Annotated in this window: 83 protein-coding genes and 5 tRNA genes (1 of these 88 only partly in view); 65 read left to right on the top strand and 23 right to left on the bottom strand. The window is 71.3% G+C overall.

Annotation, left to right across the window (positions count from 1 at the left end; all coding sequences use genetic code 11):
• Positions 1-141, top strand: a 141-nt coding sequence (locus ACZ5GP_RS31985; protein ID WP_361083424.1) for a carboxyl transferase domain-containing protein, incomplete at its 5' end; no start/stop codon positions are given.
• A gap of 48 nt (positions 142-189) precedes the next feature.
• A complete protein-coding gene (locus tag ACZ5GP_RS31980) occupies positions 190-381 on the top strand; it encodes an acyl-CoA carboxylase subunit epsilon (RefSeq protein ID WP_468754169.1) in 192 nt (63 codons plus the stop codon).
• A gap of 48 nt (positions 382-429) precedes the next feature.
• Here the strand turns inward: ACZ5GP_RS31980 and ACZ5GP_RS31975 are convergent, their stop codons facing one another.
• Entirely contained in the window at positions 430-1,314 is an 885-nt protein-coding gene (locus ACZ5GP_RS31975; protein WP_468754168.1) for a LysR family transcriptional regulator, read from the bottom strand.
• 102 nt (positions 1,315-1,416) lie between these two features.
• On the opposite strand from ACZ5GP_RS31975, the gene ACZ5GP_RS31970 reads away from it, so the two are divergent.
• Positions 1,417-1,830, top strand: coding sequence for a tautomerase family protein (locus ACZ5GP_RS31970; protein ID WP_468754167.1), 414 nt, complete (start codon positions 1,417-1,419; stop codon positions 1,828-1,830).
• On the opposite strand, the gene ACZ5GP_RS31965 is transcribed toward ACZ5GP_RS31970, so the two are convergent.
• The 8 genes from ACZ5GP_RS31965 to ACZ5GP_RS31930 all read right to left on the bottom strand — a co-directional run bounded on the left by ACZ5GP_RS31965 (position 1,811) and on the right by ACZ5GP_RS31930 (position 12,416).
• Positions 1,811-2,395, bottom strand: coding sequence for a GTP-binding protein (locus ACZ5GP_RS31965; RefSeq protein WP_030361923.1), 585 nt, complete (start codon positions 2,393-2,395; stop codon positions 1,811-1,813). The genes ACZ5GP_RS31970 and ACZ5GP_RS31965 overlap by 20 nt on opposite strands.
• A complete protein-coding gene (locus ACZ5GP_RS31960) occupies positions 2,376-2,969 on the bottom strand; it encodes a DUF742 domain-containing protein (RefSeq protein ID WP_468754166.1) in 594 nt (197 codons plus the stop codon). Before ACZ5GP_RS31960 ends, ACZ5GP_RS31965 begins: the two co-directional genes overlap by 20 nt.
• 95 nt (positions 2,970-3,064) lie before the next feature.
• Positions 3,065-3,478 carry a roadblock/LC7 domain-containing protein gene (locus tag ACZ5GP_RS31955; protein WP_062779227.1) on the bottom strand — a complete coding sequence of 138 codons (414 nt, stop codon included), beginning with the start codon at positions 3,476-3,478 and terminating at the stop codon, positions 3,065-3,067.
• A gap of 10 nt (positions 3,479-3,488) precedes the next feature.
• Positions 3,489-6,686 carry a nitrate- and nitrite sensing domain-containing protein gene (locus ACZ5GP_RS31950; protein ID WP_468754165.1) on the bottom strand — a complete coding sequence of 1,066 codons (3,198 nt, stop codon included), beginning with the start codon at positions 6,684-6,686 and terminating at the stop codon, positions 3,489-3,491.
• Between the two features lie 340 nt (positions 6,687-7,026).
• The gene (locus ACZ5GP_RS31945; RefSeq protein ID WP_125515316.1) at positions 7,027-7,626 is read right to left on the bottom strand and encodes a GTP-binding protein; all 600 of its coding nucleotides are present in this window, start codon (positions 7,624-7,626) and stop codon (positions 7,027-7,029) included.
• Positions 7,607-8,008, bottom strand: coding sequence for a DUF742 domain-containing protein (locus tag ACZ5GP_RS31940; RefSeq protein ID WP_358589646.1), 402 nt, complete (start codon positions 8,006-8,008; stop codon positions 7,607-7,609). Before ACZ5GP_RS31940 ends, ACZ5GP_RS31945 begins: the two co-directional genes overlap by 20 nt.
• Before the next feature lie 142 nt (positions 8,009-8,150).
• A complete protein-coding gene (locus ACZ5GP_RS31935) occupies positions 8,151-8,564 on the bottom strand; it encodes a roadblock/LC7 domain-containing protein (RefSeq protein ID WP_030787430.1) in 414 nt (137 codons plus the stop codon).
• Positions 8,565-8,573: 9 nt separating this feature from the next.
• The gene (locus ACZ5GP_RS31930) at positions 8,574-12,416 is read right to left on the bottom strand and encodes a sensor histidine kinase (RefSeq protein ID WP_468754164.1); all 3,843 of its coding nucleotides are present in this window, start codon (positions 12,414-12,416) and stop codon (positions 8,574-8,576) included.
• Between the two features lie 576 nt (positions 12,417-12,992).
• Here ACZ5GP_RS31930 and ACZ5GP_RS31925 point away from each other — a divergent pair.
• From ACZ5GP_RS31925 to ACZ5GP_RS31885, 9 genes are all read left to right on the top strand, one after another.
• Entirely contained in the window at positions 12,993-13,193 is a 201-nt protein-coding gene (locus ACZ5GP_RS31925; protein ID WP_468754163.1) for a hypothetical protein, read from the top strand.
• A gap of 185 nt (positions 13,194-13,378) precedes the next feature.
• On the top strand, positions 13,379-14,176 hold the full coding sequence (locus ACZ5GP_RS31920) for a fumarylacetoacetate hydrolase family protein (RefSeq protein WP_468754162.1): 798 nt from the start codon (positions 13,379-13,381) through the stop codon (positions 14,174-14,176).
• Positions 14,169-15,647, top strand: a complete 1,479-nt coding sequence (gene gltX, locus ACZ5GP_RS31915) for a glutamate--tRNA ligase (protein ID WP_468754161.1) — start codon at positions 14,169-14,171, stop codon at positions 15,645-15,647. Before ACZ5GP_RS31920 ends, gltX begins: the two co-directional genes overlap by 8 nt.
• Positions 15,648-15,732: 85 nt before the next feature.
• On the top strand, positions 15,733-16,461 hold the full coding sequence (locus ACZ5GP_RS31910; RefSeq protein ID WP_468754174.1) for an HAD family hydrolase: 729 nt from the start codon (positions 15,733-15,735) through the stop codon (positions 16,459-16,461).
• 88 nt (positions 16,462-16,549) lie between these two features.
• Positions 16,550-16,621 (top strand) — tRNA-Gln (locus tag ACZ5GP_RS31905).
• A 41-nt stretch (positions 16,622-16,662) separates the two neighbouring features.
• Positions 16,663-16,735 (top strand) — tRNA-Glu (locus ACZ5GP_RS31900).
• Positions 16,736-16,797: 62 nt separating this feature from the next.
• Positions 16,798-16,870: transfer RNA gene (locus ACZ5GP_RS31895), tRNA-Glu, on the top strand.
• Between the two features lie 32 nt (positions 16,871-16,902).
• Positions 16,903-16,974: transfer RNA gene (locus ACZ5GP_RS31890), tRNA-Gln, on the top strand.
• Positions 16,975-17,001: 27 nt separating this feature from the next.
• A tRNA-Glu gene (locus ACZ5GP_RS31885) sits at positions 17,002-17,074 on the top strand.
• A 41-nt stretch (positions 17,075-17,115) separates the two neighbouring features.
• On the opposite strand, the gene ACZ5GP_RS31880 is transcribed toward ACZ5GP_RS31885, so the two are convergent.
• Complete coding sequence (locus tag ACZ5GP_RS31880) at positions 17,116-17,772, bottom strand: MerR family transcriptional regulator (RefSeq protein ID WP_468754160.1); 657 nt, start codon at positions 17,770-17,772, stop codon at positions 17,116-17,118.
• Between the two features lie 119 nt (positions 17,773-17,891).
• Here ACZ5GP_RS31880 and ACZ5GP_RS31875 point away from each other — a divergent pair, with 119 nt between their 5' ends.
• Complete coding sequence (locus tag ACZ5GP_RS31875) at positions 17,892-18,377, top strand: DUF4188 domain-containing protein (RefSeq protein ID WP_468754159.1); 486 nt, start codon at positions 17,892-17,894, stop codon at positions 18,375-18,377.
• Between the two features lie 124 nt (positions 18,378-18,501).
• Here the strand turns inward: ACZ5GP_RS31875 and ndgR are convergent, their stop codons facing one another.
• On the bottom strand, positions 18,502-19,218 hold the full coding sequence (gene ndgR, locus ACZ5GP_RS31870) for an IclR family transcriptional regulator NdgR (protein WP_010984119.1): 717 nt from the start codon (positions 19,216-19,218) through the stop codon (positions 18,502-18,504).
• Positions 19,219-19,399: 181 nt separating this feature from the next.
• On the opposite strand from ndgR, the gene leuC reads away from it, so the two are divergent.
• The 4 genes from leuC (at position 19,400) to ACZ5GP_RS31850 (ending at position 22,779) form a co-directional block, all read left to right on the top strand.
• Positions 19,400-20,824: a 3-isopropylmalate dehydratase large subunit gene (gene leuC / locus ACZ5GP_RS31865; RefSeq protein ID WP_468754158.1), complete on the top strand. Its 1,425-nt coding sequence runs from the start codon at positions 19,400-19,402 to the stop codon at positions 20,822-20,824.
• A 5-nt stretch (positions 20,825-20,829) separates the two neighbouring features.
• A complete protein-coding gene (leuD, locus tag ACZ5GP_RS31860) occupies positions 20,830-21,423 on the top strand; it encodes a 3-isopropylmalate dehydratase small subunit (RefSeq protein WP_468754157.1) in 594 nt (197 codons plus the stop codon).
• Positions 21,424-21,672: 249 nt separating this feature from the next.
• Entirely contained in the window at positions 21,673-21,909 is a 237-nt protein-coding gene (locus ACZ5GP_RS31855) for an SCO5555 family protein (protein ID WP_468754156.1), read from the top strand.
• Positions 21,910-22,071: 162 nt separating this feature from the next.
• Positions 22,072-22,779 (top strand): HU family DNA-binding protein, encoded by a 708-nt coding sequence (locus ACZ5GP_RS31850; protein WP_358587905.1) that lies wholly within the window; start codon positions 22,072-22,074, stop codon positions 22,777-22,779.
• Positions 22,780-22,898: 119 nt separating this feature from the next.
• Here ACZ5GP_RS31850 and ACZ5GP_RS31845 read toward each other — a convergent pair whose 3' ends face one another.
• Together ACZ5GP_RS31845 and cofC are read right to left on the bottom strand one after the other, a co-directional pair.
• Complete coding sequence (locus tag ACZ5GP_RS31845) at positions 22,899-23,102, bottom strand: hypothetical protein (RefSeq protein ID WP_468754155.1); 204 nt, start codon at positions 23,100-23,102, stop codon at positions 22,899-22,901.
• A 13-nt stretch (positions 23,103-23,115) separates the two neighbouring features.
• On the bottom strand, positions 23,116-23,751 hold the full coding sequence (gene cofC / locus ACZ5GP_RS31840; protein WP_468754154.1) for a 2-phospho-L-lactate guanylyltransferase: 636 nt from the start codon (positions 23,749-23,751) through the stop codon (positions 23,116-23,118).
• 149 nt (positions 23,752-23,900) lie between these two features.
• Between cofC and ACZ5GP_RS31835 the strand changes: the two genes are divergently transcribed.
• From ACZ5GP_RS31835 to ACZ5GP_RS31825, 3 genes are read left to right on the top strand one after another with little or no spacing between them, the layout of a single operon-like run.
• A complete protein-coding gene (locus tag ACZ5GP_RS31835; RefSeq protein ID WP_468754153.1) occupies positions 23,901-24,695 on the top strand; it encodes a lysophospholipid acyltransferase family protein in 795 nt (264 codons plus the stop codon).
• Positions 24,692-25,720: an NAD(P)H-dependent glycerol-3-phosphate dehydrogenase gene (locus tag ACZ5GP_RS31830; protein ID WP_468754152.1), complete on the top strand. Its 1,029-nt coding sequence runs from the start codon at positions 24,692-24,694 to the stop codon at positions 25,718-25,720. Before ACZ5GP_RS31835 ends, ACZ5GP_RS31830 begins: the two co-directional genes overlap by 4 nt.
• A 34-nt stretch (positions 25,721-25,754) precedes the next feature.
• Complete coding sequence (locus tag ACZ5GP_RS31825; protein ID WP_468754151.1) at positions 25,755-26,936, top strand: D-alanine--D-alanine ligase family protein; 1,182 nt, start codon at positions 25,755-25,757, stop codon at positions 26,934-26,936.
• Positions 26,937-26,954: 18 nt separating this feature from the next.
• Here ACZ5GP_RS31825 and ACZ5GP_RS31820 read toward each other — a convergent pair whose 3' ends face one another.
• Together ACZ5GP_RS31820 and ACZ5GP_RS31815 are read right to left on the bottom strand one after the other, a co-directional pair.
• Entirely contained in the window at positions 26,955-27,452 is a 498-nt protein-coding gene (locus ACZ5GP_RS31820; RefSeq protein ID WP_468754150.1) for a DUF3515 domain-containing protein, read from the bottom strand.
• Between the two features lie 20 nt (positions 27,453-27,472).
• On the bottom strand, positions 27,473-27,706 hold the full coding sequence (locus ACZ5GP_RS31815; RefSeq protein ID WP_016642988.1) for an Lrp/AsnC family transcriptional regulator: 234 nt from the start codon (positions 27,704-27,706) through the stop codon (positions 27,473-27,475).
• A gap of 209 nt (positions 27,707-27,915) precedes the next feature.
• Between ACZ5GP_RS31815 and ACZ5GP_RS31810 the strand changes: the two genes are divergently transcribed.
• Complete coding sequence (locus ACZ5GP_RS31810; RefSeq protein ID WP_358587922.1) at positions 27,916-28,884, top strand: thiamine-phosphate kinase; 969 nt, start codon at positions 27,916-27,918, stop codon at positions 28,882-28,884.
• Positions 28,881-29,675 (top strand): bifunctional hydroxymethylpyrimidine kinase/phosphomethylpyrimidine kinase, encoded by a 795-nt coding sequence (gene thiD, locus ACZ5GP_RS31805; RefSeq protein WP_468754149.1) that lies wholly within the window; start codon positions 28,881-28,883, stop codon positions 29,673-29,675. The genes ACZ5GP_RS31810 and thiD overlap by 4 nt, the downstream gene beginning before the upstream one ends.
• 89 nt (positions 29,676-29,764) lie before the next feature.
• Here the strand turns inward: thiD and rpmB are convergent, their stop codons facing one another.
• Positions 29,765-29,950, bottom strand: coding sequence for a 50S ribosomal protein L28 (gene rpmB / locus ACZ5GP_RS31800; protein ID WP_016642993.1), 186 nt, complete (start codon positions 29,948-29,950; stop codon positions 29,765-29,767).
• Between the two features lie 239 nt (positions 29,951-30,189).
• Here rpmB and ACZ5GP_RS31795 point away from each other — a divergent pair, with 239 nt between their 5' ends.
• From ACZ5GP_RS31795 to mutM, 9 genes are all read left to right on the top strand, one after another.
• Positions 30,190-31,875, top strand: coding sequence for a DAK2 domain-containing protein (locus ACZ5GP_RS31795; protein ID WP_468754148.1), 1,686 nt, complete (start codon positions 30,190-30,192; stop codon positions 31,873-31,875).
• A gap of 61 nt (positions 31,876-31,936) precedes the next feature.
• Positions 31,937-34,183, top strand: a complete 2,247-nt coding sequence (gene recG, locus ACZ5GP_RS31790; RefSeq protein ID WP_468754147.1) for an ATP-dependent DNA helicase RecG — start codon at positions 31,937-31,939, stop codon at positions 34,181-34,183.
• A gap of 53 nt (positions 34,184-34,236) precedes the next feature.
• Positions 34,237-34,830 (top strand): 16S rRNA (guanine(966)-N(2))-methyltransferase RsmD, encoded by a 594-nt coding sequence (gene rsmD, locus ACZ5GP_RS31785; protein WP_468754146.1) that lies wholly within the window; start codon positions 34,237-34,239, stop codon positions 34,828-34,830.
• Positions 34,831-34,856: 26 nt separating this feature from the next.
• Positions 34,857-35,336 carry a pantetheine-phosphate adenylyltransferase gene (coaD, locus tag ACZ5GP_RS31780; protein WP_468754173.1) on the top strand — a complete coding sequence of 160 codons (480 nt, stop codon included), beginning with the start codon at positions 34,857-34,859 and terminating at the stop codon, positions 35,334-35,336.
• Positions 35,337-35,435: 99 nt separating this feature from the next.
• A complete protein-coding gene (locus tag ACZ5GP_RS31775; protein ID WP_468754145.1) occupies positions 35,436-36,518 on the top strand; it encodes a cell division initiation protein in 1,083 nt (360 codons plus the stop codon).
• Between the two features lie 129 nt (positions 36,519-36,647).
• Complete coding sequence (locus ACZ5GP_RS31770; RefSeq protein WP_468754144.1) at positions 36,648-37,331, top strand: YceD family protein; 684 nt, start codon at positions 36,648-36,650, stop codon at positions 37,329-37,331.
• Between the two features lie 2 nt (positions 37,332-37,333).
• Positions 37,334-37,507: a 50S ribosomal protein L32 gene (rpmF, locus tag ACZ5GP_RS31765; RefSeq protein WP_026165248.1), complete on the top strand. Its 174-nt coding sequence runs from the start codon at positions 37,334-37,336 to the stop codon at positions 37,505-37,507.
• A gap of 7 nt (positions 37,508-37,514) precedes the next feature.
• On the top strand, positions 37,515-38,336 hold the full coding sequence (rnc, locus tag ACZ5GP_RS31760) for a ribonuclease III (RefSeq protein WP_468754143.1): 822 nt from the start codon (positions 37,515-37,517) through the stop codon (positions 38,334-38,336).
• 70 nt (positions 38,337-38,406) lie between these two features.
• Complete coding sequence (mutM, locus tag ACZ5GP_RS31755) at positions 38,407-39,267, top strand: bifunctional DNA-formamidopyrimidine glycosylase/DNA-(apurinic or apyrimidinic site) lyase (protein ID WP_468754142.1); 861 nt, start codon at positions 38,407-38,409, stop codon at positions 39,265-39,267.
• Here mutM and ACZ5GP_RS31750 read toward each other — a convergent pair.
• Together ACZ5GP_RS31750 and ACZ5GP_RS31745 are read right to left on the bottom strand one after the other, a co-directional pair.
• A complete protein-coding gene (locus ACZ5GP_RS31750) occupies positions 39,240-39,620 on the bottom strand; it encodes a winged helix-turn-helix transcriptional regulator (protein ID WP_468754141.1) in 381 nt (126 codons plus the stop codon). The two genes, mutM and ACZ5GP_RS31750, sit on opposite strands and share 28 nt — an antisense overlap.
• A gap of 77 nt (positions 39,621-39,697) precedes the next feature.
• Positions 39,698-40,612, bottom strand: coding sequence for a CAP domain-containing protein (locus ACZ5GP_RS31745; protein ID WP_468754140.1), 915 nt, complete (start codon positions 40,610-40,612; stop codon positions 39,698-39,700).
• 156 nt (positions 40,613-40,768) lie between these two features.
• Here ACZ5GP_RS31745 and ACZ5GP_RS31740 point away from each other — a divergent pair, with 156 nt between their 5' ends.
• From ACZ5GP_RS31740 to ACZ5GP_RS31725, 4 genes are all read left to right on the top strand, one after another.
• The gene (locus ACZ5GP_RS31740) at positions 40,769-41,050 is read left to right on the top strand and encodes an acylphosphatase (RefSeq protein WP_468754139.1); all 282 of its coding nucleotides are present in this window, start codon (positions 40,769-40,771) and stop codon (positions 41,048-41,050) included.
• 407 nt (positions 41,051-41,457) lie between these two features.
• The gene (locus tag ACZ5GP_RS31735; RefSeq protein WP_030787543.1) at positions 41,458-41,661 is read left to right on the top strand and encodes a hypothetical protein; all 204 of its coding nucleotides are present in this window, start codon (positions 41,458-41,460) and stop codon (positions 41,659-41,661) included.
• Positions 41,662-41,875: 214 nt separating this feature from the next.
• Positions 41,876-45,442 carry a chromosome segregation protein SMC gene (smc, locus tag ACZ5GP_RS31730; protein ID WP_468754138.1) on the top strand — a complete coding sequence of 1,189 codons (3,567 nt, stop codon included), beginning with the start codon at positions 41,876-41,878 and terminating at the stop codon, positions 45,440-45,442.
• Positions 45,443-45,678: 236 nt separating this feature from the next.
• On the top strand, positions 45,679-47,103 hold the full coding sequence (locus ACZ5GP_RS31725) for a sugar porter family MFS transporter (RefSeq protein ID WP_468754137.1): 1,425 nt from the start codon (positions 45,679-45,681) through the stop codon (positions 47,101-47,103).
• Positions 47,104-47,155: 52 nt separating this feature from the next.
• On the opposite strand, the gene ACZ5GP_RS31720 is transcribed toward ACZ5GP_RS31725, so the two are convergent.
• Both ACZ5GP_RS31720 and ACZ5GP_RS31715 read right to left on the bottom strand, forming a co-directional pair.
• Positions 47,156-48,139, bottom strand: coding sequence for an LLM class flavin-dependent oxidoreductase (locus ACZ5GP_RS31720; protein WP_468754136.1), 984 nt, complete (start codon positions 48,137-48,139; stop codon positions 47,156-47,158).
• Positions 48,140-48,280: 141 nt separating this feature from the next.
• Positions 48,281-49,726, bottom strand: coding sequence for a purine-cytosine permease family protein (locus ACZ5GP_RS31715; RefSeq protein WP_468754135.1), 1,446 nt, complete (start codon positions 49,724-49,726; stop codon positions 48,281-48,283).
• Between the two features lie 198 nt (positions 49,727-49,924).
• Between ACZ5GP_RS31715 and ftsY the strand changes: the two genes are divergently transcribed.
• Positions 49,925-51,145: a signal recognition particle-docking protein FtsY gene (gene ftsY, locus ACZ5GP_RS31710; RefSeq protein ID WP_468754134.1), complete on the top strand. Its 1,221-nt coding sequence runs from the start codon at positions 49,925-49,927 to the stop codon at positions 51,143-51,145.
• Positions 51,146-51,287: 142 nt separating this feature from the next.
• Here ftsY and ACZ5GP_RS31705 read toward each other — a convergent pair whose 3' ends face one another.
• On the bottom strand, positions 51,288-51,950 hold the full coding sequence (locus ACZ5GP_RS31705; protein ID WP_468754133.1) for a bifunctional DNA primase/polymerase: 663 nt from the start codon (positions 51,948-51,950) through the stop codon (positions 51,288-51,290).
• 430 nt (positions 51,951-52,380) lie between these two features.
• On the opposite strand from ACZ5GP_RS31705, the gene nsdA reads away from it, so the two are divergent.
• The 6 genes from nsdA to ftsH all read left to right on the top strand — a co-directional run bounded on the left by nsdA (position 52,381) and on the right by ftsH (position 62,316).
• Positions 52,381-53,853 carry a transcriptional repressor NsdA gene (gene nsdA / locus ACZ5GP_RS31700; RefSeq protein WP_468754132.1) on the top strand — a complete coding sequence of 491 codons (1,473 nt, stop codon included), beginning with the start codon at positions 52,381-52,383 and terminating at the stop codon, positions 53,851-53,853.
• A 331-nt stretch (positions 53,854-54,184) separates the two neighbouring features.
• Entirely contained in the window at positions 54,185-55,543 is a 1,359-nt protein-coding gene (locus ACZ5GP_RS31695; RefSeq protein ID WP_468754131.1) for an ammonium transporter, read from the top strand.
• A complete protein-coding gene (locus ACZ5GP_RS31690) occupies positions 55,540-55,878 on the top strand; it encodes a P-II family nitrogen regulator (protein WP_358589193.1) in 339 nt (112 codons plus the stop codon). Before ACZ5GP_RS31695 ends, ACZ5GP_RS31690 begins: the two co-directional genes overlap by 4 nt.
• 81 nt (positions 55,879-55,959) lie before the next feature.
• Positions 55,960-58,506 (top strand): [protein-PII] uridylyltransferase, encoded by a 2,547-nt coding sequence (locus tag ACZ5GP_RS31685; protein ID WP_468754130.1) that lies wholly within the window; start codon positions 55,960-55,962, stop codon positions 58,504-58,506.
• Between the two features lie 166 nt (positions 58,507-58,672).
• Positions 58,673-60,223: a signal recognition particle protein gene (ffh, locus tag ACZ5GP_RS31680; protein WP_468754129.1), complete on the top strand. Its 1,551-nt coding sequence runs from the start codon at positions 58,673-58,675 to the stop codon at positions 60,221-60,223.
• 155 nt (positions 60,224-60,378) lie between these two features.
• Positions 60,379-62,316 carry an ATP-dependent zinc metalloprotease FtsH gene (gene ftsH, locus ACZ5GP_RS31675; RefSeq protein ID WP_468754128.1) on the top strand — a complete coding sequence of 646 codons (1,938 nt, stop codon included), beginning with the start codon at positions 60,379-60,381 and terminating at the stop codon, positions 62,314-62,316.
• A gap of 77 nt (positions 62,317-62,393) precedes the next feature.
• On the opposite strand, the gene ACZ5GP_RS31670 is transcribed toward ftsH, so the two are convergent.
• Positions 62,394-63,254, bottom strand: coding sequence for a class I SAM-dependent methyltransferase (locus ACZ5GP_RS31670; RefSeq protein ID WP_468754127.1), 861 nt, complete (start codon positions 63,252-63,254; stop codon positions 62,394-62,396).
• 459 nt (positions 63,255-63,713) lie between these two features.
• On the opposite strand from ACZ5GP_RS31670, the gene ACZ5GP_RS31665 reads away from it, so the two are divergent.
• The 17 genes from ACZ5GP_RS31665 to ACZ5GP_RS31585 all read left to right on the top strand — a co-directional run bounded on the left by ACZ5GP_RS31665 (position 63,714) and on the right by ACZ5GP_RS31585 (position 76,836).
• Positions 63,714-64,310 (top strand): hypothetical protein, encoded by a 597-nt coding sequence (locus ACZ5GP_RS31665; protein WP_358590353.1) that lies wholly within the window; start codon positions 63,714-63,716, stop codon positions 64,308-64,310.
• Positions 64,311-64,500: 190 nt separating this feature from the next.
• Complete coding sequence (gene rpsP / locus ACZ5GP_RS31660) at positions 64,501-64,950, top strand: 30S ribosomal protein S16 (RefSeq protein WP_468754126.1); 450 nt, start codon at positions 64,501-64,503, stop codon at positions 64,948-64,950.
• 2 nt (positions 64,951-64,952) lie between these two features.
• Positions 64,953-65,192 carry an RNA-binding protein gene (locus tag ACZ5GP_RS31655; protein ID WP_033321114.1) on the top strand — a complete coding sequence of 80 codons (240 nt, stop codon included), beginning with the start codon at positions 64,953-64,955 and terminating at the stop codon, positions 65,190-65,192.
• 94 nt (positions 65,193-65,286) lie between these two features.
• Positions 65,287-65,871, top strand: coding sequence for a ribosome maturation factor RimM (gene rimM / locus ACZ5GP_RS31650; protein WP_468754125.1), 585 nt, complete (start codon positions 65,287-65,289; stop codon positions 65,869-65,871).
• A complete protein-coding gene (gene trmD / locus ACZ5GP_RS31645; RefSeq protein WP_361083262.1) occupies positions 65,871-66,692 on the top strand; it encodes a tRNA (guanosine(37)-N1)-methyltransferase TrmD in 822 nt (273 codons plus the stop codon). The genes rimM and trmD overlap by 1 nt, the downstream gene beginning before the upstream one ends.
• A gap of 131 nt (positions 66,693-66,823) precedes the next feature.
• Positions 66,824-67,174 (top strand): 50S ribosomal protein L19, encoded by a 351-nt coding sequence (gene rplS / locus ACZ5GP_RS31640; RefSeq protein ID WP_358590344.1) that lies wholly within the window; start codon positions 66,824-66,826, stop codon positions 67,172-67,174.
• A gap of 45 nt (positions 67,175-67,219) precedes the next feature.
• Positions 67,220-67,939, top strand: coding sequence for a signal peptidase I (gene lepB, locus ACZ5GP_RS31635; protein WP_468754124.1), 720 nt, complete (start codon positions 67,220-67,222; stop codon positions 67,937-67,939).
• Complete coding sequence (lepB, locus tag ACZ5GP_RS31630; protein WP_468754123.1) at positions 67,932-69,017, top strand: signal peptidase I; 1,086 nt, start codon at positions 67,932-67,934, stop codon at positions 69,015-69,017. The genes lepB (ACZ5GP_RS31635) and lepB (ACZ5GP_RS31630) overlap by 8 nt, the downstream gene beginning before the upstream one ends.
• Entirely contained in the window at positions 68,902-69,933 is a 1,032-nt protein-coding gene (lepB, locus tag ACZ5GP_RS31625; protein WP_468754122.1) for a signal peptidase I, read from the top strand. The genes lepB (ACZ5GP_RS31630) and lepB (ACZ5GP_RS31625) overlap by 116 nt, the downstream gene beginning before the upstream one ends.
• A gap of 80 nt (positions 69,934-70,013) precedes the next feature.
• On the top strand, positions 70,014-70,769 hold the full coding sequence (lepB, locus tag ACZ5GP_RS31620; RefSeq protein ID WP_468754121.1) for a signal peptidase I: 756 nt from the start codon (positions 70,014-70,016) through the stop codon (positions 70,767-70,769).
• Positions 70,770-70,776: 7 nt separating this feature from the next.
• Positions 70,777-71,298 carry an NUDIX hydrolase gene (locus tag ACZ5GP_RS31615; protein WP_468754172.1) on the top strand — a complete coding sequence of 174 codons (522 nt, stop codon included), beginning with the start codon at positions 70,777-70,779 and terminating at the stop codon, positions 71,296-71,298.
• A 55-nt stretch (positions 71,299-71,353) separates the two neighbouring features.
• Positions 71,354-71,662 carry a DUF2469 domain-containing protein gene (locus tag ACZ5GP_RS31610; RefSeq protein ID WP_005311352.1) on the top strand — a complete coding sequence of 103 codons (309 nt, stop codon included), beginning with the start codon at positions 71,354-71,356 and terminating at the stop codon, positions 71,660-71,662.
• 109 nt (positions 71,663-71,771) lie between these two features.
• On the top strand, positions 71,772-72,149 hold the full coding sequence (locus tag ACZ5GP_RS31605; protein ID WP_468754120.1) for a YraN family protein: 378 nt from the start codon (positions 71,772-71,774) through the stop codon (positions 72,147-72,149).
• Positions 72,150-73,769: a YifB family Mg chelatase-like AAA ATPase gene (locus ACZ5GP_RS31600; protein ID WP_468754119.1), complete on the top strand. Its 1,620-nt coding sequence runs from the start codon at positions 72,150-72,152 to the stop codon at positions 73,767-73,769. It abuts the gene before it with no gap.
• Complete coding sequence (gene dprA, locus ACZ5GP_RS31595) at positions 73,766-74,926, top strand: DNA-processing protein DprA (protein WP_468754118.1); 1,161 nt, start codon at positions 73,766-73,768, stop codon at positions 74,924-74,926. The genes ACZ5GP_RS31600 and dprA overlap by 4 nt, the downstream gene beginning before the upstream one ends.
• Positions 74,927-75,317: 391 nt before the next feature.
• Entirely contained in the window at positions 75,318-76,160 is an 843-nt protein-coding gene (gene whiG, locus ACZ5GP_RS31590) for an RNA polymerase sigma factor WhiG (RefSeq protein WP_358579099.1), read from the top strand.
• A gap of 118 nt (positions 76,161-76,278) precedes the next feature.
• Positions 76,279-76,836: a TetR/AcrR family transcriptional regulator gene (locus ACZ5GP_RS31585; protein WP_468754117.1), complete on the top strand. Its 558-nt coding sequence runs from the start codon at positions 76,279-76,281 to the stop codon at positions 76,834-76,836.
• Here the strand turns inward: ACZ5GP_RS31585 and ACZ5GP_RS31580 are convergent.
• Positions 76,790-77,425 carry a M23 family metallopeptidase gene (locus ACZ5GP_RS31580; protein WP_468754116.1) on the bottom strand — a complete coding sequence of 212 codons (636 nt, stop codon included), beginning with the start codon at positions 77,423-77,425 and terminating at the stop codon, positions 76,790-76,792. The two genes, ACZ5GP_RS31585 and ACZ5GP_RS31580, sit on opposite strands and share 47 nt — an antisense overlap.
• Positions 77,426-77,784: 359 nt before the next feature.
• Between ACZ5GP_RS31580 and rpsB the strand changes: the two genes are divergently transcribed.
• The 6 genes from rpsB to rlmN all read left to right on the top strand — a co-directional run.
• Positions 77,785-78,699 carry a 30S ribosomal protein S2 gene (gene rpsB, locus ACZ5GP_RS31575; RefSeq protein ID WP_468754115.1) on the top strand — a complete coding sequence of 305 codons (915 nt, stop codon included), beginning with the start codon at positions 77,785-77,787 and terminating at the stop codon, positions 78,697-78,699.
• A gap of 101 nt (positions 78,700-78,800) precedes the next feature.
• A complete protein-coding gene (tsf, locus tag ACZ5GP_RS31570; protein WP_358579109.1) occupies positions 78,801-79,637 on the top strand; it encodes a translation elongation factor Ts in 837 nt (278 codons plus the stop codon).
• Positions 79,638-79,837: 200 nt separating this feature from the next.
• Positions 79,838-80,599 (top strand): UMP kinase, encoded by a 762-nt coding sequence (pyrH, locus tag ACZ5GP_RS31565; protein WP_358579112.1) that lies wholly within the window; start codon positions 79,838-79,840, stop codon positions 80,597-80,599.
• Positions 80,600-80,756: 157 nt separating this feature from the next.
• Positions 80,757-81,314, top strand: coding sequence for a ribosome recycling factor (frr, locus tag ACZ5GP_RS31560; RefSeq protein WP_468754114.1), 558 nt, complete (start codon positions 80,757-80,759; stop codon positions 81,312-81,314).
• A 32-nt stretch (positions 81,315-81,346) separates the two neighbouring features.
• Positions 81,347-82,393, top strand: a complete 1,047-nt coding sequence (locus ACZ5GP_RS31555; RefSeq protein ID WP_468754113.1) for a phosphatidate cytidylyltransferase — start codon at positions 81,347-81,349, stop codon at positions 82,391-82,393.
• Positions 82,394-82,482: 89 nt separating this feature from the next.
• Positions 82,483-83,557: the 5' portion of a dual-specificity RNA methyltransferase RlmN gene (gene rlmN, locus ACZ5GP_RS31550; protein WP_468754112.1), read on the top strand. The gene runs 32 nt beyond the window's last position; 1,075 of the gene's 1,107 nt are visible here — the first part of the coding sequence; its start codon is at positions 82,483-82,485; the stop codon falls past the right edge of the window.

Genomic DNA, 83,557 nt, shown 5'->3' with positions numbered 1-83,557 from the left:
TACTACGCCGCCGAACGCGGCCTGGTCGACGACGTCATCGACCCCGCCGAGACCCGCGAGGTCCTCATCAACTCCCTCGCGATGCTCGCCAACAAGCACGCCGATCTGCCGTCGCGCAAGCACGGCAACCCCCCGCAGTAACGGCGGGACCTGCCCGCGCCGCAGCAGCCCACAAGGAGAACGCCGCAGATGACACCGCCCGACATCAGAGTGGAAAAGGGGCACGCCGAGCCCGAGGAAGTCGCGGCCATCACCGCGATCCTGCTGGCCCGTGCCGCCGCCCGGCCCGCCGTCCCCGCCCGTCGCGGCCGTGACAAGGCCGGCTGGCGCCGCCTGGAGCGCACCCCCGGCTTCCGCGCCCCGCACAGCTGGCAGGGCTGACACCACCGCCTCGCCAAGGCCCCGTACCTCCCTCGGGAGGACGGGGCCTCACGTGTGCGCGGCCACGGAACCCCCGAGATGGGCGGCGGCCGACTCCGCGAGGGCCCGCACCGCCGGATGCCAGGGCCGGGCGCGCGGCCCGCTCAGGACCAGCCGGCGCGCGGCCCGCGGCTCCACCGGCAGCAGGACGAGGTCGGCCGGGACCAGCGCACCCGAGACCTCGGACAGGACGCTCACCCCCATCCCGGCCTGCACCATGCTGATCAGCGTGGCCAGGTCCCGCACCCGCCGCACCGGGCTCACCCGCGCCCCGGCCAGGCGGTACAGCTCCCGCACCCGCTCCTCGCAACCGCCCGGCGAGACGAGGAACGCGTCGTCCTCCAGATCGCGTACGTCCACGGCCGCCTCGCCCGCCAGCGGGTGATCGCGCGGGAGCAGCGCCCGGTAGCCGTCGTGGGCGAGCGGCACACCGGGCCCGGGCGGCGGATCGATCAGGACGGCGGCGTCGGCCGTGCCGTCCTCCAGCCAGGCCGCGATCTCCGCGCTCTCGCCCTCGAAGACCCGCACCGTGACCCTCGGCTGACCCATCCGCCAGTGCCGCACCAGGCGGGGCAGCAGGCCCCGGCAGACGGTCGGGGTCGCCGCGAGCCGCACGGTGCCCGTGAGCGCCCCGGTGACATCGGCCGCGACCGTCTCCAGGGACCGCACCGCCGATAGGGCGGCACGGGCGTACGGCAGGAGGCGCTCGCCGAGCACGGTGGCGCGCGCCGGGCTGGAGCGGATCAGCAGCGGGGCGGCCAGCTCGCGCTCCAGCGAGGCCACGGCATGGGACACCGCGGACTGGCTCATGCCGAGTTCATCGGCGGCGGCGCCGAAGCCGCCCGTGTCGACGACCGCGAGGAACGCCCTCAGCTGCGGAAGATTCACACTCATGCGGCGGCCTCATACGTCGATGAAGAACTGGCGTTGGCCCCGCGCCGACGGCCGGGGCGAAGCTCTCTTCGAAGAACGGACCCACCGATACCAAGGAGAGCCATGCCGCACATCAGGGCCACCGTCACCGACTCCGACCTGCCCGCCGACGCCCAGCGCGCCCTCGCCGAAGGACTGACCGACCTGGCCGTCTCCGCCCTCGGCAAGTCAAGGGCGCGCACGATCGTGCACCTCGACCTCGTCCCCACCGATCGGTACCACGTCGCCGGCAAACCCCTGACGGGCGCCGCCCGTGACGCCCATCTGGAGGTCAGCCTCACGGCGGGTACCAACAGCGCGGCGCAGAAGGCGGCCTTCATCGCCGCGGCCCACACCCTGCTCACCGAGCTGCTCGGCCCGCTCGCCCGTGGCGGTGTCGCCCTGCACGAGCTGGGCCCCGAGAGCTACGGCTATCGGGGCGTGACCCAGTTCGACCACTACCGGGGGGTGGGGGACGCTAGCGCAGTCGCGCCATGAGTGCGTGCTCGACCAGCGTGATCAGCGCGCTCTTCGCGTCCGCGCGGTGGCGCGCGTCGGTGGTGATGATGGGGGTGTCCGGGCCGATCTGCAGGGCTTCGCGGACTTCGTCGGGGGTGTACGGCTGGTGGCCGTCGAAGCCGTTGAGGGCGATGACGAAGGGCAGGCCGCTGTTCTCGAAGTAGTCGACGGCGGGGAAGCAGTCGGCGAGTCGCCTGGTGTCGACCAGGACGACGGCGCCGATGGCGCCACGGACGAGGTCGTCCCACATGAACCAGAAGCGGTCCTGTCCGGGCGTACCGAAGAGGTACAGGATCAGGTCCTGGTCCAGGGTGATGCGGCCGAAGTCCATGGCGACGGTGGTCGTCGTCTTGTCCCCGGTGTGGGTGAGGTCGTCGATGCCCGCGGACGCGGACGTCATGACGGCCTCGGTGCGCAGCGGGTTGATCTCAGAGACCGCCCCGACGAACGTGGTCTTGCCCACGCCGAAGCCGCCCGCCACCACGATTTTCGCGCTGGTGGTGGAGCGGGCTGTTGCTCCGCCGCTAGAGCTTGCGAAGTCCACTGAGCACCCTTTCGAGCAGTGTCACGTCTGGCTGGCCGCCGGCGGACTCGTCGCCGCCGGGCTGGTGGATGGCGACAAGTCCGGCCTCCGCCAGGTCGGCTACGAGGATCCGGGCGACGCCGAGGGGAATGGTGAGCAGTGCCGAGATCTCAGCGACTGACTTGATCTCGCGGCACAGGTTGCAGATCCGCTGATGCTCGGGCAACTGGCCCTGCAACTGGTGCGGCTGTGCGGTGGTGTGTACCAGCGCCTCGATGGCGAGCTGGTAACGCGGCCTGGTGCGGCCGCCCGTCATGGCGTACGGGCGCACCAGCGGGTTGTGCGCCGCCGCGGCGGGCGCCGGTTCGGGGGCGCGCCGCTGGGGCTGCACGGGCTGGATCCGGGGCGCGTGCCCCGGCGTGTTGCCCTGGTCGTAGGGGCGCGGACCGGGCTGCTGGGGCGGCGCGTACGGCTGGCGGCGGTGACTCGGCGCGGAGGGGAAGTTGTACCGGTTCGGCCCGCCGTCGTGCTGACCACCCTGGCCATGACCAGGGGTCCAGTTCGCCGATGACGAACTGTCTGGGGGTGTTGCCACGTTGCTTCCTCCTCCAACTGTGCCGGGCACCATCACTGTGGAGCCGCGTCCCGAAACCTTACGGGGCCGGGACGCGAAAACGCACCGTCTGTCTGTTAGTTGAGAAGGCTCCCCTGGAGCTCCGCGCGCAGGTCCGGCGTGAGGACGGTGCCCGCACGATCGACGAGAAGTGCCATTTCGTACCCGACGAGGCCGATGTCCGCATCCGGGTGGGCGAGAACGGCGAGCGAGGAACCGTCGGAAATGGACATGATGAAGAGAAATCCTCGCTCCATCTCCACAACGGTCTGGGTCACGGCGCCGCCCTCGAAGATCCGGGAGGCCCCGGCCGTGAGGGAGGTCAGACCCGAGGCGACGGCCGCGAGCTGGTCGGCGCGGTCACGGGGGAACCCTTCGGACATCGCCAGAAGGAGTCCGTCGGCGGAGACCACCACCGTGTGGGACACCCCTGGGGTGTTGTCCACGAAGTTGGTGATCAACCAGTTCAGGTTCTGCGCCGCCTGGCTCATCGGGCTCACACTAACGCTCCTGGTTGTAGGTGCTATCAGGGCTGAAGCCCTGGCCATTCGTGTCACTGCTGGTGTTGCGGCCCCGCTGGACGCCGCGGCGCAGGTTGCTCAGCCTGCCCCGTACTTCCTCGGGGTCGCGGGAGACCTGGGGGCCGCCCTGTGGGGTCTGTTCCGCGGTGCCCTCGACCAGATTGGCCTTGGGCACCCGCCGCGGGAGCCCGGACGAGGTGACCCCGCCCGCCTTCGGCTCCTTGAGGCGCTCGGCCCGCTGCCAGCGCTCGTCGTTGGACGAACGCAGGTCACGGCCGTTCTGCCCGCCGTGGCCGTCGTGCGCGGCGGGGGCGCTCCCGTTCCCGTTCGGGCCCGAGGGGCCGCGGCGGGGGAGACCCGCGTCGGTCACGTCGTGGACGGCGGACGGACCCGGCCCGGGCCGCTCGAAGCCTACGCTCTCGGCACCGGCCGCGGGGGCCTGAGCAGATTCCGCTTCCTGACCGTAATCCGGCTGGTACCCGTCACCGCTGGGCCAGTCGTCCTGGCCGGTCCGTTCCGGATAGGAGAGCTGGGGGTCCTGGTAACCGTCCTGCGCCGGGTAGTACCGCTCGTCGTACGCGGGTGCCTGCCGCTGGTCGCCGTAACCGCCCTCGACGTACTGGCCGTTGTCGTACTGCCCCTCGGCGTACGGCGCGTCGGTGTGCGGGGCGGCGGCGTACTGCTCACCGGCGTAGTCGTCGTTCCCGTACGCCGGCCTGCCCTGGTCGTACGAGGTCTGCTGCTCGTCGTACGCGGGCGCGTGCTGCGGCTCGTACGCGTCCTGCTGCTGGGCCGGCTGGGCCGGGTACGGCTGCTGGGCCTGGTGCGGCTGCTGCTGCGGCTCGACCTCGTCGCGGAAGAGCGGGCGGCCGCCGCCCGGCTGGTGGGCCTGCGCCTCCAGGGCCGCCCTGCGCTCCTCGCGCATCAGCGAGCGGCCGACCGGGTCGAGACCCTGCGGCTCGCCGCCGTCACCGTGGTAGCGGCTGTCGTCGAAGCCCAGCTCCGCGGCGGTGCGCTGCGGCTCGGCCGCCAGGACCTGCTGCTCGGGGATGATCGAGGAGACGGTGAACTCGGGGTCCTGCGCGTGCTCGCCACCGCCACCGTGCGTGATGCCGTCCGGCAGCATGACCAGCGAGGTCGTGCCCGCCTGCTCGCCCGAGGGGCGCAGCTGGACGCGGATGCCGTGCCGGTCGGCGAGGCGGCCGACCACGAACAGGCCCATGCGCTGCGAGATCGCGGCGTCCACGGTCGGCGGGTTGGCCAGCTTGTGGTTGATGTCCGCGAAGTCCTCGGCGGTGAGGCCGATGCCCTTGTCGTGGATCTCGACCATGACGCGGCCGTCGGGCAGCCGGGTCGCGGTGACGCGGACCTTGGTCTGCGGCGAGGAGAACGTGGTGGCGTTCTCGAGCAGCTCGGCCAGCAGGTGCACGAGGTCGGTCACGGCCAGGCCGTGGATCTCGGCCTCCGGCACACCCGCCAGCTCGATGCGCTCGTACTGCTCCACCTCGGAGGAGGCGGCGCGCAGCACGTCGACCAGCGGGACCGGCTGGTCCCAGCGGCGGCCCGGCTCCTCGCCGGAGAGGACCAGGAGGTTCTCGCCGTTGCGGCGCATGCGGGTCGCCAGGTGGTCCAGGCGGAAGAGGTTCTCCAGCTGGTCCGGGTCGGCCTCGTTGTTCTCCAGGTCGGTGATGAGGGTCAGCTGGCCCTCGATCAGCGACTGGTTGCGGCGCGAGAGGTTGGTGAAGATCGCGTTGATGTTGCCGCGGAGCAGGGCCTGCTCGGCGGCGAGCCGTACGGCCTCGCGGTGCACCTGGTCGAAGGCGCGGGCGACCTCGCCGATCTCGTCCGTGGTGGAGATCGGGATGGGCTGTACGCGGGTGTCCACGCGGCCCGGGTCGGTGCGCGAGAGCTGGTCGACCAGCATCGGCAGGCGCTGCTCGGCGATGCCGAAGGCGGCGGTGCGCAGCTGGCGCATGGCACGGGACATCTGGCGCGCCATCATCCCGGCCAGGATGAAGGCGGCGAGCAGCGCGAGCACCACGATGGCGCCGGTGATGTAGGCGTTGCGCTGCGCGGTGGCGGCGATGTCGGACGCCTCGTCCACGGCCTTGTCGGCGAGGTCCGACTCGATCGTGCGGTAGGCGTCGAACTTGGCGCTGGTGGTCGCCCACCAGGCCTGGCGCGTGATGCCCCGGCCGGCCAGCTCGACGCGGGTGCTCGGCTGCGTGCTCTCCATGGTGGCGAGAGCCGTGACCATCTGCTCCTGCGACGGCGGCGGGTCGGCCTGCTTCTCGGCGGCGGCCGTCAGCTCCTTCTTCGCCCGCTCCAGCTTCGCGACGTCCTCGGGGGTGCCACCACCGGTGTACTCCTCGATGGCGATGCGCTCCAGATAGGCGTACGAGGAGAGCGAGGTGCGCTGGAGCGTGAGCGAACCGGTGCCGGGACCCGGCTTGACCAGCAGGTGGGTGCCGAGGGACCGCTGGAGCGACAGCGCGGCCTTGGAGAGCGAGATCGCGTAGACGGTACGGCCGTAGCTGGTGATGTTGCCGGTGCCCAGACCGAGTTCGTTGGCGAACTCCATCAGGGGGTGCTGGATGGCGACGTAGCCCTCTTCGGTCTCGGCGCCGCTGAGCTTGGTGGTGTAGGCGGCCTGACGCAGCGGAACCAGCTTCGGCTCCACTTTGTGGAAGGCGTCGAGACGACGGTTGAGGCCTTCCTTGTCCGGCATCTTCTCCGTGGCGTCCTTGAACGCGGCGGCCGCCTTGTCGGTGGCCTTGCGGGCCCGCAGGACGGCCGGGTCGTTGCGCTTGCCGTTCAGCAGCGGGACGGCGGAGAGGTCGCGTTCCTCGATGAGGCGGTTGCCGTAGTCGAGGGAGGCCCGCACCAGACGGGCGGTGTTCTCGGCGTCCTGGGCCTCGTTCCAGGTGTCGATGGAGCCCTTCACCTGGAAGCCGCCCATGACCAGGCCGACGAGCACGGGTATGAGAAGGATGGCGTTCAGCTTGGTCGGCACGCGCCAGTTGCGGGGCGACATCCGGCCGCCGGAGGGAGCCGGGGGCTCGTTGCCGGGGGCGGCGCTCACGTCAACAGGGGACGCCGCTGTGCGCGGCGGCGGGGTGAAGTTGCCCCGCGCGTCCCCGGTGGGGGGTGCCGCGGGGCTCGTCTTGCTTCGCCTCACTCGACCAACAACCTCTCGGCGGCGGCACTCACTCTCGTGCCGCTGTCGTCTCCAAGGCCCGTGCTACTGGGCAGTTCAGCGCATTCCAGCACGTCAGGCGCCGCTCTTCCAAACAGTGGGATGCACAAGTCCCGAGTGGTGTAAGCCTCAGATAAATCGGTCATAAAGAGCGAGCCCCGCCAAAAGGCGGGGCTCTTGTGAGCACAGTGGCACCAGGCGACCGCGACGCGTGGCGGCCACCGGGCAATTCTCTGTCGAAACGTTATGAACACGGCGTCGGCCCGTGTCTAAGGACACAGGGCCCTCCGAACAGGCTACGACAACTGCCGTATACATCTGCCTACTTGAGACGTGCCATAAGTGCGTGCTCCACCAGCGTGATCAGGCCACTCTTTGCGTCTGCACGGTGTCGCGCGTCGGTGGTGATGATCGGCGTCCCGGGGCCGATCTGCAGTGCCTCGCGGACCTCGTCGGGGGTGTACGGCTGGTGGCCGTCGAAGCCGTTGAGGGCGATGACGAAAGGCAGGCCGCTGTTCTCGAAGTAGTCGACGGCGGGGAAGCAGTCGGCGAGTCGCCTGGTGTCGACCAGGACGACGGCGCCGATGGCACCGCGCACCAGGTCGTCCCACATGAACCAGAAGCGGTCCTGTCCGGGCGTACCGAAGAGGTACAGGATCAGGTCCTGGTCCAGGGTGATGCGGCCGAAGTCCATGGCCACCGTCGTGGTGGTCTTGTCCCCGGTGTGGGTGAGGTCGTCGATGCCCGCGGACGCGGACGTCATGACGGCCTCGGTGCGCAGCGGGTTGATCTCCGAGACGGCCCCGACGAACGTGGTCTTGCCCACGCCGAAGCCGCCCGCCACCACGATCTTGGCGGAGGTGGTGGAACGGCCGGAACCGGAGCCTGAACCGCCCGAGCCGTTAGAGCTTGCGAAGTCCACTGAGCACCCTTTCGAGCAGTGTCACGGCAGGCTGGCCGCCGGCGGACTCGTCGCCGCCGGGCTGGTGGATGGCGACGAGCCCGGCCTCGGCCAGGTCCGCCACCAGGATCCGGGCCACACCGAGCGGCATCGACAAGAGGGCCGAGACCTCGGCCACCGACTTGACCTCGCGGCACAGGTGGCAGATCCGCTGGTGCTCGGGAAGCATCCCCATCAGCTGGGCCGGGTCGGCCGTGGTGCTCACCAGCGCCTCTATGGCGAGCTGGTAGCGGGGCCGGGTCCGGCCGCCGGTCATCGCATACGGACGCACCAGCGGCTGGTCGCCCTCCATTCCGTACGAGGCGTCGCCGTACGGGTTGTGAGAGGCGGTGGGCGGGGTCATGGATCCTCCGGGCGGGACAGCAGGTCATCTGCGTGTGCCGTCTGACAGAGCCGGTGGGGGCATGTGGCGGCCGGACGGTTGGTCAGTACGTTCGGTCGGTGGGGCGGCCGAAGGGGCGGGGCGCGGCTGAGCCGGCTCCGCGCTAGTGGAGCAGGCTGCCCTGCAACTCGGCGCGCAGGTCCGGGGTGAGAACCGCCCCCGCGCGGTCGACGAGCAGCGCCATCTCGTACCCGACGAGGCCGATGTCGCACTCGGGGTGCGCCAGCACGGCCAGGGAGGAGCCGTCGGAGACCGACATGATGAAGAGGAACCCCCGCTCCATCTCCACCACGGTCTGGGTGACGGTGCCGCCCTCGAAGATCCGGGAGGCCCCGGCCGTGAGCGAGGTCAGCCCGGAGGCGACCGCGGCCAGCTGGTCGGCGCGGTCGCGCGGGAACCCCTCGGACATGGCCAGAAGGAGGCCGTCGGCGGAGACCACGACCGTGTGGGACACCCCTGGGGTGTTGTCCACGAAGTTGGTGATCAACCAGTTCAGATTCTGTGCCGCCTGGCTCATCGGACTCAACTAACGCTCCTGCTGGTGAGTGGGGCGAGGGAAACTGCCGGTCTGGCCGGTACCGGCCTGTCGACCCTGCTGAATGCCCCGACGGAGATTCGTCAGCCGGCCGCGTACGTCGTCGGGCGCACGCGAAACCTGCGGACCTGCGCTGTCCTGCTGCTGCTGGGCCGTGCCCGCGACCAGGTTGGCCCTCGGGACGCGACGCGGCAGTCCGGATGTGGTGACGCCGCCCGCGGTGGGCTGGCGGACGCGCTCGGCCTGGCGGCCCAGCTCGTCGTTGGGGGAGGAGCGCCAGCCGGCCGGGTTGCCGGGGTTCGCGCCGTTCTGGGTGTTCGCGTTGCCCGGCGTGCCGGGCGCGGCCTGGCGCGGGGACCGCGAGGGCAGCGGACGCTGCGGGCCGGGGCCCTGGGGCGCCTGCTCCGGAGCCTGCTGCTGCGCGGGCTCCGCGGCGCGGCCACCGTCCGGGCGGCCGTGCCGGGCCTGCTGCTGCTCCGGCTGACGGCTCTGCTGCTCGGCCTGGGCGCGCTGGTCCTGCTGCTGCTGGAACCAGTTGGTCTCCAGCGTGTCGTACAGCGGCGTACGGCCGTCACCGGGGCCGGCGGCGGGCAGCAGGTCCTCGGGCCGCGCGGACCCAGGCTGCGGCTCGGCGGCCTGCGGCTGGTGCGGCAGGCCCTGGTGCGGGTCGCCACCCTGACCGCGGCGCGGGGCGGGCGGACGCGGCACGGTGTAGTCGGGCATCTCCCGATTGCCGTGCTGCGCGGGGCCGCCTGCCTGGCCCTGCGGCCGGCGCGGCTGACCCTGCTGGCCCTGCTGCGGGTTCTGCTGGGGCTGCTGGTTCTGCGGTGCGCCCTGCTGGGCGTCGCCCTGGCCACCGAAGACGTCCGAGCGGACGAACTGGCCGGTGCCCTGGTCCTGCGGCGCGGGTGTGCCCGGGGGCGGCGCGTCGAAGTCGGGGCGGGGGAACTCCGCGGTGGAGCCCGGGCCCTGCCGGTCGTCGGGGGCCGCGGTGGGCTGCGTGAACTGGCCGGTGGACTCGTGCTCCTCGTGACCGCGCGGCGCGTCGAAGGGCTCGCGCGACTGCGGCCGCGCGTTCTCCTCGCTCCAGCTGGGCACGCGCGGCTGGGGGTTGCCCCCGGGCAGCTCGGCGCGGGGCCCGCCGCGGGGCGGCAGCTGAGGCCGGCGCCCCGGGTCACCGTCGGCCGGCGGGGGCATGGCGTTCGTACGCTGCTGGGGAACCGGAGGCTGCTGGGCACCGCCGCCACGGCCGCCCTGCGGCGCCTGCTGCTGGTGCCCCTGCGCCGGCTGGGGTCGCTGGGGAGCCTTACGGCCCTGCTGCGCCTGCTGGCCCTGAGGCATGGCCGGCGGACGCTGCTGGCCGGTGTCCCGGGCGGGCAGCGCGGCCCGCGGACCCGAACCGGCGACCTGCTGGCGCGGCGCCGAGGCGCCAGGCCTGCCCGCGCCACCGGGACCACCCGCGCCGGGACCACCGGGGCCGCCACCGAGCGCGGGACCACCGCGGCCGGGGCCACCGGCACCGCCGGGGCCGCTGCCGAGCGCGGGACCGCCGTTGCCGGCCCCGACCCCGCGGCGTGCGGCCGCGGCGCCGGCGGCGGCCTGAGCGGCCGCGGGACCACCGGACGGACCGGGCTTGCCGGGCATCTTCTTGCCGCCCTGGGCGACGTCGACGGGCAGCATGACCAGCGCGGTCGTGCCGCCGGAGTCGGAGGGGCGCAGCTGGATGCGGATGCCGTGGCGCTGCGAGAGGCGGCCGACCACGAACAGACCCATGCGGCGGGAGACGGAGACGTCCACGGTGGGCGGCGAGGCGAGCCGCTCGTTGATCGCGGCGAGGTCCTCGGGGGAGAGGCCGATGCCGGTGTCGTGGATCTCGATCAGGACGCGCCCGTCGGGCAGCGCGTGACCGGTGACCTTGACCTTGGTCTGCGGCGAGGAGAACGAGGTGGCGTTCTCCAGCAGCTCGGCGAGCAGGTGCACGAGGTCGTTGACGACGCGGCCGGCGACCTCGGTGGCGGGCACGGCGGACAGTTCGATCCGCTCGTACTGCTCCACCTCGGACGCGGCGGCGCGCAGCACGTCGACGAGCGGCACGGGCCGGGTCCAGCGCCGGCCGGGCTCCTCACCGGCGAGCACGAGGAGGTTCTCGCCGTTACGGCGCATGCGGGTCGCGAGGTGGTCGAGCTTGAAGAGCGAGGAGAGCTGGTCGGGGTCGGCCTCGCGGGACTCCAGCTCCGAGATGAGCGAGAGCTGGCGCTGGATGAGGCCCTGCGAGCGGCGCGAGAGGTTGGTGAACATCGCGTTGACGTTGCCCCGCAGAAGGGCCTGCTCGGCGGCGAGGCGGACGGCCTCGCGGTGCACGTCGTCGAAGGCCGCGGCCACCTGGCCGATTTCGTCCCGGGAGTGCACACCGACGGACTCCACGGAGGTGTCGACGTCCTGCGGGTCGGACTCCGAGAGCTGCTTGACCAGCTCGGGCAGGCGGTCCTGGGCGACCTTGGTCGCGGTGTCCTGGAGCCGGCGCAGCGAGCGGATCATGGACCGGGCGACGACGAAGGCGCCGACGAGGGAGACGCCGAGCACGAGCAGGATCAGCGCACCGTTGAGGATGGCCGACTGCTCCGACTCGTTGCGCAGCTCGCGGGCCTTCTGCTCCATCTCGCCGAGCAGCGTCAGCTCGATCTTGGACATCGCGTCGATCTTGGTGGCGTCGTTGTCGACCCAGTCCTTGTACGACTTCTTGTCCTGGAGTTTGATGCCGCCCTCCTGTTCGAGGACGCGCTTGGCGTACTCGTCGGAGGACTTGATCGAGGAGTTGCCGCCGTCGATGGGCTTGGTCAGGTCCCCGGCGTTGCCCGCGTAGATCTTGCTGAACGTCTGGAGCTGCGAGCGCTCCTTCTCGTTGGCGCTGAGGCCGAAGGTGCGGTCGGTCTCGTTGAGCTTGCCGTACTCGGAGTCGTTCGCGGGCAGGGCGGCGGCGATGATCGCCCGCTGCACCGAGGCGTACTCCTTGGCCGAGGAGAAGGCGGCCAGGGCGCGGGTGCGCTGGATCATGTCCGGGTTGCTGGTCGCCTGGGCCATGTCCTGCGAGAGCGCGAGCAGCTGCTCGACGAGCTGGCTGTAGGCCTCGACGGTCTGCGACGTCGAGGTGCCCTTCTTGTAGGCGTCCTTGCGGACCTTGTTGATCTGCTGGAGCTGCTGGGTGATCTGGACCGCGCTGTGCCGGACGCCGAGCAGACCCTTCTCGCCGTCCGAGTCGTTCAGGTCCTGGGTGCCCTGGAGGAAGTTGCGGTAGATCCGGTCGGTCTTGGCGCGCGCGCCCTTGACCGTGTAGTCCGAGGCCGTCCCGCCGTGCGCGAGGGGTCCCGCGGACTTGTCGCGCTCCTCCTGGAGCGCCGCGGCCAGCGCCGTGGCCTGCTTGGTCATGTCGGTGAGCAGCTTCATGTTGTCGAGCTGCTGGATCTCGTCCATGGACGAGTTGATGCGGAGCGCGCCGAGCGAGGTCGCGGTGATCACGGGGAGCGCGAGCAGCGACACCAGGCGGGTGGAGATGCGCCAGTTGCGCAGCGCTATTCGTGAGCCGGGGCCGGGGGGAGTCTTGGCGTCGGACGCACCCTTGGCCTTGCCCTTGGCCGGGGCGGCCGTCGGGCCCGTGCCCGTCACACCCTGGCGCGCGGCGCCGGCCGTGTCGCCGGGCGCGCCCGGTCCCGGGTTCTGGGCGTGCTGGGGCGAGGAGCCGCGGTCGCCGCCGCGCTCCGGCTCCGCCGAGGCATCCCCTCGGCCGCGACCGGCCTGGGGAGACCCCTTGCCATCCCTCTTGAAACGTCCCTGCACTAGCGTCGCAACCTCTGGACCAGGCGTCCTGCCGCTTGACGGCGGGACGGTGTCGGCGTCGTGGGGCGTCAGGCGCCCCATGGGTGGTCGTTGAGTGACCGGCGCTGCTCCCCCTTCCCGCCGCCACTCGGCGCTGCGTTGCGCCTCTGCGCGCCGGTTCGATCCCGCGGCGGTCCCGGGAATTCCAGCACAGTGCCGGATCTCCAACAAGGCCCGCGTGTCGGCCCCCCAGTCGGGTGACACCGCGTGAGGGGAGGGTCACGAGACGTAGAAAGTGATTCGGGTGAAAACGGGCGCATCCCCGCAAAGGTGCTACCGGGAGGGGGTGTCCCAGTCTTCATGATCAGGAGCGGAATGGTGCCTTCAGTGGCGCAATGTCCGTTTCCAAGTGCCGTACGGGGGGCCTGGTTTGACCCTTTTGCCCACTCATTCGTGAGCAAACTCACATGAAGATCATGGCCTCTTCCGGACTTTCGCCGGGAATTGGATGTTTAGCCTGACGCTTTACAGGGATGGCGAGACCGACAAGCCCGCGTCCGTCAGACGACGCCTCAACCGACAAGGTCCGAACAGCAGATGAAGACTGTGAAGTCCACCATGTTCCGCAACATAGCCAACCCGCGCCGCACCACTCTCGCGCACCTGAAGGATGCCGACGACGTCCAGCGCGCGGCCGAGCTCCCGGAGCACGCCGTCGACCTGCCCACCCAGACCGCCAACCCCAAGCGCACGATCCTCATGGAGGCCCCCGAAGTCTTCACCCCGTCCGGCGCCTGACGACTCCAGCCGGAGCCAGAGTCAGAGCCAGAGCGTTCCAGCCCGTCCGGCGTTTGAGGACGAGCCGCGAAGCGGCGACAGACCGAGGCGAAGACGGGGGCCGCGGCAGACACACCCGTAAGCAGGCCGCAGGCCCCCGCGTTAGCCTGGGGTGTCACACCGCAACCACCTCAAGAGGCAAGAGCGTGCGCATCGCCAGGTTCTCCATCGACGGCAATGTCGGCTACGGCGCGGTCGAGGGGGAGAGCGCCCCCGGCAAAGAGGGCGGGCTCGTCCTCGACATCATCAAGGGCATCCCGTACGCCGACTTCGAGCTGTCCGGCACCAAGGTCCCGCTGAGCAAGGTCCGCCTGCTGCCGCCGGTGCTCCCCAACAAGATCGTGGCCTTCGGCCGCAACTACGCGGAGCACGCGGCGGAGCTCGGCAACGAGACGCCGGACGTCCCCTTCGCCTTCCTCAAGCCGTCCACCTCGCTCGTCGGCTCCGGGGACGCCATCACGTACCCCTCGTTCTCCGAGGAGCTGCACCACGAGGCCGAGCTGGCCGTGGTCATCGGCCGCATGTGCCGCGAGGTCCCGCGCGAGCGGGTCAAGGACGTGATCTTCGGCTACACCTGCGCGAACGACGTCACCGCGCGCGACGTGCAGCGCCGCGAGAAGCAGTGGGCCCGCGCCAAGGGCTTCGACAGCTCCTGCCCGCTGGGCCCCTGGGTGGAGACGGAGCTGGACCTGGCGGCCGCGAACGACCTCACCATCCAGTGCACGGTCAACGGCCAGCAGCGCCAGCTCGGCCGCACCAGCGAGATGACCCACTCCATCGAGGACCTGATCGTCAACATCTCCGAGGCCATGACGCTGCTCCCCGGCGACGTCATCCTCACGGGCACCCCGGCCGGCGTCGGGCCCCTCAACGTCGGCGACGAGGTCGCCGTCACCATCGAAGGCATCGGCACTCTCACCAACAAGGTGATCAAGCGTGGCTAACGCGACCCCCGTACGCGTACGGTTCTGTCCCTCCCCGACCGGCAACCCCCACGTGGGCCTGGTCCGCACCGCCCTGTTCAACTGGGCCTACGCCCGGCACAACGAGGGCACCCTGGTCTTCCGCATCGAGGACACCGACGCGGCGCGCGACTCCGAGGAGTCCTACGCGCAGCTCCTGGACTCGATGCGCTGGCTCGGCCTCGACTGGGACGAGGGCCCCGAGATCGGCGGCCCGCACGCGCCGTACCGCCAGTCGCAGCGCATGGACATCTACCGGGACGTGGCGGCCAAGCTCCTCGACGGCGGCTACGCCTACCCCTGCTACTGCACCACCGAGGAGCTGGACGCCCGCCGCGAGGCCGCCCGCGCCGCCGGCAAGCCGTCCGGCTACGACGGCCTGTGCCGCGCCCTCACCGACGAGCAGAAGCAGGCGTACGAGGCCGAGGGCCGCAGCCACATCGTCCGCTTCAAGATGCCGGACGAGGCGACCACCTTCACCGACCTGGTGCGCGGCGAGATCACCGTCCAGCCGGAGAACGTCACCGACTACGGCATCGTCCGTGCCAACGGCGCCCCGCTGTACACGCTGGTCAACCCGGTCGACGACGCGCTGATGGAGATCACCCACGTCCTGCGCGGCGAGGACCTGCTCTCCTCCACGCCCCGCCAGATCGCCCTCTACAAGGCGCTGATCGAGCTGGGCATCGCCAAGACGATCCCCGAGTTCGGCCACCTCCCGTACGTCATGGGCGAGGGCAACAAGAAGCTCTCCAAGCGCGACCCGCAGGCGTCCCTCAACATCTACCGCGAGCGCGGCTTCCTACCCGAGGGCCTGCTGAACTACCTCTCCCTCCTGGGCTGGTCGTTCTCCGCGGACCAGGACCTCTTCTCGATGTCCGACATGGTGGCGCGGTTCGACGTCGCGGACGTGAACCCGAACCCGGCCCGCTTCGACCTGAAGAAGGCCGAGGCGATCAACGCCGACCACATCCGCATGCTGGACGTGAAGGCGTTCGCGGAGGCATGCGAGCCCTGGCTGAGGGCCCCGCACGCCAACTGGGCGCCCGAGGACTTCGACGAGGCCGCCTGGCAGGCCATCGCACCGCACGCGCAGACCCGCCTGAAGGTCCTCTCCGAGATCACGGACAACGTCGACTTCCTGTTCCTGCCGGAACCGGTCTTCGACGAGGCCAGCTGGACCAAGGCCATGAAGGAGGGCTCCGACGCCCTGCTGCGCACGGCCCGCGCCAAGCTGGAGGCGGCCGACTGGAGCTCTCCGGAGTCCCTCAAGGAGGCCGTCCTGGCCGCCGGCGAGGAGCACGGCCTCAAGCTCGGCAAGGCGCAGGCCCCGGTCCGCGTCGCCGTCACCGGCCGCACGATCGGCCTGCCCCTCTTCGAGTCCCTGGAGATCCTGGGCAAGGACAAGGCGCTCGCCCGCATCGACGCGGCGCTGGCGAAGCTGACCGCCTGATCAGCGGATACGCGCACGAAGGGCCCGGAAGCCGAGACGGCTCCCGGGCCCTTCGCATACCGTCGATGCCATGCCCGCCAAAGCCGTGCCCGTCAAAGCCGTGGTCTGGGACATCGACGACACGATCTTCGACTACGCGAGCGCCGACACGACCGGCATGCACGCGCACCTCACCGCCGAAGGCCTCTTGGAGCGGCATGAGTCCGCCGAGCGCGCCCTGGAGCGCTGGCGGCTGCTCACCGAGCGGCACTGGGCCCGCTTCGGCGCGGGAGGCATCACCTTCGAGGCGCAGCGCCGCGACCGCGTACGCGACTTCCTGGACGCCCCCGGTTTGAGCGACGCCGACGCCGACGCGTGGTTCCACCGTTACGTCGGTCACTACGAGTCGGCCTGGTCCCTCTTCCCGGACACGATCCCCGCCCTGGACGCCCTCGCCGGCGGCTACCGCCACGCGGTCCTGTCCAACTCCGCCCTGGCCGTCCAGGACCGCAAGCTGCGCCTCCTCGGCGTGCGCGACCGCTTCGAGGCCGTCCTGTGCGCCGCCGACCTCGGAGTCTCCAAACCGGCCGCCGAGGCCTTCCTCGCGGCCTGTACGGCGCTGGGGCTGGCCCCCGCCGAGATCGCCTACGTGGGCGACCAGCCGGAGATCGACGCCCGGGGCGCCCGGGACGCGGGCCTGGTCGCCGTCTGGCTCGACCGCGACGGCACGAGGGGACAGGGCCCCACCGGCGTGCACCGCATCAGGGACCTCTCCGAGCTGCCCGCTCTGCTGCGCGCCGATACCCGTTTTGGAGCGCCGTCCACCTTCGGGTAATGTTCTTCCTGCGCCGCCCGAGAGGGCCGAAAGGTCCGGCCGGGAAGCGCACATCAAAACAAAGTCCCCCCAGGGGGTTGCGTTTTGATGGCCTATGGTGTAATTGGCAGCACGACGGTTTCTGGTTCCGTTAGTCTAGGTTCGAGTCCTGGTAGGCCAGCTCGCAGAGCTCATCTGCAAAATGTGGATCATGTCCACGAAGCCCCCGTTGTGTAGCGGCCTAGCACGCTGCCCTCTCAAGGCAGTAGCGCCGGTTCGAATCCGGTCGGGGGTACAGATCCTTCCCACGGGGACAGATCGGGTCGCACCCACTGTCGCTGATGCAGGATCGCTAGGGCCCCCGTTGTGTAGCGGCCTAGCACGCCGCCCTCTCAAGGCGGTAGCGCCGGTTCGAATCCGGTCGGGGGTACTGAAGGTCACGGACTCAGGTCTAGACCACATTGGGCTATGGTGTAATTGGCAGCACGACGGTTTCTGGTTCCGTTAGTTTAGGTTCGAGTCCTGGTAGCCCAGCTGGATCAAGTGAAGAGCAAGATCCTTGCCCCCGTTGTGTAGCGGCCTAGCACGCCGCCCTCTCAAGGCGGTAGCGCCGGTTCGAATCCGGTCGGGGGTACAGAAAAGACGAGAGGCCTTCCCGCTGGGAGGGCCTCTTCGTCATTCCCGCCCGTCCCGCCGCGTGTAGCGACGGTTCGACTCCTCGCCGTGCGCGAGCCGGCGCAGGGCGAGCAGCACCGGCTCGTACAGCACCGTGAGCGCCACCGCCGCCTCCAGCTGCTCGTCGGGTGACTCGTACCGCTCCAGCAAGTCCAGGTCCGCGACGGCCAGTTGGTGCCCCGAGCGGGCATAGGGCGCCAAGTCCTCGACCGCGCACGGGTATCCGAGCCGCGCCAGGCTGGCGACCGCCGTCACGAGCATCCGGTGCGCGGGCGATTCGTCCCCGTAGGCGCGGGCCACCTCCCAGCCGAGACGGGCGAGCAGCGCGTCCACCGTGCGCCGCGCCGCGTCCTCGGCCGACTGGTCCTGGGTGCCTTCCGGGCCGTGCGGCAGGGCCCAAACCGCCGTGCCCAGACGGGAGTTGTGGTCCAGCTCCTCGTCCTCCAGGGCGGCGAGGACCTCGCGCGCCGAGGAGATCGGCACCCGGCCCACCTGGATCAGCGCCCGCACGAGCCGCAGCCGCCGCAGATGCGTCTCGTCGTACTCGGCCTGCGTCGCCGTCACCCGGCGACCCGCCGGCAGCAACCCCTCGCGCAAGTAGTACTTGATCGTGGCCGTGGGAACCCCGCTGCGCCGGCTCAACTCCGCCAGTCTCATCGGTTCGCGCCTCCTCTTGTGCACCCCTCCTTGCGGTCCACTTTGGAGAGTGGCACTATCCAATCATGGATAGCAGGACTATCCAATGTGCGGCCAGGGCTCTACCAAGGGGGACCGTCATGAGCGACAAGCCGATCGAAGGGCGCATGACCGCGGAGGCGACGGGGGAGGTGGTCGTCTTCCACATCGGGATGCGCGTCAACAGCTTCCTCGCCGTACGCAGTTGGTGGCCCGTCTTCCTGGCCATGCCGCGGATGCTCAAGGAACTGTCGAAGGACCCGGGGAGCGGGATGCTGGGCTTCCGGCTGCTGTACGGCGGCCCGCGCCTGCTGTACGTGGTGCAGTACTGGGAGTCGAGCGAGAAGCTGCTCGCCTACTCGGCGGCGCGGGACAAGGCCCACCGGCCCGCCTGGGCGGCCTTCAACCGGCGCATCCGGGAAGGCAGGGGCAAGGTCGGCTTCTGGCACGAGACGTATGTCGTGCCGGCCGGCGCGCACGAGGCGATCTACCTCAACATGCCGGCGTTCGGGCTGGCGAAGGCCACCGGTGTGGTCCCGGTGGGGCGCCGCGGGGACCGGGCGGCCGACCGCCTCGGGACGGCCTGAGGGGACAGCCAGAGGGGACGGCCCGAGAGCGTGGGCGCGAGGGCGCCCGCGCAGAAAGGAGCGCTCGACTGGGCCGCCGCGGCGTTGAGGCGGCCCCTTCGAGCGCTCGGGGTGACGCTGCGTGTCAGCCGGTGCGGCGCAGGGCCTCGGAGAGCCGCCCGGCCGCGTCGATGACCGCCTGGGCGTGCATGCGGCCCGGGTGGCGGGTCAGGCGCTCGATCGGCCCGGAGACCGACACGGCCGCGACCACGCGGTTCGAGGGGCCCCGCACGGGCGCGGAGACGGAGGCGACGCCCGGCTCCCGCTCGCCGATCGACTGGGCCCAGCCCCGGCGCCGCACACCCGAGAGGGCCGTCGCCGTGAAGCGGGCGCCCTGGAGGCCGCGGTGCAGGCGCTCCGGCTCCTCCCAGGCCATCAGGATCTGCGCGGAGGAGCCCGCCTTCATGGTGAGCGTGGAGCCGACCGGGACGGTGTCCCGCAGACCCGAGAGGCGCTCCGCCGCCGCGACGCAGATGCGCATGTCGCCCTGGCGGCGGTAGAGCTGCGCGCTCTCGCCGGTGACGTCGCGCAGGTGCGTGAGGACCGGGCCCGCCGTGGCGAGCAGACGGTCCTCGCCGGCCGCCGCCGCGAGCTCCGCGAGGCGCGGGCCGAGGATGAAACGGCCCTGCATGTCCCGCGCCACCATCCGGTGGTGTTCCAGTGCCACGGCCAGCCGGTGGGCCGTGGGTCGTGCGAGCCCGGTGGCCGCGACCAACCCCGCGAGGGTGGCCGGACCGGACTCCAGGGCGCTCAAGACGAGAGCCGCCTTGTCGAGAACGCCGACGCCGCTAGAGTTGTCCATGCGTCGATACTCGCGTCTCACTCTGTGAAACGCAAGTTCAAATTTCCGTGGAACGCGCCACTCTGTACGAGCGATCCGCGGACCAACGGATTTCGCGGCCGACGTACGGCACGAGGGGTACGGGCGTCGGCGAACAGATTCTCTAGTTGGGCCGGCGAAGCGGCCGGTCGGAGGGAAAGCGATGGGTAGGACACTCGCGGAGAAGGTCTGGGACGACCACGTCGTCCGGCGCGCCGAGGGCGAGCCCGACCTCCTCTACATCGATCTGCACCTGCTGCACGAGGTGACCAGCCCCCAGGCCTTCGACGGCCTCCGCCAGGCCGGCCGCCAGGTGCGGCGGCTCGACCTCACCATCGCGACCGAGGATCACAACACCCCGACCCTCGACATCGACAAGCCCATCGCCGACCCCGTCTCGCGGGCCCAGCTGGAGACGCTGCGCAAGAACTGCGCCGACTTCGGCGTACGCCTGCACCCGCTGGGCGACGTCGAGCAGGGCGTCGTCCACGTGGTGGGACCGCAGCTGGGCCTCACGCAGCCGGGCACCACCGTGGTCTGCGGCGACTCCCACACCTCCACGCACGGCGCCTTCGGGGCGCTGGCCTTCGGAATCGGCACCTCGCAGGTCGAGCACGTCCTGGCCACCCAGACGCTGCCGATGGCCCGCCCCAAGACCATGGCCATCACCGTCGAGGGCGAACTGCCCGAGGACGTCACGGCCAAGGACCTGATCCTCGCCGTCATCGCGAAGATCGGCACCGGCGGCGGCCAGGGCTACGTCCTGGAGTACCGCGGCCCGGCCATCGAGAAGCTCTCGATGGAGGCCCGCATGACCATTTGCAACATGTCCATCGAGGCGGGCGCCCGCGCCGGCATGATCGCCCCGGACCGGACCACCTTCGACTACATCCAGGGCCGCCCCCACGCCCCCGAGGGCGCGGACTGGGACGCCGCGGTGGCGTACTGGCAGACCCTGAAGACGGACGAGGACGCGGTCTTCGACGCCGAGGTCCGCATCGACGCCGCCTCGCTGGCGCCGTTCGTCACCTGGGGCACCAACCCCGGCCAGGGAGCACCGCTTTCGTCGCACGTCCCCGACCCGGCTTCGTACGAAGACGCTTCGGAGCGCAACGCCGCCGAAAAGGCCCTGGAGTACATGGGGTTGACCGCGGGGCAGCCGCTGCGCGACATCAAGGTCGACACCGTCTTCGTAGGTTCGTGCACCAACGGCCGCATCGAGGACCTGCGCGCGGCCGCCTCCATCGTCGAGGGCCGCAAAGTCGCCGACGGCGTACGGATGCTGGTCGTGCCCGGCTCGGTGCGGGTCTCCCTGCAAGCCGTCGCGGAGGGCCTGGACAAGGTCTTCACCGCCGCCGGCGCCGAATGGCGGCACGCGGGCTGCTCGATGTGCCTGGGCATGAACCCCGACCAACTGGCCCCCGGCGAGCGTTCGGCGTCCACGTCCAACCGCAACTTCGAGGGCAGGCAGGGCAAGGGCGGCCGCACCCATCTGGTCTCCCCGCAGGTCGCCGCCGCCACCGCGGTCACCGGCCATCTGGCCTCGCCCGCCGATCTGTCCGACGCCCCCGTGACCGCCGGAGTCTGAGAACCATGGAAGCATTCACCACGCACACCGGCCGGGCCGTCCCGCTGCGCCGCAGCAACGTCGACACCGACCAGATCATCCCCGCCCACTGGCTGAAGAAGGTCACCAGGGACGGCTTCGAGGACGGCCTCTTCGAGGCCTGGCGCAAGGACCCGGAGTTCGTGCTCAACAAGCCCGAGCGCCAGGGCGCCACCGTCCTGGTCGCCGGACCCGACTTCGGCACCGGCTCCTCCCGTGAGCACGCCGTGTGGGCGCTGCAGAACTTCGGCTTCAAAACCGTCGTCTCCTCCCGCTTCGCCGACATCTTCCGGGGCAACTCGCTGAAGAACGGCCTGCTCACCGTGGTACTCGACCAGCAGGTCGTGGACGCGCTGTGGGAGCTGACGGAGAAGGACCCGCAGGCCGAGGTCACCGTCGACCTGCGGGACCGCCAGGTCCGGGCCGAGGGCATCACCGCCGACTTCGAACTCGACGAGAACGCCCGCTGGCGGCTGCTGAACGGCCTGGACGACATCAGCATCACGCTGCGGAACGAGCCGGACATCGCCGCCTACGAGACCAAGCGGCCCTCGTACAAGCCGCGGACCACCCGGGTCTGACCCCCGCGCGGCACCCCGCGGAGCCCTGATGTACCCCCAATCGTGGACGGTTGGGGGTACATCTGTGTCTGCCCCCGGGAAGGGCCCCGATGGCCTGAACGGGTGGAGTCAACTCCCGTGATTCGGCCGGAAGAAGAGGCCGGAAATCCCCTTGTACTCGGCTGGAGCGGGTACCCTCATGAAGGCGCCGGACGGCGGTAGTTACCCCCTGCGGAGGCGACAACTCGCCCCAGATGGCACAATCGGTGCATGGGACGCGACAGCCAACTCGAGCTCTACGGGCTCGTCGCGGACCAACTGAAGGAAGCGCACTCCCGAGTGCGCGCACTGCAAGTCCCGGAGGGCGTACGGATGGCGCTGACCCGGAAGCTGCTGGTCATTACGGCCGCGGCCAAACACGATCTCGCCGGTGCGGCAAGGCGTCTGGAGCGTTTGATGGCTTCCCTCGACGAAGCGGACGAGGGCCGATTCCCCGAAGACACCTGAGTGTCGAGCCTCAACGGGCCTTCGCGGAACTCCGAGATGGGCCAGTTCGTTGCGGCACAAGGGTGATTAGCCCGTTTCGTGTTTGATTTGCGGTATATATCTGCCTAACGTGCGAAAAAGCCGGAGTATTTCGCTCCCGGCAATGTCTCCGAAGGGGAAGACGTGAACAAGGCGCAGCTCGTAGAAGCGATTGCCGACAAGGTGGGGGGCCGTCAGCAGGCCGCCGACGCCGTGGACGCGGTCCTGGACGCCATCGTCCGTGCCGTGGTCGGCGGTGACCGCGTTTCGGTCACCGGCTTCGGCTCGTTCGAGAAGGTCGACCGCCCGGCCCGCTACGCCCGCAACCCGCAGACGGGGGAGCGCGTGCGGGTCAAGAAGACCTCGGTCCCGCGTTTCCGCGCCGGTCAGGGCTTCAAGGACCTGGTGAGCGGCTCCAAGAAGCTCCCGAAGAACGATGTCGCGGTCAAGAAGGCGCCCAAGGGCAGCCTGACCGGCGGCGCTTCCGCGACGGTCAAGAAGGCGGCCGCCAAGAAGGCCACCACCGCCAAGAAGGCCACGGCGAAGAAGACCACCGCCAAGAAGGCCACCCCGGCGGCGAAGAAGACCACGGCGACCGCCAAGAAGGCCACGGCGACGGCGAAGAAGACCACCGCCAAGAAGGCCACGGCGACGCCCGCGGCGAAGAAGACCACGGCGACGGCCAAGAAGACCACCGCCAAGAAGGCCACGCCCGCCGCCAAGAAGGCCGCCACGGCGAAGAAGACCGCGCCCGCCGCCAAGAAGGCCGCCACGGCGAAGAAGACCGCGCCCGCCAAGAAGGCGACCACGCGCAAGACGACCGCCAAGAAGGCCACCGCCCGCAAGAAGTAAGAGCGGGCACAAGGGCACTCACGCGCCGGGCCGGACTCCCACGGGGGAGCCCGGCCCGCGTCGTGTGTCCCAGTCGTGTGTCCCAAGGGGCGGCCCCGCCCCGGCCGGCTCCAGGTGCCTCAGAAGGTCTGGAGCGTCACCAGGGTGATGCGGCGCGCCTCGCCCTCGCCCTCGACCTCGATCCGCACCCGCTGCCCCGGCCGCAGCAGCCGCAGCCCGCCCGCGTCGAACGCGGGGGCCGCGAAGGGCACCGGCGTGCCGTCGTCGAGCAGCACGCTGCCGCTGCGGGTCTCGGAGTCGTATGTGTACGCGGTCGCCTGCATGGCAGCAGCGTACTCAGTCCGCGATGAGCAGTCGGGCGGCGGCCGCGGAAGTGCGCGGTCCCACGCCCAGCGCGAGCGCGGCCCGCAGGTCCTCGCCGGTGTCCACGTCCTGGCGCACGGAATCGACGTCGGCGAGCGTCAGTTCCACGGCTCCGGACGCCGTGTGCCGCGCGCGCGACGCCGTGCCGAATGCGGGGCGCAATTCCATGCCGGCCACGGCGGCCAGCAGTGTCGTCCCGATTCCGGCGGCATCCGGCAGGAATGCCCGGGGAAATTGGCCGGCCCGGTCCAGAACCCGACCCAATTCCATGGGGCGCAGCGCGGGCAGATCGGCGTTCAAAGCGGCGACGGGTGCTTCGGGCCGTTCGGCGCGCACGGATGCGGCGCCGTGCCGCAGCGCGGCGTTCAGACCGTTTCCGGGCTCATCGGCGATGATTCGGGCCCCCAGTGCCGACAGCTCGCGGCGCGCGAGGGCGTCATCCGTGACGACCGCCACATCCCGTACCGCGGGGCAGGCCACCGCGGCGGCCACGGTGTCCTGCGCGAACGCCAGGGCGAGGCCGGGGCGCAGACCGTCGCCGGCGGTGGCGGCGAGCCTGCTCTTGGCGCGCGCCAGCGGCTTCAGGGGTATGACCAGGGTCCACTGCACGGGCGCTCCGTCCTTGTCGTCGCGCCCATTGTGACCCGCTCGCCGCGGGGGGTGGCGGCGGACGGGTGGGCGTACGGTGTTCTCGACAGACCGGCAGCCTGGGGTGACACTTGTGCGGCCGCCCAGGTTCATGGAGGAAAGGTGTCCGTGTGTCCCGCCGCAGAATCGGCTTCTGGTACCGCCTTGCGGCGGTGATCGCAAAACCGCCGCTGGTGGTTCTGTTCAAGCGGGACTGGCGTGGAATGGAACACATTCCGGCCGACGGCGGATTCATCACGGCGGTGAATCACAACTCGCATATCGACCCGTTGTCGTACGCCCACTACCAGTACAACACGGGACGGGTGCCGCGTTTCCTGGCAAAGGACGGCCTTTTCCGGGACGGCTTTGTCGGCAGGGTCATGAAGGGCACGGGCCAGATCCCGGTCTACCGCGAGACCACGAACGCGCTGGACGCCTTCCGCGCCGCGGTCGACGCCATCGAGCGCGGTGAGTGCGTCGCGTTCTACCCCGAGGGCACGCTCACCCGGGACCCCGACATGTGGCCGATGACCGCCAAGTCCGGTGCCGCGCGGGTCGCCCTGGAGACCAAGTGCCCGGTGATCCCCGTGGCGCAGTGGGGTGCCAACCTCGCGCTGCCGCCGTACAGCAAGAAGCCCTCCCTCTTCCCGCGCAAGACCCTTCAGGTGAAGGCCGGGGCCCCCGTCGACCTGTCGCGCTTCCTCGACAAGGAGCCGACGCCCGAGGTGCTCCGCGAGGCGACCGAGGCCATCATGGCCGCGATCACCGAACTCCTGGAGGAGATCCGCGGCGAGAAGGCCCCCGACCGGCCCTACGACCCCCGCCGGGCCCGGCTGGAGCAGCGACGCAAGGCAGCGGCCCGCAGGGCCCGGCGGGGCAGCGCGGACAGCACCACGGACAGCACCTCGGAGGACAGCAAGTGACGAACCCCCTGCACCCGGCAGGTGCCGTGAAGGCCGCCGTCTTCGGAACGGGCTCCTGGGGTACGGCCTTCGGCATGGTGCTCGCCGACGCGGGGTGCGACGTCACCCTGTGGGGACGGCGCCCCGAACTCGCCGAGGCGGTCAACTCCACGCGGACCAACCCCGACTACCTCCCCGGCGTCGAGCTGCCCGAGAACCTGAGGGCCACCACCGACCCCGCCGAGGCCGCCGAGGGCGCCGACTTCACCGTGCTCGCCGTGCCCTCGCAGACGCTGCGCGGCAACCTCGCCGCGTGGGCCCCGCTGCTGGCCCCCGACACCGTCCTCGTCTCCCTGATGAAGGGCGTGGAGCTGGGTTCCGCGATGCGCATGAGCGAGGTCATCGGGGACGTCACCAAGGTCCCCGCCGACCGCGTCGCCGTCGTCACGGGGCCCAACCTGGCCCGTGAGATCGCCGCCCGGCAGCCCGCCGCCGCCGTGGTCGCCTGCGAGGACGAGGCGGTCGCCCAACGCCTGCAGCGGGCCTGCCACACGCCGTACTTCCGCCCGTACACCAACACCGACGTGGTCGGCTGCGAGCTGGGCGGTGCCGTGAAGAACGTCATCGGCCTCGCGGTCGGCATCGCGGACGGCATGGGCCTCGGCGACAACGCCAAGGGCTCCCTCATCACCCGCGGCCTCGCGGAGACCACCCGGCTCGGACGGGCGATGGGCGCCGACCCGCTGACGTTCGCCGGACTGGCGGGCCTCGGCGACCTGGTGGCCACCTGCTCCTCGCCGCTCTCGCGCAACCACACCTTCGGCACCAACCTCGGCAAGGGCATGACGCTGGAGGAGACCATCGCGGTCACCAGGCAGACCGCCGAGGGCGTCAAGTCCTGCGAGTCCGTGCTGGATCTGGCCCGCAGGCACGGCGTCGACATGCCGATCACGGAGACCGTCGTCGGCATCGTGCACGACGGCACGCCCCCGGTGGTGGCCCTCAAGGAGCTGATGGCGCGCAGCGCGGGCCCCGAGCGTCGCTGACTGTTCCCCGGGCAGCGGGTACGCTCAACGCGATATGAGCAGCGAGAACCTCCCCCCGAGCCCTGAAGCGAGCCCCGAGTCGAGCTCCGGGCAGCAGCTCCGCAAGCCGCGCGTGGCCGTCGTCTTCGGCGGCCGCAGCTCGGAGCACGGCATCTCCGTGGTGACGGCCGGCGCCATCCTGAGCGCCATCGACCGCACCAAGTACGACGTCCTGCCCATCGGCATCACCACCGACGGCCGTTGGGCCCTGACGGCGGACGAGCCGGAGCGGATGGCCATCACGGACCGCAGGATGCCGAGCGTCGCCGAGATCGCCGACTCCCTGGAGGGCGGCGTCGTCCTGCCGCTCGACCCGGGCAACCGCGAGGTCGTCTACAGCGAGCCCGGCTCCGTGCCCAAGGCGCTCGGCGACGTCGACGTCGTCTTCCCGATGCTGCACGGCCCCTACGGAGAGGACGGCACCCTCCAGGGGCTGCTCGAACTCTCCGGAGTGCCCTACGTCGGCTCCGGTGTCCTCGCCTCGGCCGTCGGCCAGGACAAGGACTACATGAAGCGGGTGTTCACCTCCTTCGGGCTGAACGTCGGCCCCTACCTGGTGATCCGCCCGCGCGAGTGGCGCCAGGACGAGGCGGGCGCCCGGCAGCGCATCGCGGACTTCGCCGGCGAGCACGGCTGGCCGTTGTTCATCAAGCCCGCGCGTGCGGGCTCCTCGATCGGCATCACCAAGGTCGACTCCTTCGAGGGCCTGGACGAGGCGATCGCCGAGGCGCAGCGCCACGACCCGAAGATCCTCGTCGAGGCGCTGCTGCGCGGCCGCGAGATCGAGTGCGGCGTCCTGGAGTTCGAGGACGGCCCGCGCGCGAGCGTCCCGGCCGAGATCCCGCCGGTGCAGACGCACGACTACTACGACTTCGAGGCGAAGTACATCGACTCGACGCCCGGTATCGTGCCCGCCCCGCTGACGCCCGAGGAGACCGAGGAGATCCAGCGGCTCGCGGTCGAGGCGTTCGAGGCGGCGTCCTGCGAGGGCCTGGTGCGCGCCGACTTCTTCCTCACCGAGGACGGCCGGTTCGTGATCAACGAGATCAACACGATGCCGGGCTTCACGCCGATCTCGATGTACCCGCAGATGTGGGAGAAGAGTGGCGTCCCCTACGCGGAGCTGGTGGACCGCCTCATCCAGGCGGCGCTGAACCGCTCCACGGGCCTGCGCTAGTCCATCGGCCCGAGGGCGTCAGGCGATGCCCTTGGGGATGGTCCTCTTGATGGGGGCGGCGAAGTCCGTGAGCGGGCCGAGGCCGTCCCCCGTCCGCTCCTTGGGCAGCGTGACCTCGACATAGGCGAGCCGCGCCCCGGTGGTGAACGTGTACGACCCGTCCTCGCGCTTCTGCAGGAGCCAGGCGACGCCGTTCACCCGCACACCGTTCTGCCCGGCGTAGGCGGGATCGATCATCTCGGGGGGCCGCTCGACGCCGCAGCGCAGTATGATCGCCGGGTCTCCCCACCCGGCGGTCAGCTCCGACTTCGGCCCGGGGTCGGTGCGCTCCAGCCCGTCGATCTTCTTCGGGAGCTGTTCGTGCAGGTCCCGGCAGAGCCCCGCCGCCTTGGCACCCGGGGACGGAACCACCACCGACGCCCGATCGTCCGCGGCCGAGCAGGCCGCCGTCGTGAGCGACAGGGCAAGAGCGGACGTGGCGACAAGGCGGCGGCGCCGGAGACGAGCGATGTTCACCGGGTCAGGGTAGACGGGGGCTACAAGTGCACGACCGGGCAGGTCAGGGTGCGGGTGATGCCGTCCACTTGCTGGACCTTGGCGACCACCATGCGGCCGAGCTCGTCCACCGTGTCCGCCTGGGCTCGCACGATGACATCGTAGGGACCGGTGACGTCCTCGGCCTGGATCACTCCCGGGATCTTGCCGATCAGCTCGGCGACGGTCGACGCCTTGCCGACCTCTGTCTGGATCAGGATGTACGCCTGTACCACGGAACCTCCAGGGCGGCGACGAGGATCATGTGGGGAGAAGGGACGCCACGGTACCGCGTCGCCGCGCGTCACGGGGAGACCCGGGCGAACCGCGGCGTGCACATCGTGGTGGACGGACAACACGACTCGACGGTCACGTCGACCGTACCGACGACAGTGACGGCTCGCGACCGGGGGCCGGGCAGCGCGAAAGGGCATGGTGAGACTCGGTGAAGGGAACCGTGGGCGAATTGGGGGAGTTCGGGCTCATCAGAGAGCTCACCTCGCGGCTCACCTCCACTCCGGCCGTACGGCTCGGCCCCGGCGACGACGCCGCGGTCGTGTCCGCTCCGGACCGCAGGGTCGTGGCGAGCACCGACATCCTCCTGGAGGGGCGGCACTTCCGCCGCGACTGGTCCACCGCCTACGACGTGGGCCGCAAGGCCGCCGCGCAGAACCTCGCCGACATCGCCGCCATGGGCGCGGTGCCGACCGCGCTGCTGCTCGGCCTCGTGGTGCCGGCCGACCTTCCCGCCAACTGGCCCACCGAGCTGATGGACGGCCTCAGGGACGAGTGCCAGGTCGCGGGCGCGGCCGTCGTCGGCGGGGACGTCGTGCGCGGCGACACCATCACCGTCGCCATCACGGCCCTCGGCGATCTGCGCAACCACGAGCCGGTCACGCGGGCGGGCGCCCGGCCCGGCGACGTCGTCGCCGTCACCGGCTGGCTGGGCTGGTCCGCCGCCGGCCACGCGGTGCTCTCCCGGGGCTTCCGCTCGCCACGCGCCTTCGTGGAGGCCCACCGCAGGCCCGAGCCGCCCTACCACGCGGGCCCCGCCGCGGCCGGACTCGGCGCGACCTCCATGACGGACGTCAGCGACGGGCTCATCGCCGACCTCGGCCACATCGCCGAGTCGAGCAAGGTACGCATCGACATCCGCTCCGGTGACGTCGACGTGCCCACCCAGATGAACGACATCGGCCAGGCCGTCGGCGTCGACCCGCTCCAGTGGGTGCTCAACGGCGGCGAGGACCACGCGATCGTCGCGACGTTCCCGCCCGACGTGAAGCTGCCCGCCCGCTGGAAGGTCATCGGCGAGGTCCTCAACCCCTCGGCGCTGCCCCAGGTGACCGTGGACGGCGCGCCCTGGACCAGCAAGGGCTGGGACCACTTCGGGGACAACGGGGACGCCGAGTGAGCGCGCCGCCGCGGGTGCTCACCGTCGCCGGGTCCGACTCCGGGGGCGGCGCCGGCATCCAGGCCGACCTCAAGACCATGCTCGCCCTCGGCACCCACGGCATGAGCGTCGTCACGGCCGTCACCGCACAGAACTCCCTGGGCGTGCAGGGCTCTTGGGAGCTGTCGGCGGACGCGGTGCGGGCCCAGTACCGCAGCGTCGTGGACGACATCGGCGTACAGGCCGTGAAGACCGGCATGCTCGCCTCGGCCGAACTGGTCGAGACCGTCGCCGACTTGCTGGCGGGCACGGACGCGCCCGCCGTGGTCGACCCGGTCGGCGTCTCCAAGCACGGCGACCCGCTGCTCGCGGCCTCCGCCCTGGACTGCGTCCGCGCGAAGCTGCTGCCGGTGGCGACGGTCGCGACACCCAACCTGGACGAGGTCGCCCAGCTCACCGGCGTCGAGGTCACGTCGGAGGACGACCTGCGCCGCGCGGCCGCCGCCGTCCTCGCGTACGGCCCCAAGTGGGTACTCATCAAGGGCGGCCACCTGCGCGGCGACGCGGTGGACCTGCTCACCGACGGCTCCGAGGCGCACGTGCTGCGCGCCCCGCGCCTCGACAACCGTCACACCCACGGGACCGGCTGCACCCTGGCCGCCGCGATCGCGGCGCACCTGGCGCGGGGACAGGGCGTGCCGGAGGCGGTGGCGGCGGCCAAGGAGTACGTCACCGGGGCGATCGCCGCCGGGTACGCGCTCGGCGCCGGGATCGGCCCCGTGGATCACGGCTGGCGGTTCCGGCAGGCGTAGGCCTCGCCCCACGCGCGTGAGGGCACGAAAAAGCCGGCTCCCCGAGGGGAGCCGGCTGATTCAGCAACCAGCTAGGTGCCGCGCTGACGTCAGCGCGAGACCTTGCCGGCCTTGATGCACGAGGTGCAGGCGTTGAGGCGCTTCGGCGTCCCGCTCACCACGGCACGCACACGCTGGATGTTCGGGTTCCAGCGACGGGGCGTACGGCGGTGCGAGTGCGAGATGTTGTTGCCGAAGCCCGGCCCCTTGCCGCAGACGTCGCAGTTGGCAGCCACGGGTCACTCCAAAGACTTCAGATGCACTTACGGTTAATCCCGGCATGCCGAGATCAGTGCAATGATCGAAGTGGCGTTGCCAGGAGGAATGTCCCGATGAGTATCGGGCAACCGGAGCAGCATACAACGACTGCTTCGGTACAACGAAACTACCACGGCTCGCCCGGCCCCCGCCCCGGGCCCCGTGTTCACCCTCGGTCTACGCTGCGTCCATTCCGGATGGTCAAGGAGGCGAACAGGTGCCGCAGAACCTTGACGCGGTCGCGGTGCGCGCCTGGTGCCGACTGGCTCTGGACGCCCTCGGCAGGGCCCGCGAGGAGATCGACTCCATCAACGTCTACCCCGTCGCGGACGGGGACACGGGCACGAACCTCTACCTGACCGTGGAATCGGCGTCCCAGGCGGTCGACGCGGCCTTCACGGGGCACGAACCGGCGCTTCCCTCGCTGGCGGAAACGGTGCGGGCGATGGCGCACGGGGCGCTCATCGGGGCCCGCGGCAACTCGGGGACGATCTTGTCCCAGCTGCTGCGGGGGATGGCCCAGGTCCTCGCGGGACCCGCCGGCGACCAGGAGGACGGCCACTTCTCGGCCGACGCCACCGGTGACGCGGATCACGTCGACGCCCGCACCCTCGCACTCGCCCTGCACCGGGCCGCGGAGTCCGCGTACGAAGCCGTCGCGCACCCCGTCGAGGGCACCGTCCTCACGGTGGCCACCGCGGCGGCCCGGGCGGCCGGGGCGGCGGAGGGCGCCGACTGCGCGACGGTGGCCGAAGCCGCGTACGAGGGCGCCTGCGCGGCCCTGGACGCGACCCCGGGCCAGCTCGCCGTGCTGGGGCGTGCGGGAGTGGTGGACGCCGGCGGGCGCGGCCTCGTCGCGGTGCTCGGGGCGCTCGTGGGGGCACTGTCGGGCGGCACGGTCGCGCGCAGGGCGGCCGACGGCGCTCACGCGCGCGTGAGCGCCGAGGAGAGCGGCGAGTGCGAGGAGAGTCCGGCCGAGGGGGGCGGCCCCGCGTTCGAGGTGATCTACCTCCTGGAGGCCGACGACAGCGCGGTGGCACGGCTGCGGGCCCGGCTCGACCGGCTCGGCGACTCGCTCGTCGTGGTCGGCGGCGACGGGCTGTGGAACGTCCACGTCCACGTCGACGACGCGGGAGCCGCCGTGGAGGCGGGCGTCGAGGCGGGCCGCCCACACCGCATCCGCATCACCCACTTCGGGGCGGACGACGTCCACACCACCCCGCGGCCGCCCCGGGAACGTACGCAGCGGGCCATCGTCGCCGTCGTCCCCGGAGAGGGCCTCGCCGGTCTCTACGCCGAGGCCGGGGCGACCACGGTGCCCGCGCGCGTGGGGGAGCCGCCCGCGAGCGGCGAGCTGGTCGACGCCATCCGCAGGGCGCACGCGCACGAGGTCGTGCTCCTGCCCAACGACGCCGAGCTGCGCCACACCGCGGCCGCCGCCGCGCAGCAGGCCAGGACGGAAGGCGTGCGCGTCGCCCTGATCCCGACCCGCTCCGCGGTGCAGGGCATCGCGGCCCTCGCCGTGCACGCGCCCGACCGCCCCTTCGACGAGGACGTCGTCGCCATGACGTCCGCGGCCGGCGCGACCCGCTACGGCGAGCTGACCGTCGCCGAACGGCAGTCCTGGACCATGGCGGGCATCTGCCAGGCCGGCGACGTCCTCGGCCTGATCGACGGCGACGTCGCGGTGATCGGCTCCCAGGTCGCCCCCACCGCCACCGCCGTCCTGGACCGCATGCTGTCGGGGGGCGGCGAGATGGTCACGCTCGTGCTCGGCGAATCCGTCCCGGACACCGTCGCCGGGCGGTTGGAGAAGCACGTGCGCGAGACGTACCTGGCCGTCGACACGGTCGTCTACCGCGGCGGCCGGCAGTCCGCGCTGATGCTGATCGGCGTGGAGTGACCCCCTCGCCGAGCGGCGGGCAGGGGGGAGCTGCGGCGGATTGTCAGTGCCGTGGTGTGCAATGGATCTCGTGCCCGCGCTCGAAGAACCCCTGAAGAAAGTGGTCGGCCCCGCCACCGCGAAGGTGATGGCCGAGCACCTCGACCTGCACACGGTCGGCGACCTCCTGCACCACTACCCCCGGCGGTACGCCGAGCGGGGCGAGCTGACCCGCCTCGCCGACCTCCCCCTGGACGAGCACGTCACGGTGGTCGCCCAGGTCGCGAGCGCGCGCCTGCACACGTTCACGTCCGCCAAGGCGCCCCGCGGCCAGGGCCAGCGCCTGGAGGTCACCATCACGGACGGCAGCGGCGAGCTGCGCCTGGTCTTCTTCGGCCGAGGCGTCCACAAGCCGCACACGGAGCTGCTGCCCGGCACCCGCGCGATGTTCGCGGGCAAGGTCTCCGTCTTCAACCACCGCCTCCAGCTCGCCCACCCCGCCTACGAACCGCTGCGCGGCGGCGACCCGGACGCGGTGGACAGCTGGGCGGGCGCGCTCATCCCGATCTACCCCGCCTGCAAGCAGCTGGAGTCCTGGAAGATCGCCAAGTCCGTCGAGACGGTCCTGCCCAGCGCCCCGGAGGCCCTCGACCCCCTGCCCGCCTCCCTCAGGGAGGGCCGCGCCCTCGTCCCGCTGCCCGAGGCGCTCCTGAAGATCCACCGGCCGCACTCCAAGGCGGACATCGCCGCCGCCCGCGACCGGCTGAAGTGGGACGAGGCCTTCGTCCTCCAGGTCGCCCTGGCCCGGCGCAGGCACGCCGACGGGCAACTGCCCGCCGTCGCCCGCAGGCCCAAGGAGGGCGGCCTGCTCGACGCCTTCGACGCCAAGCTGCCCTTCACGCTCACCGAGGGCCAGCAGAAGGTCTCCAAGGAGATCTTCGACGACCTCGCCACCGAGCACCCGATGCACCGCCTCCTCCAGGGCGAGGTCGGTTCCGGCAAGACGATGGTCGCCCTGCGCGCCATGCTCGCCGTCGTGGACGCGGGCGGCCAGGCCGCGATGCTCGCGCCCACCGAGGTCCTCGCCCAGCAGCACCACCGCTCCATCGTGGAGATGATGGGCGAGCTGGCCGAGGGCGGCCTGCTCGGCGGCGCGGAGCAGGGCACCAAGGTCACGCTGCTCACCGGCTCCATGGGCACCGCCGCCCGCCGCCAGGCCCTGCTCGACCTGGTCACCGGCGAGGCCGGCATCGTCATCGGCACCCACGCGCTCATCGAGGACAAGGTGCGGTTCCACGACCTCGGTCTGGTCGTCGTCGACGAGCAGCACCGCTTCGGCGTGGAGCAGCGCGACGCCCTGCGCGGCAAGGGCAAGCAGCCCCCGCACCTGCTGGTCATGACGGCCACGCCCATTCCCCGCACGGTCGCGATGACCGTCTTCGGGGACCTGGAGACATCCGTCCTGGACCAGCTGCCCGCCGGGCGCTCGCCGATCGCCAGCCATGTCGTGCCCGCCGAGGAGAAGCCGCACTTCCTCGCCCGCGCGTGGGAGCGCGTGCGCGAAGAGGTGGAGAAGGGCCACCAGGCGTACGTGGTGTGCCCCCGCATCGGTGACGACCCCGACGAAGCCGCCGGCCCCGCGAAGGGGGCCAAGAAGGGCGCGGGGAAGAAGTCCGCCGAGGAGAAGGCCCAGGAGGCGGCCACCGCCGAGAAGCGGCCCCCGCTCGCCGTGCTCGAGGTCGCCGAGCAGCTCGCGCGCGGCCCCCTCCAGGGGCTGGCGGTGGAGGTCCTGCACGGCCGCATGCAGCCCGACGACAAGGACGCCGTGATGCGCCGCTTCGCCGCCGGCGAGACGCAGGTCCTGGTCGCGACGACGGTCATCGAGGTCGGGGTGAACGTCCCGAACGCCACCGCCATGGTGATCATGGACGCGGACCGCTTCGGCGTCTCCCAGCTGCACCAGCTGCGCGGCCGCGTCGGCCGCGGCTCGGCCCCCGGCCTGTGCCTGCTGGTCACCGACATGCCCGAGGCGAGCCCCGCCCGCGCCCGCCTCGGCGCCGTCGCCGCCACCCTGGACGGCTTCGAGCTGTCCCGCATCGACCTGGAGCAGCGGCGCGAGGGCGATGTGCTGGGCCAGGCCCAGTCCGGGGTGCGCTCCTCGCTGCGGATGCTCGCGGTCATCGACGACGAGGAGGTCATCGCCGCCGCCCGCGAGGAAGCGGCCGCGGTGGTCGCCAAGGACCCCGACCTGGAGCACCTGCCGGAGCTGCGCACCGCCCTGGACGCCCTGCTCGACGCCGAGCGCGAGCAGTACCTCGACAAGGGGTGACGCCCGCGCACGCCATATCGTGGAGGGACCACCGCCCAGCCAGAAGGACTCAGATGACCCGCGTGATCGCCGGTGCGGCCGGCGGACGCCGCCTCGCCGTCCCGCCAGGGAACGGCACCCGCCCCACGTCCGACCGTGCGCGCGAGGGCCTCTTCTCCACCTGGCAGGCCCTCCAGGGCACGCTCGACGGAGCGCGCGTGCTCGACCTGTACGCGGGCTCCGGCGCCGTGGGCCTGGAGGCGCTCTCCCGGGGCGCCGCGCACACCCTGCTCGTCGAGGCCGACGCCCGGGCGGCCCGCACCATCCGGGAGAACGTGCGGGCGGTCGGCCTGCCCGGCGCCGAGGTCCGAGCGGGCAAAGCCGCCCAGATCGTCCGGCAGGGGGCGCCCTCCACCCCGTACGACCTGGTCTTCCTCGACCCGCCGTACGCCGTCACCGATGACGATCTTCGGGAGATCCTGCTCACACTCCGCTCGGAGGGGTGGCTCACGGCGGACGTGCTCGTCACCGTTGAACGCAGTACAAGAGGCGGGGAATTCGGCTGGCCGGAGGGTTTCGAGTCCCTCAGGTCCCGTCGCTACGGCGAAGGGACGTTTTGGTACGGTCGCGCCGCCTCTACGTGCGACGACTCAGTGATCGCGCCATGACCGGACCGGAGAGCGAGGGACTCACGTTGCGCCGCGCCGTATGTCCGGGGTCTTTCGACCCCATCACCAATGGACACCTCGACATCATCGCCCGCGCCTCCAAGCTGTACGACGTGGTGCACGTGGCGGTGATGATCAATCAGTCGAAGAAGGGCCTGTTCGAGATCGAGGAGCGGATCGACCTGATCCGCCAGGTCACGGCCGACTTCGGCAATGTCGAGGTCGAGTCCTTCCACGGCCTCCTCGTCGACTTCTGCAAGCAGCGCGACATCCCGGCCATCGTCAAGGGCCTGCGCGCGGTCAGCGACTTCGACTACGAACTCCAGATGGCCCAGATGAACAACGGCCTCTCGGGTGTCGAGACCCTGTTCGTCCCGACCAACCCCACCTACAGCTTCCTCTCCTCCTCGCTGGTCAAGGAGGTCGCGGCCTGGGGCGGTGACGTCGCGCACCTGCTGCCGCCGGTGGTCCACGCGGCCCTGGTCGAACGCCTGGGCGAGAAGTGACCCCCTGACGGCTCGTCATCCGGTGTCGGGCGGGCGCCCGTCGGCCTTACAGTCGTCCCGTCCGTCTCCCAACCAGCTGTAGAGAGTGGCGAGCACACGGTGGACGTGCAGAAGAAGATCGACGAGATCGTCCGGGCGATCGGCAGCGCCCGGTCCATGCCCATGTCGGCCTCGTGCGTGGTCAACCGCGCCGATCTGCTCTCGATGCTCGAAGAGGTGCGCCAGGCCCTGCCCGGCTCCCTCGCGCAGGCCGAGCAGCTCATCGGCGGCCGCGAGCAGCTGGTCGAGCAGGCCCGCCAGGAGGCGGAGCGGATCATCGAGAGCGCGCACGCCGAACGCGGCTCCCTGATCTCCGACACCGAGGTCGCCCGCCGCTCCCAGGACGAGGCCGACCGCATCCTCGCCGAGGCCCGCCGGGCCGCCGAGGAGGTCCGCGCCGAGGCCGACGACTACGTGGACGGCAAGCTCGCCAACTTCGAGGTCGTCCTCACCAAGACCCTCGGCTCGGTGGGCCGCGGCCGCGAGAAACTCCTCGGCACCGGCCCCGGCCTGGACGAGCACGGCTACGAGGACGAGGACGCCCCCGAGCGCAGCCACGACCCCGAGACCCTGCGCCGCGACGCCGACGCGTACGTCGACGCCAAGCTCGCCGCCTTCGAGGCGGTCCTCGCCAAGACCCTGGAGGCGGTCGGCCGGGGCCGCCAGACCCTGCACGGCCGGGCGCCCGCCGACGAGCTGAGCGCGCTCGGGGACATCCACACCACCCAGGGGCACACCACCGACGCGGAGTACCTCGCGGACCTCGCGGGCCCGGCCGCCGCCCCGGCCCCCCGGCAGGCCCCGGCGCCCCAGGCCCCACCGATCCCGCCCCAGCAGCCGTACACCCCCCAGCAGCCCGAGCCGGACCCGTACGGCTACCAGCACCAGGACGCGCACCAGGACCCGTACGGCTACCAGCAGCCGTACGGCCAGCAGGACCCTTATGGCTACCAGCACCAGGACCCCCGGCAGTACCAGGAGCCGCGGCAGCACGAGGAGCCGCAGCACCAGTACGGATACGCGCAGCAGGGCTACGAGCAGCCCCCGTACGAGGTGCCCGCCGCGCTGGAGGAGGCCAGCCTCTTCGACACGACCATGATCAGCGCTGAGGAGCTGCGCCGGTACGAGCAGGGGCGCCAGTAGCGCACCGGCCCGGATTGGGCCGTGGGCGAAAGGTCAAGTATCCTGGCTCTTCGGTCGCGCATACGTCCGCGACTTCGGCTGCCCGCCCAAGCCTCGGTTCCGAGGCACTGGACGCGGCGGCCCCTCCTCATGAACTTCCAGGATTCGAAAGCAGGAAAAGCCCTGAGTGCTCGCCTTGACCACCGCAACCCTCTCGTGTTCGACACACACGAGCTGGGTCGGCGTCCCGGTGCGCTGCAGCGGCTGACCCGTGAGATCGAGGCGCCCGGCCCGCCGGGCACCCTCGGCATCGAAGGGGTCATCGGAGTGCCGCAGGGCGCCCCGGTCCAGCTGGAGATCCGCCTTGAGTCGGTCATGGACGGGGTGCTTGTCACAGGCACCGCCCGTGCGTCGGCGCAGGGGGAGTGCGTAAGGTGTCTGGAGCCGCTAGAGCTGGAGCTCGACGCGGACTTCCAGGAGATGTTCTCGTACCCTGACGCCGACGACCGGGGCCGCAGCAGTGCGGAGCCGGCCGACGACGCCGAGGAAGACGAGGACAGGCTCTTCCTCGAGGACGGCTTGTTCGACCTCGAGCCTGTGCTGCGTGATGCGGTGGTGCTCGCACTGCCGATGCAGCCGGTGTGCCAGGAAGACTGCCCGGGCCTGTGCTCCCAGTGCGGAGTGCGGCTCGCGGACGACCCGGACCACCACCATGACGCCGTCGACATTCGTTGGGCGGCACTGCAGGGACTCGCCGGGACCATCCAGGACGGCGAGAAGGACGAGATGAGCGGCGCCGGCGAAGCGGGCGTCGACGAGAAGCAGGAGAAGTAGCCGTGGCTGTTCCGAAGCGGAAGATGTCGCGCAGCAACACGCGCCACCGCCGGTCGCAGTGGAAGGCTGCGGTCCCCACCCTGGTTTCGTGTGAGCGTTGCCAGGAGCCCAAGCAGCAGCACATCGCGTGCCCGAGCTGCGGCACCTACAACAAGCGCCAGGTCCTCGAGGTCTGAGCGGCTGGTGAGAGGCACCGTGTCTAGCCCCAAGAAGGCGGAAGACGCCAAGAAATTGGCGGAGACAACGGCCTCGTCCCACACGCTTCTGGAAGGGCGGCTCGGGTACAAGCTCGAGTCCGCCCTTCTGGTGCGTGCGCTGACCCACCGTTCGTACGCGTACGAGAACGGCGGCCTGCCGACGAACGAGCGTCTGGAGTTCCTCGGGGACTCCGTGCTCGGCCTCGTCGTCACGGACACGCTGTACCGCACCCACCCCGATCTGCCCGAAGGCCAGCTGGCCAAGTTGCGGGCCGCGGTGGTCAATTCGCGTGCGCTGGCGGAGGTCAGCCGCGGCCTCGAACTCGGCTCCTTCATCCGGCTCGGCCGGGGCGAAGAGGGCACGGGCGGCCGGGACAAGGCATCCATCCTCGCCGACACCCTGGAAGCGGTGATCGGCGCGGTCTATCTGGACCAGGGTCTGGACGCGGCGGGCGAGCTGGTGCACCGGCTCTTCGACCCGCTGATCGAAAAGTCCTCGAACCTGGGCGCGGGCCTGGACTGGAAGACCAGTCTCCAGGAGCTGACCGCGACGGAGGCCCTCGGCGTGCCCGAGTACCTCGTCACGGAGAGCGGCCCCGACCACGAGAAGACCTTTACTGCTGCCGCCCGCGTCGGAGGCGTCTCGTACGGCACCGGCACCGGCCGCAGCAAGAAGGAAGCGGAGCAGCAGGCCGCGGAGTCCGCCTGGCGTGCGATTCACGCCGCGGCGGACGAGCGGAAGAAGGCGGCCGAGGCCGCCGTCGCTGCCGCGCGGCCCGAGGGGATCGCCGACACCCCCTCGGTCTGACGGCCGCCTATCCTTTGATGCCGGTCGCCCCTCATGGGGCGGCCGGCATCGTGCGTGCTGGAGGAGACCAATGCCCGAGTTGCCCGAAGTCGAAGTCGTCCGGCGTGGCCTGGAGCGCTGGGTCAGCGGCCGGGTCGTCGCAGACGTGCAGGTACTGCACCCGCGCGCCGTGCGGCGCCACCTCGCGGGCGGGGAGGACTTCGGGGCCCGGCTCAAGGGGCACCGCGTCGGGCCCGCCCGGCGGCGCGGCAAGTACCTCTGGCTGCCGCTCGCCGACTCCGGGCAGTCGGTCCTCGCCCACCTCGGCATGAGCGGCCAGCTCCTGGTGCAGCCGCACGACGCCGCCGACGAGAAGCACCTGCGGATCCGGGTGCGCTTCGACGACGTCCAGAGCACCGAACTGCGCTTCGTCGACCAGCGGACCTTCGGCGGGCTCTCCCTCCACGACAACACCGCCGACGGCCTGCCCGACGTCATCGCGCACATCGCGCGGGACCCGCTCGACGCCGCGTTCGACGACGACGCCTTCCACCTCGCGCTGCGCCGCCGCCGTACGACGATCAAGCGGGCGCTGCTCGACCAGTCGCTGATCAGCGGCGTCGGCAACATCTACGCGGACGAGGCGCTGTGGCGCGCCCGACTGCACTACGAGCGGCCCACCGCCACCTTCACCCGCCCCCGCACGGCCGAACTCCTCGGCCACGTACGGGACGTGATGAACGCGGCCCTCGCCGTCGGCGGCACCAGCTTCGACAGCCTCTACGTCAACGTGAACGGCGAATCGGGCTACTTCGAGCGGTCGCTGGACGCCTACGGCCGCGAGGACCGGCCCTGCCGCCGCTGCGGCACCGCGATCCGTCGCCGCCCCTGGATGAACCGGTCCAGCTACTTCTGTCCGCGCTGTCAGCGGCCGCCGCGCGTGGCGTCGTAGCGCTCCCGCGCCTGGAGGACCTCGCCCTGGCGGTCCTCCACGAACTGGATCAGGCCGACCAGCCGCCCGGCGATCTCCCGCCCCAGCGCGGTGAGTTCGTAGTCGACGCGTGGCGGGTTGGTCGGCTGCGCGTCACGCCGCACCAGGCCGTCGCGCTCCAGGGCGTGCAGGGTCTGGGAGAGCATCTTCTCGCTCACCCCGTCGACACGGCGGCGCAGTTCGTTGAAGCGGAATGTGCCGTCGTGCAGCGCGCCGAGGGTGAGCGCGCCCCAGCGTCCGGTGACGTGCTCCAGCGTGCTCCGGGAGGAGCACTGCCGGGAGAACACGTCGTACGGCAGGTCCGTGGCGTCCATGAGGGCACCTTACTCCCGCACAGCGCTGACCGTGGGTTAGTGCCCTGCGTCGGTGCCTCACGGCGTCCGCGTAGGACTCAGAAGCCGAAGTCCTGCGTCCACCACGGGCCGCCCGGCGCGAAGTGGGCGCCGACTCCCATGGTCTTGTAGTCGCAGTTCAGGATGTTGGCGCGGTGGCCGGGACTGGCCATCCAGGCGGCCATCACCGCGCGGGCGTCGGCCTGGCCGCGGGCGATGTTCTCGCCGCCCAGGTTCGCGATGCCCGCCTTCTCGGCGCGGTCCCACGGTGTCGCGCCGTCCGGGTCGGTGTGGTCGAAGAAGCCGCGCTCGGCCATGTCCTCGCTGAAGCGGCCGGCCAGTGCGGCGAGCCCGCCGTCGGCGGTCACCGGACGGCAGCCGGTCTTGGCCCGCTCTTCGTTGACCAGCGTGAGCACCTGGGCCTCGGCGGCGCTCTCCCCGGAGGTCGACGGTGCCCTCGGCGCGGGAACCCGCGGCTTGCGCGCGGGCGGCTCCGCGGGCCTGCGGGAGGGTGCCGCCGTCGGCTTGCCCGCGTCATCGGGCTTCGGCGCCCGGGACGACGGCTTCTCCGAGGGCTTCCCCGCGGGCTTCTCGGACGGTGTCCGCGACGGCTTCGGGGCGGTCTTCGAGGGCGTGGGCTCAGGACTCCGGGAGCGGTCGGTGCCCCGGCTCGGCGACGGCTCACCGCGCTCGGCGCCGCCCTGCGAGCCACCCTGGGCGGCGACGTCGGCGGGAGCGCTCGCCGAGCGCACCTCGCCGGAACCGTCACCGCCACCGAGGCGGTAACCGTCGGTCCCGGGCAGGACGCCCGTGGCGACCGCGACGGCGCCCATCGCGACGGCGGCGGAGACACCGAGCAGACCGGTGCGCAGCGGGGCGGCGGCCCCGCCCCTGCGGCGGTGCGACACCGTCGCCGGGTGGCTGTCGGGGGTGGCGGCGGCCCGCACAGCGCCGGAGCGTCGGTGGCGTCCCATCTCCTGGCCTTTCGTTCTTTCGCGACGATCTTTATGATCAATGTTTATGATCAAGGGGACTCACCCATACGGGTGAGGTTCATCGAGTCGCGACTGTACGCGATGGCTTATGGGGCCGAAGTGCTCCAAGGGCAATTGGCCGGTTAGCGTGCACCCATGAATGAAGAAGTGCGACTCACCGCCTGGGTGCGGGGACGCGTTCAGGGTGTGGGTTTCCGCTGGTTCACCCGGGCCAAGGCCCTGGAGATCGGCGGCCTGAGTGGTTTTGCTCTCAATCTTCAGGACGGCCGCGTCCAAGTGGTCGCCGAAGGCCCCCTCGCCGGCTGCCAGGCACTGCTCGACTGGCTCCGCGAGGGCGACACACCCGGCCGGGTCGACGGCGTCACCGAGATCTGGGACACACCGCGTGGCATATACGAGACCTTCGCCATCCGCTGACCCTGACCCGGACGGACGTCACCGGACGGGTAGGGCGAGGTCCCCGTCCGGGTGTCCCGGGCAACTGCCCGCGGCAGGAAAGACCTGGTGGTTGCCAAGAACGACAGGGCGTGGCAGGCTCCGCGGATAACGATGATCTCCACGCCCCAAGGGCCCCGCAGGAGAAGCAGCGCCGCCTGGTCCAAGGCCGCGCGCCCCCGGGTCGCCCGCCGATACGGGGTGTGATCGTGTTGACCGTCAAACTTTTTGGTGAGACTCTGGAAGCCCCGCGCACCTTAACTGTTTGGCATGTGAGAACGGCCGGCAAGACCAGCAGAACAACGAGTGCCAAGCACCGCGGGTGCCATTCCCTCACGACCCACACCGCACCGCTTCGGTCGGTCACTCATTGTGGAGGACCATCCATCATGGCAAAGGCGCTTCTCGGTTACGTCGGCGGCAGCGACCCGCGACTCCTCGCCGAGATGCGACGGCTCCAGCAGCGCGTCCAGGACCTGGAATCCGAGCTCGTTCGGATCCAGCAGGAGAACGACGCGCTCGCGGCTGCCGCTTCTCACGAATCGCTCATGGAGAGCATCGACGTACCCCAGGCGGAGCCTGCGCTCACCTGACCGCACTTGATCCAGTAGCATCGGCGCCTTCCCGTGAAGGCACCTCGCGATAAGCACGTGGTCAGGCTGCCCTGTCAGCTGCTGTCTCCAGATCTGCAAGGGACGCTTCGGCGTCCCTTCTTTCTTTTCCCCCGCATACGCTGCTTCCTTTACCGTCTGATGTGCCCTGCACCTTCATCGGTGAAACGGTCAGTGAAAGGTAGAGTCCGACGGCGTGCATCTCAAGGCCCTGACCCTGCGCGGATTCAAGTCCTTCGCGTCGGCCACGACACTGAAGTTCGAACCGGGCATCACCTGCGTCGTCGGACCGAACGGCTCCGGCAAGTCCAACGTCGTGGACGCGCTCAGCTGGGTCATGGGGGAGCAGGGCGCCAAATCCCTGCGCGGCGGGAAGATGGAGGACGTCATCTTCGCCGGCACCACCGGGCGCCCCCCGCTCGGCCGCGCCGAGGTCTCCCTCACCATCGACAACTCCGACGGCGCCCTGCCCATCGAGTACGCCGAGGTCACCATCACGCGGATCATGTTCCGCAACGGCGGCAGCGAGTACCAGATCAACGGCGAGACCTGCCGCCTCCTCGACATCCAGGAACTGCTCTCCGACTCCGGCATCGGCCGCGAGATGCACGTCATCGTCGGCCAGGGCCAGCTCGACGGCGTGCTGCACGCCGACCCCATGGGGCGCCGCGCCTTCATCGAGGAGGCCGCGGGCGTCCTCAAGCACCGCAAGCGCAAAGAGAAGGCCCTGCGCAAGCTCGACGCGATGCGCGCCAACCTCGCCCGCGTCCAGGACCTGACCGACGAGCTGCGCCGCCAGCTCAAACCGCTCGGCCGGCAGGCCGCCGTGGCCCGCCGGGCCGCCGTCATCCAGGCCGATCTGCGTGACGCCCGGCTGCGGCTGCTCGCCGACGACCTCGTACGGCTGCGTCAGGCGCTGACCGCCGAGATCGCCGACGAGGCCGCCCTCAAGGAACGCAAGGAACGCGCCGAGTCCCTGCTCAAGGCCGCCCTCCAGCGCGAGGCACAGCTGGAGGAAGAGGTGCGGCGCCTCACCCCGCGCCTCCAGCGGGCCCAGCAGACCTGGTACGGACTCTCGCAGCTCGCCGAACGGGTGCGCGGCACCGTGTCGCTGGCCGACGCCCGGGTCAGGAGCGCCACCGCCGCGCCCCTCGAGGAGCGGCGCGGACGCGACCCCGAGGACATGGAGCGCGAGGCCGCGCGGATCCGGGAACAGGAAGCCGAGCTCACCGCCGCCCTGGAGGCCGCCGAGCGGGCGCTGGACGACACGGTCGCCCACCGTGCCGAGCTGGAGCGGCAGTTGGCGGTCGAGGAGCGGCGGCTCAAGGACGTGGCCCGGGCCATCGCCGACCGGCGCGAGGGCCTCGCCCGGCTCGGCGGCCAGGTCAACGCGGCCCGTTCGCGCGCCGCCTCCGCCCAGGCGGAGATCGACCGGCTGGCCCTCGCCAGGGACGAGGCCGCCGAGCGCGCGGTCGCCGCCCAGGAGGAGTACGAGCAGCTCAAGGCAGAGGTGGACGGGCTCGACGCGGACGACGCCGAGCTCGGCGCGCGGCACGACGCGGCCAAGCGGGACCTCACCGAGGCAGAGGCCGCGCTCACCGCGGCGCGGGAGGAGGCGACCGCCGCCGAGCGCAAGCGGGCCGCGGTCGCCGCCCGCCACGACGCGCTCGCCCTCGGACTGCGGCGCAAGGACGGCACCGGCGCGCTGCTCGCCGCCAGGGACCAGCTGACGGGCCTCCTCGGCCCCGCCGCCGAACTCCTCACCGTCGCCCCCGGATACGAGGTGCCGGTCGCCGCCGCGCTCGGCGCCGGGGCCGACGCCCTCGTGGTGAGCGGACCGGGCACCGCGGCCGACGCCATCCGGCTGCTGCGCAAGCAGGACGCGGGACGGGCGGCGCTGCTGCCGGCCGGCGCCCCGGACGAGGTACGGCCGGGGCGCGCCGATGGACCGCCGTACGTCGCGGATCTCGTGCGGGGACCCGAGGAGCTGATGCCGGCCGTGCGGCGGCTGCTGCGCGGGATCGTCGCCGTCGGCACGCTGGAGGACGCCGAGGACCTCGTCTACGCCCACCCGGAGCTGACCGCCGTCACCGCCGAGGGCGACCTGCTCGGCGCGCACTTCGCGCAGGGCGGCTCCGCCGGGGCGCCCAGCCTGCTGGAGGTGCAGGCCTCCGTGGACGAGGCCGCGGCGGAGCTGGCCGAACTGGCGGTGCGGTGCGAGGAACTGGCGGCGGAGCAGAGCCGGGCCGGGCAGCGGCGGGCGACATGCGCCGCGCTCGTCGAGGAGTTGGGGGAGCGGCGCAGGGCCGCCGACCGGGAGAAGTCCTCCGTAGCCCAGCAGTTGGGGCGGCTCGCGGGGCAGGCGCGGGGCGCCTCGGGCGAGGCCGAGCGGTCCGCCGCCGCGGCGGCCAAGGCCCAGCAGGCCCTGGAGCGCGCGGTCGAGGAGGCCGAGGAACTCGCGGAGCGGCTCGCGGTGGCCGAAGAGGCGGCCGCCTCCACCGAGGGCGGGGAGGAGGAGCCCGACACCTCCGTGCGCGACCGGCTCGCCGCCGACGGGGCCAACGCCCGCCAGACCGAGATGGAGGCCAGGCTCCAGGCGCGTACGCACGAGGAGCGGGTGAAAGGGCTCGCCGGGCGGGCCGACTCCCTGGACCGGGCCGCCCGCGCCGAGCGCGAGGCACGCGCGCGTGCCGAGCAGCGCAAGGCGCGGCTGCGCCATGAGGCCGCCGTCGCCGAAGCCGTCGCCTCCGGAGGGCGCCAGCTGCTCGCCCACGTCGAGGTCTCCCTCGTACGCGCCGACGAGGAGCGCGCCGCGGCCGAGCGGGCCAAGGAGGTGCGGGAGCGGGAACTGGCCGCCGAACGCGGCCGGGGGCGAGAGCTGAAGGCGGAACTCGACAAACTGACGGATTCAGTCCACCGCGGCGAGGTACTCGGTGCCGAGAAGCGGCTGCGGATCGAGCAGCTGGAGGCCAAGGCACTGGAGGAACTCGGTGTGGAACCGGCGGGACTCGTGGCCGACTACGGCCCCGACCAGCTCGTGCCGCCCTCGCCCCCCGCCGAGGGGGAGGAGCTGCCGCAGGACCCGGAGCACCCGCGCAACAGTCCGGTGCCGTTCGTCCGCGCCGAGCAGGAGAAGCGGCTCAAGTCAGCCGAACGGGCGTATCAGCAGCTCGGGAAAGTGAATCCGCTGGCCCTGGAGGAGTTCGCGGCGCTGGAGGAACGGCACCAGTTCCTCAGCGAGCAGCTGGAGGACCTGAAGAAGACGAGGGCCGACCTCCTCCAAGTGGTGAAGGAGGTCGACGAGCGCGTCGAGCAGGTCTTCACCGAGGCCTACCGGGACACGGCCCGGGAGTTCGAGGGCGTCTTCTCGCGGCTGTTCCCCGGCGGCGAGGGACGGCTCGTGCTGACCGACCCGGACAACATGCTCGCGACGGGCGTGGACGTCGAGGCCCGGCCGCCGGGCAAGAAGGTCAAGCGGCTCTCGCTGCTCTCGGGCGGTGAGCGGTCGCTGACGGCCGTGGCGCTGCTCGTCTCGATCTTCAAGGCGCGGCCCAGCCCGTTCTACGTCATGGACGAGGTCGAGGCGGCGCTGGACGACACGAACCTCCAGCGGCTGATCCGGATCATGCAGGAGCTCCAGGAGGCCTCGCAGCTCATCGTGATCACGCACCAGAAGCGCACGATGGAGGTCGCGGACGCGCTCTACGGCGTCTCGATGCAGGGCGACGGCGTCTCCAAGGTGATCAGCCAGCGGCTCCGCTAGCCGCCGCCGGCTCGCTCCGTCCTGCCGTCCACGAGGAACTGTCTTCAACACTTGAACATGAGCAGCCTCACGATGCCTGAAAATTCACAGCTCAACAACTATTGACTTCGAAACTTGAAGGCATAGTCTCTGCAACGTTGCTTTTACCTTCAGGTGGTGGGCGGCGTGAAGTTGTGCGCCACTTGAAGAGCTCGCCCCCACCCCCGGCAGTGCAGCCGGTGGCCCGAGGAGTACATGTGACCAGCACATCGCAGGCGCCACAGTCCGGAGCCAGAGAGGCCCATCCGGACCATCTCGGCCATGTCATCTTCATTACGGCGGCCGCCGCGATGGGTGGCTTCCTGTTCGGCTACGACAGTTCGGTGATCAACGGCGCGACCGTCGCCATCCAGCACCGTTTCGACGTCGACGCCAACACGCTCGGCTGGATCATCGCCACCGCGCTGCTCGGCTGTGCCGTCGGTGCCGCCGTCGCCGGTCGCGTCGCCGACCGCATCGGGCGCATCCGGTGCATGCAGATCGCGGCCCTGCTCTTCGCGGCCAGCGCCATCGGCTCCGCCCTGCCCTTCGCGGCCTGGGACCTGACCATGTGGCGCCTGATCGGCGGCATCGGCATCGGCATGGCCTCGGTGATCGGCCCGGCGTACATCGCCGAGGTCGCGCCCCCCGCCTACCGCGGCCGGCTCGCCTCGTTCCAGCAGGCCGCCATCGTCATCGGCATCGCGGTCTCCCAGCTGGTCAACTGGGGCATCCTGAACATGGCCGACGGCGACCAGCGCGGCAAGCTGATGGGCCTGGAGGCCTGGCAGTGGATGCTCGGCGTCATGGTCATCCCTGCCGTCCTGTACGGCCTGCTGTCCTTCATCATCCCCGAGTCGCCGCGCTTCCTGATCTCGGCCAACCGGCAGACCGAGGCGAAGAAGGTGCTCGGCGAGGTCGAGGGCCACGCCATCGACCTGGACGCCCGCGTCGCGGAGATCGAGCACGGCCTGCACCGCGAGCACAAGCCGTCCTTCAAGGACCTGCTCGGCAAGGTCGGCTTCCTGCCGATCGTCTGGATCGGCATCGGCCTCTCGGTCTTCCAGCAGCTCGTCGGCATCAACGTGATCTTCTACTACTCGAACCAGCTGTGGCAGTCGATCGGCAAGGACCCCTCCAGCTCGTTCCTGTACTCGTTCGAGACCTCGATCGTGAACATCGTCGGCACGGTCATCGCGATGATCTTCGTCGACCGCATCGGCCGCAAGCCGCTGGCGATCATCGGCTCCGCGGGCATGGCCGCCGCGCTGTTCACCATGGCCTGGGCGTTCTCGTACCGGACCGGCTCCGGTGACGACGTCTCGCTGCCCAACGCGCAGGGCCTGACCGCGATCATCGCCGCCAACGCCTTCGTGCTCTTCTTCGCCCTGTCCTGGGGTGTGGTCGTCTGGGTGCTGCTCGGCGAGATCTTCCCCAACCGGATCCGCGCCGCCGCGCTCGGTGTGGCCGCCTCCGCGCAGTGGCTCGCCAACTTCGCGATCACCAAGACCTTCCCGAGCATGTCCGAGTGGTCGCTGAGCGGCTCGTACATCATCTACGGCGCGTTCGCCGCGATCTCGATCCCCTTCGTCATGAAGTTCGTCAAGGAGACGAAGGGCAAGGCCCTGGAGGAGATGGGCTAAACCCCGCTGCCCCCTCCTCATCAGGAAGCTGCCCCGGCTGAAGGACTCGTGCTCACTTGTCCTTGAGCCGGGGCAGTACGTTTTCGCAGAAGTGGTGCAGACTGCGCCAGCCCTCGTCCACCGGCATCCCGCCGACGAGCGGATGCAGGACGAGGTTAGCGGCGTCCTCCTTCGCGTACGCCACGCACTCCTCGGGCGTCAGGACGCGGTAGACGCCCTCCGCGCGCAGCCCGGCCACGGTGGTCGCCGCCGACCTCACCGCCGAGCGGATGTCCTTGGACTGCCAGGAGGCGTAGGTGCGGGCCTCGTGCAGGAAGTGCTCGCCGTGTTCGGCCCAGGCGCGGTCGGGGTCGTCGGCGATGTGCAGCAGCGGGGTCTTCGCGGCGGGCATCATCGTCCAGCCCTCGGTGCCGTGCTCCGCCAGCTGCCGGTGGTAGTACGCCTCCAGGTCGGGCAGGTGCGCGCTCGGGAAGAACGGCAGACCGAGGCGGGCCGCGCGCCGGGCCGCCGCCTTCGAGGAGCCGCCGACCAGCAGCAGCGGATGGGGCTGGGTGAAGGGGCGCGGGGTGACGCGCACCCTGCGGTCGCGGAAGGTGAACGGCTCGCCCGTCCAGGCCTTGAGCAGCGTGTCGAGCAGTTCGTCCTGGAGCCGGCCCCGGTGCCTGAAGTCGACGCCCGCCCGCTCGTACTCCTCGGGCCGGTAGCCGATCCCCGCCACGGTGACCAGCCGGCCGCCGCTGAGCAGATCGAGCACGGCGACGTCCTCCGCGAGCCGCAGCGGATCGTGCAGCGGGCCGATGATCGCGGAGACCGTCACCGCGATCCGCCGCGTCGCCCCGAGGACCGCGCCGGCGAAGACGAAGGGGGAGGGCAGCCAGTTGTTCTCGGCGCCGTGATGCTCCTCCGTCTGGATGGTGGCGATACCCCGGTCGTCCGCGTACGCGGCCATCTCCAGCGCCGCCTGGTAGCGCTCGCTGAGTGAGGCGGGCGTCGCCGCGGGATCGACGAGGTTGAACCGTACGACTGTGGTGGGCATGGGAACGTCCCCCTTCACCGTGCGTGGGCGGCGAAGGGGGACGTTAGCTGACGTGAAGTCAGATGAATAGCCTCGTACGGGACTCGCCCCGCCCCCGCGCGGAACTTGGCGGGGATCAGGCGGCCGCGGGGGCGCCGGGCCTCAGGCGGAGACCAGCTCCGTCTCACCCTGGCCGGTCGCGTCCTTCTCGACCGGCGGGGTCTTGGGCAGCAGCGCGTACAGCACGGCCGCGACGACGATCGTGGTCAGCCAGCCGAGGCCGTGGCGGCCGATCCAGGACGTGGCGAGCGGACCGCTGAACCAGTCGACCTTCGTGAAGAGCAGGCCCACGATCAGGGCGAGCGCCCACGCGGTCATGGCCTGCCAGGCGAAGCCCGCCTTGTACCAGTAGGCACTCGTGCGCCCGGTGTCCATCAGGGCCCGGCCGTCGTACGTCGTGCGGCGCAGCATGTCGATGCCGAAGACACCGATCCAGGCGGAGAAGGCGACGGCGAGCAGGGTGAGGAAGGAGATGAACGAGCCCATGAAGCTGGTGGCCACGTTCATCAGGATGTAGCCGAAGATCAGGCTGATGACGGCGTTCACGCTGACCGCCCACGCGCGCGGGACCTTGATGCCGAGGGTCATCGCGGTGAAGCCCGCGGAGTACATCGACATGGAGTTGATCAGCAGCATGCCGACCAGGGCCATGATCAGGTACGGCACCGCGATCCACGTCGGCAGCAGCGAGCCGAGGAAGGACACCGGGTCCTGCGCGGTGGAGAGCTTCGGCGCGGAGACCGCCATGACGGCGCCCATCAGGACCATCGGGACGACCACGATGGCGGCGCCGCCGACCGCGTGGCCGACCAGCGGCCTGTTCGAGGCGTTGCGCGGGAGGTAGCGGGTGAAGTCGGGGCCGGTGGGGACCCAGCTGATGCCGCCGGCGGCGATGGTGCCGACGCCCGCGACCATCATCGCGGTGGAGCCCGCGGGCTTGTCGAAGACGGCCGACCAGTCGGTCTCGGCCAGGAGGTAGATCAGCACGAGCACGCTGAACGCGCCGAAGGCGTACGTCGACCACGTGCTGCAGATGTGCAGGATCTTGCGGCCCAGGCCGCTGATCAGGAACGTACAGGCGACGAAGGCGACCAGCGTGACGACGGTCAGCCAGGTGCTCGACTCCACGCCGAAGCAGATGTCCAGGACCGTGATGATCGCGTACGCGCCCGTGACCGCGTTGATCGTCTCCCAGCCCCAGCGGGCGACCCAGATCAGCGCGCCGGGGAAGAGGTTGCCGCGCTGGCCGAAGACCGCGCGCGAGAGCGTCATGCCCGGCGAGCCACCGCGCTTGCCGGAGATGGAGATCAGGCCGACCATGCCGTAGCTCAGCAGGGGGGAGACCAGCGCGACGACCAGGACCTGCCAGAAGTTCAGGCCGTTGGAGACCACCAGGCCCGCGCCCATGGTGAGCAGCAGGACGCTGATGTTGGCCGCCACCCAGGTGGGGAACAGCTCGCGGGTGCGGCCCGTGCGCTCGGCGTCCGGGACGGGTTCGAGGCCGCGTGTTTCGAGGGCGCCTTCGGGTTCGGCGGTGGTGCTGCTCATGGGGGTGGGTCCGTGCCTCTCGCTCGGCTCGCAACGTCGCGATCCGTCGGTGGGGGTAATCGCGATGGACTCTACGCGCGTTGATGCGGGGACATCCATCGTACTTTAATCCGAGTAGTGGCTTCTAGGGGCATATGTTCTTTGGAGGAAGACACAATCTGGGCCCCGGGGAGGGCCATGGCGGATACTGGGTGGGTTATGGAAATCGTCATCCTTGCTGTAGTCATCGCCGTGGTCGTGATCGGCGCGCTCGGCGGGCTCGTGATCGGCAGCCGCAAGAAGAAGCAGCTGCCCTCGCAGGCCCCGTCCTCCGCGCCCACCATCACCGCCCCTCCCGCCGAACCGAAGGTCGGCGACGAGGCCGAGACGCCGCGCGACGAACCGCGCCGCACGATCGAGGAGGTGGAACTCCCGCTCGTCGAGCCCTCGGCGACGGCCCCGGTCGTCGTGGAGGAACCGGCCGCCCCGCAGATCGAGACCCCCGAGCCCACCGCCGGCCGCCTGATCCGGCTGCGCGCCCGGCTCTCCCGCTCGCAGAACGCGCTCGGCAAGGGGCTGCTCACGCTGCTGTCCCGCGAGCACCTCGACGAGGACACCTGGGAGGAGATCGAGGACACCCTGCTGACGGCGGACGTCGGCGTCGCACCCACCCAGGAGCTGGTCGAGCGGCTGCGCGAGCGCGTGCGCGTGCTCGGCACCCGCACCCCTGACGAGCTGCGCACGCTGCTGCGCGAAGAGCTGATCGCGCTGCTCGGCACGGGCGCCGGCACGGACTTCGACCGGACCGTGCGGACCGAGTCGGGCCTGGAGACGCCCGGCATCGTGATGGTCGTCGGGGTGAACGGCACCGGCAAGACCACCACCACCGGCAAGCTCGCGCGCGTCCTGGTCGCCGACGGCCGCTCCGTCGTCCTCGGCGCCGCCGACACCTTCCGCGCGGCCGCCGCCGACCAGCTGCAGACCTGGGGCGAGCGCGTCGGTGCCCGCACGGTCCGCGGTCCCGAGGGCGGCGACCCCGCGTCGATCGCCTTCGACGCGGTCAAGGAGGGCATCGCCGAGGGCGCGGACGTCGTCCTCATCGACACGGCGGGCCGCCTGCACACCAAGACCGGCCTGATGGACGAGCTGGGCAAGGTCAAGCGCGTCGTGGAGAAGCACGCCCCGCTGGACGAGGTGCTGCTGGTCCTGGACGCCACGACCGGGCAGAACGGCCTGGTGCAGGCGCGGGTCTTCGCCGAGGTCGTGGACATCACGGGCATAGTCCTGACCAAGCTCGACGGCACCGCCAAGGGCGGCATCGTCGTCGCCGTCCAGCGCGAACTGGGCGTGCCGGTCAAGCTCATCGGCCTCGGCGAGGGCGCGGACGACCTGGCGCCGTTCGAGCCGGAGGCGTTCGTGGACGCGCTGATCGGGGAGTAATTCCACCATGTCGCCGTACGTGTAGGAGCCGAGCCGCGCTCTTACGTACGGCGTACCCCAAGGCCCCCTCGCACGGTGTGTGGTGAGGGGGCCTTTGCCTGCCCGCCGGCCCGCGAAGGCCGAGCGCCACGGACGTCGGCGCCTACGCCGGGGAGCGGTGCGCCACGTACGCCAGCGTGCCGAGCAGGAGCCGCGCCTGCGGCGGGTCCGTCGCCGTGTCGAGCGCGGGGGAGCGCAGCCAGCGGACGGGGCCGAGACCGCCGCGGTCGGACGGGGGCGCCGTGATGTGGTCGCCCGGGCCGAGGCCGTGCAGGTCCAGGTCGGCGTCGTCCCAGCCCATGCGGTAGAGCAGTCGGGGGAGTTCGGCGGCGGCGCCCGGAGCGACGAAGAACTGCGCACGGCCCTCGGGCGTGACCGTCACCGGCCCCAGCGGCAGGCCCATCCGCTCCAGCCGGACCAGCGCCCGCCGCCCCGCCGTCTCCGCCACCTCGATCACGTCGAAGGCCCGCCCCACCGGCAGCAGCACGGCCGCGCCGGGGAACTCGGCCCAGGCGTCCGCCACTTCGCCGAGCGTGGCCCCGGCCGGGATCTCCGGGGCGAAGCCCAAGGGGTGCGCCCCGGGGACGGCGCAGTCCGGGGTGCCGCACGAGCAGGCGCCGTCCAGGGCGCGGGCACCGGGCACCGCGGCCCAGCCCCACAGCCCCGTGTACTCCGCCACCGCCGTGCAGTCCGAGGGGCGGCCGCGCCGCTTTGAACCGGTCCGGAGCCTGTCGGTCCCCCGGGTGCCGCCGATCGTGAAGCCCATGCCCCCTCCAACGGGTCGAGCGTGCCGCGGTTACGTGAGGGAATCGGAACGTGACCCTCTGTTCTTGAGACGGCGCTTGGTGGTCTCAGGGGTGGTGCGCCCGGCGACATGCGCCCCGGCGCACTCCTTTCCGCCACTTTCTGTCGTCCGGTGTCAAGTCAATCGCGCGCAGTGGAGCGGGAGTTCATGCGAAGGGGTGGCGAATGGTGGCGTTTCCGCGATCGCCCTCGCCGGGGCGGTGATCGTAGGATTACTTTGAGTACACGTCCCTCGGATTTCGAGCACCCGCGGGTATGCCGGAGGCAAGTCGGTTTCCTGTTCGACGGGTGACATTCTCCGGACGGACGGCCGCGACAGGCGGCATTCTGTTAGGGCTTGGACAGTGCGCAGCGCGGATTGCGCGCGGTGTCTTCAGGATGGGGGCGTTCCAGTGGGCGGCAGTGGCGGAAGCGGTACGAACGCTGAGAAGCGCCCCAATGAGATGCTCACGTCCTGGTTCGCGCGCAGCGGCTGGTCCAAGGGCGAGCTGGCGCGCCAAGTGAACCGCAGAGCGCGGCAGTTGGGCGCCCACCACATCTCCACGGACACCTCCCGGGTGCGCCGCTGGCTGGACGGCGAGAATCCCCGCGAGCCGATCCCGCGCATCCTCTCCGAGCTGTTCTCCGAGCGGTTCGGCTGCGTCGTCGCCGTCGAGGACCTGGGGCTGCGCGCCGCACACCGCACCCCCGCCTCCTCCGGGGTCGACCTGCCCTGGACCGGGCCGCAGACCGTAGCGCTCATCAGCGAGTTCTCGCGCAGCGACCTCATGCTGGCCCGCCGGGGCTTCCTAGGCACCTCCCTCGCGCTCTCCGCGGGACCCGCCCTCATCGAGCCCATGCAGCGCTGGCTCGTGCCCTCGCCGCCGGCGCCCCGCGAGGAGCCCGAGCCCGCCGCGTCGCGGCGCCCGGCGCGCCTGTCCAAGCCCGAGCTGGACCTGCTGGAGTCCACCACGGTGATGTTCCGCCAGTGGGACGCCCAGTGCGGGGGAGGGCTCCGGCGCAAGGCCGTCGTCGGTCAGCTGCACGAGGTGACGGACCTGTTGCAGGAGCCCCAGCCCGCGGCCACCGCCAAGCGCCTGTTCAAGGTCGCGGGCGAGCTGGCCGAGCTGGCGGGCTGGATGAGCTACGACGTGGGCCTGCAGCCGACCGCCCAGAAGTACTTCGTCCTGGCCCTGCACGCCGCGAAGGAAGCGGGCGAGAAGCCCCTCGGGTCGTACATCCTCTCCAGCATGAGCCGCCAGATGATCCACCTGGGCCGGCCGGACGACGCGCTCGAACTGATCCACCTCGCGCAGTACGGCAGCCGGGACTGCGCCGGCCCCCGCACCCAGGCGATGCTGTATGCGATGGAGGCCCGCGCCTACGCCAACATGGGCCAGCCCGGCAAGTGCAAGCGGGCCGTCCGGATGGCCGAGGACACCTTCGCCGACGCGGAGGAGTTCGACGAGCCCGAGCCGGACTGGATCCGCTTCTTCTCCGAGGCCGAGCTGAACGGCGAGAACGCCCACTCCTACCGCGACCTGGCCTATGTGGCGGGCCGCAGCCCCACGTACGCCTCGCTGGCCGAGCCCGTCATGGACCGCGCCGTGGAACTCTTCGGGGCGGACGCCGAGCACCAGCGCTCGTACGCCCTGAACCTCATCGGCAAGGCCACCGTCCACCTGCTGCAACGCGAGCCCGAGCAGTGCACGGTCCTCGCCGGGCAAGCCCTCGACATCGCCAAGAAGGTCCGCTCCGAGCGGGTGAACACCCGCCTGCGCAAGACCGTCGACACCGCCGTACGGGACTTCGGGGACGTCTCCGAAGTCGTCCACTTCACCGAACGGCTCGCCATCGAGATGCCGGAGACCGCGGAGGCGGTCTGAGTCCCGGCACGACCGGCCCCGGCCGCGGAGACCATCCCGAACGCCCGACTCGGCTCCCCCGCCAGGTCAGCCGGATGGCCGCCGCGGCCGGTTCTCGCGCCGTGGGCAGGGTAGGAAATCGCACCCCGCGTGACCCGGCAGTTCATGGACGCGTAACACGCACGACCTCTTCGTCACCGATGTGAAACATCGAGGGGCGCCCGCCGAAACCGCGCTGCGCCAATCTCATGGCGCATAACCGGCCCACAGCCCCGACCTCCCCAGGAGCACGGGCCCCCTCGGTACCGCACAGGCTTCGCCCGCACGGGCCGCATACGACGAGGAGACGCCGATGCCCCCAGGCATCACGATCGCCGCAGACGCCCCCGAGCTGTCCGCCGCGAACACCGGGTTCATGCTCATCTGTTCCGCCCTGGTGATGCTCATGACACCGGGACTGGCCTTCTTCTACGGAGGCATGGTCCGCGTCAAGAGCACGCTGAACATGCTGATGATGAGCTTCATCAGCCTGGGGATCGTCACCATCCTCTGGGTGCTGTACGGCTTCTCCGTCGCGTTCGGCACCGACCACGGCAGCCTCTTCGGCTGGGAGGGCGACTACGTCGGGCTCAGCGGCCTCGGCATCAACCAGCTCTGGGACGGCTACACCATCCCGGTCTACGTCTTCGCCGTCTTCCAGCTGATGTTCGCCGTCATCACACCCGCGCTGATCAGCGGCGCCCTCGCGGACCGCGTGAAGTTCACGGCCTGGGCGCTGTTCGTCGCCCTGTGGGTGACGGTCGTGTATTTCCCCGTCGCGCACTGGGTGTGGGGCACCGGCGGCTGGGCCTTCGAGATGGGCGTCATCGACTTCGCGGGCGGCACGGCCGTGCACATCAACGCCGGTGCCGCGGCGCTCGGCGTGATCCTCGTCATCGGCAGGCGCGTCGGCTTCAAGAAGGACCCGATGCGGCCCCACTCCCTGCCGCTCGTGATGCTCGGCGCGGCCCTGCTGTGGTTCGGCTGGTTCGGCTTCAACGCCGGCTCGTGGCTCGGCAACGACGACGGCGTCGGCGCGCTCATGTTCGTCAACACGCAGGTCGCCACCGCCGCGGCCATGCTCGCCTGGCTCACCTACGAGAAGATCCGCCACGGCGCCTTCACCACGCTCGGCGCGGCCTCCGGCGCGGTCGCCGGCCTCGTCGCCATCACCCCGGCCGGCGGCTCCTGCTCGCCGCTCGGCGCCATCGCCATCGGCGCGATCGCCGGTCTGCTGTGCGCGATGGCCGTCGGCCTGAAGTACCGGTTCAACTTCGACGACTCGCTCGACGTCGTCGGGGTCCACCTGGTCGGCGGGATCGCCGGCTCCATCCTCGTCGGGTTCTTCGCCACCGGCGGCGGGCAGTCGAAGGCGCAGGGCCTGTTCTACGGCGGCGGCCTGGAGCAACTGGGGAAGCAGCTCGCCGGCGTCGGCGCCGTCCTCGCGTACTCCCTCGTCGCCTCGGCGGTGCTCGCCTTCCTGATCGACAAGACGATCGGCATGCGGGTCGGCGAGGATGACGAGGTCGCGGGCATCGACCAGGTCGAACACGCCGAGACCGCCTACGACTTCAGCGGCGCGGGCGGCGGCACCGCCCCGCGTACGACGGCGCTTCCCGGCCCGGTCGTGGCCGGCACCCAGGTTCAGCGGAACAAGAAGGTGGACGCATGAAGCTCATCACGGCGGTCGTCAAACCGCACCGGCTCGACGAGATCAAGGAGGCGCTGCAGGCCTTCGGCGTCCAGGGCCTGACGGTGACCGAGGCCAGCGGGTACGGACGCCAGCGCGGACACACCGAGGTCTACCGGGGCGCCGAGTACACGGTGGACCTCGTGCCGAAGATCCGTATCGAGGTACTCGTCGAGGACGACGACGCCGATCAGGTCCTGGAGGTCGTGGTCAAGGCCGCCCGTACCGGGAAGATCGGCGACGGCAAGGTCTGGAGCGTCCCGGTCGACACGGCCATCCGGGTACGCACGGGGGAGCGCGGCCCCGACGCGCTGTGACACGCGGCCGGAACTGAGCGGAACGGGGCGGGACCGACCGGGGCGGACCGGGACTGAACGGCACTGAACGGGAGCTGCTGGGTGACGAGTGTGGACGTACGAACCGACACGGAAGCGGAAGACTCCGGACCCAGCGGCTACGCGGCGGCCCGGCTGCGGCTCCTCCAGGAGGAGTCGCGGCCCGGGCCGCCGCGCCGTGCCGCCCTGTCCGGGCTCACCGACGACTGGCTCGCCGGGCTCTTCCAGGCCGGCGCCCGGCTGATGCCGCGCGGCGTGGCACTCGTCGCGGTGGGCGGCTACGGCCGCGGCGAACTGTCGCCGCGCAGCGACCTCGATCTGCTCCTCCTGCACGACGGGAGCGCGGCCGCCGCGGACGTGGCGGCCCTCGCCGACCGCCTCTGGTACCCCGTCTGGGACCTCGGGCTCGCCCTCGACCACTCCGTGCGCACGCCGGCCCAGGCCCGCAAGACCGCCGGGGAGGACCTCAAGGCGCACCTCGGCCTCCTCGACGCGCGGCACGTCGCGGGCGACCTCGGGCTCACCGCGGGGCTGCGCACCGCCGTCCTCGCCGACTGGCGCAACCAGGCCCCGAAACGGCTGCCCGAACTGCGCGAACTGTGCGAGGAACGGGCCGAACGGCACGGCGAGTTGGGCCACCTCCTCGAACCCGACCTGAAAGAGGCGAGGGGCGGGCTGCGCGACGTCACGGCGCTGCGGGCCGTCGCCGCCTCCTGGCTCGCGGACGCGCCGCGCGAGGGCCTCGCCGACGCCCGCCGGCGCCTGCTCGACGTGCGCGACGCGCTGCACCTCACCACCGGTCGGGCCACCGACCGGCTCGCCCTCCAGGAGCAGGACCAGGTCGCCGACGCACTCGGCCTGCTCGACGCCGACATCCTGCTGCGACAGGTGTACGAATCCGCCCGCGTCGTCTCCTACGCCAGCGACGTCACCTGGCGCGAGGTCGGGCGGGTGCTGCGGGCCCGGTCCGTGCGGCCGAGGCTGCGCGCCATGCTGGGCGGTCGAGCGGCGCCCGCCGAGCGGACGCCGCTGGCCGAGGGCGTCGTGGAGCACGACGGCGAGGCCGTGCTCGCCCGCACCGCCCGGCCCGAACGGGACCCCGTCCTGCCGCTGCGCGCCGCCGCGGCCGCCGCCCAGGCCGGACTCCCGCTCTCCCTGCACGCCGTACGCCGCCTCGCCGCCTCCGTACGCCCCCTGCCCGCGCCGTGGCCGGCCGAGGCGCGCGAACAGCTGGTGACGCTGCTCGGCGCGGGGCGGCCGACCGTCGAGGTGTGGGAGGCGCTGGAGGCGGAGGGCCTGATCACCCGGCTGCTGCCCGACTGGGAGCGGGTGCGGTGCCGGCCGCAGCGCAACGCCGTCCACACGTGGACGGTCGACCGGCACCTGGTGGAGACGGCGGTCCGGGCCGCCGAGCTGACGCGCCGGGTCGGGCGGCCCGACCTGCTCCTGGTGGCCGCGCTCCTGCACGACATCGGAAAGGGCTGGCCGGGGGACCACTCCACGGCCGGCGAGGTCATCGCCCGCGATGTCGCGGCCAGGGTCGGCTTCGACGCCGCCGATGTGGCCGTCGTCGCCCGCCTCGTACGGCACCACCTGCTGCTCGTCGAGACCGCCACGCGGCGCGACCTCGACGACCCGGCGACGGTACGGGGGGTCGCCGAGGCCGTCGGGACGGTCGGCACCCTGGAGCTGCTGCACGCCCTGACCGAGGCGGACGCGCTCGCCACCGGTCCGGCCGCCTGGTCGGCATGGCGGGGCGCACTCGTCACCGACCTGGTGAGGCGGGTGACGGCGGTGCTCTCCGGGGGCGAGCCGAGTGAAGCCGCCCCGGAAGGGGCGGCGCCCACGGCCGAGCAGGAGCGGCTCGCGGTGGAGGCGTTCCGCACGGGCGGGCCGGTCCTCGCGCTGCGGGCGCGGGCGGAGGGAGGGGCCGAGCCCTCGACGGGGTCTGCGGAGGCCCCTTCGGAGGCGCCCTCGGAGGGCCCCTCGGAGGGCCCCTCGGAGGGCCCCTCGGAGGGCCCCGAACCGCTCGGGGTCGAGCTGCTCATCGCCGTACCGGAGCAGCCCGGGGTGCTGTCCGCCGTGGCCGGGGTGCTGGCGGTGCACCGGCTCACCGTGCGCACGGCGGAGCTGCGGGAGGTCGCGCTGCCGTCCGGGATCGAAGGCGCCGGGGGTTCGGTGCTGCTGCTCGACTGGCGGGTGGCGGCGGAGTACGGATCCCTGCCGCAGGCCGCACGGTTGCGGGCCGACCTGGTGCGGGCGCTCGACGGGTCGTTGGACATCGCGGGGCGGCTGCGGGAACGGGACGCGGCCTATCCCAGGCGGCGCGGCTGCGCGGCCCCGCCGCCGCGCGTGACGGTGGCGCCGTCCGGCTCACGCCTCGCGACGGTCATCGAGGTCCGGGCCCAGGACGCGCCGGGCCTGCTGCACCGCATCGGGCGGGCGCTGGAGGCGGCCGGGGTCAGGGTGCGCAGCGCCCACGCCTCGACCCTGGGCGCGAACGCGGTGGACGCCTTCTACGTGACGGGCGAGGATGGCGGGCCGCTGTCCGGCCCGCGGGCGGCCGAAGTGGCCCAAGGGGTCGAGGGGGCGCTGCGCGAGGCGGGATGAGTCGGCGGGCCGGCGTGTGACGCGGGGGAGGCAGGGGCACAGGACGACGGGGCGGGCCCAGGCCGCCCCGGGAAGAACCGCCCGGAGCCCCGGACACCGCCGCACGCCAGATACTCTGGAAGGCGACCTGTCAGCCCGCCCCCAACTACGAGGATTCGCGACCGCCGTGTTCGATACTCTCTCCGACCGCCTCGCAGCGACATTCAAGAACCTCCGGGGCAAGGGCCGCCTGTCCGAGGCGGACATCGACGCCACGGCGCGCGAGATCCGCATCGCCCTGCTCGAAGCGGACGTGGCCCTGCCCGTCGTCCGCGCCTTCATCAAGCAGATCAAGGAGCGCGCGGCCGGCGCCGAGGTCTCCCAGGCGCTGAACCCCGCCCAGCAGGTCATCAAGATCGTCAACGAGGAGCTCATCGGCATCCTCGGCGGCGAGACCCGGCGTCTGCGCTTCGCGAAGACCGGCCCGACCGTCATCATGCTCGCGGGTCTTCAGGGCGCCGGTAAGACGACCCTCGCCGGAAAGCTCGGCCTCTGGCTGAAGGGGCAGGGCCACTCCCCGCTCCTGGTCGCCTGCGACCTCCAGCGCCCCAACGCCGTCAACCAGCTGAGCGTCGTCGCCGAGCGCGCCGGCGTCGGCGTCTACGCCCCGCAGCCGGGCAACGGCGTGGGCGACCCGGTGCAGGTCGCCAAGGACTCCATCGAGTTCGCCAAGACCAAGCAGTACGACGTGGTCATCGTCGACACCGCCGGCCGGCTCGGCATCGACCAGGAGCTGATGCGCCAGGCCGCGGACATCCGCGACGCCGTCAGCCCCGACGAGGTCCTCTTCGTCGTCGACGCCATGATCGGTCAGGACGCGGTCAACACCGCCGAGGCCTTCCGCGACGGCGTCGGCTTCGACGGCGTGGTGCTCTCCAAGCTCGACGGTGACGCCCGTGGTGGTGCCGCGCTCTCCATCGCGCAGGTCACCGGCCGCCAGATCATGTTCGCCTCCAACGGCGAGAAGCTGGACGACTTCGACGCGTTCCACCCGGACCGCATGGCGTCCCGCATCCTCGGCATGGGCGACATGCTCACGCTCATCGAGAAGGCCGAGCAGACCTTCTCCCAGCAAGAGGCCGAGAAGATGGCCTCCAAGCTGGCGAGCAGCAAGGGCAAGGACTTCACGCTGGACGACTTCCTGGCCCAGATGGAGCAGGTCAGGAAGATGGGCAGCATCAGCAAGCTGCTCGGCATGATGCCCGGCATGGGGCAGATCAAGGACCAGATCGCCAACATCGACGAGCGGGACGTCGACCGCACGGCCGCCATCATCAAGTCCATGACGCCCGCCGAGCGTCAGGAGCCCACGATCATCAACGGCTCCCGGCGCGCCCGTATCGCCAAGGGCTCCGGTGTCGAGGTCAGCGCGGTGAAGGGCCTCGTCGAGCGGTTCTTCGAGGCGCGCAAGATGATGTCGCGCATGGCCCAGGGCGGCATGCCGGGCATGCCGGGGATCCCGGGCATGGGCGGCGGCGCCGGCAAGCAGAAGAAGAAGCAGAAGCAGGCCAAGGGCAAGCGGCGCTCCGGCAACCCGATGAAGCGCAAGCAGGAGGAGCTGGAGGCGGCCACGCGCCGCGAACAGGCCGGCCAGGACGGCGGCGCCTTCGGCCTCCCCGACGGGCAGGCGGCGCAGAACTTCGAGCTGCCCGACGAGTTCAAGAAGTTCATGGGCTGACACCGCCCGCCGGGCAACATCAAGACCTGCCGGGCACCTTGCCGTACGACATCCGGGGCGTCCCTTCGAGGAGGGGCGCCCCTGGCGTTTTCCGCGGCTGGGGAGCGGAGTCCGGAGCAGGTGCCGCCGCCTGCTTTGTGTCGTAACGTCCGCATATGAGCAACCCTGTGCCGCCGCGCGAGGCGCCCGACCGGCCGTGGCGCTCCGAGGGCGCACCCACGCCCGACCCCACGCCACCGCCGAGGAAGAAGATGCCGGGCGGCTGGGGCGGGCTGATCCTGACGGCTCTGGTCGTCTACCTCATCGCCAACCTCGTGCTGTCCTTCTTCAACGACGGCGACGAGCCGACCATCTCGTACACCGAGTTCAGCAAGCAGGTCGACGCCGGCAACGTCTCGAAGATCTACTCCAAGGGCGACGCGATCCAGGGGCAGCTCAAGAAGGAGCGGGAGAAGCCGGGCGACGCCAAGGGGAACTACACCAAGTTCATCACCCAGCGCCCCGCCTTCGCCGACGACAAGCTCTGGGACGACCTGACCAAGCACGACGTCACCGTCACCGCCGAACCCGTCGTCCAGGAACGCAGCTTCCTGTCCAACCTGCTGATCTCGCTCGCCCCGATGCTGCTCCTCGTGGCGCTGTGGCTCTTCATCGCGCGGCGGATGGCCTCGGGCCTGGGCGGGGGCGGCGGCATGCTGGGCCGCAAGACGCCGCCCAAACCGGTCGAGCTGGAACCCGGGGCGAAGCGGACCACCTTCGCGGACGTGGCGGGGATCGACGAGGTCGAGGGCGAGCTGAACGACGTCGTCGACTTCCTCAAGAACCCCGACGCCTACCGCACGATGGGCGCCAAGATGCCCCGAGGCGTGCTGCTCTCGGGCCCGCCCGGCACCGGCAAGACGCTCCTCGCGCGCGCCGTCGCCGGCGAGGCGGGCGTGCCCTTCTTCTCCGCCTCCGCCTCGGAGTTCATCGAGATGATCGTCGGCGTGGGCGCCTCACGCGTACGGGAACTCTTCGCCGAGGCCCGCAAGGTCGCGCCGTCGATCATCTTCATCGACGAGATCGACACCATCGGACGCGCGCGGGGCGGCGGCAGCGGCATGGGCGGCCACGACGAGCGCGAGCAGACCCTGAACCAGATCCTCACCGAGATGGACGGCTTCTCGGGCGCGGAAGGTGTCATCGTCCTCGCCGCCACCAACCGCGCCGACGTCCTGGACCCCGCCCTGACCCGGCCGGGCCGCTTCGACCGCGTGGTCACCGTCTCGCCCCCGGACCGGGGCGGCCGCGAGGCCATCCTGGAGATCCACACCCGGGCCATCCCGCTCGCCGCCGACGTCGACCTCGCCCAAGTCGCCCGTACGACACCGGGCATGACCGGGGCCGAACTCGCCAACCTCGCCAATGAAGCGGCCCTCCTCGCCGTCAAGCGCAAGCAGAAGACGGTCACCCAGTCCGACCTCTCCGAGGCCATGGAGAAGGTCCAGCTCGGCGCCGAGCGGCCGCTGGTCATGCCGGAGGAGGAGCGCCGGCGCACCGCGTACCACGAGAGCGGCCACGCCCTGCTCGGCATGCTGCAACCCGGCGCCGACCCGGTCCGCAAGATCACCATCGTGCCGCGCGGCCGCGCCCTGGGCGTCACGCTGTCCACCCCGGACTCCGACAAATACGCCTACACGGAGGAGTACCTCCGGGGCCGGATCATCGGCGCCCTTGGCGGCATGGCCGCCGAACACGTCGTCTACGGAGTCATCACCACAGGCGCCGAGAACGACCTGGAGCAGGTCACCACCATCGCCCGCGGCATGGTCGGCCGCTGGGGCATGAGCGAACTGGTCGGCCGTCTGTCCGCCCTGCCGAGCGACGCCCAGCAGGCGTACGGACTCTCGGCCGCGCCCCGGACGCTGGACGTGATCGACGGCGAGAGGCGGCGGATCGTCGACGAGTGCTACGAGAACGCCTGCCGCCGGCTGCGCGAGCACCGCGACCGGCTGGACGCGCTCGCCGCGGCCCTCCTCGAGAACGAGACCCTGGAGGAGGCCGAGGCGTACCGGGTGGCAGGCATCCCGCGCACGGCGCCCCCGCACCTGTAGGGGGTGCGCGCGACCAGGTGTCTCCAGGGCGTGCGCGTGAGCAGGTGTCTCCAGGGCGTGCGCGCGATCAGATGCCTCTACGGCGTGCGCGCGATCAGGTACCGGAAGATGTTCGGCATCCATACCGTGCCGTCCCCGCGCCGATGCGGATGCAGTGCCTCCGTCAGCTCCTTGTCCACCTGCGCCTTGTCCGTCGCGCCCACCGCCGCGTCGAACAGGCCCGTCGACAACAGCCCCCGGACCGCGCTGTCCACGTCCGCGTAGCCGAAGGGGCACGCGACGCGCCCCGAGCCGTCCGGCCTGAGCCCCGCCCGGTGCGCGACCTCTTCCAGGTCGTCCCGCGCCGCCGGGCGCCAACTGCCCGCGGCCCGCAGGGGATCGGCCAGCTTGGTCGCCACCCGCATGACCGTGGACGTGGCACACCGCTCCGGAGGACCCCACCCGGCGAGCACCACCGGGATGCCCCGCCCGGCGAGCGGAGTCGCAGCCTCCAGAAGGTTGGAGAGCCCTTCGGAGTCACCCGCCAGGCAGCCGATCGGCTGGAACGCGGTGACCAGGTTGTACGCGGGTACGCCGAGTCCCGCCGCGTCCGCGGGGCCGCCTTCGACGAGCCGCGCGGTGCCGGGCCCGCCCGCGGGGTACGCAGCGTCCGGCAGCAGTCTCGTCCGCGCCAGGGCCAGCCGTTCGGGTGCCGAGGGGTCGACCCCCGTGACCGCGGCGCCCCGCGACGCCGCCATCACCAGGGCGAGCCCCGATCCGCAGCCGAGGCCGAGCAGCCGGGTGCGGTCGCCCACGTCGAGCCGTTCGTACACCGCTTCGTAGAGCGGGACCAGCATCCGTTCCTGGATCTCCGCCCAGTCACGCGCGCGTGCACCGAGGTCCACACGGGGCGCGGAGCCCGCGTGAGGGAGGTGCGACTGCACGAGTGTTGGTGTCATCGAAAGCGCCCCATTCCGCCGAGAGTCATGGCCGTGCCGGTGATCAACGGTTCGTCCGCCCCCGTGCAGTGCGCCTGCCTTCCCCCGTATGCCAGGGAACTCCGCATCCGTCGTGGCGTCCAGGGGTTGTGGCCCAGTGCTTGCGGGCCCCTGGCGCCCGGCCGCGGGCGGCGGGGCGGTGTCGGGCGCCGACGCGACCCCGGGTAACGTCGGCTCATACGCCTGCGCAGGCGCGAGAAGCCCCGGCCGGAGGCGAGGGAAGCCCCGGCGTGCGGGCTCTCCCTACGCGCCGGGGCGTACGCGCCGCTACGTACCGGCTTGATGCGAGCTGTGAGGCTTCTCCGCAGATCAGCGCACCCGCCCTCGTCCGGACGCATCAATGGCAACTGACGGGTACGTGCAAATTATTTGGGATGCCCCGGAATGGAACCCCGGGGGCACTCAGCTCGTTGTCACGACGTGAGCACGACACCACCTGTTCTCGCCGCAGAGCTGGCACAGGCGTGGGCCGACATTCAGCGGCACCACCCCGAGCTGCCCGATCTTGCCGCGCCCGAATCCCTGATCGGAGAGTCGTCGTCCGCGTGTGGCGCCGAGCTCTCCTTCGAGCGACTGCTTCACGAGGCAGTCCATGGCATCGCCGCCTCGCGCGGCGTACGCGACACCTCACGCGCCGGCCGCTATCACAACCGCCGGTTCCTCGCGATCGCCGAGGAGCTGGGCCTTGACCACCCCGAGGAACCGCACCCGAGCAGCGGCTTCTCCCTGGTTACGCTCAACCCCGACGCAAAGAAGCGCTACCGCCCGACGATCGAGCGGCTGCAGCGCGCCCTGAAGGCCCACACCGCCGCCACGACCGCGGACACCGCGCGCAGCTTCCGCGGCCCGGCCGCCCGGCACGGCTCCTCCGGAGGCGGCGTGCGCGTGAAGGCCGTCTGCGACTGCGGGCGCAACGTCCGCGTGGTGCCCTCCGTCCTCGCCCAGGCGCCCATCATGTGCGGCGGCTGCGGCAAGCCCTTCCGGATTCCGGAGGCGATCGGTGCGGGCGTGGGCTGAGCAGGGCCGGGGCGCCCGGCCGGGGTGCGGGGGCCCCGGCCACGTATGGCACAATGGCTAGCTGTACTCGACAGTCGCACAGGACCCCTCTCTCCTCCGGCTGACGCGTCCATCGGGCACTCGAGTACCGCAACCCCACGCGGCATCATCGTCGTGCCCACCCACGTCAAGACCAGGAGACACCACTCCCGTGGCAGTCAAGATCAAGCTGAAGCGTCTGGGCAAGATCCGTTCGCCTCACTACCGCATCGTCGTCGCCGACTCCCGTACCCGCCGTGACGGCCGGGCCATCGAGGAGATCGGCCTGTACCACCCGGTGCAGAACCCCTCGCGCATCGAGGTCAACTCGGAGCGTGCCCAGTACTGGCTGTCCGTCGGCGCCCAGCCGACCGAGCCGGTCATGGCCATCCTGAAGCTCACCGGTGACTGGCAGAAGCACAAGGGCCTGCCGGCCCCGGCGCCGCTGCTCGTCGCCGAGCCCAAGGACAAGCGCGCCGCGTTCGAAGCCTTCACCAAGGGTTTCGAGGGCGACGACGCCAAGGGCGAGGCCATCACCCAGAAGGCCAAGAAGTCGGACAAGAAGGCGGACGAGGCCGAGACGTCCTCGTCGGCTTCCGCCGCTGAGTCGACCGAGGCCTGAGCATGCTCGAGGAGGCTCTCGAGCACCTCGTGAAGGGCATCGTCGACAACCCCGACGACGTGCAGGTCGCCTCGCGTGACCTGCGCCGTGGACGCGTCCTCGAGGTCCGGGTCCACCCGGACGACCTCGGCAAGGTGATCGGCCGCAACGGCCGCACCGCGCGCGCCCTGCGGACCGTCGTGGGCGCCATCGGCGGCCGCGGTGTCCGCGTCGACCTCGTCGACGTGGACCAGGTTCGCTGAACCGGGTTCGCGAGAACCACAGCAGCACCGGCTCGGGCCGGGGAAGGCTCCAGGGCCTTCCCCGGCCCGTAGTCGTTGAACGAGGAGAAACGCAGTGCAGTTGGTAGTCGCCCGCATCGGCCGTGCCCACGGCATCAAGGGTGAGGTCACCGTCGAGGTCCGCACCGACGAGCCGGAGCTGCGGCTCGGCCCGGGCGCCGTCCTGGCCACGGACCCCGCCTCCGTCGGCCCGCTGACCATCGAGACCGGCCGGGTGCACAGCGGCCGTCTCCTGCTGCGCTTCGAGGGCGTGCGCGACCGCACGGGCGCCGAGGCGCTGCGCAACACGCTCCTGATCGCCGAGGTGGATCCCGAGGAGCTGCCCGAGGAGGAGGACGAGTACTACGACCACCAGCTGATGGACCTCGACGTGGTCACCACGGACGGAGAGGAGGTCGGCCGGATCACCGAGATCTCCCACCTGCCCTCGCAGGACCTGTTCATCGTCGAGCGGCCGGACGGTAGCGAGGTCATGATCCCCTTCGTCGGGGAGATCGTCACCGAGATCGACCTGGAAGAGCAGCGCGCGGTCATCGACCCGCCCCCGGGTCTCATCGACGACCGCGCGGAGATCGCCTCCGCCAGGGACGCCGAGGACCAGGACCAGGTCCAGGACCCGGCCTCGAAGGACGAGGCGTAATGCGGCTCGACGTCGTCACGATCTTCCCCGAGTACCTGGACCCCCTGAACGTCTCCCTGGTCGGCAAGGCCCGCGCGCGCGGACAGCTCGACGTCAACGTCCACGACCTCAGGCAGTGGACGTACGACCGCCACAACACGGTCGACGACACCCCCTACGGCGGCGGCCCCGGCATGGTCATGAAGACCGAGCCCTGGGGCGCGGCCCTGGACGACGTGCTCGCCGAGGGCTACGAGGCCGGCGCCCACGGGCCCGTCCTCGTCGTCCCCACGCCCAGCGGCCGCCCCTTCACCCAGGAGCTGGCCGTCGAGCTCTCGGAGCGCCCCTGGCTGGTCTTCACGCCCGCGCGCTACGAGGGCATCGACCGGCGCGTCATGGACGAGTACGCCACGCGTATGCCCGTCTACGAGGTGTCCATCGGGGACTACGTCCTCGCGGGCGGGGAAGCGGCCGTCCTCGTCGTCACCGAGGCGGTGGCCAGGCTGCTGCCCGGCGTCCTCGGTAACGCCGAGTCCCACCGCGACGACTCCTTCGCGCCCGGCGCCATGGCCAACCTCCTCGAAGGGCCCGTCTACACCAAGCCCCCCGAGTGGCGTGGCCACGGCATCCCCGAGGTCCTGCTCAGCGGCCACCACGGCAAGATCGCGCGCTGGCGGCGGGACGAGGCCCTGCGCCGCACCACCCGCAACCGGCCCGACCTCATCGAACGCTGCGACCCCCGGGCCTTCGACAAGAAGGACCGCGAGATGCTCTCGATCCTCGGGTGGCGGCCGGGGCCGGACGGCCGATTTGGGCCGGACCCCGAGGCCGTGGAAGAATAGGCCGCTGCTGTACGTCCAGCGTGCGCCCCTGCCACAGGGGGAAAGACGCCCGCCCGACGCGATCAGCTACCGAATCCTCATCACCACGTTCCGCTGATGACCTGTGGCATCAGTGAAGAAAGCAGACGATCATGGCCAACCTGCTCGACTCCCTCGACAGCGCGTCGCTGCGCACCGACATCCCGGCGTTCCGCCCGGGTGACACCGTCAACGTCCACGTGCGCGTCATCGAGGGCAACCGCTCCCGTGTGCAGCAGTTCAAGGGCGTAGTCATCCGTCGCCAGGGTGCCGGCGTGCGCGAGACCTTCACGGTCCGCAAGGTCTCCTTCTCCGTCGGCGTCGAGCGCACCTTCCCGGTGCACACCCCGATCGTCGAGAAGATCGAGCTCGTCACCCGCGGTGACGTGCGTCGCGCGAAGCTCTACTACCTCCGTGACCTGCGCGGCAAGGCCGCGAAGATCAAGGAGAAGCGCGACAACTGAGCTTCCGCGCGAGTCCACGGCCGGGCCGGATAGCATCTGGCCCCGATGGACACCGAAGCACAGCACACGGAGCGCGACCGCTCCTCCCCACCCTCCGGCTCCGGAGACGTCCCGCACGTCACCGAAGCATCCGAGGACACGGAGGAGCGGTCGCGCTCCGTTTTCATGTCGCTGGTCTCCCGGCTGCCAGGTGGTGCCTACACCCTGACGTTCCTGCTGTGCGCGGGGGCCATGCTCCTGGTCAGCGCCTTCGTGGTGCAGCCCTTCCAGATCCCGAGCGGCTCCATGGAGCCCGCGTTCCGGGTCGGGGACCGGGTGCTCGTCAACAAGTTGGCGTACCGTTTCGGTGCCGAGCCGCGGCGGGGTGACGCGGTCGTCTTCGACGGCAGCGGGTACTTCGGGGACGCCGACTACATCAAGCGGGTCGTGGGCACGGGGGGCGACCGGGTGGTCTGCTGCGAGCGGGGGAGGATCACGGTGAACGGTGAGCCCGTCGACGAGCCCTACCTCCACCCCGGTGACGCGCCCTCCCAGGTGCCCTTCGACGTCGTCGTCCCCGAGGACAGCCTCTTCCTGCTCGGCGACCACCGCAGCGCATCGCGTGACTCCCGCGACCACCTGGGAGAGCCCGGCGGCGGCATGGTCCCCGTCGACGAGGTCATCGGCCGCGCCGACTGGATCGCCTGGCCGTTCGGTCACTGGACCTCCCTGAAGCGGCCCGACAGCTTCGCGCGCGTGCCCGAACCCGGCGGCGCGCATGGGTAACCGCGGGCGGGCACGCGCCGCGGACGGCGGGGCCGACACCCGGCTGCCCACCGGCTCCCGGCCGACCAGCGGCCCCGCGCTGCCGGGCCGGGCGGAGCGGCGCAAGCTCGCGCGGAAGGTCAAGCGGCGCAGACGGCGCTCGGCGATCAGGGAGATACCCCTCCTCATCGGAGTGGCCCTGCTGATAGCCCTCGTCCTGAAGACCTTCCTCGTGCAGGCCTTCGTGATCCCCTCCGGCTCCATGGAGCAGACGATCCGGATCGGGGACCGCGTCCTCGTGGACAAACTCACCCCCTGGTTCGGGGCCGAGCCGGAACGCGGCGACGTCGTCGTCTTCAAGGACCCCGGCAACTGGCTCGAAGAGGAACAGGGCAAGAAGAAGGACGACCCGGTGGTCGTCAAACAGGTCAAGGAAGGCCTCACCCAGATCGGCCTGCTGCCGTCCGACAGCGAGCGGGACCTGATCAAGCGGGTGATCGGTGTCGGCGGCGACACCGTGAAGTGCTGCGACAAGAACGACAAGATCACCGTCAACGGCGTGCCGCTCGACGAGCCCTACATCCACCCCGGCGACAAGCCCTCGGCCTTCGAGTTCGAGGTGAAGGTCCCCGAGGGGCGCCTGTTCATGATGGGCGACCACCGCAGCAACTCGGCCGACTCCCGCTTCCACCGCACCGAAAAGTTCGGCGGCACCGTCTCCGAGGACCAGGTCGTCGGCCGCGCGCTCGTCATCGCCTGGCCCCTCGGGCACTGGCGCAAACTGGAGGAGCCGGACACCTACGCCTCCGTAGCCGACGCGCGTACCGCATCGGACGCCCTCACAGGAGCGTCGCATAGGGTGGCCCCCGGCGATCGACATGGATTGATCCGGCTCCCGACCCCTGCGGAACTCCCGCTCGTTATGGGAGTGGTGGGCCTGCATCACATCTGGGGCAGGCAGCGGCACGGACTGAGGAGTGGATGTGGGGGATTTGGCGGTCGGCGCACGATCCGGACACGAGGGGCCCGACAAGCGACCGGGGCGATCCGACGAGCCGGACGCCGAGGCCGCCGCGGGCGGTACGAACCCGGGGAGTGACGGCGCGGACGGCGATGCCGTACAGGGCGCCGCCGCGCACGGCGGCGGGGCGGGTGACGCCGGAATGGGCGGCGCCACCCCGAGCGGTGACGCGAAGAGCGGGCCGGCCGGGCGGCCCAAGAAGCAGCGCTCCTTCTGGAAGGAGCTGCCGCTCCTCATCGGTATCGCGCTGGTCCTGGCCCTGGTGATCAAGTCCTTCCTGGTCCAGGCGTTCTCGATCCCCTCCGACTCGATGCAGAACACGCTGCAGCAGGGCGACCGGGTCCTCGTGGACAAGCTGACGCCATGGTTCGGCTCCGAGCCGGAGCGCGGCGAGGTCGTCGTCTTCCGGGACCCCGGCCACTGGCTGGACGGCGAGCCCACGCCCGACCCGAACGCGGCCCAGCGGGTCCTCGGCTGGATCGGCCTGATGCCGTCCGCCGACGAGAAGGACCTCATCAAGCGCGTCATCGCCGTCGCGGGCGACACCGTGGAGTGCAAGGGCACCGGACCGGTGAAGGTCAACGGCAAGGCGCTGAACGAGCCGTACATCTTCCCCGGCAACACCCCGTGCACCGTGGACGACCAGGGCGGCCAGTTCAAGAAGACCGTTCCGCCCGGCAAAATCTGGGTCATGGGGGACCACCGGCAGAACTCCCTGGACTCCCGCTACCACCAGAACCAGCCCGGCGGCGGCGCCGTCCCCGTGGACAACGTCGTGGGCCGCGCCATCGTGGTCGCCTGGCCGCCCACCCGCTGGGCGACGCTGCCCAAGCCGGACACGTTCGACCAGCCGGGCATCAACGCGCTGTCGAGCGCGGCTCCCGGTGTGCTCGGCCTCGCGGGCGCCGTGCCGCTCGTGCTGTGGCGCCGCCGTCGGCTCACGGTCGCCGCGGCACGTGACGCGAGGGTTTCTGGCGGCAGTACCGCCGGGTAGGGTGCCGTCCCAGATCGCCGATCTTCCGCCGCCCGTGGCCACGGGCGGCGAGGTCGTCTCCGAGACGGGGGAGCACCGCAATGAGCACGACACGTCGTACGGACGAGGGCCGGGGCAGGCTCGGCAGCGTGCTGTCGGGTGTTGCCGTGGCCCTCGGCTGCGTGCTCTTCCTCGGCGGCTTCGCCTGGGGAGCGGTGCTGTACCAGCCGTACACGGTGCCCACCGGTTCCATGTCCCCGACGATCGACGCCGGCGACCGGGTGCTCGCACAGCGGATAGCCGGCGACGACGTGCGCCGCGGTGATGTCGTGGTCTTCGAGCAGTCGACCTGGGGCGACCTGCCGATGGTCAAGCGGGTGGTCGGCGTGGGCGGCGACAAGGTCGCCTGCTGCAAGGCCGGCAAGCTGACCGTGAACGGCGAGGACGTCGCAGAACCGTATCTTCCCAAGGGGCAGAGCGCGGCGGTCACCGGCATACCCACCACGACGGTGCCCAAGGGGCGCCTGTTCCTGCTCGGTGACGAGCGCGGCGGCTCGCTGGACTCCAGCGTGCACCTGGACGACGGCGAGAACGGCACGGTGCCGCGCGGCGCGGTGAAGGCGCGGGTCGACGCGGTGGCCTGGCCGATGGACAGGTTCGGCATGCTGGAGCGCCCCGGGGGCTTCGCGGACATGCCGGGCGGCCTCTCGGAGCCCGGGCCGCTGCGCCTGGTCGTGACGGTGATCGTGGTGGGCATGGCGCTGGTCCTCGGCGGCGCCGCGTACGGCCCGGCGGCCAGGCGGCTGGGCCGGGGGCGGGGCAGGAGCCGTACCAAGGAGGCCGTCGGTGCCGGCTGAGGACGCCGTGGCCGGGTCCGAGGAGAGCACGAGCCCGCTTCCGGGACGACTGCTGCGCAAGGTCGCCCGGGTGGTGCTGCTCGACCCGGACGACCGCGTCCTGCTGCTGCACGGCCATGAGCCCGGTGACCCCGCTGACGACTGGTGGTTCACGCCGGGCGGCGGCCTGGAGGGCGACGAGACGCACGAAGAGGCCGCCCTGCGCGAGCTGCGCGAGGAGACCGGCATCACGGAGGTCGAGCTGGGCCCGGTGCTGTGGCGGCGGGTGTGCTCCTTCCCTTTCGCCGGGCGCCGCTGGGACCAGGACGAGTGGTACTACCTGGCGCGTACGTCGCAGACGGCGACCGCCGCCGAGGGGCTGACGGAGCTGGAGCGCCGCAGTGTCGCCGGAGCACGTTGGTGGACGTGCCGGGAACTGACCGAGGCTCATGAGACGGTGTACCCGACCAGGCTCGCCGAGCTGTTTCGCAGACTGCTCGACGAGGGGCCCCCGGACCGGCCCGAGATCCTCGCCACGGAAATCGTGTAGGGGTTCGCGGGGCTGACGCACAATAGGGGGACGCACGGCTGAAGGGGAACATGCCATGAGCGCCGAGGACCTCGAGAAGTACGAGACCGAGATGGAGCTGAAGCTCTACCGGGAGTACCGCGATGTCGTCGGTCTGTTCAAATACGTGATCGAGACCGAGCGGCGCTTCTACCTCACCAATGACTACGAGATGCAGGTGCACTCGGTTCAGGGTGAGGTTTTCTTTGAGGTGTCCATGGCGGACGCCTGGGTGTGGGACATGTACCGCCCGGCTCGGTTCGTGAAGCAGGTGAGGGTGCTCACGTTCAAGGACGTGAACATCGAGGAGCTGAACAAGAGCGACCTGGAGCTGCCCGGCAGCTGACCGGTTCACTCGCCGGGGTGGTGGAGTTTTCCACAACCGGCGAGTAGTGCACCAAGATCCAACAGGTGCGCGCGGGCCCGGGACCGTGGGTGTCGGAGGTGGTGCCGACATGAACGCACGGGGAGCACTCGGCAAGTACGGCGAAGACCTGGCCGCGCGGCGGCTGGTCGAGGCGGGGATGACGGTCCTGGAGCGCAATTGGCGCGCGGGCAGGACCGGTGAGATCGACATCGTGGCCATGGACGGCGAGGCACTCGTCGTCTGCGAGGTCAAGACGCGCAGGGCGGGCCTGGTAGGCGCGGCCCTCTTCGAGCACCCGATGGCGGCCGTCGGCCAGAGCAAGGCGGAGCGGTTGCGGCGCCTGGCCGAGCGCTGGATCGAGGAGCGCGGCGGTCCACCCCCGGGAGGCGTCCGCATCGACCTGGTCGGCGTGCTGATCCCGCGGCGCGGGGCCCCCGTCGTCGAGCACGCGCGGGGGGTGGCGTAGATGGGCTTCGCGCGTACGTGCTCCGTGGCGCTGGTCGGCGTCGAAGGCGTCGTGGTCGAGGTGCAGGCCGATCTGGAACCGGGCGTGGCGGCGTTCACGCTGGTGGGCCTGCCCGACAAGAGCCTGACGGAGAGCCGCGACCGGGTCAGGGCGGCCGTGGTCAACTCGGGCGGGGAGTGGCCCCAGAAGAAGCTCACGGTCGGACTGAGCCCGGCCTCGGTCCCCAAAGGCGGCAGCGGCTTCGATCTCGCCGTCGCCTGCGCGGTCCTCGGGGCGGCCGAGCGCATCGATCCCCGCGTACTCGCCGACATCGTGATGATCGGCGAACTGGGGCTCGACGGACGGGTCCGCCCGGTCCGGGGAGTGCTGCCCGCGGTCCTGGCGGCGGCGGACGCGGGGTACGAACAGGTGGTCGTCCCGGAGTGCACGGCGGCGGAGGCCGCGCTGGTCCCGGGTGTCTCGGTCCTCGGCGTGCGCAGCCTGCGCCAGCTCATCGCGGTGCTCACCGACGAGCCGGTGCCGCTGGAGGAGCCGGACGAGGCGGGCCGGCCCGACGCGATGCTCGCCGGGCTCTGCGTGCCGGGCAGCGGCCTGGGCGCGGGCCTCGGCGGCGCGACGGACGACGCCCACGCGCTGGACCTCGCGGACGTGGTGGGCCAGGCGTCGGCGCGGACCGCCGTGGAAGTGGCCGCGGCCGGGGCGCACCACCTCTTCCTGCAAGGACCACCGGGTGCGGGCAAGACGATGCTCGCGGAGCGACTGCCGGCAATCCTGCCCCGGCTGACCCGGGAGGAGTCCCTGGAGGTGACGGCGGTCCACTCGGTGGCGGGCATGCTCCCACCGGGCAAGCCGCTGGTGGACGTCGCCCCGTACTGCGCGCCGCACCACTCCGCGACGATGCAGTCGCTGGTGGGCGGCGGCAAGGGGCTGGCCAGACCTGGAGCGGTCTCGCTCGCTCACCGTGGGGTGCTCTTCCTGGACGAGGCGCCGGAGTTCAGCGGCCAGACCCTGGACTCCCTGCGTCAACCCCTTGAGTCGGGTCATGTGGTGATCGCCCGCAGCGCGGGCGTGGTGCGGCTGCCCGCGCGGTTCCTGATGGTGCTGGCGGCCAACCCCTGCCCGTGCGGGAGGCACCTGCAGCCCGGCGGCGGCTGCGAGTGCCCGGCGTCCGTGGTGCGGCGCTACCAGGGGCGGCTGTCGGGGCCGCTGCTCGACCGGGTCGACCTCAAGGTCGAGGTGGAGCCCGTCACCCGCTCGGAACTGAGCGGATACGGCACGCGCGGAGAGTCCACCCGCTCCGTCGCCGACCGTGTGCGCGAGGCGCGTGAAAGGGCGGCGGCCCGACTCGACGGCACCGGCTGGCGGACCAACAGCGAAGTACCCGGCCACGCGCTGCGCACCAGATGGCCCGCCGCCCCGGGCGCCCTGGAGACGGCCGAGTCGGACCTTGAGCGCGGCTTCCTGACCGCCCGCGGCCTCGACCGCGTCCTGCGGGTCGCCTGGACCGTCGCCGATCTGGCCGGGCACGACCGGCCCGGCGCACAGGACGTCACCCTGGCACTTCAACTGCGCACCGGGATCTCGCGCGGCGTGCCCATGACGATCGGGGCCCCGCAGTGACCGCCGGACCGCCGGGGGACGAAGAGCGCCTGGCCAGGGTCGCCCTGACGCGGGTGCTCGAGCCGGGGGACGAGGCCGGGGGCCGGTGGCTGCGGGAGGTCGGCGCCGTCGAGGTACTGCGCCGACTCGGCGGAGACGAGAAGCGGCTGTCCGGAATGAGCGCGCGGCGGTGGGAGGGGCTGCGTGCGCGGGCCGCCGGGGCGCGACCGGAGCGTGATCTTCAGGCGGCACGGGACGTCGGGGCGCGCTTCGTGTGCCCGGGGGACACGGAGTGGCCCTCCCCGCTCGACGACCTCGGGGCGGCGCGGCCGATCGGCCTGTGGGTGCGGGGGCGGCCGTCCTTACGGATATGGGCCCTGCGCTCGGTGGCCGTCGTCGGCGCCCGGGCCTGCACGGAGTACGGCGCGCACATGGCGGCCGGGCTCGCGGCGGGCCTGGCGGAGCGGGGCTGGGTGGTGGTCTCGGGCGGGGCGTACGGCGTGGACGGCGCCGCGCACCGCGGGGCGCTCGGCGCGGGCGGGGCCACCGTGGCCGTGCTGGCCTGCGGGGTGGACCGGCCCTACCCCCGGGGGCACGCCGAATTGATCGGTCGGATCGCGGAACAGGGACTGGTGGTCGGTGAGTTGCCGCCGGGCGACCATCCGACGCCGAGCCGGTTCATCCAGCGGAACAGGGTGATCGCGGCGCTGACGCGGGGGACGGTGGTGGTGGAGGCCGCCTACCGCAGCGGGGCGCTCGCCACGGCCCGGGGTGCCCAGGAGTTGGGGCGCTTCACCATGGGGGTGCCGGGACCCGCGACCAGCGGCCTCTCCGCAGGGGTGCACGAACTGCTGCGGGGCGACGGCGTCCTGGTGACCGACGCCGCGGAAGTGGTCGAGCTGGTCGGAGACATGGGTGAGCTGGCCCCGGAGCGGCGCGGGCCCGTCCTGCCGCGCGACCTGCTCGCTCCGGGGGCGGCCCGCGTCCTGGCCGCGCTGCCCGCGCGCGGGCGGGCGACGGCTCAGGAGGTCGCGACGGGCGCCGGGACGACCCCGGACGACGCGGTAGGGCGCCTGTACGAACTTCAGTCGTTGGGGTTCGTCGAACGACACGGCGATGGCTGGCAGTTGACACGCCAGGCGTTCGTGTCGGTCTTCGCCTCTGGAGGTGAATCGTGACCGAGCGTGTTCCGCCGGACGGATGACGCCCGACAGCCTTGGGAAATCGCGCAGTTGGTACGTCCGCACCGTCACGCAGGGCGACCGGCCCGCATCCCGGAGACCCCCAGCGGAACGTATCTGCGCACGCGCGATCCCCTAGTCTTCGCTCACTGCGACGCTTCAGTCACGCTACGCTCACAAAGGATTCAGATGCGGACAGGCGACCAGACGGACAACCTCATTCATTCCACGCACGCTCCCCCTCGGACGGGCGCGGGCGGCACCGGTGAAGCGGCCGCCTCGCGCGACTTCATCGACTTACGGGTTCCTCCCCTTCGACGCGACTCGACACGACCTCATCCACCCCCGCGACCTCACCAGTTCACGGCAGAACGGCTCAAGGCGACGAATGCCCCAGCACACCTCAGGGTCCGACCGGGCGGCGGTTCCGCCCGCCGCCCGTAGCGGCGAGCGGGAGCGGCCTCCCGCCCCCTCGTCGCTGGACGAGTTGTGGCGCTCGTACAAGGAGACCGGGGACGGACGGCTGCGGGAGCAGCTGATCCTGCACTACTCGCCGCTGGTGAAGTACGTCGCGGGCCGGGTGAGCGTGGGGCTGCCGCCCAATGTGGAGCAGGCGGACTTCGTCTCCTCCGGGGTGTTCGGGCTGATCGACGCGATCGAGAAGTTCGACATCGAGCGGGAGATCAAGTTCGAGACGTACGCGATCACGCGCATCCGCGGGGCGATGATCGACGAGCTGCGGGCGCTGGACTGGATCCCGCGGTCCGTGCGGCAGAAGGCGCGCAACGTCGAGCGTGCCTACGCCACCCTGGAGGCGCAGCTGCGCCGGACGCCGTCGGAGGGCGAGGTCGCCGCGGAGATGGGCATCGCCCTGGAGGAACTGCACGCGGTTTTCAGCCAGTTGTCCCTGGCGAACGTGGTGGCCCTCGAAGAGCTGCTGCACGTCGGCGGCGACGGCGGCGACCGGCTCAGCCTGATGGACACGCTCGAGGACCACGCGGCCGACAACCCCGTCGAGGTCGCCGAGGACCGGGAGCTGCGCAGGCTGCTGGCGAGGGCGATCAACACGCTGCCCGAGCGCGAGAAGACCGTCGTGACGCTCTACTACTACGAAGGACTCACCCTCGCCGAGATCGGCAACGTACTCGGGGTGACCGAGAGCCGGGTGAGTCAGATCCACACCAAGTCGGTGCTCCAGCTGCGAGCGAAACTGGCCAGTTTTGGCCGTTGACGCCGTGTGCCGGGGGCGCTGCATCGTGCCTGCCCGGCGGGTGCGTGCCCGGCGGTGACTCCCCTGCGGGGCGTCCCGTCCGTAAGGTGGAGCCGTGCCAAGGATTCGAGCGGCCTCTGTGGCCGAGCACCGGTCGATGCAGCGCGGGGCCCTGCTGGACGCCGCGCGGTCCCTGCTGTCCGAAGGCGGGACGGAGGCATTGACCTTCCCCGCCCTCGCCGAGCGCACCGGGCTCGCCCGGTCGTCCGTCTACGAGTACTTCCGGTCGCGGGCGGCCGTCGTGGAAGAGCTGTGCGAGGTCGACTTCCCCGTCTGGGCGGCCGAGGTGTCGGCGGCCATGGAGCGGGCGGAATCGGCCGAGGGCAAGGTCGAGGCGTATGTCCGGCGGCAGCTCTCCCTGGTCGGGGACCGGCGGCACCGGGCCGTCGTGGCCATCTCCGCCGGTGAGCTGGACGCCGGCGCCCGGGAGAAGATCCGTGCCGCCCACGGCGGGCTCATCGCGATGATCGTGGAGGCGCTGGAACAGCTGGGGCACGCGCAGCCCCGGCTGGCGGCGATGCTCCTTCAGGGCGTCGTGGACGCGGCCGTGCGGCGGATCGAGCTGGGGGCCGCCGAGGATCCCGGGGAGATCACCGAGGCTGCGGTCTCCATGGCGCTGCGAGGCGTCCGGGGCTGAGTCCCCACCACGCCGGGGCCGGGCCGTGCGGCGGGTTCGGCGGGCCGTGCGGTGGGAGCAGGCGGGACGGGCCGGGGTGCCGCAGCCAGGGCGGCAGCAGCGTCAGCGGGTCCAGGTAGGTCCCGCCCCTGAGCAGGCCCCAGTGGAGGCAGCTCCGGGGACAGTGGCCCCTCGGGAGCTCCAGGACGCCGACGCGCTCGCCCGGGGCGACCTCGGCGCCCTTCTTCAGCGTGGCCCGCACCGGCTCGTACGTCGTGCGCAGCGGAGGGTCCCCGGTGCCGTCCAGCTCCACCGAGACCACGCCCCGGCCCGCCACCCGCCCCGCGAACGAGATCCGGCCGGGTGCCACCGCGCGGACCGGGTCGCCGGGGGGCGCCGCCAGGTCCACGCCCCGGTGGCCCTCGCCATACGCGGTCGAGGGCGGGTCCCAGGCGCGTACGACCGCCGGGTGGGCGCCCATGCGGGCGTCCACCGGCCACGTCGTGGCCACCGGGAGCGTCACGGGCGGGGCCGGTGGCCGGCTCGGCGGCGGGGGCAGGGCGGTCGCCAGCAGCGCGGCCAGCGTCGTCAGCAGCAGTTCCAGGCGCATGCGAGAACGGTCCCGTATCCGGGCGGCCCGTGGGGATCATGGACCGGATCTGTGGACCACCGGCCGATTGTGGACAGTGGCGTCACCCTTTCGGGGATGGGCGCCGCCCGGTGGGGGGCACGGCGTCGCACGGCTCCGTCGCCAGGTCACGGGCAGCGGCGTCACCCGGGGCCCCGCGGGTCCCGTACACTTCCTTTGGCGATCCGGGTCACCGGGTCGACTTCGCACGCCCCGACATCAGGCCATCACAAGCCGGTGTCAGCGCCCCTCGGTCCCCAGTGGCAAGGCGCACAGCGGGCGTCAGGCGCGAGTGCCGTCCGGCACACGCGGCACAACCGAGAATCTCAAGGAGAACGGCCATGGCCGTCGTCACGATGCGGGAGCTGCTGGAAAGCGGCGTCCACTTCGGTCACCAGACCCGTCGTTGGAACCCGAAGATGAAGCGCTTCATCTTCACGGAGCGCAACGGCATCTACATCATCGACCTGCTCCAGTCGCTGTCGTACATCGACCGCGCCTACGAGTTCGTCAAGGAGACCGTCGCCCACGGCGGCACGGTCATGTTCGTCGGCACGAAGAAGCAGGCGCAGGAGGCCATCGCCGAGCAGGCCACCCGCGTCGGCATGCCCTACGTCAACCAGCGCTGGCTGGGCGGCATGCTCACCAACTTCTCGACCGTCTACAAGCGTCTGCAGCGCCTCAAGGAGCTCGAGCAGATCGACTTCGAGGACGTCGCCGCCTCCGGTCTGACCAAGAAGGAGCTTCTCGTGCTCTCGCGCGAGAAGGCCAAGCTGGAGAAGACCCTCGGTGGTATCCGCGAGATGTCCAAGGTGCCCAGCGCCGTCTGGATCGTGGACACCAAGAAGGAGCACATCGCGGTCGGTGAGGCCCGGAAGCTCAACATCCCGGTCGTCGCCATCCTCGACACCAACTGCGACCCCGACGAGGTCGACTACAAGATCCCCGGCAACGACGACGCGATCCGCTCCGTCACGCTGCTCACCCGTGTGATCGCCGACGCCGTCGCCGAGGGCCTCATCTCCCGTTCCGGTGTCGCCACCGGTGACTCGAAGCCGGGCGAGAAGGCCGCCGGCGAGCCGCTCGCCGAGTGGGAGCGCGACCTGCTCGAGGGCGAGAAGAAGGCCGACGACGCCGAGGCCCCCAAGGCCGAGGACAAGCCGGCCGAGGACGCCGCCGAGGCTCCGGCCGCCGAGGCGCCCGCCGCTGAGGCCCCCGCTGCCGAGGCGCCGGCCGCGGACACCGAGCAGGCCTGACCTCACAGGTTCGGCAGTTGACGGCGGGGGCCCGATCGGCCCCCGCCGTTCACCCGTGGACCTCCGTAGATCTTTCAAGACTTCGAGAGAGAATTTCGATCATGGCGAACTACACCGCCGCTGACGTCAAGAAGCTCCGTGAGCTCACGGGCGCCGGCATGATGGACTGCAAGAAGGCGCTCGACGAGGCCGAGGGCAACGTCGACAAGGCCGTCGAGGCGCTCCGCATCAAGGGCCAGAAGGGCGTCGCCAAGCGCGAGGGCCGCTCCGCCGAGAACGGCGCCGTCGTCTCCCTCATCGCCGACGACAACACCTCCGGTGTCATCGTCGAGCTGAAGTGCGAGACGGACTTCGTCGCCAAGGGCGAGAAGTTCCAGGCCGTGGCGAACAACCTCGCCGCCCACATCGCCAAGACGTCCCCGGCCGACCTCGAGGCGCTGCTCGCCTCCGAGATCGAGGCCGGCAAGACCGTCCAGGCGTACGTCGACGAGGCCAACGCCAACCTCGGCGAGAAGATCGTCCTGGACCGCTTCGCGCAGTTCTCCGGCGCCTACGTGGCCGCGTACATGCACCGCACGATGCCCGACCTGCCCCCGCAGATCGGTGTCCTCGTCGAGCTGGACAAGGCCGACGCCGACGTCGCCAAGGGCATCGCGCAGCACATCGCCGCCTTCGCGCCGAAGTACCTCTCCAAGGAGGACGTGCCGGCCGAGGTCGTCGAGTCCGAGCGCCGCGTCGCCGAGGAGACCACCCGCGCCGAGGGCAAGCCCGAGGCCGCCCTCCCCAAGATCGTCGAGGGTCGCGTCAACGGCTTCTTCAAGGAGGCCACCCTCCTCGGCCAGCCGTACGCGCTGGACAACAAGAAGTCGGTCGAGAAGGTTCTCGCCGAGGCCGGTGTCACCCTGAAGCGCTTCTCGCGCATCAAGGTCGGCATCTGAGTCCGTACCGCGATCGACGGTAGACCCCGCTAGGGTCGACAGCGGTCGCCCGCGTGGGGAGCCCCGCACAGGGAACCCCGTACGCGATGTACGACCGCAGGATCTGACGAGGAGGCCACTGCCGAGCATGGGATGCGAACGACACCCCACCGGCGGTGGCCTTCTTCGTATGTGTGTCAAGTAAGAGAAGCGAGAACACCATGACCACCAAGGCCGACTCGAAGAGTGACGACGACAAAGGCGCCGGACGCTTCCTGCTGAAGCTCTCCGGCGAGGCGTTCGCCGGCGGAGGCGGCCTCGGGGTCGATCCCGACGTGGTGCACGCCATCGCGCGCGAGATCGCGGCCGTGGTCCGCGACGGCGCCCAGATCGCCATCGTCATCGGCGGCGGAAACTTCTTCCGCGGCGCCGAACTCCAGCAGCGCGGCATGGACCGGGCCCGCTCGGACTACATGGGCATGCTCGGCACGGTCATGAACTGCCTCGCCCTCCAGGACTTCCTGGAGAAGGAGGGCATCGACAGCCGCGTCCAGACCGCCATCACCATGGGGCAGGTCGCGGAGCCGTACATCCCGCTGCGCGCCGTGCGTCACCTGGAGAAGGGCCGCGTGGTCATCTTCGGCGCCGGCATGGGCATGCCGTACTTCTCCACCGACACCACCGCCGCCCAGCGTGCCCTGGAGATCGACGCCGAGGCGCTGCTCATGGGCAAGAACGGCGTGGACGGGGTCTACGACTCCGACCCCAAGACCAACCCCGACGCGGTGAAGTTCGACGCGCTCGGCTACGGCGAGGTCATCACCCGGGACCTCAAGGTCGCCGACATGACCGCGATCACGCTGTGCCGGGACAACAAGCTGCCCATCCTCGTCTTCGAGCTGCTCTCCGAAGGCAATATCGCCCGGGCCGTCAAGGGTGAGAAGATCGGCACTCTCGTGGGCGACAAGGGAAGCCGGGCCTGACCCCGCGGACCTGAGCCCGGCTCAAGGGACGGACGCGAGACGTCACTTGAGAGGGATGGACAAAGCCCTGCCGGTCGGACACCGTGCAGGAAAGACACGCGACGCAGCCGGCCGCCCCGTGCTAGCCGGGCCTACTCAAGACACGCAGGAGCAAGTGGTGATCGAAGAGACCCTCCTCGAGGCCGAGGAGAAGATGGAGAAGGCCGTCGTGGTCGCCAAGGAGGACTTCGCCGCGATCCGCACCGGCCGTGCGCACCCGGCGATGTTCAACAAGATCGTGGCGGACTACTACGGCGCGCTGACGCCGATCAACCAGCTGGCCTCGTTCTCGGTGCCCGAGCCGCGGATGGCCGTGGTGACCCCGTTCGACAAGAGCGCGCTGCGCAACATCGAGCAGGCGATCCGCGACTCCGACCTCGGCGTCAACCCGAGCAACGACGGCAACATCATCCGGGTGACGTTCCCCGAGCTGACGCAGGACCGTCGCAAGGAGTTCATCAAGGTCGCCAAGACCAAGGCCGAGGACTCCAAGATCTCGATCCGCTCCATCCGCCGCAAGGCCAAGGAAGCCATCGACAAGGCGGTCAAGGACGGCGACATCGGCGAGGACGAGGGCCGTCGCGCCGAGAAGGACCTCGACGACACCACCGCCAAGTACGTCACCCAGGTGGACGAGCTGCTCAAGCACAAGGAAGCCGAGCTGCTCGAAGTCTGAAGGCCCGGTCCGAGGAATCAGGAAACCGATCCGTGAACGACTCTTCCTGGGGGGCGCGGCCCACAGCCGGGTATTGGGTGCCGCCCGACCAGGGGTCTGGTCGGGGGGCACCCCCGGCAGGTCCCGCGTACGATGCGCAGGACGCGCTGCTTCCGTCCGTGACGCAGCCGATGCCCGTCGTGCCCGACACCCCCGCGCCCCCGCAGGAGCCCATGCCCAGCGCACCACAGCCCGTCCCGGCAGCGCCGCGGCCTCCGCAGAAGAAGAGCGCGGGCCGTGACCTCGGCGCGGCCATAGGAGTCGGTGTGGGACTCGGCGCGGTGATCATCGCGTCGCTGTTCATCGTGAAGGCCGTCTTCATCGGCGTCATAGCGGTCGCCGTCGTGGTCGGCCTGTGGGAGCTGACCTCCCGGCTCGACGAGCGCAAGGGCATCAAGGCGCCGCTGGTGCCGCTCGCGGTCGGTGGCGCGGCGATGGTCGTCGCCGGGTACGTCCGGGGTCCCGAGGGCGCGTGGGTGGCGATGGCGCTCACCGCGCTCGCGGTACTCGTCTGGCGGATGACCGAGCCGCCCGAGGGTTACCTGAAGGACGTCACGGCGGGGGTCTTCGCGGCCTTCTACGTCCCCTTCCTCGCGACGTTCGTGGCGCTGATGCTCACCGCGGACGACGGGCCGCGGCGGGTGCTGACGTTCCTGCTGCTGACCGTGGTCAGCGACACGGGCGCGTACGCGATCGGCTGGCGCTTCGGCAAGCACAAGCTGGCGCCGCGCATCAGCCCCGGCAAGACCCGCGAGGGCCTGTTCGGCGCCGTCGCGTTCGCGATGGCCGCGGGCGCGCTGTGCATGGAGTTCCTGATCGACGGCGGGACCTGGTGGCAGGGGCTGCTGGTCGGCCTCGCGGTCGCGGCGAGCGCCACGCTCGGCGACCTCGGCGAGTCGATGATCAAGCGGGACCTCGGCATCAAGGACATGGGCACGCTGCTGCCGGGCCACGGCGGCATCATGGACCGCCTGGACTCCCTGCTGCCGACGGCCCCGGTCGTCTGGCTCCTGCTGGTGATCTTCGTGGGGTCCGGCTGACCCGTCTGACCTGCGCGGATATGCGTATGGGGCTCGTTGTCCACAGGGCGGCGGGCCCCTTGCCCCATGTCTGCGACACTGGAAGAACCATGCCTGTACCCGGAGAACTCACCTTTGTCGCGCCCCGCGGAGCCAAGAAGCCGCCGCGGCACCTCGCCGACCTCACGCCCGCCGAGCGCAAGGAAGCCGTCGCCGCCATCGGCGAGAAGCCGTTCCGCGCCAAGCAGCTCTCGCAGCACTACTTCGCGCGCTACGCCCACGACCCGGCCGAGTGGACCGACATCCCCGCCGGTGCGCGCGACAAGCTCCGGGAGGCGCTGCTGCCCGACCTGATGTCCGTGGTGCGGCACATCAGCTGCGACGACGACACCACGCGCAAGACGCTGTGGCGGCTCTTCGACGGCACACTGGTCGAGTCGGTGCTCATGCGCTACCCGGACCGGGTGACCATGTGCATCAGCTCCCAGGCCGGGTGCGGCATGAACTGCCCGTTCTGCGCCACCGGCCAGGCCGGCCTCGACCGGAACCTGTCGACGGGCGAGATCGTGCACCAGATCGTGGACGGCATGCGCGCCCTGCGGGACGGCGAGATCCCCGGCGGGCCCGCGCGGCTGTCCAACATCGTCTTCATGGGCATGGGCGAGCCACTGGCCAACTACAACCGCGTGACGGGCGCCATCCGCCGCCTCACCGACCCCGAGCCCGACGGCCTCGGCCTCTCGCAGCGCGGCATCACCGTGTCGACGGTGGGGCTCGTGCCCGCCATCCACCGGTTCTCCGACGAGGGCTTCAAGTGCCGCCTGGCCATCTCGCTGCACGCCCCGGACGACGACCTGCGCGACACGCTCGTCCCCGTCAACACGCGGTGGAAGGTGCGGGAGGTGCTCGACGCGGGCTGGGAGTACGCCGCCAAGTCCGGTCGCCGCCTGTCCATCGAGTACGCCCTGATCCGCGACATCAACGACCAGGCCTGGCGCGGTGACCGGCTCGGCCGACTGCTCAAGGGCAAGCCGGTCCACGTGAACCTCATCCCGCTGAACCCCACGCCGGGCTCGAAGTGGACGGCCTCGCGGCCCGAGGACGAGAAGGCGTTCGTGGAGGCCATCGCCGCCCACGGGGTGCCGGTGACGATCCGGGACACCCGCGGCCAGGAGATCGACGGGG

It is taken from the genome of Streptomyces sp. NPDC031466 (genome assembly GCF_055581265.1).
The sequence above is the reverse complement of the archived record's forward strand: the minus strand, read 5'-3'. Positions and strand labels throughout refer to the sequence as shown.

Coding starts and splice junctions, on each gene's coding strand:
- ACZ5GP_RS31980 (WP_468754169.1), top strand. CDS start 190: ATGACACCGCCCGACATCAGAGTGGAAAAGGGGCACGCCGAGCCCGAG.
- ACZ5GP_RS31975 (WP_468754168.1), bottom strand. CDS start 1,314: ATGAGTGTGAATCTTCCGCAGCTGAGGGCGTTCCTCGCGGTCGTCGAC.
- ACZ5GP_RS31970 (WP_468754167.1), top strand. CDS start 1,417: ATGCCGCACATCAGGGCCACCGTCACCGACTCCGACCTGCCCGCCGAC.
- ACZ5GP_RS31955 (WP_062779227.1), bottom strand. CDS start 3,478: ATGAGCCAGGCGGCGCAGAACCTGAACTGGTTGATCACCAACTTCGTG.
- ACZ5GP_RS31940 (WP_358589646.1), bottom strand. CDS start 8,008: ATGACCCCGCCCACCGCCTCTCACAACCCGTACGGCGACGCCTCGTAC.
- ACZ5GP_RS31935 (WP_030787430.1), bottom strand. CDS start 8,564: ATGAGCCAGGCGGCACAGAATCTGAACTGGTTGATCACCAACTTCGTG.
- ACZ5GP_RS31925 (WP_468754163.1), top strand. CDS start 12,993: ATGAAGACTGTGAAGTCCACCATGTTCCGCAACATAGCCAACCCGCGC.
- ACZ5GP_RS31880 (WP_468754160.1), bottom strand. CDS start 17,772: ATGAGACTGGCGGAGTTGAGCCGGCGCAGCGGGGTTCCCACGGCCACG.
- ACZ5GP_RS31875 (WP_468754159.1), top strand. CDS start 17,892: ATGAGCGACAAGCCGATCGAAGGGCGCATGACCGCGGAGGCGACGGGG.
- ndgR (WP_010984119.1), bottom strand. CDS start 19,218: ATGGACAACTCTAGCGGCGTCGGCGTTCTCGACAAGGCGGCTCTCGTC.
- leuC (WP_468754158.1), top strand. CDS start 19,400: ATGGGTAGGACACTCGCGGAGAAGGTCTGGGACGACCACGTCGTCCGG.
- leuD (WP_468754157.1), top strand. CDS start 20,830: ATGGAAGCATTCACCACGCACACCGGCCGGGCCGTCCCGCTGCGCCGC.
- ACZ5GP_RS31855 (WP_468754156.1), top strand. CDS start 21,673: ATGGGACGCGACAGCCAACTCGAGCTCTACGGGCTCGTCGCGGACCAA.
- ACZ5GP_RS31845 (WP_468754155.1), bottom strand. CDS start 23,102: ATGCAGGCGACCGCGTACACATACGACTCCGAGACCCGCAGCGGCAGC.
- ACZ5GP_RS31825 (WP_468754151.1), top strand. CDS start 25,755: ATGAGCAGCGAGAACCTCCCCCCGAGCCCTGAAGCGAGCCCCGAGTCG.
- recG (WP_468754147.1), top strand. CDS start 31,937: ATGGATCTCGTGCCCGCGCTCGAAGAACCCCTGAAGAAAGTGGTCGGC.
- rsmD (WP_468754146.1), top strand. CDS start 34,237: ATGACCCGCGTGATCGCCGGTGCGGCCGGCGGACGCCGCCTCGCCGTC.
- ACZ5GP_RS31770 (WP_468754144.1), top strand. CDS start 36,648: ATGAACTTCCAGGATTCGAAAGCAGGAAAAGCCCTGAGTGCTCGCCTT.
- mutM (WP_468754142.1), top strand. CDS start 38,407: ATGCCCGAGTTGCCCGAAGTCGAAGTCGTCCGGCGTGGCCTGGAGCGC.
- ACZ5GP_RS31750 (WP_468754141.1), bottom strand. CDS start 39,620: ATGGACGCCACGGACCTGCCGTACGACGTGTTCTCCCGGCAGTGCTCC.
- ACZ5GP_RS31745 (WP_468754140.1), bottom strand. CDS start 40,612: ATGGGACGCCACCGACGCTCCGGCGCTGTGCGGGCCGCCGCCACCCCC.
- ACZ5GP_RS31740 (WP_468754139.1), top strand. CDS start 40,769: ATGAATGAAGAAGTGCGACTCACCGCCTGGGTGCGGGGACGCGTTCAG.
- ACZ5GP_RS31735 (WP_030787543.1), top strand. CDS start 41,458: ATGGCAAAGGCGCTTCTCGGTTACGTCGGCGGCAGCGACCCGCGACTC.
- ACZ5GP_RS31720 (WP_468754136.1), bottom strand. CDS start 48,139: ATGCCCACCACAGTCGTACGGTTCAACCTCGTCGATCCCGCGGCGACG.
- ACZ5GP_RS31715 (WP_468754135.1), bottom strand. CDS start 49,726: ATGAGCAGCACCACCGCCGAACCCGAAGGCGCCCTCGAAACACGCGGC.
- ftsY (WP_468754134.1), top strand. CDS start 49,925: ATGGAAATCGTCATCCTTGCTGTAGTCATCGCCGTGGTCGTGATCGGC.
- ACZ5GP_RS31705 (WP_468754133.1), bottom strand. CDS start 51,950: ATGGGCTTCACGATCGGCGGCACCCGGGGGACCGACAGGCTCCGGACC.
- ACZ5GP_RS31695 (WP_468754131.1), top strand. CDS start 54,185: ATGCCCCCAGGCATCACGATCGCCGCAGACGCCCCCGAGCTGTCCGCC.
- ACZ5GP_RS31690 (WP_358589193.1), top strand. CDS start 55,540: ATGAAGCTCATCACGGCGGTCGTCAAACCGCACCGGCTCGACGAGATC.
- ftsH (WP_468754128.1), top strand. CDS start 60,379: ATGAGCAACCCTGTGCCGCCGCGCGAGGCGCCCGACCGGCCGTGGCGC.
- ACZ5GP_RS31670 (WP_468754127.1), bottom strand. CDS start 63,254: ATGACACCAACACTCGTGCAGTCGCACCTCCCTCACGCGGGCTCCGCG.
- ACZ5GP_RS31655 (WP_033321114.1), top strand. CDS start 64,953: ATGCTCGAGGAGGCTCTCGAGCACCTCGTGAAGGGCATCGTCGACAAC.
- trmD (WP_361083262.1), top strand. CDS start 65,871: ATGCGGCTCGACGTCGTCACGATCTTCCCCGAGTACCTGGACCCCCTG.
- rplS (WP_358590344.1), top strand. CDS start 66,824: ATGGCCAACCTGCTCGACTCCCTCGACAGCGCGTCGCTGCGCACCGAC.
- lepB (WP_468754124.1), top strand. CDS start 67,220: ATGGACACCGAAGCACAGCACACGGAGCGCGACCGCTCCTCCCCACCC.
- lepB (WP_468754123.1), top strand. CDS start 67,932: ATGGGTAACCGCGGGCGGGCACGCGCCGCGGACGGCGGGGCCGACACC.
- lepB (WP_468754121.1), top strand. CDS start 70,014: ATGAGCACGACACGTCGTACGGACGAGGGCCGGGGCAGGCTCGGCAGC.
- ACZ5GP_RS31610 (WP_005311352.1), top strand. CDS start 71,354: ATGAGCGCCGAGGACCTCGAGAAGTACGAGACCGAGATGGAGCTGAAG.
- ACZ5GP_RS31605 (WP_468754120.1), top strand. CDS start 71,772: ATGAACGCACGGGGAGCACTCGGCAAGTACGGCGAAGACCTGGCCGCG.
- ACZ5GP_RS31600 (WP_468754119.1), top strand. CDS start 72,150: ATGGGCTTCGCGCGTACGTGCTCCGTGGCGCTGGTCGGCGTCGAAGGC.
- whiG (WP_358579099.1), top strand. CDS start 75,318: ATGCCCCAGCACACCTCAGGGTCCGACCGGGCGGCGGTTCCGCCCGCC.
- ACZ5GP_RS31580 (WP_468754116.1), bottom strand. CDS start 77,425: ATGCGCCTGGAACTGCTGCTGACGACGCTGGCCGCGCTGCTGGCGACC.
- rpsB (WP_468754115.1), top strand. CDS start 77,785: ATGGCCGTCGTCACGATGCGGGAGCTGCTGGAAAGCGGCGTCCACTTC.
- tsf (WP_358579109.1), top strand. CDS start 78,801: ATGGCGAACTACACCGCCGCTGACGTCAAGAAGCTCCGTGAGCTCACG.
- pyrH (WP_358579112.1), top strand. CDS start 79,838: ATGACCACCAAGGCCGACTCGAAGAGTGACGACGACAAAGGCGCCGGA.